The following is a 115,343-nucleotide window of genomic DNA, read 5'->3' as shown; positions in this document are numbered from 1 at the left end:
GACCCCCATTATCAACCAATATTTCGGTGGCGGAGCTATCGTTGTTATTTTTGGTTCTTCTTACCTTTTCCACAACAGTGGCCTATTCCCACAAAACTCTATCGATACCATGACGACTTTTATGAAGAGCGGTGGTTTCTTAGGATTTTACGTGGCAAGTTTGGTCACTGGCTCCATTTTCGGCATGAAAACAGAGACCTTGAAAAAAGCTGCTCTGCGTTACATTCCGGTTATTTTGGCCTCAGCAGCGGTCGCTTGTTTACTAGCAGGCACATTATCTATGCTGGTTGGTAAAGGTTTCTACCATGGATTCATGTACATTGGTCTGCCTATTATGGGCGGCGGTATGGGCGCGGGTGCCGTACCACTGGTTCAGATTCTTCACTCAACAACGGGGGTCGACTCTACAACACTGATGTCCACTATGGTGCCTGCTCTACTGATCGGTAATGCTATTGCCATTATTATGGGTGGTTTGCTAAATAAACTGGGGGCTATCATCCCTAGCTGGACTGGTAATGGCGAGTTAATTCGTGGCGAAATCAATCTAGAACCTGAAGCATCAGAAAAAGAAGCGCCTATTACCATCCAAACGCTAGCAACAGGCGCTCTATTAGCGATTAGTATGTTTTTCTTAGGCTCTTTACTGCACAGTTTCATTGATATGCCTTTGTATGCATTGATGATCATTTCTGTTGCCATTATTAAAGTATTGAACCTAATGCCTGTCGAACTGGAACAAGCGGCACAATCTTGGTTTAAATTTGTTGTTGGCAATTTAACCCCTGCACTCCTAGTGGGTATCGGTGTGGTTTATACCAACATTAACCTGATCCTTGATGCCTTAACGCCTATGTACTTCATTCTTGTATTAGCTACTGTGGTTGGTGCGATGATTGGTGCTGGTCTAATGGGTCGTTTGATGGGCTTTTACCCTATCGAGTCTGCCATTACTGGTGGTCTTTGTATGGCAAACATGGGTGGAACAGGCGATGTTGCGGTATTGGCTGCGTGTAAACGTATGAACCTAATGCCTTTCGCTCAGATCTCATCACGAATTGGTGGTGCATTTATGCTGATTTTGGCTTCGATCGTGATCCAGATGTTCTCTTAAGTCTTATTAAATAAGCCATCTCTAGAGAGAAGCCCATAACGGCTTCTCTCTTTTACTTCACTTCTCCCTTCCCTCCTTACTCATTATTTGTACATGTTGTATACTAGCGTTTCTTCTTTTATTTACCCTGATTCGCGAATGACCTTAAAGTCCTATCTTGCCCTGATCACATTATCGACCATTACCATTATTGTGGTTGCTGTGGGTGTGGTATTTGGTTACTCCTTAAAACAAACCTACCTAGAAGGCATCAGTCAGCGAGGCATAGAACTGGCCCGAGTCGTGGCCCACGATGAAAAGGTCATTAAAGCCGTTCAGCAAAGCAATTCAGGTATACCGACCTCACTTGAACACTACATTGAGACCTTGCGTTCCAGTACAGACGCCTCGTTTATTGTTGTGGTGAATAAACACGCCATTCGTTTGAGCCACCCTATTGCCACACGTGTTGGTAAAAAATTCGTAGGTAATGATGTTTACGAAGCACTGGATAAAGGGCGTGATTATACGGATGTCTCCCGAGGCTCTTTAGGCATGGCCATTCGAAATTTCACCCCTATTCGCGTGGATGGCAAGATCATTGGGGCTGTGAGCATTGGTTATTTGTCGAAGCCAACAGGGGATCTAATCTATCGACACTTGCAAGAAGCGGCCCTTCTCGTTGGTTTTGTCTATTTACTAGGCATCGTTATTGCCGGTTTTTTTATCCTCAAACTAAAACGGACTTTTTTAAGCCTTGAGCCAGAGGAAATTGTCCAGAAGTTTAAAGAACAAGAGTTACTGCTCGATAGTATTCGCGATGGAATTATCGCCATCGACACTCACCAAAAGATCACCACAATCAATAATACCGCCGTTGAATGGCTCGACAGAAATATCCCCAGTCGCTATCAGGTCATCGGGGATCAACTTAGCAATCACTCTCAGGCCTTGTCACATTTTGCACTGGAAGCCAATGGCCAGTTATCAAAACGTGACTTCCATATTGGCAAAGTGGCGTTTTACGCTAACCTTTATCCTATGCATCACAAAAAAGGCCAATATGGCTACGTGATTGTGTTTTTCCCTAACTATGAAGAAAAATCCCTTGAGCAAGAGCTGATTACCACAAAAAACTACGCAGATTTATTGCGTGCTAAAACCCATGAGTATTCTAATCGGTTAAATGTTTTGTCAGGCATGTTGCAAAGCGAGCGCTATCACGATGCCGTCGAATATTTGCAACAAGAAAGCGACGGGTATCAGAAGATTCTCAGACAAGTGATTCACTCCATTGAAAACAGCGCCGTAGCTGGATTAATCCTTGCCAAGCAGAACAAAGCGCTTGATTCTAAAGTAGAGTTTCATATCGATGCTGACAGTTACTTAGGAGGCTACCCTGCCCAGGTCTCGGAGAATTTAGTAACATTACTTGGTAATTTAATTGATAATGCTCTACTGGCTGCCTGGTCCAATCGCGATCAGACCCCTCCAGAAATTAGTCTCTATATCAGTGACCGCAGTGCACATATTATGATTGAATTAGAAGACAGCGGTGCGGGCATTCCAGACGATTTAGAAAATCGGATTTTGGATTTTGGCATCAGCAGTAAACACAGCTCAGAACAGCATGGTATCGGCTTATACCTAGTGAAAAAAATTGTCGATCAATATCAAGGCAGCTTGGATTGGGAACGTAGTGAAGCCCATACGACCGTCTTTAGCGTGTATTTAGATAAACAGGCACTAACGAGATGAATATGATTCCTGTCATGGTCGTCGAAGACGATATTCGAGCCAGCTATGTGCTCGAAAATACCATAAACCAACATAACGAGTTTCAAGTCGTTGCGGTATGCGAAAGTGTAGCGGAAGCCCTTTTAAAAGCAGACGCCTTTTCCCCAGAATTGATTATGGTGGACATTACGCTACCCGATGGGGATGGCATTGACTTAATTCGTCAATTAAAAAGCCATAACTTTGACGGCACCTTCATCATGACAACTGCAGAGCGTGAAACCTCGACCATAGAGAAAGCCATCCAATTAGGCGTCATGGATTATCTGGTAAAGCCACTGCGCATGTCTCGTGTATTACAAGCCTTAACAGACTACCTTGATTTAAGAAAGCAATTAGCCAGATCCGGAAAAATTGATCAGGAAGGTATCGACGCCCTATTTCGTAAGCCCGTATCACTAGCGAACCGACGAAAAACACCAAAAGGTATTGATGAAAAAACACTCGAAGTATTAAACGAGCATTTAGAGACATTGGGAGAAAACGACTTTACCGCAGAAGAAGTAGGCAATGCGATCAATTTGAGCCGTATTACCACACGACGCTACCTTGAATATTTAGAAGAATGCGGACAAGTGACTATGACACTCGACTATAAAACGGGTGGTCGCCCTAAACAGCGCTATACAAAAACCTCTACATCTTGATAAACCCCATCAAATTAATGGGTACCGGGTCGTTAGCGTAACGAGGCATCTAGTTCATCGATTGCTGCGACCCATTGCTCGAAAAGCATAGAATACTTCGTTCAGACCGTAACATTTCATCTTGGAGAACAGCGCAATGGGACGAATGAAGCGTTGGTTTACTCACCTACTTGGCGTCAAAAGGCCGATTACTAATATTATTTTAGTTGGCATCGACTATCCAAGCTACGCCCTAGCGCAGGCCTTGCAAAATACCCATACTCACTTAAAAATCGTTGCCTTAATTGATGAGGAGCCATGGGTTAATAAAACTCAAATGCATGGTATTACCATTTATTACCCAAGCGATTTATGCGCTCTGATTAAAAAACATAGCGTAAAATGGGTTATTCAAATTGACGGTCAGAAGCCCAAACTCGCACCTGAAGTCATTCACGAAATTCAAACGAGTAAAGCGACTCTATTACACTTTCCTTCTGATATACCCCTCGAAGAGCAAATCGATCAACTAAAAACTATCCCTAATTAAATACAATAAGACAATCGTATTTAATATCGAATCAAACTCAGGTGGTGAAGACACCTAATGGCTCATCACCCTATTTGGAAAATTAACAGTAGCACACTGTCTTCCTCCAAATAGGATGATGAGTCGAATACGAAGTAATTAAGTGAAATAGCCTATTGATAGGCGACGGAAGTAGCGGAGTGAGATGCCATAGCAACCGCTTGGCTAGGCGAATTAATCGCATTCAGTAAAGCCTGTTTAGAGGACATTGCCACAACACTTAACGGATCTTTAGAGGCCGCTTTAGGAAGGTCAATATCACCTCGTTGCGCTAGAATAGTTTGCAAGGCACCTACATTCACTTTGTCTTGCCCTTCTTTTATTTTGTTGAGTTCATCAGGTGTTAGCGAAGCAACTTTACCCCCCGGTAAGTAGATAGCCCCCGTCGCAAAGTCAACACCAAAAGCAACCACACCAGGTACAAAGAAAAACAGTAACCCAAGCGCATCCAATACTGCCACGCCCACATCAATCCTTCCAGACTCTTGACCGCGACGATCAGGGTATAAAATCGTTCCACATGCCGTTAGCTGAGTCACCAGTAGTGCCGCCACGACACCACGCGTCATCGTTCGAGTAATCGTTTTATTATTTGAGCTTACCATTACTTATCCTCGTATTACTGTTAGTAGAAATACTCTATCCCTGAATGCATGAACAGGCAAACCATGCCGTTTTAGTTTCACAAAGCTTTCGATCTAGAATAGCTTCATGACAAACATAGTGAAAGACGAAAAATAAAAAGCCCTTTCTTTAGCCAACAAAGAACTAAATACCCCCAACCAATAAAAAGATCAATAAAAAAATCTAATGGATAAATCTCTTTTTTCCGCTATGATGCAATTCAAAGCTATAAAAACTGACAAAAAAATAACAATAAATTTACAAAAAATACAACAACAAGGGATATGAAAATGAAACAAGCAAATTCTGCTCAGCATTTATTCTCTTTTTTAATGAAAGATAAAATTGTTGCCTCCCCCGGTTTTAATCGTTGGCTTGTCCCTCCCGCCTCTATTGCCATTCATTTATGCATTGGTTCTGTTTACGCTTGGAGCATTTTCAACCCAGCGCTAACCAAAGAGTTTGGCGTTGTGACCAGTGCTGCAGAAGACTGGAGTTTAAGCAGTGTCGTTTGGATTTTTTCAGTAGCTATTGTGTTTTTAGGGCTTGCTGCCGCCATCGCAGGAAAGTGGCTTGAAGAGGTTGGGCCTCGTTGTGTTGGCGTCACTGCTGCCTTTCTTTGGGGCGGTGGCTTTATTATTGGCAGTATCGGCATTTCCACCCATCAATTATGGCTTCTCTATTTGGGGTATGGCGTATTAGGCGGCTGCGGCTTAGGACTTGGCTACGTATCTCCTGTATCAACGCTGTTACGCTGGTTCCCTGATAAAAGAGGTATGGCAACTGGTATGGCAATCATGGGATTTGGTGGCGGTGCTATCATTGGCGCGCCACTAATCACTTATTTATTGGCAAAGTTTGCCACTGCACCGACCTATCTTGGTACTGAATCGGCCATTCATTTAATCACAGAAGGCGGTAAGCGTTTTGCTGAATTGGCAAGTGGTAAGGTAGAAGTAGTGGTCGCAACGGCTGCGGAAGCCGCTAAACTTCCTATGCCTGGCGATGCTGGTGTGTATGTGGTTGGCACAGGAAATACTGGCGCCTCTAGTGTGTTTCTTACCCTTGGCATTATTTATTTTATTATAATGATACTGGCTTCTTTCGCGTATCGTATTCCTGCGAAAAACTGGAAACCGGAAGGATGGGTTCCACCCGTTAAAGACAATGCCATTAGCAACATGATCACGACCAATAGCGTCCATATTGATCAGTCGTTAAAAACACCTCAATTCTGGCTTTTATGGATTGTATTATGTTTTAACGTTACCGCAGGAATTGGTGTCATTGGTATCGCTAAAACCATGATGACAGAAATTTTTGGGACAACCTTACCCACGATTGCTACAGCCAGCTTTGCTGGCACTTATGTTCTAATGATTTCAGTGTTTAATATGTGCGGCCGCTTTTTCTGGGCATCGACCTCCGACTTTATTGGCCGCAAAAACACATTTCATTGCTTTTTTGTCATCGGTACACTTTTGTACCTTTCCATTCCTTATGCCGCCTCTGCCGTCAGCGCCGATCCATCCATCACTTGGCTCATTTTATTTTATGCGGCGACCATGATTATTTTTACAATGTATGGTGGTGGCTTTGCGACTATCCCTGCGTATTTGGCCGATATTTTTGGCACTCTTCACGTTGGCGGTATACATGGGCGTTTATTAACCGCTTGGTCAACTGCGGGCGTTCTTGGGCCGTTTGTTATTACGTATTTAAGAAACTTATCCGTCGAAAATGCCATCAAAAATTTAGCCAGCAAGATCGACCCCGCCGCGTTTCAAGCTAAGTTTAACGCGCCTATCAGTCAATTAAATGAGTTAGTGGCGGCCAAAACGGTCACGGTTGCCAAGTTAATGGAAATAGCCCCGATTGGTACGATTGACCCAACCTCTAGCCTGTACAACACAACCATGTATGTCATGGCTGGCTTATTAGTGATTGCATTTTTTGCCAACCTAATGGTAAGGCCGGTCCAAGCGAAACATCACGTAGGTCATACTCACCCAGACCTAAAAGCATAACGCAAACCCGGCACTGCCTAGCGCATTCCAGTCAGTGCCGTTATTTACACAGCAAAATATAAGTTGAGACTTTTGCACGACTACTGCGCTTGCCAATACTTTGTTAAAAACAGGCTCAAAATGCTCATTTATAGCTATAAACTCCGCTTTCTCGTCTGTTTTTGCCGCGTTTTGGCGTCGCTCGTGACATCGTGCAAAGGTCTCAAGTTAAAACACTCTACACAATCAGCGGATAAAGCCGCTATAGACCCTCTGAGTTTGGCCGATGTATTGGCTAAGCATATAGAGCCATAGGAAAAAAGAAAGTGAGCAAACCGACTCTGTTTTGAGGTTATTCATAGCCGTGCTTAGCGTGTAAAATAGGTTTGCTCAAAGTGCTCAGGATCGGATTTAAAGCAATCAATACAAGTCTGGCAGACACAGCGTCGGTCAATATGATGTGTTGCTAAAAGAGCCAGCAAGGAATCGGGAACAATATAATGAAAACACCAACAATTACCCTGCGCGTTACATGCATTCGCCCTAGCACATATTGGGCATATTGCCTCACTCTTTTCTTGAACCATCACATCACCGTTAGAGAAAAATAAGCAAAAAAAATCCCTGCCTAGGCAGGGATTTTACTATAAAGATTTATAGTGAAATTATCGACTTACCAGCCAGTAATTTCTTTAAGTGCAGCACCGATGTCTGCTAGAGAACGAACAGTCTTAACGCCTGCATCTTGTAGAGCTGCGAATTTCTCATCAGCTGTACCTTTACCGCCAGAAATGATCGCACCAGCGTGACCCATACGCTTACCAGCAGGTGCTGTTACACCAGCAATGTAAGACACAACAGGTTTTGTTACGTTTGCTTTGATGTAAGCTGCCGCTTCTTCTTCTGCTGTACCACCGATCTCACCGATCATAACGATCGCTTCAGTTTGAGGATCGTTTTGGAACATTTCTAGAATGTCGATGAAGTTAGAACCAGGGATTGGATCGCCACCGATACCAACACAAGTAGATTGACCGAAGCCAGCATCTGTTGTTTGCTTAACCGCTTCATAAGTCAATGTACCAGAGCGAGACACGATACCAACTTTACCTGGCAAGTGGATGTGACCAGGCATGATACCGATCTTACATTCACCTGGTGTGATAACACCTGGGCAGTTAGGGCCGATTAGGCGAACACCAAGCTCGTCACACTTCACTTTGCAGTCAAGCATATCAAGCGTTGGTACACCTTCAGTGATACAAACGATCAACTTGATACCAGCATTTGCTGCTTCAAGGATAGAATCTTTACAGAAAGGCGCTGGAACATAGATAACAGATGCTTCTGCGCCTGTTTCTTCTACCGCTTCTTTTACTGTGTTGAATACAGGTAGACCTAGGTGAGTTTGACCACCTTTACCTGGAGTAACACCACCAACCATTTTCGTTCCGTAAGCAATCGCTTGCTCAGAGTGGAATGTACCTTGGCCGCCAGTGAAACCCTGACAGATTACTTTAGTATCTTTGTTAATTAGAACAGACATTATTATTTGCCCTCCGCAGCTTTAACAACTTGTTCAGCTGCGTCTTTAAGACTTTTCGCAGCAATGATGTCTAGACCAGAGTTCGCTAGAACTTCACGGCCTTTTTCTGCGTTAGTACCTTCAAGACGTACAACAACAGGCACGTTAACACCTACTTGTTCTACTGCACCGATGATACCTTCAGCAATCATGTCACAACGTACGATACCACCGAAGATGTTAACCAATACCGCTTTAACATTGCTGTCAGAAAGGATGATTTTGAATGCTTCAGCAACACGCTCTTTCGTTGCACCGCCACCTACGTCTAGGAAGTTAGCAGGTTTACCGCCGTGTAAGTTAACAATGTCCATAGTCCCCATTGCTAGACCAGCACCGTTTACCATGCAACCTACGTTTCCGTCTAATGCAACGTAGTTAAGTTCCCACTGTGCCGCATGCGCTTCACGCTCATCTTCTTGAGATGGATCGTGGAACTCTTGCATTTTTTTCTGACGGTATACAGCGTTGCTGTCGATGTTGATTTTACCATCTAGACAGTGAAGGTTACCTTCGTCAGTAATAACAAGAGGGTTGATTTCTAGCAGTGCGAAATCATAGTCATGGAACATTTGTGACAAACCAAGGAAGATCTTAGTGAACTGCTTGATTTGAGCGGCATTTAGACCCATTTTGAACGCGATTTCGCGTGCTTGGTAAGGCTGTGCACCCACTAGAGGATCGATGATCGCTTTGTGGATTAGCTCTGGGGTTTCTTCCGCCACTTTCTCGATTTCAACGCCACCTTCGGTAGACGCCATGAAAACCACTCTACGAGTTGAACGGTCAACAACAGCCCCTAGGTACAATTCGTTTGCGATGTCAGTGCAAGATTCAACTAGGATCTTAGCAACAGGCTGACCTTTTTCGTCAGTTTGGTAAGTAACAAGATTTTTACCTAACCAGTTTGCTGCAAATGCTTTTACTTCATCATAAGAATCAACAAGTTTTACGCCACCAGCTTTACCACGGCCACCTGCGTGAACTTGAGCTTTTACAACCCACTTGTCACCACCAATTTTTTTCGCTGCTTCCACGGCCTCTTCAGGCGTGTCTACTGCGTACCCTGTAGATACTGGCAGGCCATATTCAGCAAAAAGCTGTTTAGCCTGATATTCATGTAGGTTCATTTGATTCTTCCGCTCATATAAATGATTGAGATAAGCTCCGCCCGTTAGGACAGAAATTGCCGGCTCAAGGCCGGCAAATCGAATTACGTATTAACGCTTTTTACGGTTAGCAATGTGAATTGCATGACCGTCAACGGCTAATGCAGCTTCATGTACTGCTTCACTCACTGTTGGGTGAGCAAAGACAGTCAATGCGATGTCTTCTGCAGTAGAGCCGAATTCCATTGCGATTACTGCCTGTGCAATCAAATCAGCAGCGTGACCACCGATGATGTGGCAACCCAAGATACGATCTGTTTCTTCATCGGCGATGATTTTTACAAAACCGTCAGTATCGTTTGCTGCCATCGCACGACCAGATGCCGCAAATGGGAATTTACCTACTTTGTATTTAACGCCTTCCGCTTTAAGCTCTTGCTCGTTTTTACCGACCCAAGCAAGTTCTGGATGAGTATAAATAACGGATGGGATGCAGTCGTAGTTCATTTGTGCCTTATGGCCAGCAATAATATCCGCCACCATGACGCCCTCTTCAGACGCTTTGTGAGCCAACATTGGACCACGTACGATGTCACCAATAGCAAAAACGCCAGGAACAGACGTACGGCACTGCTCATCTACAAATACAAAGCCACGCTCGTCCAAATCAACACCAGCATCGCCCGCTAAACAGCCATCTGTGAAAGGCTTACGGCCAACCGCAACGATCAACTTGTCAAACGTCTCTTTTTGTTCTTCACCTTTTGCATCAAGGTAAGTCACTTCTACTTCTTCACCATTCACTTGACTACCCGTTACACGAGCACCAGTGCGGATGTCTAGATCTTGTTTCTTGAAGATTTTAGCCGCTTCTTTAGAAAGATCTTGGTCACATAGGCTTAGGAATGAATCTTGTGCTTCAAGCACCACCACTTCAGAACCCAAGCGAGCCCAAACAGAACCCAACTCAAGACCAATTACACCAGCACCGATTACGCCAAGACGTTTAGGCACAGAACGGAACTCCAACGCACCTTCGTTATCAACGATGATGTCGCCAGTACGTGGTGCTGGTGGAATGTTTACTGGCACAGAACCCGTCGCCAAGATTACGTTTTCCGCTTCCAACGTTTGCACAGAACCATCGTGCGCGGTGAATTCCACTTTCTTGTTAGCCAGCAACTTACCAAAACCTTCGAAGCTAGTCACACCGTTCGCTTTGAAAAGACCCGTGATACCACTGGTCAATTGGTTAACGATTTTGTCTTTGCGATCGACCATGGCATTGACATCCATAGCCATCTCGCCAACAGTAATACCGTGAACGCCGTAAGATTCTTTCGCTTCATGGTATTTGTGAGAGGAGTCTAGAAGCGCTTTCGATGGGATACAACCCACGTTCAAACAAGTACCACCTAGGCGAGGCTTATTTTCTTTGTCCAACCACTTTTCGATACAAGCAGTCTTAAGACCCAATTGAGCTGCACGAATGGCAGCGACATAACCACCTGGGCCACCACCGATTACAATAACATCAAATTTAGTAGACATATGCGTTTCCATTTATCTTGTCGAACTGTTGTGGTCTTTTTAAGACCACAACAAAGTCAATTCATAACATCAGTTTTGCTACGAATACTTAGATTTCTAGTAGAAGACGTGCTGGGTCTTCTAGAAGTTCTTTGATTGTCACCAAGAACTGTACAGCTTCTTTACCATCAATCATACGGTGGTCATAAGAAAGCGCTAGGTACATCATTGGCTTAATGACAACCTGACCATTTACCGCCATTGGGCGCTCTTGAATTTTATGCATACCCAAGATAGCCGTTTGTGGTGGGTTGATGATTGGTGTTGACATCAAGGAACCGAACGTACCACCGTTAGTGATAGTAAAGGTACCGCCTTGCATGTCGTCCATACCCAATTTACCATCACGACCACGAACAGCGAAGTCCATGATGCTAGATTCGATATCAGCAAGACCCATCGCTTCCGTGTTACGAAGCACTGGAACCATCAAACCACGGTCAGTCGATACCGCCACGCCGATGTCTTGGTAACCATGGTAGACCATGTCATTTCCGTCGATAGAGGCGTTCACAGCAGGGAAGCGTTTAAGCGCTTCTGTCGCCGCTTTAACAAAGAAGGACATGAAACCAAGCTTAGTGCCGTTGTGAGTCTTCATGAACAAATCTTTGTACTTCTTACGGATCTCCATAACAGGACCCATGTCCACTTCGTTATACGTTGTCAACATCGCCGCTGTTTGTTGAGCTTCAACAAGGCGCTTGGCGATTGTGGCACGTAAACGTGTCATTGGGACGCGTTTTTCAATACGGCCATCCGCACCCAACGCAGGCATAGCCGCTGGTGCTGCTTTCGCCGCTGGTGCAGCCGCTGGCGCTGAAGCAGGTTTTGCTTTCACCGCTGCATCAACATCTTCTTTTGTGATGCGACCACCTTTACCAGTACCTTTCACCTGAGACGCAGTTAAACCCGCTTCTGCTAATGCTTTACGGGCAGCAGGGCCTGCTACACCGTCTTCATCACTGTCTGCTTCTGCTGCCGCAGGCGCTGCCGCTTCTTGAGCAGAAGAAGCTGAAGCTGAAGCACCAACTTGGAACTTAGCAAGCACTTCTGCACTTTGTACGGTCTCACCTTCTGCTTTAAGTATTTCACCAATAACGCCGTCAGCAGGAGCAACTACTTCAAGAACCACTTTGTCTGTTTCAATGTCGACAATAAGTTCATCACGAGAACATGCCTCACCTACTTTTTTATGCCAAGTCGCAACGGTGCCTTCAGCAACAGACTCTGGAAAAGTTGGCGCTTTAACATCCACACTTTCTGATGCATTGTTAGAACTAGAAGCGGCAGCAGGTGCTGCTTCTTTTTTCTCAGCAGGCGCTGCAGAAGCCGCAGCACCAGATTCAAAGGTAGCAAGGACTTCGGTACTTAGAACCGTGTCGCCTTCATTTTTATGGACTTCTTTTAGTACACCATCAGCTGGCGCAACGACTTCTAGTACTACTTTGTCCGTTTCGATGTCGACAATGTGCTCATCACGGGCACAGGCTTCGCCTGGCTTTTTGTACCAAGTAGCGACTGTACCGTCTGCTACGGACTCTGGGAAAACAGGTGCTTTAATTTCAATACTCATCTTATACCCTTATCTCTCTGACAGGCTATGGTGCTAACCAACTAAGGCATCGTTGACTAGCGCTTCTTGTTCTTCAACATGGACAGACATATAACCAGCGGCAGGCGCTGCGGACGACATGCGACCAGCAAAACGAATTGACAGTTTTGGATACAGCTTTTCCAATACTCGATTCATACGGTGACGGTTAGAATGCCAAGCCCCTTGATTTTTAGGCTCTTCTTGACACCAAACCAAACTCTCAACATTTTTGTATTGCCCCAACACCGACTCAAGATCATCGTATGGGAACGGATACAATTGCTCTAGACGAATCACGGCAACATCATCTTTTTCAAGCTCATCACGACGATTAATCAAGTCGTAGTAAACTTTACCACTACACAACACGATACGTTTTACCTTATCTGCTTCAATGGTTTGTGATGTTTCTGGCAATACCGTTTTGAAGCTACCCTCAGCCAACTCTTCTAATGTTGAGATTGCCTGCTTGTGACGTAGCAAACTCTTAGGAGACATAATGACAAGCGGACGACGCATAGGACGAATAGCTTGACGGCGAAGGATATGGAAAATCTGTGATGGCGTTGTTGGAACACATACTTGGATGTTGTACTCCGCACACAATTGCATGAAGCGTTCAAGACGTGCTGAGGAGTGCTCAGGACCCTGACCTTCGTAACCATGTGGCAACAACATGGTCAAACCGCACAAACGGCCCCATTTGTGCTCACCACTGGTAATGAACTGGTCAATTACCACTTGGGCACCGTTTGCGAAATCACCAAATTGCGCTTCCCAAATAACCAAGCCTTTTGGCGAGGTTGTTGAGTAGCCATATTCGAACGCTAACACAGCTTCTTCAGACAAGAAAGAATCGTAAAGATCCAAAGTCGGCTGATCATCAGAAAGATGTTTTAGCGGAATGTATGTGCTGCCATCTTTTTGGCTATGAATCACCGCATGGCGATGAGAGAACGTACCACGTCCAGAGTCTTGACCTGTTATGCGAATAGGATAGCCCTGCTCTAACAAAGTGCCAAATGCTAATGTCTCAGCATACCCCCAGTTAAGAGGCAACGCCCCCGCTGTCATTTTATCGCGGTCTTGATAAATCTTTTGAACTTGACGCTGAACCACCACCCCATCAGGAATAGCCGTTAATTTTTTCGCCACTTCTTGCAATTTAGCAAGCGGATAAGTTGTGTCACCCGCATCCGTCCATTCGACGCCAATGTAAGGTTTCCAGTCAACAAACAAATCGGATTTAGGCTCAAGTACTAGACTCTTAGCAACATGGCGGCCATCGTCTAAATCTTGGCGGTTTTCGCCAACCATTGCTTCGGCTTGCGCTTCAGTCAGTACATTCTCAGCAACCAAGCGCTCTGCATATAATGTACGAGTTGTTTTTAATTTGTTGATAACACTGTACATCAATGGTTGAGTACCAGAAGGCTCATCCGTTTCATTGTGCCCACGACGACGGTAACATACCATGTCGATCACAACATCACGGCCAAACTCATAACGGTAATCTAATGCCAATTGAGTAACAAACAACACAGCCTCAGGATCATCTCCATTCACATGGAAAATAGGCGCCTGAATCATTTTAGCTACATCGGTTGCATATTCAGTAGAACGGGAGTCATCTTGACGGTTAGTGGTAAAACCAACTTGGTTGTTAATAACAACGTGAACCGTACCACCCGTGCGATAACCGCGTGTTTGAGACATCTGGAATGTCTCCATCACCACGCCTTGTCCCGCAAATGCCGCATCACCATGAATCGAAATAGGCACAACGGTTTTACCGATTGTATCTTTACGGCGATCCTGACGGGCACGAACAGAACCTTCCACTACGGGAGAAACAATTTCTAAGTGTGATGGGTTAAACGACAACGCAATGTGCACCTCACCACCTGAGGTCATCACATTAGAAGAAAAACCTTGGTGGTATTTAACATCACCAGAGGTATTAACGAGTTTTTTACCTTCGAATTCGTCAAACAGATCTTTAGGGCTTTTCCCTAATGTATTCACCAAGACGTTTAGACGACCACGGTGGGCCATACCAATCACAACTTCTTTTGCTCCTAATGAGCCAGAGCGCTGGATCAGCTCGTTTACCATTGGAATTAAGCTTTCACCGCCCTCTAAACCAAAACGCTTCGCCCCTGGGTAACGACTCGCTAAGTATTTTTCAAGACCTTCTGCGGCGGTTAGTCGCTCTAACAAATTCTGGCGAGTTTCTGGGGAAAATTCTGGACGGGATCGAACGGATTCCACACGCTGTTGTAGCCAAGCTTTTTCTTGAGTATCAACAATGTGCATGAACTCGTAACCGATGGTACTGCAATAGGTTTTTTCAAGCTCGGCGATGATCTCGCTTAACTTCATAGATTCCTTGTTAAAAAACAAAGAGCCCGTTTTAAATTGAGTATCAAAGTCAGCACCAGTCAGCTGATGGTAACTAATATCAAGGTCTGCGACTTTTTCACGCTTTTGAAGCCCAAGTGGGTCTAACGATGCGTGCTGATGACCTCGAACACGGTAAGCATTAATCAATTGCAAAACATTGATTTGCTTTTGTTCATGTTCCGAACTTGCAGCAACACCCGTTGATACAGGCATTGTGCGAAATTTATTTTTGCCAATTTCTAAAAATTGTTGTTGAATTACTGAGTGCGGTAGATCTGTTGATTGAGCCTCACTCACGCGAGGTAGTTGATCAAAACATTTCCGCCATTCTTCCGACACAGAGTTCGGATCGACTAGGTAGCTTTCAAACAACCCCTCAACATATTCCAAGTTTCCACCTGAAAATTGAGAAGTGCTCCATAGCAACTCCATTAAACTTTCGTGCATTCTCGATCACCCTTATGTTCGAGCCAGCTACCGGGGTCCCGGTATGAATTTATCATGCAATCGATAACTCCAACAGGCCCGTTAAGGCCATAAAGCCTCGATTTATTGTTAACTTGCCACCACAATTGCTTCGTGCACTTATGCGTTAAACTCATGTAGAGAGAACCTCTCCTCATCCAATCAATTAAGCGCAACCTAATCAGCACCATGTTAAAAGCACTGTTATGTTAGCACGCAACAAATTCTAAAGCGTTTTGATTGCATTCTCTATATTGAAACATGCAAAAAAGGCGGCATTGAACAACACCACTCATGCCGCCTAGACTTTAGCTTGCCCTTAACCTTTTAGAATTAGCTAAAAGCAAGCTAAGATCGATCAGGTTGCTCTTTGCAGAAGCATGGTGCGAATGTTACCGATTGCTTTCGTAGGATTCAAACCTTTCGGACAAACACTCACACAATTCATGATGCCATGGCAACGAAATACGCTAAATGGATCATCTAAATCACTTAGACGCTCTTGGGTCGCTGTATCACGACTGTCTGCTAAGAAACGGTATGCTTGCAATAAACCAGAAGGCCCAATAAATTTATCTGGGTTCCACCAGAAAGATGGACAGGCTGTTGAACAACATGCACACAGAATACATTCGTACAAACCATCTAGCTTTTCACGCTCTTCAGGACTCTGTAGACGTTCAATAGCAGGTACTGGCGTATCATTAAGAAGATAAGGGCGAATTTTCTCATACTGCTTATAAAACTGCCCCATATCTACAACAAGGTCACGAATCACTGGCAAACCTGGTAGTGGTCGCAACACTAACTTGCCATTTTTCACGGCTTGTGAAACGGGTGTAATACATGCTAGGCCATTTTTACCTGACATATTCATGCCATCTGAACCACATACACCTTCACGGCAAGAGCGACGGTAAGAGATGCTTGGGTCTTGCGCTTTTAATAAGTTCAATACGTCCAGCACCATCAAATCTTTACCCGCAGGCAAATCAATTTGGTAATCCTTCATATATGGAGCGTCGTCCACTTCAGGATTGTAACGATAAATACTAACTAACATTCTGAGTTACTCCTTAGTATTTGCGAATCTTAGGCGGGAAAGGTTCCATTGTTTTTGGCGCAAAGTTCACATCACGCTTGGTAACGGTTTTGCTTCCAGGATGGAACAATGAGTGCTTGAGCCAATTCTCGTCATCGCGTTCAGTAAAGTCATTACGAGCATGGGCACCACGACTCTCTTTACGGAACTCCGCTGGGATTGCCGTTGCTTCAGCAATTTCCAACAGGTTCTCAAGTTCCAGCGCCTCAATACGTGCGGTATTGAATGCCTGACTTTTATCTTCAAGATTTAGATTTTCAACGCGCTTACGAATTGCTTCAAGCTCTTTCAAGCCTTTTTGCATGGATTCGCCATCACGGAATACACCAAAGTATAATTGCATCACTTTTTGCAGCTCAGCACGAACAGCAGCAACACTTTCGCCACCTTTTGTATTGTTCAACCGCTCTAGACGAACCATCGCTCTTTCGATGTCTGTTTCATCCGCATTGAGCGACTCAAACCCGTCATCCAAAGATTTTTTAACATGCAAACCAACAGCACGACCAAACACAACAAGGTCAAGTAGAGAGTTACCACCCAAGCGGTTAGCACCGTGTACTGACACACAAGCCGCTTCACCACATGCATACAAACCATGAATGATAACGTCTTCACCCGCTTCATTTTGTTTCAATGCCTGACCGCTAACATTCGTTGGAATCCCACCCATCATATAGTGACAAGTTGGGATAACAGGGATCGGCTCTTTCACTGGGTCAACGTGGGCAAAGGTACGAGAAAGTTCAAGAATACCTGGTAGACGCTTATTAAGTGTCTCTTCACCCAAGTGATCCAATTTTAGAAGAACGTGATCTTTATCTGGACCGCAACCACGACCACCAAGAATTTCAAGAATCATTGCACGCGCCACAACGTCACGACCAGCAAGGTCTTTCGCGTTAGGCGCATAACGCTCCATGAAACGCTCGCCATCTTTATTAATTAGGTAACCACCTTCACCACGACAACCCTCAGTTACAAGTGTACCTGCACCATAAATACCAGTTGGGTGGAATTGCCACATTTCCATATCTTGAGCAGGGAAACCAGCACGTAGTGCCATCGCAACCCCATCACCCGTATTAATGTGAGCATTTGTAGTCGATTGGAAAATACGGCCAGCACCACCAGTAGCGATTACCGTTGCTTTCGCTTTCAGATAGACGGTCTCGCCAGTTTCGATACAAATCGCAACAACACCGACCACCGCATCTTCTTTATTTTTCACCAAGTCAATTGCATACCATTCGTTAAAGAAGGTGGTACCACCTTTAAGATTACCCTGATATAAAGTATGCAATAGCGCATGACCTGTACGGTCCGCTGCAGCACAAGTACGAGCAGCTTGAGTGGTATCATTTGGACCTTTAGATTGACCACCGAAAGGACGCTGATAAATACGGCCATTCTCTTTACGAGAAAATGGTAGCCCCATGTGCTCAAGCTCAAAAACGGCTTGCGGGCCAACAGAGCACATGTACTCGACTGCCTCTTGATCTCCAATGTAATCTGACCCTTTTACGGTGTCATACATGTGCCAACGCCAATCGTCATTTGGATCCTCACTGGCGATCGCACAGGTAATACCACCTTGAGCAGATACCGTATGAGAACGAGTTGGGAATACTTTTGTTATACAGGCAGTGTTCAAACCAGATTCAGTTAACTGAAGTGCGGCACGCATACCAGCGCCACCACCGCCAATAACGATGGCATCAAAAGAAATCGTACGAATATTAGCCATTACTTATAGCCCCCAAAGAACCTGAATGCCCCACACGATGTAAACAAACATCAATAAACCGCATAGAGCTTGAAAGAAGAAACGAATACCAGTTGGCTTAATATAATCTGTAGAAATTGACCACAGACCAATCCAAGAATGCACACCAATAGACAACAATGTCATCAAACTGAAAACGCGCATCCAAGTTGAACTGTAAAGCGCACTCCACTGTTCAAACGTAAGATGAGGATGTAATAAAAGATAACCGATAATAAAAATGGTATAGAGAGCTAATACCACAGCGGAAATACGCTGCATCATCCAGTCATACAGACCAGAGCGACCAAAGCTTGTAATTTGAGTTACCATATCCACACCCCAGCTAACACAATAAGAACCACTGCAATGACAATGTTTGCAACAGCTGCATTACGTCCACTTTCTAATTCTTCAAAGTGTCCCAAATCCATAAACAGGTGTTTAATACCTGCGACGAAGTGATACATCAACGCTGATACAACACCCCAGATAACGAACTTAGCAAGGAAGTTTGTCTGAAGCATATTCACAACCTGATCAAATCCTTGTTGAGACTCTAAGGAAACATCAAACGCATATAACAAGAAAATCAAACCTATAAAGAGGATAATTCCCGTCACACGATGAATAATAGATACGATTGCTGTTACCGGCATTGATATTGTTGAAATATCAAGGTTGACTGGTCTTTTTTTATTCACGACTATTTACACCATCTTATTAAGTGAATGGTCCATCACGACCCAATTTCTATCTGTGAACCAAACGTAATGCTTACATTACGTTGTCACACCATAGGCCTAATCGAAAATTGCATCGATTTGCAAACGACATTTTCTGTTCAAGCAACTACTCTTGAATGGCATACGCCGACAAATCAATGAAATCATCGGGAACGCAATTATAGACTAGCGAAAAATGGGAAGACAAATAGACTAGAGCAAGGGTTTTCAATGGTCACCATTCACAAGCTGAATGTACCCATAAGCAATAACAATAATGGTGCTTAATTACAGCCAAAAGACTGGCTTTTAGACTGAAATATTGTTTATTTTTCATAGACTTAAACAAAAATAAGGATAAAAAAACTTTATGAGAATGGCTTTTATTGTCAGATAATTACAAACAAAATTACAATATTGTAAACTCTTTGCAAGTGTAGAAGATTGACTTTTATAGTGCTGAGACAGTATTTTTTCCCCACCTTCTGGGTCAGGAGGGTCTTTTTTGACTTCTTAGCCCCGGACCAGAATTCGAAGGAGAGCATAAATGGCCGATAAAAAAGCACGACTTACCGTAGACGGGATCGATAAAACCATCGAACTTCCTGTTATTTCAGGCACCCTTGGCACAGATGTTATTGACGTACGTGGCTTAGGTGCAAACGGTGTTTTCACTTACGACCCTGGTTTTATGTCCACAGGCTCATGCGAGTCTGCAATCACATACATTGATGGTGAAGCTGGCATATTGCTACACCGAGGTTACCCCATTGCTCAGCTTGCTGAGCACTCAGACTACTTAGAAACCTGCTATCTTTTGCTTTACGGAGAACTTCCAACGGCAGAAGAGAAAAAAGAATTTGTCGATACGGTTAGCGCTCATACAATGGTTAACCAGTCTATGCATAAATTCATCGAAGGATTTAGAAACGATGCCCACCCGATGGCCATTATGTGTGGATTAGTTGGCGCCCTGTCCGCTTTTTACCAAGACCACATGGACATCACTAATCCACGACATCGTGAGATCGCCGCATTCCGCCTCATTTCTAAGATGCCAACGCTGGCGGCAACTTGTTACAAGTACTCGAAAGATCAGCCCGTTATGTACCCTCGTAACGATCTGTCCTATGCAGAGAACTTTCTTTATATGATGTTTGCAACACCTTGCGAAGAATATAAAGTCAACCCTGTTTTTGCGAAAGCAATGGACACCATTTTTGTTCTGCATGCCGATCATGAACAGAACGCTTCAACCTCAACCGTCCGCCTTGCTGGCTCTTCAGGAGCGAACCCATTTGCCTGTATTGCTGCTGGCATTGCAACACTTTGGGGGCCAGCTCATGGTGGCGCAAACGAAGCCGTTCTTACTATGTTGGAAGAAATTGGCGACGAAGACCAAATAGATAAATACATAGCCAAGGCCAAAGACAAAGACGACCCATTCCGTTTAATGGGCTTTGGACACCGTGTCTATAAAAACTTCGATCCGCGCGCTAAAGTAATGCGTGAAACTTGTGATCAGGTACTAACAGAACTCGGCCAATCTGATGATCCGTTGCTAAAAATTGCAAAACGCCTAGAGCAAATTGCCCTTGAAGACCCTTATTTCATAGAGCGTAAATTGTATCCAAACGTTGACTTCTACTCTGGCATCATCATGAAAGCGATTGGTATCCCAACGAGTATGTTTACGGTTATTTTTGCGATGTCTCGCACCATTGGCTGGATTTCTCACTGGAATGAAATGATCAGTGGCCCATATAAAATTGGTCGCCCACGTCAATTATATGTTGGCAAAACACAACGCGACTATCCAACCAAATAATCTTTAGCTGTTCGCTAATAAATACAACTAAAAACGCGCCTTTCGGCGCGTTTTCTTTACTAAACTTTTATCACGAAATATCGATCATTTAAATTCTGCTATTCGTCTTCTTCAACGATTTCAGTGATGATCTTGGAGGCGCATTTCACACACTCTCCTTCAATCCAAACGTCATTCCCCTTAGTGTATTCCACGGGATTTTTCATTCCTAAGTCCATCTCCATGCACTCATTACACCAAGTTTGAGATAAAAAATCCGCTTGCTCGACCTCATCTCTGGCATAAAAGTCACGCTTGACTATTTTATCTTGCTGGTCAGACACTATTGAGCTCCACTGTATTTGAAATATTCAATATTGTTACTCACATTCGGAGCACTCGAATCGGTAGAGGATACAGGATCTGGTGCTTGTGAAGTAGCGCTAGACTGCTGAGTCGTCTCGACAGTATTTGCTGAAGGTATTTCAGCCCCACCACCATTCTCCTGTGTCGCTGAAGCCTGTGTTACTGGAGGAACCGTCACGGACGGCGGCACATCGGCCTGCAGCAAACTACTTAACTGAATACTGTCCATCAATTTTTGCTTATCGCCATTGATAGCAACAGAGAATACGACAGAGTTACTGGTCGCTTTCACCACATATACATCTCTCACCACCCCCACACTCTCTAAATATTGCTGAATTTTCTGCATGGCAGCGTAATTCGTAACACCCGAAACAGACAAATCAAGGCGACTTTCCGAGGCGCTGTTTCGAACGGCTGCGTAACGCTCAGACAATGCCTTTGCCATATCGGCACTGGCTTGATCCGCCAGATCCTGTAAGTTCGTGCCGGTAAGTGAAAATTGCTGAGTGTCATTGCCGATTATCATCAACAAACTTCCTGTCAAGGAACCCGAATATTGTGACACACGCAATGCAGCAATAGCATCGGTCTGATAGCGTTGACTGGCAGTTTTGATGGTATCTTCAAAAAAACCCCACACATCCGATGGCGAGATAGCCGCAGCATCCACAGAATCCATCAAAGGTGCATAAATGGGCACGCCGTAGTTTGTCGATGATACTGCCAAGTCATTCAACAACTCCGAAGGGGAGTTTGCACCAGATAAAGTACGCACCCCATTATTATCATCCACCGCCCAAACCAACACCGACGGACGGTTATTTCCCCAAACCGGCAAGTTGTGCTGAGTCAAAAATTGATCTATTGACTCATGGTAGAAAAAGACATTGACCTGCTTACCTGCCACTAAATCACCATTTAGTGGCAGCAAGTCCTTTAGTGACGTTACAGAGTGTTGCGCCACCCATGTTGGGGCCGCTTTTTGCGCCTCTTGCAATAAGTCACCTGTGATTGCCGCTTTATCACCCGACACTCTAACCAATACTTGCTCAACCGCTTGAGAGAATGCATCGCTCAACATTTGATCTTCAGACTCGGTGGCCGGTAATTTAATGCTGGCACGATATAAATCTTTAACCGGAACAGCCGACGCCATCGACACATAAAAAATACTGATAAAAAATAAAAAAATACGGATTTTCATAGCCCCTTCCTTCGTTTATTTGCTTATTCTACTGCCTTAATGCCAAAGAACCATAGCCCTAATACGCCACTATGCTAAAATGCCTCTTTTCCCCGAACATGATAAGGCATAGGCAATGACCAAATCGGATAAAACATCGATTAGTTATAAAGACGCTGGCGTTGATATCAACGCTGGAAATCAACTTGTTGAGCGCATAAAGGGCGTTAGCAAAAAAACTCGCCGTCCGGAAGTGATGGGGGGGTTAGGTGGATTCGGCGCATTAACTCGCCTTCCAACCAAATACAAAAACCCTATTCTTGTTTCGGGCACTGACGGCGTCGGTACTAAGCTTCGTCTAGCAATGGATCTCAACCAGCACGACACAATTGGCATCGATTTAGTCGCCATGTGTGTCAACGACCTTGTCGTCGCAGGCGCAGAACCCCTTTTCTTCTTAGACTACTACGCGACAGGTAAACTAGATGTTGACGTGGCAGCAAGTGTCGTCACCGGCATCGGTGAAGGCTGTATACAAGCAGGCTGCGCACTCGTTGGCGGCGAAACAGCAGAGATGCCAGGCATGTACCACGATGGCGATTATGACTTGGCAGGCTTTTGTGTCGGCGTTGTCGAAGAAGAAAAGATCATTGATGGCAGCAAAGTGACCGTAGGCGATAAACTGATTGCTCTAGGCTCCTCCGGTCCTCATTCTAATGGCTACTCTTTGATACGAAAAATTCTCGACGTCAGCAAAGCCGACCTCAATCAAGAAATCGACGGTGTTGCACTGAAAGAGGCACTAATGCAGCCCACTCGCATTTACGTTAAATCCATTCTTAAACTAATGGAAAGCGTCGATGTTAATGCCCTTGCACACATTACCGGTGGCGGTTTGCTCGAAAATATTCCACGCGTTCTTCCTGACAATACTGCAGCACGCATTGACGCTTCTAGCTGGAAACGCCCCGCTGTGTTTAATTGGTTACAAGAACAAGGAAATGTTGAACAAGAAGAAATGTACCGTGTTCTTAACTGTGGCGTTGGTATGGTACTGTCTATTGATGCTGATAAAGCGGATGAAGCCTTAGCCATTCTAAAAGCAGAAGGCGAAAACGCTTGGATCATCGGTGACATTTGTGAACGCAAGGATGGAAAAGACGTGCTTATCTCTGATCTAGAGGCACAGGCATGAGTTTCCCCATCGTTGTCTTAATTTCTGGCAGCGGTAGCAACTTGCAAGCTTTGATTGATCAAAGCTTGCAAGGGACTCTAAACGTAACTATCAGCGCCGTGATCAGCAATAAAACCGACGCTTATGGGCTCGAAAGAGCTAAAAAAGCGGGCATCCCAACGCATGTGCTGGATCATAAAAGCTATAATAGCCGCGAAGAGTTTGATACAGCATTACAATTCGTGATTGATCAATACCACCCCAAACTCGTGGTATTGGCTGGCTTTATGCGAATTTTAACAGAAGACTTTACTCGGCATTACGAAGGAAGAATGCTTAATATTCATCCTTCTTTATTGCCTAAGTTTAAAGGATTAAATACGCATCAACGAGCGATTGATGCCAAAGAGACAGAACATGGCGTGTCGGTACACTTTGTTAGCGCAGAGCTAGATGCAGGAGCAGTCGTTGTACAAGCGCGGACCCCAATAGAGCTGTCGGATACCGCTGATACACTGGCTGAAAGAGTTCATAAGCTTGAGCATATTATATACCCTTTAGCAGTGAAGTGGTTTAGCGAAGAACGCCTGACACACCAGGACAAATATGCTTTTTTGGATGGTCAAAAACTGCCTTTGAGCGGCATTGATTACCAGGAAAAACCATAATGATGTGAGGACAGACGAGTATGATATATCTAAAGAAGTCACTTTTTACTTTGGCAACCTTAATGATTATATCGTTACTCCCTGTCCAAGCAGCCAGCTCTTCCTCCGACTCTTTTTTAACGCCTTACTCCGCTGTCTATAGCACCATATGGTCAAAAGGCATTAAGCTAAAAATAGAAGGAAAACAAACACTTAAAAAAGCCCCTAACAATCAGTGGGACTTTATTTTCACTGCAGACAGCCTCATTGCTTCCCTAGATGAAAGAGTGCATTTTGAGGTAAAAAACCACCAAATACGCCCTCTTCATTATCAGTATCAAAGTAGCCTACTTGGTAAAAAGCGTAATGCTGTGCTGGACTTTGATTGGCACTCAATGAAAGTGCGCAACAATGTTAAAAATATACCATGGTACATGTCCATCGAGCCTGATACTGTCGACAAATTGAGCGTCCAGTTGCAAGTTAGAGAAGATGTAAAACTGGGAAAAAAACGATTTAGCTATAAAATCGCTGATGGAGGACACATTAAGACTTGGACCTTTAAACGAGACAAGGAGGAAACCATCAATACCAAACTCGGACGCATTAAGGCCATTAAAGTCACCCGAACGGATAACCTCGATAGTGGAAAAAAATCCTCATTTTGGTTCGCCCCTAAGTATGATTACCTTTTAGTAAAGCTTGTTCATAAAGAAGATGGTCAATCGTACGACCTAGATATTGAATCTTTCAAAAAAGGCTAATTTTAGTTTATTTGCCACCCTGCTCTAATTGCTCAGAATAGTTAACATTGATCAACTCCGACGCCTCTTCACACCAATTTAGAGGTTGGCAACCATGAAATTCATAAAATGCCATGACACTTTTTTTCACATCTTGAGCAAGAAAAGCCGATAAAGCATTCCGAGCAGTCAATACGGGAAGAGCCGCATGCAATGGATGTCGTTCTGTTGCTGTCGCAACATAATGGATTTGATTCGGCTGGCGTTTAATAGCCTCGAGCAAAGCGTGGAAAATCGTTGAAGTAACACAGGGGCTGTCGCAAGGCGAAAGCAGTAGGAATTGACTCGTTGCGTTATGTAAACCCGCCATAACACCAGATAAAGGACCTAAATCTTGATAATTCGCTAAATCTTTTATGACTTCAAAACCGAGCGCCTCGTAGTCTTCTTGATATCGATTTGCGTTAACCGCAACGGCTGGTGTGATTTCTCTTAACGCCATCGCGACAGAAACCACCATGGGAACACCTCGAAAGCACTGTAACCCCTTCTCTTTACCCGACATTCGCTGAGCTTTGCCACCAGAGACAATCAGCGCGGAAACCTCTTCAGTATTATAATGATAAAAAGACACAGTCATAAAAGTCACATCTGATGACACAATGGAGTGGTTTGAGAAAGGAACGTACACCACATCTCTAATGAACAAGTTTAGGAGCGTTTTGCACCAATAGCGCCAAGGACAGGCGATCTTTCGTGTGAGTTTTTTTAAAAATTGTCGTTAAATGCGCTTTAACGGTTCTTTCGGTAATGTCCATTTCATTTGCTATTTGCTTATTAGACAGGCCATTTGAGACAAGTGTCGCCACATTACGCTCTCTATCCGATAACTCCACAAGCACATCCTTCTCGTCCTCACGGCTTTGCAATGAATCTTCCTTATCATCACTCGCTCCTTTTAACGAAGCCGACTGAGTAATGAGACTATTGATAAACGTCTTCCCTCCCCAAATCTCTCCAGAGTCAACTACAGACAAGACTAATTTCAACTGCTCTCTACCGATATAGGGTGAACATTGCCCTAATACCCCAACAGAAAAAAGTCGTAGCGCGGCGGCCTGGCTCGCTTGATTAGGAAAGACGATTATAATTTGCTTAGGATACTTGCGCTGTAAAGAAACAACACTCTCCACATTGGCTGAAAAGTCGTTATGAGCCAAATAAATAAAACAATACTTATACGTTTCTTCTGAGGCCAAAGCGTTATCGATTTCACTAAAGCCATGCTCACGACACAACGTGACACTAGAATCAACGATTGTATTCCAATGATTCCAAACAGCCTCATCAGTACTCAAACACAATATTTTCAAAGTATTCCTCGTTCTTTATGCAATACTGACAACAAATCTTACGGAATCTAACCCATTAAAATCGTTAACTTTTGTTACACAACGGCCATTTTTAAAAGAAATTTGTAATTAACGTTCATGCAGCGCATTCTCTTTTGCTTTTAAAATAGGTTTAAACAAGTATTGCAAAAGTGTTTTTTTGCCTGTAATGATATCGACCGTTGCTTGCATACCAGGAATTATTGGTAGTGGGTCTTTTTTGGTACCAAGGTAATTATGGTTCGTCCGCACTCTAACTAAATAATAGCTTCGTCCTTCTCTATCGGATTTATCCACAATAGTATCGGCACTAATAGTTTCTACATGGGCTTTTAATCCCCCATAAATAGAAAAATCATAGGCGGTCAATTTCACCATCGCCGGCAGACCTGGCTTAATAAACCCAATATCTTTGGGTTTTATCTTAGCCTCAATCAATAGGGTATCATCAATGGGTACGATATCGATTAGATCCATCCCTGGCTTGACAACGCCACCAATAGTATTGATTTGAATCTGTTTGACAATACCATTCACAGGAGAACGTACTTGCGTCCTAGACACTCTATCCTGCAATGAGAAATTCGCTTGTTTCAATTGATCTAACTTACTTTGCACCTTATTAAGTTGCTCTTGTGCATCAGACATAAACTTAGCATCGCTTTCCACAAGTTTATTTTGTGCTTCCTTAAGCGCTGAGTGAGCCCGAGGTATAGCAAGCTCCGTGGCATCGAGATCCCCTTGTATCTTATTCACATCCCGTTCTAATTGTAAAAGCTCCACTCGAGAGACGGCACCTTGCTTATAAGCAGGCCTTGTCAGAGTAAGCTCTTCAGAAGATAGCTTGTAGCTTTTCTTAAGGTTTTCTAACTTAGACTGCTGCTCAATGATCTCTTGTTGTTTTTGATCGACCTGTTGTTGGAAGACTTGTTTGTTTGCTTGCAATGACTCTATTTGAGTATTATACAAATCCATTTCACGAGCGACTAAATCTGGATACTTTTCAGCAAAAGACTGACTAAAAACAGGTTTCTTACCATCTACTTCAGCTTGTAAACGAACAGAACTGGCATATAAGTTCGTTGATTCTGCTTCCTGTTCACGAAGGGAAGACAAGGCAGCAGAGTTGTCAATGGTCATTAGTATTTGACCTTTTTTCACAGTAGCCCCTACTTGGGTGTTAATCGACTTTAATATACCGCCCTCTAAGTTTTGAATTTGCTGAACCTGCTGTGAGGGAATCACCGTGCCAACCCCAACCGTTCTCTCCGTTAACGTAGTATGGTCCGCCCAAAACGCCGCAATGACGAGAAAAGTGAAGATCACCCACAAAATGATACGACCACCCCGTGGGCTTTTAAGCATCAAGGCGGAGTTACGATCACTTAAAAACTCAAGGTCTCTTTGCGCTATGTTTTTTTTGCTGTCTTTCATATAGTTAGCTAACCTTCAGCCTGCCTTGTCTTAACGCTTCATGCACTTGTGCTTTAGGTCCATCTGCTATCAGACGACCATTATCCATAACAATAATTCGATCTACCATATCGAGCATAGAGGCTTTATGGGTAATGAGTATTAACGTCTTATCTTTCATGGTATCCACTAATCGACGTTTCATACGAGCCTCCGTCGTGTTATCCATTGAGGCCGTCGGCTCGTCCAAAATAAGAATAGGTGGATCAAAGAGTAACGCTCTGGCAATAGCAATACTTTGTCGTTGCCCACCGGATAATTGCATACCACGCTCTCCAACAATACTGTCCAAACCGTTCGGCTTGCGGTTAGCGAACTCAGAGACGCCTGCCAATTCAGCCGCACGAACAACGGCTTCATCTTCCATATAAGGCACCCCCATCAGAATATTGTCTTTGATAGAGCCATAAAACAGGGTGACATCTTGGGAAACGCTTCCCACGTTGCGACGCAGGTCTGTAGGATTAATTTGTCTAACATCCACTCCGTCAACACGCACAGCACCATCAATAGGGGTATACAACCCTGTCATCAATTTACCTAAGGTCGACTTGCCCGAGCCAATTCGACCAATAATGGCCACTTTTTCACCCGCATTAATGGTGAAATTTATATGACTAAGCGCGGCCTGTTCTTGCTCTGGATAAGCAAAGCTCACTTCATCAAACTGAAAGTTTCCTTCAAAACGAGGTCGATGCACAAATTTGATATCATCAGGATTTTCAACAGGTGACCCCATAATCCCATTAAGGGCGGTAAAGGCCGATTTGGCTTGGTTATACCGAGTGGCCAACCCTGCAATCTGACCCACAGGACCAAGTGCACGCCCAGTCAGCATAACCGATGCGACAAGTGCCCCCATTGACATATGTCCTTCTGAGATTTGATACACCCCCACAATCACAATCACCACTGTGGTTAACTGTTGCACCACCATCGCAAAGGACGAACAAGACTGCGATAACTGACGAGTTTTCACCCCCCAATCGGCAATGTTACCCACTGCACTTTCCCATTGTTTCTGTAAGACACCTTCTGCATTATTTAACTTGACACTTTCGGCGTTATATAAGCTTTCAATGAGTATGGCGTTTTTCTGGGAAGAGGTCTTTTGACTTTCTTCTATTGAGCGTCGTAGAGGAACCTGAACAATAAAGCTGTAACCCAGGATCAAAAAAATACTCACAATGGGAATATAACCAACAGGCCCACCTATCAACCAAATCACCGCGATAATGATGAACATAAAAGGAAGATCAACCAGTGTGGTAATAGAAGCTGAGGTAATGAAGTCTCGAATACTCTCAAATTCCTGAAGGTTCTTTGCAAATGCCCCGACCGATTTCGGTCTAGATGACATTGTAATGTTGTTGACCTTAGAGAAAATCTTTGCAGAGATAAGAATGTCTGACTTCTTACCTGCGATATCTATAAAATAGGCACGCAAAGTTCTAAGTAGGAAGTCAAAAATATAGATGGTTACCACACCAACGGCCAATACCCATAAGGTATCAAACGAATTATTTGGTACCACTCGATCATACACATTCATCGTAAACAGAGGACTGGCCACAGCAAAAATATTGATGAGTAGTGAAGCAATGAAGACATCTCGATAAATCCGCCAAGATTGCGTAATCGTCCCCCAAAACCAATGTTTATGAGACGCTTTTTCCTCTTCGTGCTGAGAGCGACGATCGAACTTGTATTGGGGACGCACGAAGAAACAATAACCTGAATAGGTTTCATGAAGGTTATCTAGATCAACCTCTACTTCTCCCTCACCCGACTCTGGACGGAGTACCGTTGCCGTATGGCCATTCGTATCGACACGCAGCAGAATACACGCTTGTTTATCATGTAAGAGCAAAACGGATGGCAATACCATATCGGGAATTTTACCAAGCGGACGTTTCACTAAACGCGAGCTAATATTGATACGCTTAGCCGCACGCTTAAACATTTCTGGCGTCATTTCGTTATTTGTAATAGGCAAGCCCGCTGCAATAGAATCCGCAGAATAAGGGTTGTGAAAATATTTACTCAGTAAAACCAAGCAATCTAACAGCGGATTGGGGTACTCTAATGAGGCCCCATCAATGCTCCATTGGGGCTTAGGATTGACAGGTTCTTCCTCAGAACCTTCTGATGAGAGCTCTTCATTTTCCAACTTATTGTCTTCCACCTCTTCATGTTCCAAATCAGCATCAGATGACTCATCCTTCTTTTTTATCGTTTGATCTGAATGGGGCGTCGTCTCAAGTGAAGCAAAATCGTTCTGTTTTGGACTGGTGGAGTCAGACATACTGCACATACCCTTTAAAATATTGTAAAAAACATAGGTTTATTTTGCTAAGCTTATACATAATGGCTATAGAATAGAGCTTATTACAAGCGAAGGGAAGAACGCTTCTTTATAGAGACAAACATATAAGTTAATACATTACAGGAGCTTAGATGCTTTACGCAAAATTAAACAAAGAAGGGCACATCATCGATGTTGCGACGTCGCAATCCGATGAGTTCACACAACTTGTCGCCCCTAATGATCCCGTTGTTGCCGCGCTTCTTGAAGAAAAGCTTAAGTCATCTGAAGCCAGCACCGAAGACATACTAAAAAATTCGGACAATGAAATGATGAGGATTCTAGAAGACCTTATCGACCTACTAAGTGCCAAACGATTGATCCAATTTACCGAGCTTCCTTTAGCGGCCCAGAAAAAATTACTCAGTCGTAAGTGGATCCGTGGTGTGCACAGTAACAACTACGATGAGCACCTTATTCTAGAGGACAGCCACAAAATGAACGGGCATGAAGACTCTCTTATTTAATCTTCATGCCTATTGAGGGCCCTCAGCGTTATGTCACTATACCGCCAGATAGATATTACATATCTGACGGTAGGCCAATTGCGAACCCTTGTCCACCCGCCACATCAAAACGCTGCAAAGTAGACAGTTGATTCACACTCTCGATCCCTGTTGCGATGACTTGAATATTTAAACTGTTGAACATTTTACATAGCGTCTGCATAAAAAAGGACTCTGACTCCCTACCCGCTACCAATTTTGTATAAGAGGGATCCACTTTAACATAGTCTGGCATCAAAACTTGTAAGTAGTGGAAGGCCGAAAACTGTTTACCCACATTATCAATGCCAAAGGTCACCCCATGGTGCTTTAACATTTGAGATAGGTCAAACGCATAATCTTCCGAAGCGAGCACACTTTGTTCCGATATTTCAAACGTCAAAAAGTGGCGTAACTGTTCATCCAGCCCTCTCAATACACTATCTAACCAATCAACAAACGATGGCTTAATGAATGCTGATGCTGAGATATTGACAGCCAAAGGTGATGTTAAACTATCATGGCGCACTTTTATGTACGTGATAACCCGTTCAATAATCACTTGGTCTACTTGATCACCTAAATCAAACTGTTCAGCCAAGCCGATAAAGTAGCCAGCATGATATTGCTTACCTTCATACTCAAGGCTGGAAAAGACCTCTTCATGCAGGGTTCCTAACTCACTCTCAAATAACGCGACTCTTTGTTTACGTAAAGTAAAGGCTCGATGTTCAATGGCATACTCCAACATCTCCCTCCATTCGATACGACCAATCGCCATTTCCTGACCTGTTTTGACATCAAATACTCGGCTGGTATTCATGCCTGCCATCTTAGCCTCTCGCAACGCCGCATCGGCTTGTGCCATGGCGCTAGATACATCAATGTCTCCGGTAATAATAACTGCACCAATGTTCGCAACAGCATCGGAATAACTGATCTTCGAAGTCACTAACTCCAGTAAACTGTCCATCATATCATTCACGAGATATTTCAACCGATCTTGATCAACATTAGGAATCAAAACCACAAAGTCCGCACCAGATAAACGGGCAACCGTCGCTGCCGATGGCAGACTCATTACCTTGCCAGTCAATATTTGAGCAGCCGATCGAATAAATAAATCCGCAGCCTCATACCCTCGCTCGTTATTTAGCTTGGCAAGGTCCGTCAAGCTAATCAAAGCAATCCCATCCATGGTTCGATCATTGCTTGCGAAATACGCTTTCGCTTGCCTATCAAAAAAATGTCGATTGCCAAGCCCGCTAACAGGGTCTTGAAACGCTTTAGATTGCAGCCATTGCACCGCGTTTGCCTCAGCCTCAAATTCCTTTTCTAATTTCTCAGCCATTCTATTCATAGACAAAACAACAGATTTAAGCTCGCGCGTTTTGGGAATCTTAGTCATTTTTAAGAAACGACGCTGCTGGATAGCTTCCGCTTGCTTCTCAACCTCAGACAGAGGTTTAAAGAGCCAACGCAATCCCAACCAACCCAATGCAACCATCACAACACCAATCGCAATAAAGGATAACAGCAAGTCACGTGTGGCTAGCCAAAGTTGATAATAGCCATACCCAGCACTGCCTGTAATATAAACTTGTCCCAACTCGTTCCAACCATTTGATACAACCGCATTTGCAACGGGGACATTAAAATCAATCATGTTAATAAACCACTGCGGGACACCCACAATTTTGGTTTCATTTTTACGGATAAGGTCGGTGTTGTCGGCATAAAAATGCACGCGCACTTCTGAAAAATAACCACTGTCAAACACCGCATTTACTGTACTAACAATGGATGCTTTATCTTTGTCGGCCATGTAGCCGGACAGTGACATGCTTAACGATGTCGCACTGTCCTGAGCCGTTGATGCTAACTGATTGACTAGATAGCCTTTTGTCGTATTGAAGTTAATTCCCATCACGGCAATCAGGACCAACGACAAGATGACAACAATCATCATCAGCAACTGGCGGAATAATGTCATCTGATTCTCCTAGTTATTATACTTAGCAAAACGGTTGTTAAGATCTTTCCAAAGACTCAATCGAGAAGAGCCGCCCACTAGAATCCCTCGCCCTTTTTCCTTAGATAACCATAAATTTCGTGCATTAAATGAATAAATTGGCTTTAGATCAGGCCGTCTTGTCGCTGGCTTTAATTCTTTATCTAAATTATCCAAAATTACAGGAATAGAAGTCGGTGTATGGTAATAAGCCAATACCATGTGGTGCTGATCTAACGTCAATGATTTAACGTACACAAGACGCAGTTTATCATCGGGGACACCAAGTTCCCTAAGGGTAAAGTATTTGGCAATGGTAAAGTCTTCACAATCGCCCCCATCGGTTGCTAGAAACTCGATCGGTGTTGCCCAATAATCCTCTTTTCCCCAATGCTGAAGATCACTCACAAACGGTAACTGATTAAAGAAGTTATTCACCACTTCTAATTTTCTAACAATGGGGAGTTGTTTAGAGCTGTCGACTAAATGGCGCCAAGCCAGTATACGTTTCTCCGCTCTTGGGCCATACTCTTTGCCAATTTTTGCTGCCAGAGCCAAATATTTATTCGATATATCCGCTTGCAAATCAATTTGCGGCAAGATGCAAAGAAGCAGCAACACAACAATGAGCCGCCACTTTTTTCCATTGAAAAGCGAAAGAGAGAGCATCAGTCCAATTGACCTATTAGACCCATGACAACTTATTTAGAAAACTTAGCATTAAAATCAGCTAGCTGTTCCGGTGTTGCCGCTGGCTGGTATTTTTCTTTCCAGTCATTATAAGGCTCCCCATAAACATATTCACGAGCAGTATTATAGTCGATGTCTACACCTCTTTTTTCAGCTTCAGCAAGATACCATTTACTTAAACAATTACGACAAAAACCAGCTAAGTTCATCAAATCAATATTTTGTACGGATTTGTTGTCATCTAAATGCTTTAAAAAGCGACGCAATACAGCGGCTTCAATTTCTGTTTGCTTATCCATTGTCTTCTCCTAAAACTCTTTTTAACCCGCAATCTCTTTACCGAATAGCAATAATAGCGGGAATAGGTCTAATAGTGGCTGTATTTATTACCCTAAACGTCACGATTTCGATGCTGATGCCCTTCTGGTTGCTGACGCCATTGAAAGGCTTGAGCTGAGACCATAAAATCACGCAAAGGTTGCATATTTTTCTCAGTCAACTGTTCAATAGCATAAGCACACGCCTCTAACGTCGATAAAGCCTCCTCTTTCGGCGACTTACGGATGGCATAATCGTTGTGAGGAGGGGAAACGAAATGCCACGATATCATCGCTTGCAACTTAGGAGTTGACAAAAAAAGACGCTTTGCTTTTCGCCATGTTGCATCAATCAAAATGATACCTTCAATCTCCGCTTTTTCCTCTTCTGTCACCTGCTCTAAAGGGCTTGAACCTTCATTGGGAAAGACTAGCCGCCATTGATCAAGCGGCAATACATCCAGTGCAGCGTACAACTCCTCACAGCTCTGTGCTGAAATGCAGCGCAGTGAGGGTAACACCAACCGTAATAAAGTTAGCGTATTCTTAGCATGTTTCGCTTCCCTTGGGTCCTGAATGACCACCACAGGCAATGGGTTGTTGATAGAGGGGATCCATTGACAGACACACTGAGTGACAAGAAAAGAACAGCCATCACAAACCAAACGATGTGAACGGGACATTTGCTAGACTAATTTTGCCAAATACGCCTTCACAACTTGATCCCAACCTAAATCAAGCGCTTCTACCGTCAAGGCATGTCCGATAGATACTTCGGTAATCCGACCCGATTGGCACAAAGCTTCAACGTTCGTTAAATCCAAGTCATGACCTGCGTTTACACCTAAACCTGCGTCTAGAGCGGCTTGGGCGGCCTCTTGATAGCGCGCAGCAATGGCATCAAAATCGTCTTTGCCGTAATGGCTCGCATACTCTTCTGTGTACAATTCCACACGATCAGCCCCCACCTCCTTCGCCAAAATCATATTATCAGCATCTGGGTCCATAAATAACACCACACGAATACCTTTTTCCTTGAGCTTAGCAATAACTGGACGCAATGCATCCTGATCACGGGCCACATTCCATCCATGATCGGAGGTTAATTGATTCGGGTCATCCGGCACTAAAGTACATTGATGAGGAACCACTTCCAGCACGACACTAAGAAACTGCTCATCTGGAAAGCCTTCAATATTCAGTTCTGCGTCAGGATAGCGCTTAAGTAACTCTTTCAGATCATAAGCATCTTGATAAGTGGCATGCCTTTGGTCGGGTCTTGGATGAATAGTAATACCAAACGCTCCTAAATCTAATGTTCGCTTTGCCATATCCACCATATTCGGATAATTTCTGCCACGAGAATTCCGCAGTAAGCCTATTTTATTCAGGTTAACGCTCAAATGTGTCATATAACTTCTCTCGCTATCATTGTCTTCGCACCGCTACCATAGCAATCGCATGAATATACCTACCATTATAGAGAAAGGCGCCGAGCGCTTCACTAAACTCTTACACTTTGTTATCACAACGCACGTCTTTCCAAGCATTATGGTAAACTCTCCCTAGAGCAGATTCGTTTTGGACCGTCGCTGAAAAAGAGGAATAACTGATGAAGTATGAAGCCTTCCAAAGCATTTATGATCGAGCGGCCCAGCGCCACGGAGGTACACAGGCAGTAGAACAAACCTTAAATAGACCGTTCTCCGCTGAGGCACTCAAGCAAATAACGGATGATCGATGGTTAGCGGCTTTTTCCCAAAAAATATTTCAATCTGGCATTAACTGGCAGGTCGTACGAAATAAATGGGATGGCTTTGAGGACGTCTTTTTTGGTTTTGATATCGAAAAGATGCTTTTGATCCACGATGAAATGTGGGAGGAAAAAGCTAAAGACACGCGTATCATTCGTAATTTAGGCAAAGTGATGACCATTCGTGAAAATGCATTAATGATCCACGAGTGTCAAACAAAGCATGGTACTTTTGCCGCATTTATTGCGAACTGGCCCACAGAGAACATCGTTGGCCTATGGACATACCTAAAACAACATGGGAAACGGTTAGGTGGCAACACTGGCCCCTATACATTACGAACGATGGGCAAAGACACTTTTTTATTGACCAAAGATGTCGAAGGCTATTTACGTCAGCACAAAATTATAACCACAGGAAGAAACACTCAGTCCGCCCTATTAGCGGCACAAACTGCGTTTAACCACTGGCACAACGAAAGTGGCCGTTCTTTAAGCGAAATTAGCCAATGCATCGCAATGGGTGTCAATTAATTACCCTCCCCTGCCCACAAAGGAGCGGGCTAATAAGTCACCCTCCAGCATAAGAGTTAGCATAAACACGCTACAACAAATACATTAGGAGAAAACATGGCCGATTTACGCATCGACATTATTTCAGATTTATCTTGTCCATGGTGCTATTTGGGATACAGCCGCCTAAAACAAGCCTTAGATCAGTTAGGCGATAATTACCTTATAGATCTGCGTTGGCAACCATTTGAATTACATCCCGATCTACCGATAACAGGCGCGGACAGAGAAACCTATCTAGGCGCAAAATTTGGCAGCCAAGAACGCCTCAATGAAGCAACCCACGCCCTTCAACAAGTTGGGCTTGAGAATGGTATTACCTATAATTTTTCGGACAAGGATCGCGTCCCCAATACCAAACTTGCCCATCAGTTTGTTGCGGCGGCAAGCCAAGTCAAACTGGATACACCGCTAAGTTTAGCGTTATTTGATGCCTATTTCACACAAGGTAAAGACATTGGACAAAAAAACGTTCTAGAAGACGTAGCACGAAGCATTGGCATGAAAGACAAGGACATTCAGCTTGCCTATGAAGAGAAAACTCGAAAACTCGTTGATAAAAAAATTAAACAGCTTACCCAAGTCGATGTCACCTCCGTTCCGACCTACGTAATTAATGACAAATATATGTTACATGGCGCCCATCAACCTGAATCTTTCCTAAAAGTACTGAGTGATATTGCCGAGGACACTGTAAGAAGCTAGCCCTGCTAACGAGATGTGTACAGATTGAGCGTCATTAATCTGTACACTCTCTGTACAGAGAGTAAATCTATTAGATTTCACTGATAAATAAATTTTTATTTTTTGATAACCATTACCATTTGCATTAGAATCAATATATTGAATACAATTGAGAGTGATTTTCATTTATGTACGTATGTCTCTGCAACGGTGTCACGGATAAAAAAGTGAAGGAAGTGATTCGGGAAGGTGCGACCACAATGCGTGAGCTATATAAGCAGACTAATCTGGGGAATCAATGTGGCAAATGCTGCCAATGCGCTAAAAAAATACTTAATGATGAATTGATTAATATTGCAGAAACACAGATTCAAATTCAAGTTGCCTAAAGGCTCTCACACAATAGCAAGAGCCTCCAGACAATCAACACAGCACTACATTTGAGACTGAAGATAGTTTTCAATGCCAGATGTTTTGATCAAAAGCTGTTGTGTTTCCAACCAGTCAATTTGCTCTTCCTGCTCTTCCTGAATTTTCTCTAGCGTATCACGGCTCATAAAATCCAGTTTGTCTTCACACCGCTTTATGACATCTTTTAATATCGTCAACGTGTCTAATTCCAGCTCTAGATTCGCCGCAATCATCTCTTCGCTGTTTTCACCAATACGCAAACGGCCGAGATCCTGTAAGTTAGGCAGTCCCTCCAAAAATAAGATTCGCTCAATCAAACGATCTGCATTTTTCATTTTTTGGATCGACGCCTTATAATCTGCTTTATCCAGTTTACTAAAGCCAAAATCTTTAAACATACGAGCATGAAGAAAGTATTGGTTAATACCCACCAACTCGTTCGCTAGTACCTTATTTAAACCCGCGATAACAGCCGAATCACCCTTCATCAAAAGCTCCTTCAATTAGCTCATTTGAGATTGAATGTAATTTTGCATACCAATCTTGTCCATTAGGCCAAGCTGCTGTTCTAACCAATAGACGTGGTCCTCTTCAGTATCAAACAAAAGCTTCTCTAGGATTTCTCGAGTCTGATAATCGCCTTCAGATTCACAAATCGCAATGGTTTTACGAACTCCCTGAACTACTTCTAACTCAAGAACCAAGTCATTCGACATCATCGAGCGAACATCTGTTCCCACCAGCAAATCACGACGTTTGGTCATGCAAGGAACGCCTTCAAGAAAGAGAATACGCTTGATAAGCCAATCACAGTGCTGCTTCTCTTCGTCCATTTCATGGTTTAAGCGTTCATACAACTTTGCCAGTCCCCAATCATCATACATACGAGAATGAATGAAGTACTGGTCAATCGCAGCCAATTCATTGGCCAACAACGCGTTTAAACTATCAATAACTTTTTGACTACCCTTCATAACTCTTTCCTCCTAGGCGCCTCGATAAGGCATAAGAATACTCATATCTACTAAAACTAGTACTTTATCCATCCCATTATCTATTAATAAAACAAAGAGAAAAAGAAAAACCTAATAAAAAATATTAATCACCCAAAAGGTCTCCCTCTATTTTTGCGGACTTCCCTTCGCCTTTTTTCACCTCTAACCGATCAATGCGCTGGAATCCACGAGGCAACTTCAGGCCGCGACGACCACGCTCACCACTATAATCCATTAAATCTTTCTCAACAAATGACATAAAGCGCTTACCCGCATAGGCCATTAAAAGATCGTCAGGTAATATACTCGCCATAGCAATCAGTAACTCTTCTCGCTCAGCGGCACGGGCACTTGGAATGCTCAGCATTTTATTACCTTTCCCCTTGGCCATTTTGGGCAAAGAAGCCACATCAAATACCAACATGCGCCCTTCATTAGACACCACCACAACCTTGCCAAACTCAGGATCATCCACCAATACGGGGGCCATCACTTGCGCCCCTTTTGGCAAACTCAAGGTAGCCTTACCCGCTTTGTTTTTAGCGTAAAGGTCTTTTAACTGAGCAACAAAACCATAACCTGCATCACTGGCAATCAAATAATGAGCATCTTCATTATTCAAGACCGCTGAAACAATAGTAACACCACTTTCTAATGAAATACGCCCCGTAATTGGCTCACCTTGTCCTCTGGCAGAAGGCAAAGAATGTGCCTTAATAGAGTAGGTTCGACCATTTGACGCTAATAACACCAGCGTTTGATTAGAGCGCCCTTTTGCACTCACCAAAAAGCCATCTCCCGATTTATAACTTAGTCCTTCTACATCGAGATCATGTCCCTTACCGGCGCGAATCCAACCCTGTTTCGAGATCACCACAGTAATTGGATCGTTTGATAACAATGCCTCTTCACTAAATGCTTGTGCTTCTTTACGTTCAACAATGGGAGTACGACGCTCATCACCAAAGTCGTCTATTGCCTCACGAATCTCTGTAGAAATCAGTTTTTTAAGTTTAGTATCGGAAGCTAACAAAGCTTCAAGGTGTTTACGCTCTTTCTCAAGCTCATTTTGTTCTGCGGTAATACGCATCTCTTCCAGTTTGGCAAGATGGCGCAATTTCAGCTCAAGAATAGCCTCGGCCTGAATATCACTTAACGAAAAGCGAGACATCAACTCCACTTTTGGCTTCTCTTCATTACGAATGATCTCAATCACTTCATCAATATTTAAAAAGGCAACCAGCAAACCTTCTAAAATATGCAGTCGATTGATTACCTTATCTAAACGGAATTGCAAACGACGTCTCACCACATCGATACGGAAACGTAACCACTCTGCTAAAAAACTTGGTAACGTCTTTACCTGTGGCAAACCATCTAAGCCGATTACATTCATATTCACACGATAGGACTTTTCAAGATCCGTCGTGGCAAATAAATGTGTCATCAACGATTCAATATCGACTCGATTCGACTTAGGCACAATCACTAAACGGGTCGCATTTTCATGGTCCGATTCATCACGTAAATCCACGACCATAGAGAGTTTTTTAGCAGGATTTTTATCTTGCATTTGGGCCGCTATCTGCTCAAGAACCTTGCTTCCTGATACTTGATGCGGCAGCTCACTGACTACCACTTCCCCTTCGATAACCTCATAACGAGCACGGGCTTTTATCTGCCCTTTACCCGTTTCATAGAGCTTACGGATATCCGCCCGAGGCGTAACGATCTCGCCACCTGTTGGAAAATCAGGGCCTTGAACAAATTCCAGTAAATCGTCTAAATCTGCTTTTGGGTTATTCAGAAGATGAATACAAGCTTCACCGATTTCACGTAAATTATGAGGAGGAATATCGGTTGCCATGCCTACGGCAATCCCCGTTGTGCCATTTAACAGCAAATTTGGCAGGCGTGCAGGCAACACAGAAGGCTCCTGTAACGTGCCATCAAAATTTGGCACCCAATCCACAGTACCTTGAGACACCTCTTTGAGCAGCACATCTGCATATTTAGATAAACGGGACTCAGTATAACGCATGGCTGCGAAGGATTTAGGGTCATCTGGTGCTCCCCAGTTGCCCTGTCCATCAACTAATGGATAACGATATGAGAATGGCTGAGCCATCAATACCATGGCTTCGTAACAAGCACTGTCACCATGAGGGTGAAACTTACCTAACACATCCCCCACAGTACGAGCGGACTTTTTATACTTAGCCGTTGCCTTCAGGCCCAGTTCGCTCATCGCATAAATAATACGGCGCTGAACCGGTTTTAAACCATCGCCAATATGAGGCAATGCTCGATCTAAAATAACGTACATCGAATAATTCAAGTACGCCTTTTCTGTATAGTCTTTCAATGAAAGCGTTTCATTGGACTCAAAATTTGACAACTCACTCAAGGAGGTTTTCCTTCTACCGCGATTTTAGTGTGGGTTTATGAGCACACTACCCATAAATAAATTAACTGTGCGTACTATAAAGAAACACCCTTACCAACTGCAACCTTCACACCAATATTATAATGGAAAGACGAAGCTTCTCATGCTTCAATAAGGACGTAATAATAATCAGGAAAGAATGGCGATGATTAAGGTAGTCAAACAATGCTAGCGCAAACACACTACCATCTTGGAAAGGAAGCCCATGCAATACTGTTACATCACTGCGATAATCTTCGTGTTCGCCTAGAGACACTCACCCAAGCAACCAATCCAATACGATTCTACCATGGTTTTCAACACACTTTTCTGTTCGTTTTAAAAGGCGAAGTCTTTCTCAAATGCCAACAAGAAGACAGGCTCCTGAAAATGCATCAAGGTGTTTTGCTCCCCAGACGCCACACCACGATTGCCACCATACTGACCCCTCAGGTAGAGATTTGTGTTATTACTTTCTTTCGTGAGCCCAATAGCGACTGCGAGAGTGACTTTAAAAAAGTCTCTTCCGGTACCGTTGAAGCGTCAGCGGAACGCTTGGGAGTGACATCCTGGCCGCTATGGCAAGGGAAAAATGGGGCTATCAGTATTAATTTGTATCCAGCACACTATAAAGAATCAACTTACTATCACAAAAACACTGGGCAGTTTTTATTGCCTCTTCACAACGATTCATTAAAGGTAAGCACCCATATGAAAACCGCTGAGCCACTCTCTGATCATGGATTATTCATAGCAAAACAAACACCCAAAGCACTCTATAACACAACGGACAAAAGCACGAGCGTACTTTGCATCTACACTCCCTACCCAGAAAAAGGGAGAGTGATATTACTGGCTAAACCATTCAATGATTGAATACCAAAGAGGTCAAAACATGATCCTCCCACTGTCCATTAATCTTTAAATAATCACGCGCTATCCCTTCCTTCACAAATCCTAAACGAGCAAGAACTGCCGCGCTTTTTTCATTTCGAGGCATATAATTCGCTTGTATTCGATGAATACCAGATTGATTACGCATATACTCATTACCAGCGGTGAGTGCCTCGTGCATCAAGCCTTTGCCTTGTTCGCCTTCTCGTAAGCTATAGCCTAAATGACAGGCCTCAAAAACACCACGAACAATATTAGAATAATTAACATATCCCACCATCCTCTGCTGATCCTTTGTCAAAAAGCACAAGGTCACAGCTTTATCTTCCAAAAAGTCACGACGCATTTCCTCCACTCTGAGTCGGCATACCTCTAAAGAATAATAGGACTCGCTTCTAGCCGGCTCCCAAGGCGCAAAAAAATCTTTTTCTTGATTTACATAGTGTTGCAACAAGCACACTTGAGAGCGATCAAGCACTCTCAAAATACCACGTTCCGTTTCAATATAAGGAAAACGTGATGAGTAATCAGGAGCCTGGGACTGAATAAACAAACGATCATCTAACACCTCAATCAAACGCAATGCATGACTTTGAAACCAAAACTGCTCCCCAAGATATAACACGCGATTCAAAACTTTGTTGTCTTTCCACGCCTCAGCATACTTTCTCTCTGACCAGTAGGTGATAAAAATAGAACTCTCTCCGTCATATTTTTCCTCTCCCAAAAAACCCGACTCTTCTTTTGCCTGTTCGGATACTTTAGACATCATGACATGGTAAGACATATCATCTAAAAGTAAGGTTGAGGTCAACACGACAGCGTAATATGGAGGCTTGAAAGAAGGTAGAAAAGTCATAAGAATCCTGTATTAAAAACAGAGCGCCAATAAAAAATGCTCACCCCATCTTACCAATTTGGCGATAACAGGAGTGAGCATGAGTATGTACGCATTTCTGGCGTTGCACGTTAGCGTTCAAAGATCGTTAGACTAAATAGGTTGAGCCTTGCAATACCTTTTTATAGATATTAATCAAATTTTGCTGATCCTCATCAGACAGAGAACTAGCGGCCACTTTATCAGCGTATCTTGACGTTAATGCTTTTTCATCGTAACTGACGTATTTCAGCACATCCTGAACACTATCACCCATTAAGACATGATCAATCCTGAAGCCATCATCGGTCAAGTATACATCTACCGACGGTGTATCTCCGAATAAATTATGCAAGTCTCCTAAGGTTTCTTGGTACGCGCCTACCAAGAAGAATCCCATTAAGTAATCACCGTCTTTTGGCGGCGGCGGTAAAGGTAAAGAAGACTCAATGCCTTGTCCATCCACATACTGATACAGACACCCATCAGAGTCACAGGTGACATCTTGAATTTTCCCTCGGAAAGACGGCGCTTGGTCCAACCCTTGTAGCGGCAATACAGGGAATAACTGATCGATGCCCCAAGCATCCGGCATGGATTGAAATACGGACAAATTAACAAACAGTTTTTCTGCAAGACGCTCATTTAGTTCGTCCATCACAGGACGATGACTGCGATTACGATTATCTAGCTTCGGTAATAAATTCCGACAGGCTGCAAGAAACAGATTTTCCGCTTGGGCCCGCTGCTCTAGGTTTAGCTGGCCATGATTATAGAGCGTCAGACTATCGTTAAAGTCGTCCAACAAATCATGATAAATTTCCACTAAAGAACGGGTGTCGACTTCGTCTCCCCCCTTTAAACTCTGATAGCAGCTCCACAATCGTTGTATTTCCAATACAGCATCTTCATTGGGTGCTTCAATGGGTAAAAGCTCTGCACCGTAAGAAAACACATCGGCAATCATCATGGCATGATGGGCGGTTACTGCACGACCAGATTCAGAAATCAAATTTGGGTGAGGCAAATCATATTGTTCACACACATTGTGAAACGCAAACACGACATTGTTAGCATACTCACTGATACTGTAGTTCGCTGAATAAGCATTCTGGCTACGAGTTCCTTCGTAATCCACACCCAAACCACCGCCAACATCCACCCACTTCACAGGCACTCCCATCTGGTGAAGTTCAGAATAGTAGCGAGCACACTCTTTTAGACTGTTTTGAATATCACGAATACGGGTAATTTGAGAGCCTAGATGAAAATGAATTAACTCCAGGCAATCCAGCAAGCCTAAATCTCGTAAACGATCAACAGCACGTAGCAACTGCGAAGTGGTCAAACCGAATTTGGATTTTTCCCCTCCACTGTTACCCCAGTGAGTAGTACAAGTAGAGGCTAAACGGATACGAATACCAATGCGAGGCTTCACCCCAATTTTATGGGCTTCTTCCAAAATCCAATCCAATTCATGTAATTTTTCAACCACGATAAAGACTTGATGGCCCATTTTTTCAGCCATCAGAGCAAGATGAATGAACTCGCGGTCTTTATAACCATTACACACAATGATGCCATTAGGATTTTGATGCATTGCTAACACTGCCATCAATTCCGGCTTACTTCCTGCTTCTAACCCCACCGTGGAAGAATTATCAGGCTGACACCCCGCAATCTCCTCCACCACACGGCGCTGTTGGTTAACTTTAATCGGGTAAACAATGGCGTAATTCGCCTGATAGTCATAATACTCAATTGCCTGACAAAACGAATCAGTAATTTTTTCAATTCGAGAATGCAAAATATTAGGGAAACGAACCAAACAAGGATAAGGAATGCCTTGGCTTTTAAGTTGTTTCGCCAATTCGGTCAGATCTATACTTTTTTCTCGATCAGGTAATGCAATTGTACGACCCTCTTCATTAATTGAGAAAAAGCCCGCACTCCAGTGATTAACGTTATAAAGCTCAAGCGAATCTTTGACTGACCAAGGCGTCATTTTGCCTCCTACTAAATAAACCGTGTAACGGTACCAAGTTTTTAATCTAACTTAGCACAGTATTGTTAATAACTCGTAAAACCAGCAAGCAAAGACATGCTAGTTTGTACAAATAATAAAAAAGCGGGGTTAGGAACCCAATCCTAACACCGCTTCGTTGACCCGTTAAAATGACCTAGGACACGTGCTCGCCATGGGCTTGCTTATCCGCATGGTAAGATGAACGTACAAGGGGGCCACAAGCTGCGTGTTTAAAGCCCAGCTCTTTTGCCACTTCTTCATAACGTGCAAACTCTTCAGGAGGTACAAAACGAGCCATTGGGAAGTGATGCTTAGACGGCTGTAGATATTGACCGATGGTCAACATATCAACATTATGGGCACGCAAATCTTTGAGCACATCAACAATTTCTTCGAACGTCTCTCCCATTCCCACCATCAAACCAGACTTGGTAGGTACATCAGGGCAACGCTCCTTGAATTTTTTCAATAAATCCAGAGACCACTGATAATCTGAACCTGGACGAACTTGACGGTAAAGACGAGGAATCGATTCCAAATTGTGATTAAACACATCTGGCGGTGCCACTTCGAGAATATCTAATGCCGCCTCCATACGTCCTCGGAAATCTGGCACGAGGGTTTCGATCTCGATAGTAGGGCTTAACGCGCGGGTTTCACGAATACAGTCAACGAAGTGCTGAGCCCCACCATCGCGCAGATCATCACGATCCACTGATGTAATGACCACATACTTCAATTTCATATCACGAATAGCAATCGCTAGTTCTTTCGGCTCATCTGGGCTCAATGGATTAGGACGTCCATGTGCCACATCACAGAAAGGACAACGTCGGGTACAAATCTCCCCCATAATCATGAAAGTAGCTGTACCATTGCTAAAACATTCACCCAAATTAGGGCAATTAGCCTCTTCACAAACAGACGCTAACTTATGTTCACGCAGTGTTGACTTAATGCGAGCGATCTCAGGCGAAGCAGGCATACGTACACGCAACCAGTCTGGCTTACGTGGAATCTCTTCAGTTGGGATAACTTTTACAGGAATACGCGCCATTTTATCAGCGCCACGAAGTTTCTCGCCCTGGACGACGCGTTTGCGTTCTGCAGTCATTCTATTTCCACCCTTTTTGGATCGTCGGATTGGCATATCCGAGCTGCCCAGCCAGCGCATTAGCTAACTGAGTTTTAACTTGTGAAAAATCAATATCATTAGTGAGACGGGCCATATCAACCATCTGAAGTCCTTGATAGCCACAAGGATTAATACGGTTGAATGGTGTCAGATCCATATCAACATTGAGCGCCAAACCATGAAAAGAACAACCTCTCCGTATCCGTAAGCCGAGTGAAGCGATTTTTTTCTCATCAACATAAACACCAGGCGCATCCGGCTTGGGGTAAGCCTGTATATTATGATAGCTCAATACATTAACAATGGCATTTTCAAGCGCACTCACCAAATCTCTAACCCCTATACCTAGGCGTTTGAGATCTATCATAACATAAACGACTAGCTGACCGGGCCCATGATAAGTGACTTGCCCTCCTCTATCTACTTGAATGACAGGAATGTCGCCAGGTGCCAACAAATGTTCTTGTTTACCGGCTTGTCCCTGAGTGAAAAGAGAAGGATGCTCTAACAACCAGAGCTCATCTTGATCTTCTTTGGTACGGACTTGGGTAAAGTGTTTCATTTTTTCCCAAGTTTCTTCGTAAGCGACGGTTCCTAGATCACGAGCAATTAAGTCTTGATCCATTACATAACCATCTTAACAAATTCAATATCCATTAAATCAGCGTGAAGAGCAGATAGCTGCTCTTCACCTGTTGCTAGAATACGAAAGCTATAACTAACGAAACGCCCCTTGCTTGAACGATTTATCCCAGTTGCCTTAGGATCCAACTCTGGTGCATGCACCTTCAATCGCTCAACAATTTCAGCGTGTCCACCCTCAACGTCAATGGATACCACCTTGATTACATAATTTTCACAAGGAAATTCAATTTTTGGTGCATCCACCCCGTTGGCGGCTTGATCGCCATTTTTCGTAATTAAAGCCATTAATATTCCACTTGGCCGTTAGGGCCTAAAACAAATTCATAAAAAACAGTTTGATTTTATCAAACATACGTTTGAAGAAACCACCTTGTTTAACCGGCTCAAGAGCAACAACATTACGCTCAAGAATCGTATTACCGTCAGTACCAACGATAATTTTACCCAAGACATCACCCACCTTAATAGGGGCTTCAATCACAGGTTTCAACTGCAGTTTAGCAGGAATTGATTCAGCGTCTTGGCGTGGTAATGTCACAAGCACATCATCCGTAAAACCAACTTTCACGCTATTCTTAGCGCCGCCCCAAACGGTAGCATTAGCAATAACCTGACCTTTACTATACAGCTTACGGGTTTGATAATAACGGAAACCGTAATCCAATAGTTTTTGTGACTGAGTCGCACGTGCCTCATCTGTTTTCGTGCCCATAACGACAGAAATCAAACGCGTACCATTACGAAGAGCAGAAGCCGCTAAACAATAACCAGCCGCTTCAGTATGACCCGTTTTCAAGCCATCTACTGAAGGATCACGCCATAATAGGCGGTTACGATTTGGCTGACGGATGCCATTATAAGTGAAATATTTCTCTTTATAGAAATGATAATTCTGTGGGTAATCATTAATGATTGCTCTGGCCACAATCGCAATGTCATGGGCACTAGAGTAATGATCAGGGATAGGATAGCCTGTTGCATCAGAGAAGTGCGAGTCCTTCATACCAAGCAATTTAGCATGCTGATTCATCAAATCCACAAAAGCAGACTCGCTACCAGCAACATGTTCTGCGATGGCAACCGTGGCGTCGTTACCTGACTGCACAATCATTCCTTGAATCAAGGTTCTTAGTGGTACGACACTGCCTTCACGAAGAAAGGTTCGAGACCCCCCCATACGCCAAGCTTTCTCACTGATTCTCACTTTATCATCAAGTGAAATATCACCTCGGGCCAATTCGTACTCAGTGACATACGCCGTCATTAGCTTTGTCAAACTGGCTGGAGGCAATTTCTCGTCAGCATTGTGCTGAACAATGATATCGCCCGTTTTAGCATCCATTAATATATAACTTTTAGCTGCTATTTCAGGTGGCGCTGGGATAAAAGTAGGTTCTGCGCGAAGTGCAGTGGCCGTTAAACCTAGAAATACGGATAAGAATATTAGGAATCGCTTCATACTGTACAACATCGTCTCATTGGAAAAGTTTACAAATGATACTAGAGGCAATTTGGAATCTCTAGTACGCCAACACCGTCTTTACGGAATCAGAGCAACACGTATGGGTTTTGTAAAGCCTGCATCCAGTAATTTTTTCTGCCACAACGCCAACGCTTCATCGTTCGAATAAGGTCCTAAAAACACCTTATACAACCCATCACTTTGTTTGATTATTGCTACTTTAATCTGTGTATCAAATACCTGAACCAACCTATTTTTTAAGCGCTCAGCCGCTTCTTTTGTTGAGAAAGCACCGGCTTGTAAGTGGGTGAAAGTTAAGCTTTTCTCAGCGGATCTCTGATCCTCTTTAGCGGGCTCTGAAGCCAATACTATAGGGGGATTTACTTCTTTTTTAGAAGACCCCGCCGTATCCAAACCTGGGTTATAAGTGCCGCCTTTAGGGACCGTAATAGCCTGAATACGCACATGAGCAAGCCCCTTTTTTTGAAACCCTAACCTTACCGCTGCGGCGTAAGATAAATCGATCAATCGATTACCATGAAACGGTCCTCTGTCGTTCACTCGAACAATCACAGTGCGACCATTTCCTAAGTTTGTTACCTTCAAATAAGTTGGTATTGGTAGGGTTTTATGAGCGGCAGAGAAGGCATACATATCATATTTTTCCCCATTTGAAGTGGTATGACCGTGAAACTTCAGACCATACCAAGACGCTATTCCCTCAGCGACATAACCTTTTGCCGACTTCATCACCCAATACTTTTTCCCCCAAACTTCGTAAGGGCTTTTATTACCACCAACACTTCTTGGCTCCCATTTGGGCACCAAATCAGGTAGGTGATCCACTTTTACATCATGATCGGGTGCTTTATCTTGCAAAAGGCTATAGCGCCCTCCTCCAGATGCTCGGTCATAATCAAGTGGCTTTGAAGCGTTACTCACGCAGCCACTCAAAGACAACAGGGACATTATGGAGAGCACTAAGAGGCTAGTGAGCTTCATTACTATCGATACTCTTTGCAAGCTCAAGCACAGCCATCGCGTAGCGTCTGCTTGGGTTGTAATCCATTATTGTGTAGAAGTTCTCATAGGCCAACCAGTAGGTGGTTTCATTTTTTGCTGTATGCAATCCGATCAGCCCCATTTTTTCAGGTAGAAATGGCTGGCTAGGCAAGACGCCCAACTTAGACCATTCTTCTGCTGTCTTCACTGGCTTACGTTGAAAATTCACCCAATCAGAGATTTTCTTAGCATCTTTTACCTGTGCTAAAACCAAACAAGGCTTACCGTATTCCCAGCCATGATGCTTCATATAATTTGCGACACTACCAATGGCATCCGCATCGGAGTTCCAAAGATCCACATGACCATCACCATCAAAGTCTACGGCTAATTTTTGGTAATTGGTCGGCATAAACTGCACCATGCCCATAGCGCCAGAGTAAGAACCGTCTGTTCCCCCAATTTTCCAACCTTCCTTGCGAGCAAGTAGCAAATAAGCCCGTAATTCCTTTTGAAAGTAGTCTTGGCGACGGGGATAATTAAACGCCAACGTCGCGAGGGAAGTAAAAACATCCTTTCCCCCAGTAATGCGGCCGTAATAGGTTTCAACACCTATTAACGCAACAATTACATGCCAATCGACGCCATATTCTTGCTGCGCTTTTTCCAGCCAATAGTGATTTTTCTTGGCAAATGCCCGCCCTTCCTCTATGCGTTTTTTAGTCAGGAAATTTTTCCGATAATCATAAAAAGGTGTGATCACTTCAGGCTGATTATTGGATTTAGTGATAACCGTTTCACGAGGCTTAATCCGCGAAAAAGCCAACTCTAACGTTGCTTTGTTATAGTGATCTTCCCGCACCATCTGCTGAATAAATGCCTGTACTTCTGGGTCTGCGGCGTAGGAGTCTTTATAAGAGTCTGGGGCATCTTTCAACAGCGTGTTACTGACCCCCAGTCGATTACCTTCCTGCAGTGTTTCTTTGCTTTGGCTCATGGTACTGCACCCAGACAGACCAAGCACTAGTAACATCCCTAATGCTAGTTTTATCATCATCTCGCTCTTTTATGTGTTTGCACTGACATCAGAATTCCAAAGGTTGCCATGATCGTAATAATAGACGTCCCTCCGTAACTCACGAGTGGCAAGGGTACCCCAACCACAGGCAAAATGCCTGAGACCATGCCAATATTTACAAAAACATAAACAAAAAACGTCAAAGTTAGACTGCCTGCTAACAAACGCGCGTAATTATCTTCTGCATTCGCAGCAATATATAAGCCACGGGAAATAACTAATAGGTAGCCAAATAACAGCAAACAACAACCAATCAAGCCAAATTCCTCTGCTAATACCGCGATAATAAAATCCGTATGGCTTTCGGGTAAAAAATTGAGTTGCGCTTGGGTGCCTTCCATCCATCCTTTGCCATATAGCCCTCCCGAACCGATGGCCGTTTTGGATTGAATTATATTCCAACCTGCACCTAGGGGATCACTTTCAGGATCCAGCAGCGTTAACACTCGTTGTCGTTGATAATCATGCATGAAATGCCATAGCACATAACCCGCAATGGGAGCTAAAACAGCCGCTCCCAGAATGTAACGCCACCCCAGTCCGGCTAAAAACAAAACAAAAATCCCCGACACAGCCACCAGCAATGCCGTCCCTAAATCAGGCTGTTTGGCAATCATCAAAACGGGGACTATGATCAAACCAAGCACCACTAAGACTTCATTATACCTAGGCGGTAATTGTCGATCAGAGAAGTACCAAGCTATCGTCATGGGCATAACAATTTTCATCAATTCCGAAGGCTGAAAACGCAGCCCACCAGGTAAGCCTAACCAACGCTGAGCCCCCTTAGCACCAATACCAAACAGTAATACCGCAATTAATAACACCACTATAAAAGCAAATAGCGCAGGCGAGGCACGACGCATGTATTTTGGAGGAAGCTGAGCAAGCCCTAAACACACCCCCATACCAATGATAAAACGCACACCTTGCCGCTCTACCATGCCGATATTTTCACCTGATGCTGAATAAAGTACAATCAAGCCACCCGCCATCAATAACAGCAAGGCGCCGAGTAACAAGATATCCAGATGGATTAATTTCCACAGGCGAGCATTAGTAAACGCCACCACCCTTTCAAAAAAACTATCTCTCACTTGCTATTACCTTTTAAATAGTCATAACGCTTGGGATATTTTCCATCAATGTAAGCATCAAATAATTTTTTGGTTAATTCGGCAGGCTTTGCTGCACTACCACCGTTTTCAAAAATCGCAAATATCGCAATTTTGGGTTTATCAATAGGCGCAAAAGCAATAAACAAAGCATGGTCATGCAATCGCTTAGCCAGTTTATTGGCTTCATATTCTTGGCCATCTTGCAAGCTGAATACCTGCCCAGTCCCCGTTTTACCGGCAATGGTATAATCAGTCCCATCTATACGACGCCCTGTACCTTTGGGGTCGGTAATCACCTTATGCATAGCGGTGATAATTTTGTCCCAATTGCTTTGATCCTTCAAAATCAGGTTATGCACTCCACCTTTACCGTCAAAGGTCGCTGGCTTATCTCCAATATCCTTCACCATACGTGGGTAATAATAATGTCCACGTGCCGCAATAATGGATACGGCCGTTGCCATTTGCATAGGCGTAGCCACCATATAGCCTTGCCCAATACCCACGTTCACCGAATCGCCTGTATACCAAGGCTGATTGTATTTGGCTCTTTTCCACGCTTTAGAAGGCAATATGCCATCGCTTGCACCATATAGATCCAGCAAATAGCTTTTGCCAAAACCAAAACGAGATAAAAAGTCATGAATAGGTGTGATCCCCATCTTATCCGCTAGTTGATAGAAATAGGTATCCACCGACTCGATAATGGCACGCTGAAGGTTAATCCAGCCATGTCCACCACGTTTCCAGTCACGGTACTTACGCCCACCAGGGTTAATTTGATAATACCCTTTAGCAAAATAGCGTTCAGTCCATGAAGAATAGCCGTATTGAAGGCCTGCTAGGGCCATATAGGGTTTAATCGTCGAAGCGGGCGGGTACCCTCCACGCAATGCTCGATTAAACAATGGTAGTTCTTTCGAATTACGCAAAGCGGCATAGTCTTTACTTGAAATGCCTCGGACGAATAAATTCGGATTAAATCCAGGCTTAGAGACGAGGGCTAAAATTCCCCCTGTGTTAGGATCAATAGCGACCACAGAACCTTTATAATTTCCTAGCAAATCATAAGCGTATTGCTGTAGCCGAGCATCCAAATACAAATGGATGCTTTTGCCGGGTACTGGCGGTGTCCTGCCAAGCTCCTCCATAATACGTCCACGGGCGTTGACTTCGACCTTACTAATACCAGGCTTACCAAATAGAACATGCTCATAATACCCTTCCACCCCAGTTTTACCGATGAAAAGAGCCCCTTGATAGGCTTGTTTATCCACTCGATCTAGATCTTTTTCAGTGATGCGACCAACATAACCAATGGCATGAGCGAACGCTTTTCCATAGGGATAGTATCGCGTCAACTGAGCCTCGACTTGCACACCATCTAATTTATATAAATCCACAGCAACACGTGCCCACTGGGCATCCGTTAACTGCGACTTTAGAGTGATTGGTTGGTAGGGACGGCGATACTCTTTGAGTTTTTGTTCAAAGTCATGCCATTCGTCAGGAGTGATATCAATAACGCCTGCAAGCTGTTTTTTTAACCAAGCAACACTTTTAATGCGTTCGGGGACAACCGTTAAACTGTGTATCGGCCGATTGTCGGCTAAGACAACACCATTACGGTCATAAATCAAACCACGAGTGGGCGGAATAGAAAGCAGTAATACTCGGTTATCATCAGCTTTAGTCTCATAAACCTTATGTTGCAGTATTTGTAAATAAAACAAACGCCCCAGCAAAACGCTGACGAGAAGTAGAACAAAAACAGCCGAGGCGATGATGCGATTTCGAGTGACCTGTCTCTCTTGACGATAATTACGAAAGTTTTGATGTCGATGACTCACCTAACGCCCCTTTAGCGGTGGTATGGATGATTGTTCATCAAAGTCCAAGCACGATAGATCTGCTCGGCTAAAAGAATCCTTACCATTGGATGAGGCAATGTTAAACGAGACAGCGACCATACCTGATCGGCCCGTCCCGTACACCTTGGATCTAGGCCATCAGGGCCACCGACGAGCAAACTTACATTATAGCCGTCCATGCGCCATTGTTCTGTTTGTTCAGCAAGTTGCTCCGTAGACCATTCTTTTCCCAACACTTCCAACGCGATAACCTTATCACCTGATGGAATCGCCTCGAGCATCGCGTCGCCTTCCTTACGAATCGCCTTGGAGATATCTGTGTTTTTGCCGCGAGGCGACATAGGAATTTCCAATAACTCTAGAGCAAAATCCTTAGGTAGACGTTTAGCATATTCGTCGTACCCTGTTGTCACCCATTGGGGCATTTTATTACCTACAGCAATCAGTCGAACGCGCATTACAGGTGCCTTACATTACTTCTGGTTTGATATCCCATAATTTTTCAAGATCATAGAAAGCTCGAGCCTCTTCCGTCATCACGTGCACAACAACATCATGCAGATCAACCAAAACCCAGTCACTTCCCATACCTCGACCTTCTGAGCCAAGAGGCTGAAGGCCCTGTGCCTTAAGGTGCTCAAATACATTTTGTCCAAGTGCATTCACATGACGTTTGGAAGTACCAGTACAAATGACCATGTAATCCATCATGTCAGTATGATTCGCTACGTTCAACACAGTAATCTTGTCCCCTTTTACATCCTCTAGTGCTTCGACCGCAAAAGCTAAGATTTGATCCGCTGTGAAGTTAGGTTGACTCATATTTTTACATTTTCCTATAGATATAAATTATTTTGCTTAATGTAGTTCTGTACAGGTTCGGGTAATAAATAGGCAATGGACTCTTGCTTTTTGCAAAGCGCCCTTATCATGCTAGAAGAGATCTCTAGAGACGGCAACATTTCGAACCAGACAAAACCTGAGGGCGCGCATTGTAACTCATGAGCTGAGGTGGCACGACAATTTTCGCAGAATGTCTGCAACTCTGAAATAAAATCAGGTTCCCACCCTGGGCGGGACACCACAAGAAGGTGCGCACACTCAATTAGCGCCTGCCAATTATGCCAAGTTGGCAATGACAAAAAACTGTCCATGCCCAATACCATAATAAGCGGTTCGTCCGGCCCAACCTCTTGACGAATTTCTTTTAAGGTATCAATCGAATAACTCGGGCCTTTACGCAAAATCTCGCGTGAATCCACTAATAGCCGCTCATCACAAGAAATCGCTTTTTCAACCATATCAAGACGCTGCTGTGCGGTTACACTGGGTTGACCTTTATGCACAGGCTGATAGCAAGGAATCAGTCGTAAGGCTCTAAAAGCAAAGCGGTCCACAATTTCCACGGCTGCACGCAAATGACCATTATGGATGGGATCAAAAGTCCCCCCCATAATCGCCGTACCAGAAGGATGCTTTCTTTCTTTTAAGGATGAACGCGTCACTGAATTAATTATCACGGGTATGACCATCGCCCAATACAATGTATTTTTGGCTGGTTAGTCCCATCAAGCCCACAGGCCCACGTACGTGTATTTTATCGGTTGAGATACCAATTTCGGCACCAAGCCCATATTCAAACCCATCAGCAAATTGGGTTGATGCATTGACCATTACTGATGAAGAATCCACTCCTGCCATGAAAGCGCGAGTTTTGGTATAACTGTTGGAAACGATTGCATCCGTATGATGGGATCCATATTTATTGATGTGCAAAATAGCCTCATCAATGTCATCCACTAACTTAACGGATAACTTAGGCGCTAAATACTCCGTATACCAGTCCTCTTCTGTGGCTGGTATTACAGAAGGCGAAATGGCTTGAGAGCCATCACACCCGAATAATTCAACCCCTTTTTCTTGATAAGCAGCGACGAGACGAGGCAAAATTTCTTTCGCCACACCCTTATGGATGAGCAAAGACTCCATCGCACCACAGACACCGTAACGACGAGTTTTAGCATTCATGCAGATAGTAAACGCCTTATCAAGATCCGCTTCATCATCAATATAAACATGACAATTACCATCAAGGTGTTTGATTACAGGGACCCGGGCATCCTGACTAATGCGCTTGATTAAGTTCTTGCCGCCACGAGGTACAATCACATCCACATATTCAGCCATCGTAATGAGCTTACCAACGGCATCACGGTCTACCGTATTTAACACCTGCACGGCTTCTTCTGGTAAACCCGATTTTTTTAGCCCCATACTCACTGCCCGCGCAATCGCTTGATTAGAATGGAAGGCTTCCGAACCACCCCGTAAAATAGTTGCATTACCAGACTTCAAACATAAACTTGCCGCATCAATCGTCACATTAGGTCGAGACTCATAAATGATACCAATCACCCCTAAAGGCACGCGCATTTTGCCAACCTGAATACCAGATGGCCGATACACCATGTCTGTGATTTCACCAACGGGATCAGGTAACGCCGCGACCTGCTTAAGCCCTTCAATCATCCCATCGATACGAGCATCGTTTAGTAACAGACGATCCAATAATGCGGCATCAAGCCCTTTTTCCTGGCCATTAGCCATGTCTTTAGCATTTTCTTCTATCAATCGAGGTCGTGCATCTTCCAGTGCTTCTGCCATGGCGCGCAAAGCGTCGTTTTTTTGCGTAGTGGAAGCTTTAGCAAGTAGACGAGAGGCGGCTCTCGCTTGCTGACCAATTTGATTCATATAAGATTCTAAAGACATTATTTGAACTCTAATCCAGTAAACATAAAATGAAAATCGCAAAAGTATCACGTCGGCTTAACCTTGACAGTATACTATCACAATATTTTTATTGATTTTGCTCAGAATTAAGGGAAAAAGGAAACCAAAGTGTCTTCATTTCGTAATTTCACCTTTTCTACCATTGGTATTACTCATTCTTGTTATAAAGAGAAATTTGGTATTCCCCGCCAGCCAGGGCTCGTCTCCGAAGCCACTGCCCGCATTGAACTGATAGCCCCTTATAATCGACTCGATACACTAGATGGGTTAGAGCAATTTTCCCATATATGGGTTCAATTTATTTTTCATGCCTGCTTAAATGAAAAATGGAAGGCCAAGGTTCGCCCTCCTCGACTTGGAGGCAAAGAAAAACTGGGCGTGTTTGCCACCCGATCAACCCATAGACCAAACCCTATAGGTCTATCGGTGATTAAGCTGGGCAAAATTTACCAAGAGGAGAAAAAAGTCTTTATTGATTTACACGGCGCTGATCTATTAGACGGCACACCCATTATCGATATAAAACCCTACCTTCCCTATGCCGATAGCTTAGCTAATGCGCAAGGCGGGTTTGCCCCATCCCCTTCTCCTGTGATGGACGTTCGCTTTTCACCATTAGCAAATCAACAATGCCAAGACTATAAAGCATTGCATAATCGAGACATTGCCTCTTTAATTAAACAAATTGTCCAACAAGACCCTCGCCCTTCCTATCTGGTGGGGCAAGTAGATCGAGAACACGGTACAACTGTTTGGGATATCAACGTGAAATGGTGCGCTCGTGATGATCATATGGAAATCCTCTATCTAGAGAATGTGGAAACAAATTGAGAGAACACCTATACGAGAAAATGGCCACACGAATACTTCACAATAAGTAACCGATGGGCATGCAATTGATTGAAAGACGAGCGGAGAGCGCTATGAATAAGAAAGATTTCTTAAAGACTTACAAAGCAATCAACAAGATGAACCTCTCTGATGCTCAATCGGATTCCTCTCCTCAAGAACCAAAGCTGTATCGCTCAGAACAGGATGAAAAACTGATCAAAGAAATGCATTTTGCCAAATTTCAGAAAAACTTACACAGAACCCAACACAGCGAAGAGTTTAAAAAACTCGTTGAAAAGGAAGAGTGGGACGAACAAGATATGCAAAAACTACTTGCCAGCTTAAGGTAGCCAGCCAAGAAACAGACTATACCCATAGTTATCCACATGTTTTGTGTATAGTTTTCCTGTCAATGTGTTAACGCAAAATTGACCAAAAATTTTGATAAAAAAAACGGGCCGAAGCCCGTTTTTTATTCACTAAGATTTTACTTATTTAAGATCTTAGTTTTGGTTTTCTAGTTGCGCTTTGATCAAATCACCGATAGTGGTTGGACCATTTGCTTCAACTTGTTGTTTCTCTGAGTGAGACTTAAGTGCTGCTTTTTCTTCAGTTGCATCTTTCTGCTTGATAGAAATCGCAATAGTACGAGCCTTACGATCAACATTGATGATCGCCGCCTCAACTTTATCGCCTTCTTTCAATGCTGTTGTTGCATCTTCAATACGCTCACGGCTGATTTCAGATACTTTCAACGTCGCCTCAACACCTTCAGCTAGAGTGACAACCGCACCTTTAGCATCAACAGATGCAACATTACCATTGACGATAGCACCTTTATCGTTTTCAGCAACGAAAGCAACAAATGGGTCTTCTTCTAGCTGTTTAACGCCAAGAGAAATACGCTCGCGTTCAGCATCGATAGACAATACAACAGTTTCAAGCACATCACCTTTCTTGTATTGACGAACCGCTTCTTCACCAGCTTCATCCCAAGATAGGTCAGATAGGTGAACAAGACCATCGATACCGCCATCAAGACCGATGAACACACCAAAGTCAGTGATAGACTTGATTGCGCCAGAAATCTTGTCGCCTTTGTTGAAAGACGTAGCAAACTCTTCCCATGGGTTCATAGTGCATTGCTTGATACCCAAAGAGATACGACGGCGTTCTTCGTCGATATCAAGGATCATTACTTCTACTTCATCACCAATCTGAACCACTTTAGATGGGTGAATGTTTTTGTTCGTCCAATCCATTTCAGATACGTGAACAAGACCTTCTACACCTTCTTCAAGCTCAGCGAAGCAGCCGTAATCAGTCAAGTTAGTTACTTTAGCGGTAACTTTAGTACCTTCTGGGTAACGTGCTTTGATAGCAACCCATGGATCTTCACCCAATTGTTTAAGACCTAAAGACACACGGTTACGCTCGCGGTCAAATTTAAGGACTTTAACATCGATTTCATCACCAACAGCAATGATTTCGCTTGGGTGCTTAATGCGTTTCCAAGCCATATCAGTGATGTGTAGAAGACCATCAACACCACCAAGATCAACGAACGCACCGTAATCTGTAAGGTTCTTAACGATACCTTTAACTTCTTGACCTTCTTCAAGAGAAGCAAGAAGTGTTTCACGCTCAGCGCTGTTAGTCGCTTCCATAACGGCACGACGAGAAACAACAACGTTGTTACGTTTTTGATCAAGCTTGATAAGTTTGAACTCTAGATCCACACCTTCCAAGTGAGATGTATCGCGGATTGGGCGAACATCTACCAATGAACCTGGTAGGAAAGCACGGATGTTAGCGATATCAACAGTGAAGCCACCTTTAACTTTACCATTGATAACACCATTGACGATGGCACCTTCTTCGTAAGCTTTTTCAAGAACCGCCCACGTTTCAGCACGTTTCGCTTTTTCACGAGACAATTTAGTCTCACCGAAACCATCTTCAACAGCATCTAGCGCAACTTTAACTTCGTCACCGATGTTAAGGTTGAACTCACCACTTTCCGTTAGGAACTGAGAACGAGGAATTACGCCTTCAGATTTAAGACCTGCATGAACAGTTACCCATTCGCTGTCGATATCAACAACAATACCAGTAACAATTGAGCCAGGCGCCATTTCGACGCTTTTTAGGCTTTCTTCAAACAGTTCTGCGAAGCTTTGAGTCATTGTATTTCCTATATAGTTGGCCAAGAAATCTTAGCCTTATCCGTACCACCAGCAAATACGGGTCAATTTTTATGAATGTTGCGACAGAAGTATGCTGGTCTCCTATCGACTTGTATAAAATCCAATCTATTCTAGCACATTCTTGTAAAAAACAGTACACGCACAAAAGAACAGGTTATGCGAGACCCGCCTTCACTGCTTCAGCAAAAACCATCTCGACAACCTGTTCTATTGTTAATTCTGTGCTATCAATCACTAAAGCGCCAGCAGCTGGCACCAGAGGCGCAATGGCCCTATTGGCATCGCGCTCATCTCTTTCTTTAATCGATTGAACTAATTCGCTAAGATTAACAGTTTCGCCTTTTTGCTGCAATTGCTGTAAACGTCTTTGTGCACGCTCTTCAGCGGACGCTGTTAAAAAAATCTTAATGGGTGCATTGGGGAAAACAACCGTCCCCATATCACGCCCATCCGCCACCAGACCAGGGGCTTGCGCAAACGCTCGTTGTCGCAACAGCAAACCTTCTCTAACTTCCGGAATAGCAGCCAATTTCGAAGCATCATTTCCCACATCTTCCGTTCGAATTGCTTGTGTGACGACCTCACCTTCCAACACAATCTCAACCTTTCCCTCATCATCACCTTGCTGGAACTGAATATCGAGATGTTCGGCCAACACTTTTAGCGTATCAACCTCATCTACAGACATTCCATGATGGGAAACAGCCAACGCCAACAATCGATACAAGGCACCGCTATCAAGCAAATGCCATCCCAGCTTCTCTGCGACTAACTGGCTAACAGTTCCCTTGCCAGCACCACTTGGACCATCAATCGCGATGACTGGGGCTTGGTTAATCATAAATCTTCCTCTTTCAATGCTATTGAGCAACAGTGCAGTGAAAACCTACTCGCGCTGCTACCTCTTGTAATTCTGTAAACTCGTTTAATATTTTTTGGCAATCATCTACTTTTGTTGATCCAGAGCCTCGCACAGCAATGGCTAACATCGCTAGCGCAAGATGGTAATCACCGGCACAATCCATTTCGCCGCCAGTAGGAAGACCACCAACAATTTTCAAATGTCCTGAATGGTATTCACATTCAATACCCACTTGCACAAGTGCATCCACTAAACACTGCACTCTATCCTCATGATAATAAGGCAATAAATTGATACCACTTAGAGAACTAGTGCCATTAGAGCAGGCAGCGACAACACACAACAAAGGCAACATATCGCGCACCTCATACACCTGCTCTGCATTAAGCATCAAAGGAGACAATTGAGCAAAGGAGACCATCAATTCTCCAATATCAAAGCCTCCCTCTTTACTTCTCTGCACAGAAAAGTTTGCCCCTGCTACCGCCAGTATCGGCCAATAAGCCTTTGCCAATCGCTCGCAAAATACATTTTTTAATGTCAGCTTTGACCCTGGAGACAAACTCGCCAACAACATCCACCAAGCGGCTTTCATTGCATCACCAGGCAAAACAATCTCACCGGCCTTTGGCGTTAAGCCAGAGCGAGCAACCCCGCCCTCCTGACTCTGCAACTGAATGGAAAAACTCGCAAACACATCTCGATTGACATCTAACGTCGAACAACCTTGCAACCTAGCCTCTTCAGGTAAAAAGAGCAACGCCAGCAATGCCGTCGTATCCAATAATTCTTCCCCATATGGGGTAATCAAGATTCTGCCATCCAATGCACTAGGCTCAAGCACGACAGGCAAACAATAAGCCGCACTTGGCGTTAGACGACTTCCCATAGAACGCACTAAACCAAACAAGTTCCCCATAGGTCGATTGAGTAATACACCTTCAGCAATCACCTTAGAAGAAAAGCTCTGAGCCGCTAAAACTGGCAACAAAAGATGCAAACTCATGATCGACTCATGGACATTAATCGGAGCAATGGGTGCCTTTAAGCCCTTGAGACCAACACCATGAACCCGCAATTGACTCGCAGACACTTGCTCAATCACGACCCCCATGTCTCGAAAAGCTTGTAAGGTAATTAATACATCACCGCTCAAATCAACATTCTGTAATACACTGATCCCTTCTGACAGGCAGGCTAGGGTAATCGCCTTATGTGACAAAAATTTGTCACCCAGCAAAGAAATTTCTCCCTTTATCGAAGAAACAGGAGACACATTGAGCGAAATAGGCTTTATTTCTTGAGAGCGTCCAGAAGTTCGGTGCTCCAACAAACGCAAAAAGTGATCCCTGGCAGACTTAGCCCGTGTAAATACACCAAACATGCCAGCCCCATCACCTTGCTCTATGGCTTCTCTCATCACGGCTAGACGCTCAGTAAAATGATCTAACGTCGCTAACGTCGCTTTTTTATTCGAAAGAAAGACGTCGCGCCACATGACAGGATCACTCGAGGCGATACGCGTAAAGTCACGAAAACCACCCGCCGCGAATTTAAACACATCTTGGCTACGATCACTGTTCGCCAATGCATCAACCAAAGTATAAGCCAAAAGGTGAGGCAAGTGACTAGAGGACGCAAGCACATAGTCGTGATGTTCCACATCCATGCTCACAACCTCCGCACCAACAGCCATCCACAACTGATGCAAACGATCCACCAACACAGGATCACTGGCTGGCAGCGGAGTCACAATCGCCATATGCTTTTCAAACAAGTGCGAATTGGCCGCCAACACACCACTTTTTTCCGCACCAGCAATCGGATGTCCAGGAATAAAGTTTGCTGGCATATTGCCAAATACTCGCTTAGCGGCCTCCACAACACTACCCTTTGTCGACCCAACATCGGTCAATAAAGTGGTTGGTTTTAAATAAGGCTTTATCTCAGACAAGACTGACTCCATCGCCCTCACAGGCGTAGCCAGTATGATAACATCCATTTTTACAATGAACTCGGCAGTAAGTTTTGCCGGATGATCAATAACCCCTGCTGAAACGCCAAGCACCAGCTCAGACTCACGTCTATCGGCCCCATACAAAGTCGCCAAACCTCGTTCTTTCAGTGCTTTAGCGAAAGAACCGCCAATCATGCCGAGACCAACGACCAACACATTCCCAAACAAGGGCACTTCTTTTGTATCCATATCCAACACGCTTATAAGACCCTTATACCTAACGGTATTCGCCACATTATCAAGCTCACAGCACGGCGACTGGATAAGACCCCAGCACCCTGACTTCCGAGGCCCTAGCCTTTAACTCTTCAATCACAGACTGACAAGCTTTATCTTGATGATGACCAACAAAGTCGATATAAAAAACATAATCCCAGCGACTCACAAGAGATGGCCTCGTCTCCAGCCGTGTCATGTCCACACCATTGCGATCAAAAGCGGCTAACAAATGATACAAAGCCCCCGGTTCATTTTTGGCACTGATGAGCAAAGATGTTTTATCACAGCCACTTGGCGCCACATCCTGTTTACCTACCACCAAAAAGCGCGTGGTGTTATCAGGTCGATCCTCTATATTGGCAGAGACTTTTACCAACCCATAAAGCTCACAGGCAATTTCACCAGCGATGGCCGCAATTGCTTTACCGGACATACCAGCCTCTGAGGCAAGACGCGCCGCCTCCGCATTAGACGAGACCGCAATACGCTCAGCATGTGGCCAGTATCGATCCAACCAAGCACGACATTGCGCCAATGATTGTTGATGAGAGTAAATGTGCGTCACATCTGCAGGATCAATATTCGGGCTCACCAACAAATGATGATGGATACGTTCCTCAACTTCCCCACAAATTTTTAAGTGGGTATCGCGAAAACTGTCTAATGTATGATTCACGACACCTTCTGTGGAGTTCTCAACAGGCACCACACCATAATGCGCCGCCCCAGACTCTACCTCGCGAAACACCTCATCGATGGCCGCCATAGGAGAACTGATAATGGACGCCCCAAAATGCTTTAAGGCAGCCTGTTGAGTAAATGTTCCTTCAGGTCCGAGAAACGCAATACGCATTGGCCTCTCAAGCGCCAAACAAGAGGACATGATTTGACGAAAGATTTTCGCCATTTCTTCGTTCCCAAGCGGCCCTTCATTGCGCTCCATTACTCGACGCAACACTTGCGCCTCGCGCTCTGGGCGATAAAACACCACGCCCTCTTCGCCTTGCTCAAGCAGTTTCACTTCTGCTACTTTCTGAGCACAGCGTGCGCGCTCATTAATCAGCGCCTGAATTTGTGAATCTATCGAGTCGATACGATCTCGCAACAAAGGCAAGGTATCAGGGATGGTTTGAATAGAATCAGACATTATTATTTACCGTAACGCCCTTCAAAATCGCGCATAAAACCAATCAGAGCTTGCACGCCTTCTATTGGCATAGCATTGTAGATACTGGCACGCATCCCCCCAACAGAGCGATGACCTGCTAGTGTTCGCAAACCTACCGCCTCAGATTCCTCAAGGAATTTCGCTTCCAAAGAAGCATCGGCCAATGTGAATGTCACGTTCATACGAGAACGATAGCGAGGGTCAATGGGGTTGGAGTAGAAATCACTGTTATCAATGGCGGCATACAAGGCATTGGCTTTGGCAATATTTTTCTGCTCAATCGCCGCCACACCACCTTGAGCCTCTAACCACTCAAACACTAAATCGGCTAAGTAAATAGCAAACGTTGGCGGAGTATTAATCATGGAATCATTGGCAGCAAGCGTGTCAAAATTCCAAACAGTCGGTAACGTGTCAGAGCTACGCGCAAGCAAGTCTTTACGAACGATACAAATCACGACACCCGCTGGACCTACGTTTTTCTGAGCACCCGCGTAAATTAAACCGTATTTGCTCACATCAATCTGGCGTGACAAAATCGTTGACGATAAATCCGCTACAATCGGCAGAGAAGTTTCCGGTAAATCGGCAAATTCTAAACCACCGATAGTTTCGTTAGGGCAAAGGTGCAAATAAGCCGCTTTCTCATCCAGATTCAGCGTCGAGAAGTCCGGCACGGTACAATATTTCTGCTCTTTAGAAGATCCTGCTAAAATGACGTTGGTATATTTCTTTGCTTCCTTGATGGCCTTTGACGACCAAGTTCCTGTGTCGAGATAGCAGGCAGAATCATAACCATGAGTAAGGTTGGCTGGGATCTGAGCGAATAGCGTCGATGCGCCACCCTGTGCAAACAAAACCTCATAGTCATCGCTAATGCTCATCAGGCGCGCTAAACGCGCTTTGGCCGATGCCAAAATTGACATAAACTCGGCGCTACGATGACTCATTTCCATCACCGACACACCAGCACCATGCCAATCTAATAGCTCAGACTGTGCTTTTTCAAGAACCGCTTCAGGAAGCGCTGCTGGACCAGAACAAAAATTGTATACTCGGCTCATCCCGCCTATTACCTCTAAAAAAAATCAGGACTGATAACAGAAAAAAGACGCACCTAGGTGCGCCGTTGTTTTTTTACTCTGCGTCTTCGTTAGCGTCAGGGTCTAGGCCAGCTTTTGGCTCTTCACCATCCACAACACTCTCAGGCGCATCACCACCTTTTTGCAGGTCATCTGCAACAACATCGTCGCTAGGCAGTTCACTCTCATCGTCCTCAACCACACGAACCACACCCACTAGATGCTCATCGTTGGTTAAACGGATCAAAGTCACACCTTGCGTATTACGACCCTGGCAAGACACCTCAGAAACCCGGGTACGAACCAAAGTTCCTTGATCGGTAATCAAAATGATCTCATCTGTCTCATCGACCTGAGTGGCCCCAACAACCGGACCATTTCGCTCGGACACTTGAATACCAATAACCCCTTGACCACCACGTCCATAGACTGGGAAATCATCGATCATAGTACGTTTACCATAACCGTTCTCACAAGCCATCAACACGGCCGTACCCTGCTGCGGAACAATCAAAGAAACGACTTTGGCCTCTTCTGATAAACGGATACCACGGACACCTGCTGCAGTACGCCCCATGGCACGAACATCCCCTTCATTGAAGCGAATCGTCTTACCAGAGCTGGACACCAACATAATGTCATCATTACCTGTGGTTTGCGCCACACCAACCAAAGCATCCGTTTCATCCAAACTCAAAGCAATCAGACCCGTTGAACGTGGACGGGCAAAATGCTCCATCGCGGTCTTCTTAACGGTACCATTTGCTGTTGCCATAAAGATGTAGCTGCTCGCCTCTTGGTTCGCATCCTCATCATCCACTTCAGAATCACTTTTCTCCGGTGCTGTTAACGGCAACAAGGCCGAAATGTGCTCACCTTCTGCCAATGGCAACAGGTTAACAATAGGACGCCCCTTCGAGTTGCGGCTGGCAACCGGAATTTCAAATACTCGCAACCAATACACTTTACCGAAGTTAGTAAAGAGCATCACGGTGTCATGACTGCTGGTGACCAACAGATGACTAATATGATCTTCGTCCTTCATCGCGGATGCGGACTTACCTCGACCACCACGACGCTGAGCTTTATATTCCTCTAACGGCTGAGATTTTGCGTAACCCGTATCCGAAATGGTGACTACCATAGGCGCTTCGTCAATTAAATCGGCAATCGTCAAGTCTTGACGAGAGGTCAAAATCTCGGTACGGCGAACATCACCAAAACTGTCTCTAACCTCTTCCAACTCTTCGCGAATGACTTCCATCAGACGTTCAGGATTAGACAGGATATAAAGCAGTTCAGCAATTACGTCGATCAAAGAGCGGTACTCTCCCATCAACTTTTCGTGCTCAAGCCCTGTCAAACGATGCAAGCGTAGATCCAGAATGGCTTGTGCCTGTTCAGGGGAAAGGTGATAAATACCATCCACAAAACCATAGCACTCATCTAAATCATCTGGACGACAGGCATCCGATCCAGCACGTTCTAACATCGCCACTACATCGCCAGGCTGCCACGCTTCTGTCACCAGTTTTTCTTTCGCTTCGGCAGAAGTGGGCGACGTACGAATCAGCTCAATAACACGATCAATGTTCGCTAAAGCGACCGCAAGACCTTCAAGAATATGGCCACGTTCACGGGCTTTGCGAAGTTCATAAATTGTACGACGGGTCACCACTTCACGACGGTGTTTAACAAAGCACTCAAGGATTTGCTTTAGATTCAATAACTGTGGACGCCCATCAACCAAGGCCACCATATTAATACCAAACACCGACTGAAGCTGGGTTTGAGTAAAGATGTTATTGACCACTACATCGGGGTTTTCACCACGACGCAGTTCTACAACGATGCGCATCCCTTCTTTATCGGACTCATCACGCAGTTCGCTGATACCTTCCAGCTTCTTCTCTTTTACAAGCTCTGCAATTTTTTCAATCACTTTCGCTTTGTTTAGCTGGTAAGGAATTTCCGTGAACACAATCGACTGGCGATTGCCTTTTTCCATATCTTCGATATGGTGACGAGCACGCATATAAATGCGTCCGCGGCCCGTTTTATAAGCTTCAACAATTCCTGCTCGACCATTAATAAAGGCCGCCGTTGGAAAATCTGGCCCAGGAATATGCTCCATTAACTCTTCAATGGTGACATCAGCGTTATTAATTAACGCCAAACAGCCATCAATGACTTCTCCTAGATTGTGCGGAGGAATATTCGTCGCCATCCCGACCGCAATACCCGCAGAACCATTGACTAACAAGCCAGGTACACGAGATGGCAAAACGGATGGCATAAATTCAGTGCCATCATAGTTAGGCACAAAATCAACCGTTTCTTTCTCTAAGTCCATCAATAAATGATGAGAGATTTTTTCCATGCGGATTTCTGTGTAACGCATGGCAGCCGCACTATCACCATCCACCGAGCCGAAGTTACCTTGACCGTCAATCAAGGTGTAACGCATTGAGAAAGGCTGCGCCATACGAACAATGGTGTCGTATACCGCCACATCACCGTGCGGATGGTATTTACCGATGACATCACCGACAATACGCGCCGATTTTTTGTAAGCTTTATTCCAATCGTTCTTTAGCTCATTCATGGCAAACAAAACACGACGGTGAACAGGCTTAAGCCCATCACGCACATCTGGTAACGCTCGCCCAACAATTACGCTCATCGCATAATCAAGGTAGGAACCCTTTAGTTCATTTTCGATACTGACGGGAATAATTTCTTTGGCTAATTCACCCATAGATACAACCGATCCTTATGCCTCGGAGTCTGATAGACGCCCTGATATCTTTTTATAAGCGCAGCATTGTACCATAAGGAATTAAATAAGACCTCTGCGGCGTCATGTTTTGTTCATGATTTATCGTCTGAAAAACCCACTTTTTGCTCCTTACTTTTTATTGATCTCCGTCACATATCGCACACACCCCACAGCAAATCGCCCTTACCTATCTACAGTTCCACTTTTTAATGTTGGTCAGCCTACAGGTTGTCGTTATAATGAAAGCACACTGAAATCTTTTACATTTAGCGCATACTAAGAACACACTAAACTCTATCGCTTTACATCCGCGTAGAGATGACGAAAAGACACCCACTAAAACTCTATTTTGGAACCCAACATGACAGACAACACAGAACACAAAACCAATGTCGATCTAACTGAAGTGGCGAAGTTCGAAGCACTTGCCAGCAGGTGGTGGGATACCGAGAATGAATTTAAACCCCTGCACGACATCAATCCACTGCGAGTGGACTATATCAATGAACACGCAAAATCACTTAAGGGTAAAAAAGTCATTGATGTCGGCTGCGGCGGTGGCATTTTATCCGAAGCCATGTGCAAGCTAGGTGCCCAAGTGAAAGGCATTGACATGGGAGAAGCCCCTCTTGCGGTAGCAGAACTGCACAAGAAAGAGTCAAAACTACATATTGATTACGAGCGCATCACCGCCGAAGACATAGCGGAGCGCGAAGCAGGCCAATACGATGTTGTCACCTGCTTAGAAATGCTGGAACATGTTCCTGACCCCTCTTCTGTCATAAAAGCCTGCATGAAACTAGCTAAACCTGGTGGGGATGTATTCTTTTCCACCATAAACCGTAATCCTAAAGCTTATCTGTTTGCCATTATTGGTGCCGAATACATTCTAAACATGCTCCCTAAAGGGACACATGACTACGCAAAATTTATCCAACCCTCTGAACTTAGCAACTACGCCCGACATGCAGGTTTAGAGGTGCAACACATAATAGGCATGACTTACAACCCAATTACCAAGCACTATAAGCTGACCACAAAAGATGTATCCGTCAATTATATGATGCATACTCAAAAGCCGAACGCATAAAACCATTACGTTAAGAAAGAGAGAATTGCTATGTTCGATTACAAAGCCCCAGAGCAATTATTAAAAGATAAAGTGATTTTGGTCACTGGCGCAGGCGATGGCATTGGCAAGGCAGCAGCAATCACCTACGCTCAATACGGTGCCACCGTTATTCTACTTGGAAGAACCGCCAAAAAACTGGATGCGGTCTACGACATCATCAAAGAAAAAGGCTACCCGGAAGCCGCCATTGTGCCTCTTAATCTAGATGGTGCAGGGGAACATGACTACACAGAACTTGCCAACACCATTAAAAATGAGTTTGGACATCTAGATGGTATACTCCATAACGCCAGCCTGCTAGGCGAGCGCACTCCTCTTTCTGCTTACAACACCAATACTTTTGAACAAGTCATGAAGGTCAATGTCCATAGTCAACTCCTTCTTAACCAAGCACTTTTACCTCTACTGGAAAAAGCACCGAATGCTTCCATTGTGTTTACCACGTCAAGTGTCGGCAGAAAGGCAAGAGCATACTGGGGCGCTTATGCAATCTCTAAGTTTGCCACGGAAGCCATGATGCAACTACTTGCTGACGAATTAGGCAACATCTCCAACATTCGCTCGAACGCTATTAACCCTGGTGCGACCAGAACCCAGATGCGTGCAGCCGCTTACCCTGCCGAAAACCCTGAAACACTACCCACCCCAGAAGAGATTATGCCTGTTTATTTATATTTGATGGGCAATGACAGCCTTGAAATCAATGGACAGTCCCTAGACGCACAGACGCAAAAAGCCTAAAAGGCAAAAAAAAGAGACGGTCAGCGTCCTCCGCTACCGTCTCTTTTTTAGTAAATACGCCCCTTCCCCCCTCAACACAATACAATGACAACTAGCCACCACCAATCAACTGATTCAATTTCTCTTCTTGTGTTTTTTTCAAGGGGGTTGTCGCCCCATTATCTGTAGACGCTGGCTGCTTTTCAGCCTTATCTGCAGAGGCGCTGCCGCCCATTGACTTACCACCATCATCCGGCGAAATAGCCGAAAACTCTCCCGCATCGGGTTTAATACCTTGAGACTTTTCAGCGGCCTTTACAGACTGCTTTTCATCCGCATTCAATTTATTCAATTGATCACCAAAAATGCCCACCTCTGGCATCATTCGTAGCCGTTTTTCCTGAATCGCCTCAGGGATATGCCCTGTAAACAATACAGTGAAAGGCGCCTCCTCGGTGCGACGATTTATTTCGTTATATATCTCATTATCTTTTGCCGCGATGGCGTTTTCTTCTATATAAGCACGAGAAGAGCCATCTGGAGACACCACCACCGTCGGTTCCTTGACGGTAGGTTTGGATTTTTCGACAGGAATAACATCTACTTCATTAGGCGAATCGAGCACAACTTGGTGCTGGGCATGAATAATCTTATCACCGTAAATGATATTAACAGGCTCCTCGACTACCCTTTGCGCACAAACCGTTAGCGGTAAGAACAAGACAGCCCAAACAATGCTTTTCATGACAACCCCAAATTACGCACCCAGACACCTCAAAAGACAACGTCATATAGACTATAAAATATATCCTCCTATTAAAAAAGGAGACCAAGCTAAGCTCAACCTCCTTTTCGTAACACGACGGTACTAATATGTAAATTACAGTGTAATTACATCAAATTCGACAACAGGGTCAGCATCCGCTTCATAATCCACACCATCAACCCCGAAGCCAAACAATTTCAAAAATTCATCTTTATAAAGCTGGTAATCCGTTTCTGCGAACAAGTTCCCATCATTGACTTGCGGCCAAAGATCACGACAAGCCTGTTGAACATCTTCACGCAATTCCCAATCATCCAGACGCAGACGATTATTGTCATCCACAAGCTCTGCGGGATTGTGATGGTTATACAAACGCTCAGCAAACATACGGTAAATTTGATCCATACAACCTTCGTGGAGACCCTTTTCACGCATGACCTTGAAAACCATGGCAAGATACAAAGGCATCACAGGAATCGCAGAAGAGGCTTGAGTCACAACAGACTTAAGCACGGCGACATTTGCACCACCCTTAAATTCAGCAAGCTGATCGTTAATTGCATGCGCCGCACGATCTAAGTCTTCTTTCGCTTTACCTAAAGCACCGTGCCAGTAAATCGGCCAAGTGATATCAGAGCCGATATATGAGTAGGCAACGGTACGAACACCTTCAGCTAAAACACCTGCCTCTTTAAGAGCAGACATCCAAAGCTCCCAATCCTGACCACCCATAACCGTTGTTGTCGCCGCTATCTCTTCTTCCGTAGCAGGCTCAATTTCCGCTTCAATAATCACATCTTTGTTGGTATCAATCGCCGTTGAACGATAAGGCTGACCAATAGGTTTAAGAACAGAACGAACCACCTCTCCGGTATCTGGTAATTTACGAACAGGTGACGCTAAGGAATACACCACCATATCCACTTCACCAAGATCTTGCTTGATCAACTCAATGACTTTATCACGCGCTTCATTAGAAAAAGCATCGCCATTAATGCTTTTAGCGTACAAACCTTCTTCTTTTGCTGCTTTATCAAAGGCGGCAGCATTATACCAACCAGCGGTACCTGTTTTCTTTTCTGTTCCAGGCTTTTCAAAAAACACACCAATCGTCGCAGCACCAGAACCAAATGCAGCAGCAATACGAGAAGACAAGCCGTAACCGCTAGACGCCCCAATCACAAGTACTTTTTTTGGCCCATTCTGAATTTGACCTTTACTTTTTGTGAAGGCGATCTGATCCCTTACGTTTTGCTCACAGCCCACAGGGTGAGTTGTCGTACATATAAATCCGCGAATTTTTGGTTTGATGATCATATATAATCTCTCAATGACATGTTTTCCTTACGCCTTGTGATCCGTTAATCCTAAGAATCAAGTACACAAGACAAATTTGCCCACCATGATACAATAGCTCAATGAATATGTCCTGACCTTGAATCAAAATTCAACGATTCAAACTCAGTCTTAACCCTTTTAAAAAACAAAGAGATCAAGGTGCACCTACTTATCATCGGCTATGTTTGGCCTGAACCCAACTCCTCTGCTGCGGGTAGCCGCATGATGCAGCTCCTCAACGCCTTTCGCAAACAAGACTGGCAAGTCACCTTCGCTAGTCCCGCGCAACCAACTGAGCATATGGCCGATTTAGAGGCTATTGGCATTCAGACGACGCAGATCCTTCTTAACGACGAGTCTTTTAACCAGTTTATCCTCAGTGCCAACCCAGACATGGTGATGTATGATCGCTTTATGATGGAAGAACAATTTGGCTGGCGTGTTGAAACATACTGCCCAAATGCCTTGCGTATACTCAACACAGAAGATCTCCATTCTCTTCGCCATGCCAGACACCAGGCAGTCAAACAAAATCGACCATTCCAGTTAGAAGACATGTATAACGACCTTGGCGTTCGAGAAATCGCCGCCATTCATCGCTGCGACCTAACCTTGATGATTTCAGAAATGGAAACCAAACTGTTAATCGATGAATTCCAGGTACCAGAAACACACCTTTTTCACCTACCCTTTATGCTCCCACCGCCACAAGAAGCCGCCTCGCTCCCCAGTTTTGAAGCTCGCCAACACTTTATCAGTATCGGCAACTTCCGCCATGCACCGAACTGGGATGCGGTACTACAGCTGAAAACGGAAATCTGGCCCAGTCTTCGCAAACGACTCCCCAAAGCCGAACTGCATATTTATGGTGCCTACCCACCCCCTAAAGCCACCCAACTACACAATGCAAAAGAAGGTTTTCTTGTAAAAGGCTGGGCAGAAGATGCTCAGGCTGTCATGCAACAAGCAAGACTCTGTTTAGCGCCATTACGCTTCGGCGCAGGCATCAAAGGAAAGTTGGTTGAAGCCATGCAGATGGGCACGCCAAGCATTACCACACACATTGGTGCAGAAGCCATGCATGGGGCACTACCATGGAATGGCGTCATCACTGATGAGATTGACAAATTTATTGAAGCAGCGGTTTTCCTATACGAAGACAAAACCAATTGGGAATTAATGCAAAAAAACGGCGCGACGATTTTAAACGCACGTTATTTGGAAACGGAATGGACTCCGAAGCTTATCACCAAGCTCCAACAGCAATATCAACAAAAGGAAGACTTAAGGAAAAAGCATTTTTTCGGCAAAATGCTCAGACATCACTCAATGAAAAGCACTCAATATATGTCTCAATGGATTGAACTGAAAAACCAACGCGATGCAAGCAAGGGCTAGCAAGAAAGCATCAGCGCCAAAAGCAAATTAGCCAGACACTAATTTGCTCTTAGCTTCTCGTTCTCGCACTTTTTTCATAACGGCCAACTGAGACGCTTTATTCATGCTACCCCATAGACTAATCTCTCGACCACTACGGTAACAGCCAACACAAATATCCTCTTCGTTTAACAGGCAAATATTAACGCAAGGGGATTTAACCTGGGGCTTTAACTTACCCATGATAGTGACTAATCCTCATCATTTTCAGATGCACTCTGGCTCTCTTTTAATTTTTTCTGTTCCGCATTCCAAGCTCTAAGCTCTTCATAGTAAGTATCCCAGACACAAGGGGAACATTCACTTTCACAACATTCCCAGTCTTCCGGTGGTGTTGGACGCTCAGACATAAACAACCTTCTACTTGCTTTTCAGACCATCAAAAAAAGAAAAACTCTGACGAAAAGACCATCTCGCCAGAGCTTTCACGACCTTTCTCTATCAACTACAATTCAGCGTTATGGTAAACGCGCTGAACATCATCCAAATCGTTTAGCAGATCTAGGAAGCGCTCAAATTGCTCAACGTCCTCACCTTCAATCGGTGTTGTGTTTTGAGGAACAAACTGAATTTCATCCACATCAAATTCAATATCACCAAACGCCTCTGTCAGTGCTGTTTTTGCTTTATTGTAGTCCGTGTTAGGAGCAAATACGGTCACTTTACCATCTTCTAGCTCAATATCAGTGACATCGACGTCCGCCATCATCAATGCTTCCAGCACCGCTTCTTCATCATCACCAGAAAAAACAAAAATGGCACTGTGATCAAACATATGACTCACACTACCTTGACTGCCAATTTTACACTTCACCTTGTTAAAACAGGTTCTCACATCACCAAAGGTACGGTTAGGGTTATCAGACAAGCAGTCAACAATCACCATGGTGTTGCCAGGGCCAAAACCTTCGTAACGGGCCGTATCAAAATCTTCCCCACCGCCGCCTTTCGCTTTATCAATCGCTTTATCGATAACGTGCGTTGGCACCTGATCTTTTTTAGCGCGTTCAATCAGGGAGCGTAGTGCTAAATTGCCATTTGGATCAATACCGCCGGATTTTGCACAAACATAAATCTCACGGCCATATTTGCTGTAAACCTTGGCTTTTTGATCAGACGTTTTTGCCATGGACTCTTTGCGGTTCTGGAAGGCTCTGCCCATTACATATTCCTATTCTATTCGTTCTTAAAAGTCAGATTCTAACGTGTCCCCCAAAAAGAAGGAACTCTTTACCCATTATAAAGACTATAAAAAACCTGTCAGCCTAACCTGTTACAACAAAGCAATGGTCGGACACTATTCTATTTTGTTAGTAGCCGTTTTATCACACCAGCAAGTACCGCCACCGCTTTATTGATGTCATCCGGCGATACACGAGCAAAGCTTAATCGTAAAAACGAATCCTTTAATGGGCTTTCACTAGGGAAAAACGGCACACCTGGCAGCACCAGAACCTTTTCTTGCAAAGCCTCCGCCAATACTAGCGTCGATGACACACCATCAGGTAAACGCACCCAAAAAAACATACCACCGGCAGGAACAGTAAATGTCACCAAATCGCCCAACTCCGATGACAACGCTTGTGCCATTACGTCTCTCTTACGCTTATATACCTCCTTCAACGTCGCCAAATGAGCAGGAAACCCACCAGAAGACAAAAAATAAGACACCATCGCTTGCCCTAGGCGGTTTGTATGAAGATCAATCGCCTGTTTTACCTTAACCAAATACGGAGAAAAAGCGGGACACGATACAGAATACCCAGTACGCACACCTGGCCATAACACCTTAGAAAAGCTGCCTAAATACAACCAAGGCGCCGTTTTCAACAACGAACAAATTGGTGTTAAGTCAACCTGTTCGTAGCACAAATCGCGGTAAGGATCATCTTCTATTAACAATATCCCCTTTTCATCCAACAAGGCTGCTATGTCTCGTCTACGTTGCAAACTATAGCAATGACCAGCGGGGTTTTGAAAATTAGGGATTAAATACAGAGCTTTGGGATGACAAGCATCAATCGCTTGACGCAATGCCTCTAATGACATCCCTTGTGCATCGGAAGCAACATCTTGAATCGTCGCCCCCTGTAAACTAAAGACCTGACAAGCGGCTAAATACGTCGGCTGCTCAGTCAAAATCGTCGAATCACCATCCAATATTAAGCGGCTAATAATATCCAACCCTTGTTGCGATCCTGTGGTAATCAACACATCATTCGTCACAGCCGATAAACCTCGATCCGCAACAATGGAGACGACTTGCTCACGAAGGCTTAACTCACCTTCACTCGGCCCATATTGACGGCTATCCGCTAACACATCCAGATTTGGGTAAGCAGGCATGTATTTTTCATCAGGCAATCCCCCAGCTAGCGACAGAATGTCTGGTTGTTGGCTATAGTGCAGCAACTCGCGCACCAAAGACTTTTCTATTTTTTGAGTATGAGGCGTAAGCAAGTGGGAGATTGTCATCGAAATATCCTGCAAATAAAAAGAAGTGCTAAAATAATCCTCCACAACTTCAGAGGAAAAAAGACACAGATTTTAGCTAAATCAGGAATACAGATTCATGATTTAACGCAGCTAAGAACAAAGATTTATTATTATTCCTCATTTATTACACGGCTCAAAAGTAGCTATAATTTCCATACGGGCCTTATAATCGACCATAACTTTTTCTTTTTTATAAAAGCAGACATGCAAAGACGTTCTCAATACGAAGACGATTAAAGCTGTTCTTTTGCCTTAGCCAAAGGATTCAACGTACTTTATTATGACCTTCACCAGAAAAATCAAAATCCGGCACAAACTCTTTGTCGTTTTCGTCCTTAGTAATATTTTGGTCATTGTCTCCATGTGGCAGGTCTTCCAGTGGAGCTTTGACAAGGGCTTTGTATCCTACGCGACCGCACGTGATCGCGATTTTCTAGAGCAAATGGCCAACCGCACAGCCAACCTCTATGCTTACTACAATGATTGGTATTTTCTCGTCCAAGAAAGCCGAATGGAAAAGAAATGGAATCAAACTCGATTAGAAAATTTGCGGGATTTGATTCCACCTCCAAGCACGCCTAACCTAGACCTCATTTATCCATCTCAATACTATCGCCAACGTTTTTTACTATTTGATAAGAACCAAAAAAATCTGATTGGTCATGTTCCATTTGATAAAGCGGAAACCCATGCCGTCATCGTCAATAAACAAATCGTGGGGTATGTTGGCCTGAGATCCATGCGCGCCGTTGTGCAGGATCAAACCCTGCGCTTTGTTCAGCAACAAGGGGAAGCCTTTTTGTTGATTTCTGCGTTTATTCTTGCCATCGCAGCCTTATTGACTTGGCCTCTTGCCCAATGGTTAAGCCGCCCCATCTGCACCATAAGAGAAGCCACCAGAAAATTAGCGACGGGGAAATTTGACACTCGGATTAAGATACAAGGCACCGATGAACTAGCGGATTTAGGTACTGACTTCAACCATCTAGCAACGACACTGGAGAACACACGCGAGTCTCGCAAGCGTTGGGTTGCGGATACCGCCCACGAACTGCGCACGCCCGTTGCCATTTTGCGTGGTGAAATTGAAGCCATGCAAGATGGCATCATTAAAGTCTCACCGGAAAGCTTAGAATCGCTGCAACAAGAAATTGTCCATATTGCCCGACTAATCGATGATTTAAACCAGTTATCCATGCACGACATGGGCAACTTAAACTATGAAATGGAAGAAGTCGATTTGGCAGACGCGCTTGAGCAAACCACTCAATCCATGTCTTTGATTTATAAAGAAGCGGGATTAGACTTAGAGCTTGAAGTTACCACAAAGCACCCGATATTAATTAATGGTGATGAAAACCGCCTTCATCAACTCTTTGCTAATTTGATGAATAACTCATTAAAATACACAAATACGCCAGGAAGACTTAAGATCACCTTGCGAGAAGAGAAAAATTTAGCCATTGTTCTATTTGAAGATACACCACCGGGTGTGAACGAAGAAGAAAAACAACGAATTTTTGAGCAGTTTTATCGCGTTGAAAATTCACGTAATCGAGCAACTGGCGGCAGAGGCTTAGGTCTGGCCATCTGCACCAATATTGTCAATGCCCATCAGGGTACGATAAAAGCCTATCATTCCCCTGATGGCGGCTTAGGCATAAGAATAGAGTTTCCTTTACATTAATAATATGGAATAACAAATACTATGAGCAAAATACTGATTGTTGAAGACGAACCAAAATTAGCAGAATTAGTTGCGGCCTACTTAGATCAAGCTGGCTATGAGAATCACCATATTGACCGTGGTGACCAAGCCGTTGATTACGTAAAAAATAACCAAGTAGATCTGATCCTTCTTGACTTGATGCTACCTGGCTTAGACGGTATTGAAATCTGCAAGCAAGTTCGTCAGTTTAGCGGCGTTCCTATTATTATGGTCACAGCGAAAGCCGAAGAAATTGACCGCTTGATCGGCCTTGAAATGGGTGCGGATGATTATGTTTGCAAACCATTCAGCCCTCGCGAAATTGTGGCGCGCGTTAAAGCCAATCTACGACGCGTTGAATTAGATCAAACCGAATCCCCTCGTACTGATGGTTTTGATTTAGACGTTGATCGTCTTCGCGCCACTTACAAAGGTGAGTTGATCGACCTAACAACGGTAGAGTTCCAATTACTACAGCTTTTAATTAAAGAGCCAGGACGCGTATTTGGTCGTGATTTGATTATGAAAAGCATTTATGCAGACAGCCGCGTTGTTAGTGACCGTACAATCGATAGTCACATCAAAAAATTACGTAAAAAAATCTCTGCAGTCGCCCCAGAACTTAACGTCATTCACTCTGTTTATGGCGCTGGTTATCGCTTCGAAAACAACGACTGATTTGCTCTCACTAAGACGAACTTTCTAACAAGAAAGTTCGTCTTCTATACCTAAGGAACCACGTTGAATAATTTTTGGGAGATATTAGGCTTTTCCCTATCTATCACGATACCCATTTTTTTAATTTTGGTATTAGGCGTTGCTCTTTATCGAATACGCTTAATTAATGATAACTTTATCAGCGTCGCCTCAAAACTCATCTTTAATATTACCCTCCCTGCCCTCCTGTTTATCAGCATATCCAGAACAAACATTAATAAAGACACCGATTTTTCTTTAGCTATTTATGCGGTTGGCTCAGTGATTGTTGTCTATGTCTTACTGGAAATCCTTGCTTCTCGAATCATTGCCACAAAAGCCGATAGAGGGGTGGTTATCCAAGGCGCTTTCCGATCTAATATGGGGATCATTGGCTTGGCTTACTGCGTCAATGCTTATGGAGAGAGTGTTTTTTCAATTGCTTCCATTTACCTTGGCAGCGTAACGATTTTATTTAATATTCTATCGGTTATCTGCTTAAATCGCTCTATGGACGCTCAAAAGAGCATCACATATACCCTAAAAAGTATTGCAAAAAACCCGCTTATCATCGCGATAGTAGCCGCCTTACTCTCGTCTTACTTCGGGGTGCATATACCGTCTACCCTGCATAAAGCCGGCAGCTATTTTGCACAAATGACCCTTCCATTGGCCTTAATATGTGCGGGGGCCTCATTAAACTTCGGCGCATTAAAAAAAGACATGTCAACCGCTCTCCTTTCCGCCATAGGAAAACTGGTCGTAGTCCCTTTGTTAATTACATTAGGCGGCTATTTTTTTGGCTATCGCGGCATGCAACTTGGCGTTCTTTTTCTAATGTCCTCCGCTCCTTCCGCATCGGCTGGCTATATCATGGTCAGGGCAATGGGTGGTAATTCCGCGTTAGCTGCCAACGTGATTGTCTTGACAACCATTGCCTCGGTGTTCAGCACGAGTATTGGTGTCGCAATACTAAGCAGCCAGCATTTAATGTAGTTGTTATGGCACAATGCAAACGTTATAAAAAAGGGCCCCATATCAACAATGAAACCCTTTTAAATATTACTAATACAACAAATAGACTAGCGAGTAATAGGTTGAATTTTTAGCTCCACTCGACGATTTTCTTGGCGGTTGGCCGCAGTAGTGTTAGGCACTTTGGGTTGATACTCTCCCATACCAATGACGGTTAAACGCTGAGCATTTACACCATCCATAATCAGCAAGTTTTTCACAGACTGCGCCCGTCGCTTGGACAACTCTAGGTTATACTGTTCAGACCCTGTATTATCGGTATAACCTTCTATTAACAACACGGTTTTGGGGTAATGGTTCAGAATTTTCGCAACACCGTTTAATACTGGATTAATACTAGGATTAACAGCGGCACTATTCGTCGCAAATGTAATGTCCCCTGGCATAATCAAACGCAGATTATTCCCCTCACGAACCACTTGGACACCCGTTCCCGCCAACTCGTTTTTAAACTCTTGCTCTTGATTATCCATATAGCGACCAATCGCCCCCCCAGCCAACGCCCCAACTGCGGCGCCCCAGACGAGACGACTATTGTCATTGTCACCTGTCGCTTTCCCCAAAAGCGCCCCTATGGCGGCCCCAATTCCAGCACCTTTCTGAGTATTATTGGGATTTGTCGCACAACCACTTAATGCAATAGACATCGCCACTGTACCGATAACTAAAGTCTTTCTCATGTTTTCCTCGCCAGTTTATTTTATACCAATGTCAAAGTGCCGGACGGCAGAACAAGAACCCGACAACCAGGCTTCCACCATGCTTACAAACATCATACCACAAGGAAATCACCACTAAATCGTCAACAAGTCGAAAAAGCAATCCGACGAACAATCAAAATAATTTTTTAATGATAACTACTTGCATTAAGGGAAAAATAATACTTTAATGATAATCATTATCAATAATGAAAGAAGGGCAAGCAATGCAAATTGATCTTCATCATGCCTACAACCACCAAGGCGACATACAAGAACGTTACGCTTCCGTGATCTCAGGCTACAAACGCCATATTGCCCTAATGCCTAATCTGGAGTTAATTGAACAGCACATTACTTGTCAGCAAGATTGTATTCTGTCCGAACAAGCAGAACGTGGGCTCTATTTCACCATTATCAGCGATGATCCGATTAAAACCACCAACGACATTCATTCTATTAGCGTAAGCTATTTACCTAAAAACTGGTCGGGCGATTTTTACCTAACACAGGGCGATAAGAAATCACTTATTCAGATACATATTCTGCCCGAACAATTAGCCCATGCTTTAGGAGAAACGGAAGATCAAACCCTTCTATACTTTAGTCGTCTTTTCCATACCCTAGAAGCGCAAGAAAACACCTTAAACCTACCAGTTACCGACACGATCAAGACTTTATGGCAAACTATTTTAGCTCACACAGGACAGAATCTTAGCCTCACAGGACATGTCTACGCTTGTATTTTTACCTTTATAGAACAATTAAAAATACTTAAGCACATTGCGCAATGCAATGACTGCCAAAGCAAAATTTTCCATGCACAAAATTTGCTGGAAGTCCCCAAAAATTTAAGCCTGAAACCTCAACTTCTAGCTCACCAGGTCGGTCTTAATGAGGAGGCACTTACACTTGGTTTTCACTACCTTGTCGGCCAATCTATCTCAAGTTATAGCGAACAACGTCGCATACAATACGCAGCCGAACAATTACGCAAAAATCCTAATGCTAAAACCAGTATTGTTGCCGGTAGTGGCTTTTCCGAGAGTCAATTCGAAGCAATGTTTATTCAACACTTTGGCATCAGCAGCCAGCATTACGGGCAAATCCATTAAGCAATAGGAAAATAAACACCAATGAACACAGCATCCATTGCATTGATCTATGGCACTGATACTAACAACACAGAAGAAGTGGGTATTAAAATCGCAAAACAGTGGGAAGACTTAGACGAAGACGTTGCCATCCACAACATTAAGGACATTGACTTAAGTACTTTTGAGCGCTATTCAATGCTCATTTTAGGCATCCCTACTTGGGACTTCGGAGGCATTCAATCCGACTGGGAAGAGCTAGGCGACACACTGAGCACCTTATCACTTACTAATACAACCATCGCGCTATATGGATTAGGTGATCAATTTGGCTATGCTGACTATTTTTTGGATGCGATGGGATGGTTATATAAAAAGTTACAAACCACTGGTGCGACGTTTATTGGTCAGTGGCCAACAGAAGGTTATGAATTTGAAGCATCTCAAGCCTGCACAGAAGATAAAAAACATTTCGTCGGTTTAGCCATTGATGAAGACCAACAATATGAACTCACTGATCAACGCATTGAACAGTGGGTTATCCAACTTTACGCTGAAAGAGCGATATTAATGGAATAAATATCACTGACTGGTCCACGGGTTATCGGCAACTCAACAACATTTGGACGACTGCTCATTCGCTGCCCCGAGTGACCAAATGATGCCAATAACAAGTGGGATATTTATCGCCAAGCTCTTCGGTGTGAAGCCCGTGACCGCCCCTCTGTTTCTCTCCTGCTTGGGGGGCGGTTACGAATTTCTTTTTGTCGATAACTTCGATAAGATGAAATCCTTCTACAATTGATAGAGTCCCCATGAATCTCAACTTGCCCGATATTGCCTTTCTCTTACTTGTGATAACCCTCGTTTGGGGATGGTGGCGCAACGGCGCAGTGCACGAGCGAGCTATTCAGCTAGCTAAGCAGCATTGTGCAAAACACAACCTACAGTTACTGGATGATAGCGTCTCAAGAAACCGCTGGAAAGTCACATGGCAACATGGTCAACCCAATATTCAGCGATCTTATCAATTTGAATTTAGCTCTACTGGACGCTCAAGATATCCTGGAAGCATTACCTTTGTAGGAAACACACTAACTGACATTTGGTTAAGTCCCCACGATATTTAGACCAGCCAATCGACTCTTTTCCTTCAAATTTCCCATCATAAAGAAGATTTATCGTGACAAATTTGCCCAATAAAGACTATATTTTATGATGGTTTTAACAAATACTTACGAATAATTTGCTTTTCGAGACAAACTAATCATAGAATGAAGAACAGAGCTGTTCTCGATAAGGATTAATAACTTACGATGGAAATAAATTGACACCTCATGTCAGACATAAAAAATATTTCTCCAAATAATAAAATGTATGCAGGTATCTCATATGTTGGCAAACCTCAGCTTCCGCTCCAAACTCATCTGCTTGTTATCCGCCACAATCATTGGCTTTGTTGCTGTTACAACCGTCGCATTATATGGCATTAATACACAAAATAATGCCTCTCAACGTTTCGAAGTCCTTACTAGTATTGACAAAAACTTAGACTCTCTTGTTATTACGCTACTGCAGCAATATGAACAGATAGATAATCTCAACGATAAGTCATACAAAGGCTTCTTAGAAGGCGTAGAAAAAGAATATAAATCGGCCTCCTCTGAACTCTCATTTGATATAAGCCACGTTTCTTCCCCTACTGCTAAATCTTTATTAGGTAAAGTAAAAAGTACTTTTACCGATTACAACACCGCGTTAGTTGCATTGATTGCACAGAGGAAGCTGGTCGGTTTTAATGGTAATTCTGGGCTCAAAGGTGATATCTCAAACAACGGTCAGAAACTAACGGATGAAGTTTCGTTTCTTAGCCTCATTAAACAAGAGTTTTTGCCCGTGAGAGAAGCGGAAAAAAACTTTATTTTTGAACCCACAGCCGCCAACAAAGCCGACTTCCTCAGTAAATTTGCTAAATTCGAAACCCGCGTTAATAATTTTGGCCTAAAAGAGCGGTTTAATGATCAAATCCAAGCTTACATCAACTCCGTTAACACCTTTGATCAGGCAAATAATAAACTCATCAAACTCCAAGCTGATTATGAGAAAAACAGCACATTGCTTAATGACTCAAGACTGAATGCGGCAAAATTCCTTCAAAATGCGGTTTCTGACGCCCGTGATAAAGCCGACGCCAGTTCACAACAAGCTGTCGTCCTGTTGATCGTTGTCAGTATTGGGGTGGCCGTTTCATCAGGGCTACTGCTACTTGGCATTGGTCGCAGCGTGAATAAGACCCTGAACCAAATCATTCGAGATCTAGCCAAGGTCAAAAGCGGGGATCTTACCGCTCAATTACCCATCAATACAAAACGCAATGACGAGTTTGATTCACTTTGCGGCTCAGTGAATGAAATGACAGAGGGTCTTGGCTCCGTCATTGGAGAGGTGGTTGACACTTCCGCAGAAGTAGCCAGCATGGTAACCGAACTCAATAACTCCATTAAAAACATTGCAGACAGTAACCGTTCTGTCAGCGAACAAACCAACTCCCTTGCTGCAGCAACGGAAGAAATCTCCACCACAATCCACAGCATTTCAAATACGACTGAGGAACTCAGCGCCCAATCTAAAAATACTTACGACTCCGCTAAGATAGGGGCCAATACAATCAAGTCAACTATATCGAATTTGGCCAATACTATTTCGATTGTTAACGAAACGAGTACACAGCTGAACGCGTTAGGAAAATTGTCTAAAGACATCGACAATGTCATTGGCATGATCAATGATCTGGCGAACCAAACCAACCTACTCGCACTGAACGCCGCCATTGAAGCCGCACGGGCAGGCGAAGCGGGTCGAGGCTTCTCGGTGGTAGCAGATGAAGTGCGCTCCTTGGCAGAAAAAACAGTTGAAGCAACATCCAGTATTACGGATATTGTAAACACCATCCAAAGCTCCACACAATCGGCCATTGCCACCATGGAAAGTGGACAAGAAAGCCTACATGCCATTGAAGAATTGAGCGGAAAAGCCGAAGAGGCGATTCAAGAGATTGAAAGAAATGCTCAAACCAGCTCCCATTCTTCTGTTGATATGGCGCAATCCATTCAGGAAGTCGCAAAAACAGCCGTGCATATGAGCGAGGAAATGGATCGTATTGCTCAGCAGTTACAACGCGACAACAGCTACATAGTCAATATTGAAGGCAACACACGGGAAATTCATGGCCATGTCGCTAACTTAGACAACAAAACTCGCGTTTTCACGACGAAGAAAAGCGGTTGAATATGCCCCAATTGTAGAGCCGTCAAACGCCTAAAACAGTACATACCTAAAAACAGTGCACACATAAAAGCCGATCATCAGATCGGCTTTTTGCTATCTAACCTCTATATTTCTAACATCAAGGATTAAATCACAAGGCTGCGTATTCTTTTTCCCAGCGTTTTGCTTCTTTTTTAGAGGGGCCACCCAGTACATTGACCGCCGTACGCATACGAGCACGAGAAATATCTGAGCCAAGAATATCCATAGAATCAAACACAGAAACTGAAGCCGTCGTACCTGAAATAGCCACAAATATAGGCGCAAAAAACTCCTTCGGCTTAATATCCATGGCTTGAGCAAGTGCTTTCAGTTCATTAAAAATGGCATCTTTATTCCAAGTCTTTAACGCTTCTAGCTTCCACAAGGCAAACTGCATGGCTTTACGTAGCGTCTCTTCTTCCATTTTTACGGAGGCAAAGTCTTCTTTCGTAATGGGCAACATACCTTTCAAAAAGAAGCCAGCCACATCCGCTACATCAGAAAAGGTTTCCACACGAGGGATTATCAAGGGTAAGATCTTCATTAAATACTCAGGATTTAATGCCCATTCAACGTACTTTTGAGCAAAAGCTTCTGGCGTAAGATCCTCACGAATCCATACGCCATTTAGCCAACTCAATTTTTCAACATCAAAAACGGGGCCACCCAAAGAAACACGCTGAATATCGAAGTGTTCAATCATATCATCCAGAGAGAACTTTTCGCGCTCATCCGGCATAGACCACCCCATACGACCAAGATAGTTAATGACCGCTTCTGCCATATATCCCATGCGTTGATAATACAAAATACTGGTTGGGTTTTTGCGCTTAGATAATTTCGATTTATCAGGATTACGCAACAATGGCATGTGGCAAAGTGTCGGCATTTCCCAGCCAAAGTATTGATATAATAGGATGTGTTTAGGCGCAGAGTTAATCCATTCTTCCCCACGAATAACATGGGTGATCTTCATCAAGTGATCATCCACTACATTTGCTAAGTGGTAAGTCGGCATACCATCTGCTTTTAAAAGCACCTGCATATCGACTTGTGCCCAATCGATTTCAATCGAACCACGCAACATGTCTTGCACAACACAGGTTCCCTCTTCTGGGATCTTCATGCGTACAACATAAGGCACACCAGCCTCTAATTTTGCTTGAACCTCTTCTTCACTCAGCAATAGCGCACGGCCATCGTATTTTTGCATCAAACCTTGTTCTTTTTGTTCAGCGCGCATTTGCTCCAGCTCTTCTGCCGTTTCAAACGCATAAAAAGCATGACCCTTTTTCACTAACTCGTGGGCATATTGACCATAGATATCGCCACGTTCACTCTGACGATAAGGGCCATATGGGCCACCGATATCAGGTCCTTCCGACCAATCAAGACCTAACCAACGTAACGCATCTAAGATCATTTTCTCAGATTCCGGTGTACTACGTGCTTGATCCGTATCCTCAATACGTAAAATAAACTTACCACCCATTTTTTTGGCAAAGGCCATATTAAACAAAGCGATATAAGCCGTACCTACGTGGGGGTCGCCAGTTGGTGAGGGGGCAATGCGTGTTCTTACCTCAGACATAATGATCTCTTTTATCCGGTTCGTGAAAAATGCGACCATTATAATCCCCTTAAGTCTAAGGAGTAAGGGTGATTTAATATCTTTTATGATCAGAAGTTTGATGACGGTAAAACATCCCTCCTATCTGCATAATCTGCTGCAAATATAAAGGGAGAGCGACCAGATTAGAGCAAGAGAGGTGCCATCACGGAAAATAGGTTAACTGAGAAAGCCTTACGCCGACATTAACATCCACTCTTAAGGTGACGAGCTGACGCGATAACATGCATTGTTCATACCCTCCAGACAAGAGGCTTTGAATACGCGCTGAATAATCCTCTAAGTGGTTGTATATTTCTTCAATGGTCCCATGCTTTTCCATAACCGCAAGAGCCGTTTTCGGGCCAATTCCTTTCACACCCGGCACTCGATTAGTCGTGTCTCCAACCAACGCCCAATAATTCGTTAACATACATGCTTCAACACCATATTTTCCAGGCACCCAAACTTTGTCATAACCCAGCTTGGCAAAGTAATCGTATTGCAAAATAGACTCGTTATCCAATAACTGCGTAAAACCTTTATCCGTCGAAACAATATAAGATTTCACCCCTTGCTTAGCAGACTTAAACGCCAGCGTCGCAATGACATCGTCTGCTTCCCAACCCACCAAGCGAAGACAATGGATGCCATTATAACGAAACACCTTAGCAAACCCATTGAGGGAATCCAACAAAGCATCATCCATTGGCACACGCCCCAACTTATACTCTGGATAAAGCGTATGCCGCCAAGTTTTTCCACTGGAATCAAACACAACCACCATATGAGAGGGAGAAAACTGCTGAATTAACTTCACTAAAGCATCAATACTAATACTTTGTGTTCTTTCTATACGCCTAACCACATCTTGCTCAGACTCAAGTGCAGCGTATAGGCGTCGAATCAAGTTTAAACCATCGACAATCAATAATCGCTTTTCCACGCCAAACCCTTTATCTTATCCACACAGCCATTACTATTTACGAGGGCAAGGTTATCACGCTCCGCATTTGAGCACGACCTCTTTTCTAATAAGCCCATGAACCATAATAGAAGCAAGCAAGAAGGAACTTATGAAGAAGCAAGTCATTGTTTTAGCTATCACTTCACTACTGACGCTGGGAACAACAAACGCAATTTCGGAACCTCTAAGAACGGTCATTGGCCTTAACAACAGTCAAGTGACAGAAAATACACGAACCTCATCGGGCCTATCCCTTAGCCCTATTCCGGGCACATTACTCCCTTTGAACGAAAACTTTCAGCCTCTTATTCAGCCCATTCAATCAGACCTGCCTAATTGGTCAAAAGCGCTTGGTCAACATGTAAGGGTAGATAGCAAACAACGCGCTCTCTCCTACACTGGTAAGCTCACTCGGATGAATGCCAGCAACCTAACATTTACGCTGGACATAGAGGGCCACAAAGCCCAACTGCCTATTAACGATTTTTACCTCATTCCTCTACAAAATGCTCATAACTCAGCCGCAAAGGAAGACAGTTACCGAGGCAAAATAAGCTATCAGTCTAATGAACTGAGCTGGTCACCAAAGCGAGTGTTGATCATCAATAAAGATCACATTTCCATTATTAATATGGCAAACATTGAAAACCGCTCGGCTAATAAAATCACACTTAAAAACAGCCTACTGCATTATGCCCAGTCAAAAGCACCTTTATTTAAAGCAGAGCGTAGTACCTCCTTAATGATGAACGCCAGTGCTGATAAACACGTAAATTATTCAGACAGTGAAGTGACTTATCCGATTAAGGAACTTACATTACCTGCTAACACGCATTTACTGACACAAATTAGCAAAGAAACGGTCAACATTGATAAAAGCGTCAGCGAAGCAACCGTTTATACCGCCGTAATAGCAGACACAGTAGAACTGCAATTTCATAACAACTTGACGTTTAAGCTCAAGCATGCAAGTTTACCCGGAACCTACCAAACCTATTGGCAACGAAACGGTCTTTTGATCCCTAGCGATGCAGTCTTCATTCCGTTAGCGCGGGCCAAGCAAACGCTTCATATCACCACCAATAGCAACCTCGACATGACAGGCCAGTTGACACTGATTCACGCTTCATCAAAAAAACTGCCAGCTACGCAAGAGTGGAAACTCACCCTTAAAAACCACTCCAATGAGCCCAAGTTATTTCAACTAATGCAACACACACAAGGTGTTATTAGCAGTGTGGACGAAACAAAACCATCAGTAGGAGAGATAAAAAAACACAGCGCAAACAGTATTCAATTGACCGGAACCTTAGCTGCAAATGAATCCAAAACGATTCTTTATACTGTTAAGATAAACGAATGAAAATCTAAAGCGAAACGAACAAAACCTTAATACACCTAAAAAAGTCCACACAATATCGCATATTGACCGATTAATTGTGGTATCACTCCATGATATGGTGATGGGTAATAATAGATATACTATTTCACCCCCTGCCATCTTATGATTGCTTAGGGTAATATAACTGTATTTCATACTACGAGCCTACTAAAATCTATGAAAAAGCATATTCTTACATCACTGATTACCGTTGCCACTTTGAGCAGCACCGCTTCTCATGCAGAAGGTCTGTATGACGTCTATAAACTTGCTCTTAGTCACGACCCAGGTCTTCGCGCTGCCGAAGCGACCTACCGAGCTGATAAAGAACAAATTGCAGTCACTAGGGGGAACCTCTATCCGAGTATCAAAGCGACTGGCAGTCTTGGATATGCTAAAACCAACCCGCCCTCTGGCAGTACCGTAGACACTCGCTCAAACAGCGTTGGATTAGATTTAAACTATCCAATCTACTCGCCTGCCCTTAACTATGGTGTTAAAGACACTGAACTTGGTTACCAAAGCGCAGGGGTGAGTTATGACAACACCAAGGAGAACTTGGTACTGACAACGATGACGGAGTTTTTTAATTTATTGATTGCTCAAGCCACTCTTGAGACCACTGAAGCGCAAGTAAAAAGCACCAAAAGTCAGCTTGATCAAACTCAGAAGCAATATGATGTGGGCTTGAAATCCATTACCGATTTACAAGACGCCAAAGCAAGCTACGATGCGGTAAAAGTACAGGAACTCACCGCCAGATCCGATGTAGCTTATGCACAAAAGGCCTTGTTACAACGTACGGGCAAAGTCATTACCGACATTCCTGAACTGTCTAAAGACTATCCAATCAAGATGGATCCAAACGTCACGGTTGACGAACTGATCCAAAAAGCGATCAAAAATAACAAGGAACTACACATTTTAGATATTGCGGTTGAGAAAGCGCAAAACAATATTGACCTGAAAAAAGCCAGTGGCCGTACGCCAGTGGTTAGTCTTGTAGGTTCTATTTCGCGTAGCGATGCCAATAACGACCCTGAAAGCGTTCAATCACCGAATGGTGCCACTAATACGTCTTCTGTTGGCTTGCAAGTTAGCATCCCTCTTTACTCAGGTGGCGCCATCAACGCCTCTGTACGCCAAGCGTCAGAGCAAGCTAATGCGGCAATTGAGAATCGAGCTAGCCAATTACAAAGTATTGAACTGAATATCCGCAATACCTTCTTAAAACTGCAAACGTCAGTGGCTCAAGTTAAAGCACAAAAAGAGCTTATTAAGTCTCGTCGCAGTGCACTACAAGCCAGCAGAGCGGGCTATGAAGTAGGGACTCGTAACCTTGTTGAGCTACTACAAGCACAATCTAACTTATACACAGCGATCAGTGATTACCAAAAATACCGTTACAACTTCGTGATCCAAAAATTGACGCTAGATGAAGCCGTGGGTGATCTGAACGAAAACAAAATCGTTTCGCTTGATAAATGGTTAGTGGAAGACCCCTCTACTCTAAAATAGCCATCAGCAAGCAATAATATATAAAGCCTCGCTTTACTAAGTAAACCAAAAAACGCCGCAAAATCATTTCTGCGGCGTTTTTTTATACACTATGACTCAGTGGATCAAATCGCTTATTTGGCCATTAATTCTTTACGTCCCGTAAAGCGAGCCAATACTTTATATAAGCCATAGGCATCATGGCTGCCTGCCAACTCACGAATCGAATGCATACCGAACGTTGGTAACCCGATATCTAAGGTTGGTACACCGATTTCTCCCGACGTAATAGGTCCAATGGTACTACCGCAGGCCATGTCACTACGAACAACAAAGCTTTGTACTTCAACCCCCTCTTCTGCGGCAATATCTCGATAAATACTAGCGGTCTCACTGTTCGTCGCATAACGCTGATTGGTATTGACCTTGATCACAGCACCGTGATTAATGCTTGGGGCATGGTTGCCATCGTGCTTGCTAGCATAATTAGGGTGCAATGCATGAGCATTGTCTGCCGAAATCATCATAGAGCGCTGAATAGACTGCACAAAATGCTCAGGGTCTGGCGACAAACGGCGCAACACATCTTCTAAGAAGGGGCCATTTGCCCCACAAGCCGACATGCTTCCCACTTCCTCATGATCAGTACAAACCAACAAGCTAGGGCAAACCTCTTGAGAATCCAACAAAGCTTTCATACCGACAAAACAGCTCAATAAATTGTCCAAGCGTGCGGAACAGATGAACTCTTTATGCAATCCTACCAAAGCAGGCGGCTGTGTATCGTATAAACTCAATTCAAAGTCTAAAATCGACGCGACATCAGACTTAGGGTACTGATGTTCAATCTGCTGGGCCAACAAAATGTGAAAATCCAACTCTTGATCAACACCACATAAAATCGGCAAAAGCTCTTCTTGAGGATTCACCTTAAACCCTTCATTAGCTTGGCGATTAAGATGAATGGCCAAATTCGGCACTACAGCAATTGGTTCTTTAAAATCAATAAGACGACTTACAATATCGCCCTTGTTGGTTTTAAAAGTAACGCGGCCAGCAAGCGATAAATCTCTATCCAACCAAGTATGCTGCAAGGCGCCACCGTATACTTCCACACCTAACTGATGATAACCATGGCGCTTAACATGGGCATTGGGTTTCAACTTCAAACATGGACTGTCTGTATGAGCCCCTATCATACGCCAACCAGTTCGGTTAACATCTTGATGAGGTACAGTAAACGCAATCAAAGAAGACTCGTTACGAGTAACAAAGTATTTTCCACCCACATCGATAGACCAGTCATCTTGCTCAAACAGTTCAATAAAACCGTTCTCAAGTAACCCTTGTCTCATACTATCGGTGGCATGAAAAGGAGTAGGAGAGGACTGAAGGAAAGATAACAGTGACTGATTAAAACTAGAATGTTGCATAATTTCTCTAAAGGACAATACCTTAAAAAAAGTGACTTTATTAGCGGATAGGCTAGCCTTACTGCTCCGTGTCTAATATGATTTTAATCAATGACGTAAAACAGACTAAGAGAACCCACTCCGGATGAATTATAAACGCCTTTTGTCTTGCCTATTAACTGCTTTTCTCTTTGTGTCAGTGCAAGCTTCTGCTTATACAGAACTGAAGCCTCTACCAGTATACAATGAAGTAGCAAAGCAACTGTTTAACAAACTTGAAACCGAACACTATAGCAAACCGATAATCGACAATCGAATCTCGGAAATGGCATTCAAGTATTATATTGATGATTTAGATCCAACAAAAAGCTTTTTCCTAGAAAGCGACGTCAAGGCGCTATCTCGCTATAAGGACAGCTTTGATGACGCCCTACGCGAAGGCAATACTCAAGTCGCTTACACAATTTACAACCTATATCAAAAACGTGTTGAGGACCGCCTGAACTATCTGGAAAAACACATCCCAGACATGGTCAAACACTTCAACTATACCAAAAACGATACGCTCTCGAACGACCCAGATACACGCAAATGGGCCAAAACCGAAAAAGCATTAGACGCCTACTGGTATAAACGTATCAAAAACAGTGCTCTAACATTAAAAATGAATGGTGACAATAACGACAAAATCATCAAGACCTTAACGCGCCGTTATAAAAACCAGATTCATCACCTTGAGCAGACTGACTCAACAGACGTCTTTCAAATTTTCGCTAACGCGATTACCGCCACTCTCGACCCACACACAAGCTACTTTGCACCACGCGCTTCTGAGACATTCAACATCAATATGAGCCTGTCCTTAGATGGTATTGGTGCGGTTCTTCAAGGCGATGATGACTACACCAAGATTGTTCGTCTGATTCCTGGTGGCCCAGCGGCTAAACAAACCAAACTGGCGCCGAACGATAAGATCATTGCCGTTGGCCAAGAAGGTAAACCCATGGTTGACGTGGTTGGTATGCGCCTTGACGATGTGGTAGACATGATCCGAGGCCCTAAAGGCACTAAAGTAAGATTGGAAATCATTCCAAGCAAAGGCAGCCAAACCAGCAAAATCGTCACCATTGTCCGTGAGAAAGTCAAACTGGAAGATCAGTCTGCCAAAAAAGACATCATTGATGTCAAACGTGATGGTAAAACCTATAAAATAGGCATTATCCACCTCCCTACCTTCTATTCAGATTTTGCTGCCATCCAAGCGGGCGACAAAAACTATAAGAGCTCAACTCGCGATACGAAGAAGCTTATTGAGGAATTGAAGAAAGAAGGTATTGTCGGATTGATTTTGGATCTACGTAACAATGGCGGTGGTTCTCTGCAAGAAGCCGTTGGTATTGCAGGGCTATTCATTCCAGACGGTCCGATCGTTCAGATTCGTGACAAAAACGGTCACATCACCGCGCTGGGGGATAACGACGGTAAAATTGCTTACGGTGGCCCAATGGCCGTTTTAACAAACCGCATGAGTGCATCGGCGTCTGAAATTGTAGCAGGCGCACTAAAAGATTATGGCCGCGCCCTCATCATTGGTAGTCGTACTTTTGGTAAAGGCACCGTTCAAGTCCTACAAGACATGGACAAAGGCCAACTAAAAGTAACACAGGCTAAATTCTACCGTGTGTCTGGCGAGAGTACGCAACACCGTGGAGTGATTCCTGACATCGCCTTCCCTTCGTTGATTGACACCAAAAAAATTGGTGAAAGCGCGCTGAAAAACCCACTACCTTGGGATAAAATTCACGCCACTCGCTACCCAACTTACTGGGATATGGCGGCCTACGACCCGCTTCTAGAAAAACGTCATGAAGAGCGAATCAAGCATGATCCAGACTTTATTGCTCTTGAGGATCAGATCAAAGCGTATAAAGAACAGGAAAAACGCTACAAAGTGATTTCCTTGAACGAGAAAACGCGTGAGGCTGAAGAAGCGGCCATCAAAAAACAGGATCTAGACATCGAAAACACACGTCGTAAAGCCTTAGGCCTAAAACCAGTGAAATCCCTTGATGATATCGATCCTAAAAAAGATAAAAGTGACCCTTATGCACAAGAAGCGTCTAATATCTTGCTAGACTTTATCGCCATCAATCAACAAGCGGCCAAAGAAGCCCAAGAAAAGCAAGCCGAAGCAAAACAAGCGAGCAGCAACTAACATTACTCGCGAAGTTAACGCTTAAACTTAGCAACAAAGGGCTCGACAAAGGCAGTCTGGTTATCCAGACTGCCTTTTTATTATTGATATGTTGGTTTTCTTTATGAGCCTCCCACTAGATTGTCTTGGCGACGACTTTTGCCTTAAATGACAAATTAAAAGATAATAGCGACCCAATGTTTAACGTCCGGTGTTTTCGTCTTTGCATCAACCGCGAAACAACCACACACTGTAACGACCCAAGAATGAAGTAGAACCATGGCAAAAGCGTCATCTGATCGTAATACCATTGACTTGTTTGGATCTTCGCGAGGACGCCCAAGAAAGCAACCTCTAAACCGAAAAGATCAATTAAAACTAAATAAGCGCGTTCAAAGAGAAAAAGAGAAAGCACTGGGGTTCAAACGTTTGGAGTTGGTCATTGATCAAGACACCATCGACAAGCTGGATCAATTGTGTGAATTAAATGATGTAAAGCGCGCAGAATGGCTTACGATGCAGATTGCTTTGTCTTTTTCTAAAGCCAAACTCAGTAAAGCTAAAAGGAACAGCGAAACAAAAAGTAAAACCAATAAAACAGGGACACGCAACGAACAAGTCATACAGCAAACCGCTGAATAACTTTTACGTTACTTTTTTGTGCATAGCAGCGGATTCCGCCTCACTGTTTGCTATACTCCATCGCCCACTAAACACAACGAAAACAACTGACGATCCATGGCCAAGCTGTATTTTTACTATTCTGCAATGAACGCAGGAAAATCAACCATTCTCTTGCAATCTGCGCACAATTACCAAGAGCGGGGAATGCAAGTCATGTTATTAACCGCCGCTATCGATGACCGCTATGAACAAGGTCAAATTGCGTCACGTATCGGCATTCAAGCCGACGCAGCTGTGTTCAATCAAGAGTCTGATTTATGGTCTCAGATTCAGCTCACTCATCAGGAACGCCCATTGAGTTGCGTATTGATCGACGAGGCTCAGTTCCTCAGTAAGCAACAAGTACAGGCTCTTAGCGATGTGGTCGATGAGCTCAATATTCCTGTGCTCGCATTTGGTATTCGTACCGATTTCAAAGGTGAGCTGTTTGAAGGTAGCCAAGCCCTCCTCGCTTGGTCAGATAAATTGATTGAATTAAAAACCGTTTGCCATTGCGGCAGTAAAGCCACCATGGTGATTCGTCTTGATGCACAAGGCATCCCAGTAAAAGAAGGTGCCCAAGTAGAAATTGGCGGTAATGATCGCTATCTTTCTGTGTGCCGTAAACATTTCAAAGAAGCCGTGAGAGACTAATTTATGTGGTTCAAAAACGCCCAAATATTTCAGCTAAAAGACACAGAATCACTGAATACTAATGAACTCATCGACAAAATTCCTGAATTTCCGTTAAAAGAATGTGGATCACAAGAAGAGTTCTCCTTTGGTTGGCTACCACTGATTCGAAACAGTGAACAATGGAGCTTAGCCAGTGACCGTTGCTTATTATTCCGTGCAGGCAAAGAAGAAAAGGTCCTACCCTCTGCCGTGGTTCGTGAAGAATTAGAAGCCAAAGTTGCAGAAATTGAATTAATTGAAGGTCGCAAAGTCGGTCGTAAAGAAAAGTCCGATATGAAAGACGAGTTGGTTTTTACCCTTCGTCCCAAGGCCTTTTCTAAACGTACAGACATTTGGGCTTACATTGATTTACAAGCTAAAATTTTAGTTCTCAACTGCACCAATGCCAGCATGACAGAACAACTGTTTAAACACTTGCAAACGACCTTGGGCAGTTTTCCAATGACACCATTGCAAGCGCAAGTATCACCTGCCTCTTTAATGACAGAGTGGCTGACAAAAAATGCCGTCCCAGCCAGCCTAGAAACAGGCGATGAATGCGAGATTCAAGACAGCTCAGAAGACAAAGCCACTATTCGCTTTAAAGCACTAGAACCCTTATCTGAAGATGTCACTCGCCATCTTGAAAGCGGTATGGCCGTTAAAAGCCTCGCCCTTCGCTGGTCTGATAAATTAAGCTTCGTGCTTCACGAAGACTTAACACTGCGTAAGATAAAATTTGACGATGCCTTAAAAGAGGCTGCTTTTAACGACTCCCAAGGTGGTGGACTATCAGATATGGATGCGAATTTTTCCCTTATGTCATTGACCATGAGAGAGTTTTTTGATTCATTCTGCTTATGGTTTGAAATTCCGCGAGACTAGACGATTACTGACCTGCCCAACCTTTTCCACAGATTTCGTGGATAAGGTTGGGGAGAACATTCGCCAAGCTAGACACCATGGCTATTTGCAAAAAAAGTGCACTAAATCGCCGTGGTGTTCACTGGGGTAAAGGTATTCACTCAGTCTATTTATCAAACGATTTATATGGACAATCTATGTCAGAATTACAGCAAGAACAGCGCATTGCTAAACGGGTCACACTCATCGGTGCCATCTGGGATTGTCTGCTTGGTATCGCCAAAATCATCGCAGGATACTTTTCACAGTCGCAAGCCTTAATCGCCGATGGCATTCATTCTTTATCCGACTTAGTCACAGACGTGTTTGTGTACTTTGCTTCATCAAACGCACGCCAAGGTCCGGACGAAAATCATCCATATGGTCATTTACGCTTTGAAACCGTTACCACCGTCTTTCTTGGTATCGTCCTAATCATTGTCGCGTTTGGTATAGGCTATGAATCCATCACTTCACACACTCAGGCCGAATTTACTTGGTACGGGTTAGCCGCACTGCTTGCCACAATCATTATTAAAGAGATTATCTTTCACTACACCAAAAATGCCGGTGAAAAGATTCAAAGCAAATTACTGATTGCCAATGCATGGCACAGCCGCAGTGACGCCCTATCATCTGTAGCGGTGTTAATCGGTTTAATCGGTGTGTCTTTTGGCTATGCTTGGGCTGACATGGTCGCTTCCATCGTTGTGGCGTTGTTAATCGGTAAAATGGCCGTAGAGATGATTTGGGAAAACCTCGCAGAATTAGTGGACACGGCCCCCGACCCTAAACTCATCGCACAAATAAAAGACACAGCAAACAGCTTAAAGAATGTCATGGCACCACACGACGTGCGAGCGCGCTCCATGGCTGGTAAAATTTACTTAGACATGCACATTCATGTACCAAGCTACGCCAGTGTCAGCGAAGGTCATTACCTTGGGGATTTGGTTGCTTACACCATCAAAAAGGCTCATCCTCAAGTGGCAGATGTCATGGTGCATATCGATACGGACGATAAAGTTCAAACAGACAGTTTTCAAAATACCGACAATAAAAAACCACCCCATTTAAATTTGCCGGCTCGTCATCAAATCATGGCAGACTTAGGTTTTTTACTGCGCCAACATACAGACTATTTAGATATTGAGCATACTAAGCTGCATTATCTAGCCGACGGTCTAGACATTGAACTAATTGGCTTACTCGATAAGGTTCCAGAAGGGCGTCAACTTCATCACCTTACCCAGGCTATTTATCTAGACATGAAATCGGCACCTTATGGCAACAAAGTGACGGTATTATGGCAATCACCTGAAGTGGACAAATAAAAATAGGCAAGGTTTAGAACGAAAACCAGCAAATAGACAACCTTGCTCGTGACGGCACGAGCAAGTTCTACTCAAAGTTACTTATCCCTTTCCAGTTCAGCGGTCACGGCATGATGGCTCAGTGGTTGCTCTGTGGCATCATCCTCTATCGACGATAACCCCTCTTCTTCATAAAATCCCTCGTCATCGGACTCTTCTATAGGCGAAGCGTCTTCTTTATTAAGATGTCCTTCTGGCAAGGATTTGGTTGTTTTCGCCCCCATCTGTTTTAACTTTTCAGCGCGAGCTAATAAGTTACCACGCCCCAGTGTGAGTTTCTTCAACGCCGAATCATGGCTGCGATTTAGTGCATCAATTTTACCGCCGATATCGTCCATATCCTGAACAAAACCGACAAACTTGTCATACATTGCCCCCGCTTGCCGAGCAATTTCAATAGCATTCTGACTTTGTTTTTCGTTGCGCCAAATATTTTGAATGGTACGAAGTGTGGCTAATAAGTTGGATGGTCCGACGATAATAATATTATGCTCAAACGCCTCACTGAATAGGCCGTTATCGCCTTGTAACGCTAAACCAAAAGCCGCTTCAATCGGGATAAACAAAAGCACGAAATCCAACGAGGTGATACCTGGCAACTCATGATACGCCTTGGCACTTAGCTCTTTCATATGACGACGCACGGCCTCTAAATGCTGTTTCAGCGCCCGGTTGCGTTCCTCCTCGGTTTCCGCCTCCATATAGGACAAATAACTGACTAAGACCATCTTCGAGTCCACGACAATTTGCTTACCTTCAGGCAAATAAATCACCACATCCGGTTGCAAACGTCGCCCTACCTCCGACTGAAGGGAGACTTGAACCTCGTACTCTCGGCCTTTCTCAAGACCAGACTTCTCTAAGATGCGCTCAAGAATCACCTCTCCCCAGCCACCTTGCAACTTATTCTGCCCTTTCAAGGCGGACGTCAAACTGACCGCATCATCACTAATTTTCTGATTCAGTTGTTGCAAGCTTTTTATTTCTTTCACCAATGAAAAGCGCTCCCGCGCCTCTTCTTGATAACTCTTATCCACACTCTCTTGAAACTTTTGAATCTGCGAGCCCAAAGGCTGCAATAACGACCCTAGTTGACGCTCATTTTCCTTCGCTAAATATTGTCCCTGCTGCGTCATGATCTCTTGCGCTAACTGCTTAAACTCCGTCTCATTCTGACGCTTTTGCTCACGATAGAAAGACTCTTTTTCCTGCCATACCGCCTGCGCAGCGGCAAACTGCTGCTCTAAAGTCAGAGATTCTTTTTCTAAATAATGAATATGATCTTTGGATTGTTCCAAAAGTCGCACTAATTCATCATTTTGTTGCTGCATTTTTGCTTGAGTGAGGTGCCACTGACGACGCATAGCCTGTACAATGTAGCCTGCAACACAAGAAACTAATAAGGTGCCGACGCAAAAGCCCGATAACACCAAAACGGATTGCCAAAGCCAATCTGACATAGAAAATAAAACCCACTATTTTTATAGAGAAAACAAGAATTAAGCCAGTTTACATGGATTACTACTTAAGCCCAACACACATACAACGCTTTGATCTTGAAATTAAAAATAGCCTGTTTATCACCACGGTCAGCCGAACCAAAGGTCGTGAAGCGGCAAAAACCTTTCTTGATGCAATACGCCAGCGCTACCCAGATGCCAACCATCATTGTTGGGCGTTTGTGGCAGGTGCCCCAAACAACGTACACCTTTGGGATCAAAGTGACGATGGCGAACCTAAGGGCACAGCGGGTAAACCCATGTTAAACGTCTTACAACACTCAAATTTTGGTGAAACCACCGTTGTCGTCACTCGCTATTTTGGTGGCATTAAATTGGGTGCTGGTGGCCTTGTGCGAGCATATAGCCAAGCCGTACAAGAGGCGCTCAGCCAAACAGAACACGAAAACATTTATCCACGTTCACCTGTGCAATTAGTTATCTCCTACCCTTTACTGGGCAAGGTTGAATACTGGTTAGAACAAAGTGATATCGAGATAAACAACAAAACGTTTAGTGACAATATTGTCATGGACCTCGCCGTTATTGAACGAACTTGGCCTGAACAAAAGCAAACGCTGACAAATTTATGCCAAGGCAGCCTAACATTAATCGAATCGGACAAAGAGTAACTATGTACAAAACGGGACAAAGATGGAGTAGCCGCAACGAACCTGATCTAGGCGTCGGCATGATCACAGAAAAACAAAGTAAATCCTTTGTATTGCACTTTCCCGATGCGGAAACAGATCGCCAATACTCAAATGACCAAACCAGTCTTGTGCGCCGCACTTTAACCCCTGGAGATCAACTTTCTTTTCAGGATGAAACCTTCACGATATTGGAAGTAGAAGAGATCGATGGACTGGTGGAGTATCGTATCAGCGACGACGATGACTGGTTAGAAGAGTCTGTCATCCAATTTCCACGTAACGACAAAAATGAGCTGGATTACATCTTGTCTCTTTCACCAGCACGCCGTATGTGGTTCGACCTACGCCGCCATACACTGGAGCACCAAGCCGACAATGCTGCCTCTCCTGTAAGAGGTTTGATGGGGTTGAAAGCCGAGTTGCTACCACACCAGATTTACCTAGCACACGATATTGCCAATCGCCCAAAAGCACGCGCTTTGTTGTGTGATGAAGTAGGTATGGGGAAAACCTTAGAGGCCGGGTTAATTTTACATCAGCGCTTATTAAATGGCCTTTGCAAACGCGCCTTAATTTTGACCCCCACCAACTTACAACACCAATGGTTGGTCGAAATGCTGCGCCGCTTTCATCAACCTTTTAGTTTGATCAGTGAAGCCGTCTACGAAGACTTCATGGAAGGCGATGACAATCCATTTGAGCAGCAACCCTTTGTTATCGCTCCAATTGATTGGGCCAGCCTGCACCCGCATGCTACACAACACATGCTGGAAGCAGAATGGGATATGGTGATTGTCGACGAAGCTCACCACTTGGCTTGGCACCCAGAAACACCCAGTATTAGCTACCAAGTGGTTGCCCGTCTCGCGGCAAAAACAGAATCCCTACTGCTGCTAAGTGCTACGCCAGAACAAACTGGTGAGCGTGAACACTTTTCTCGTTTGCAGTTATTGGACGCAGATCGTTACCATAATTTTGAACAGTACCAAGCTCAGCAAAAAGAGTTTAAACAAGCGGCCGAGCTGGCTGAAATGTTGTTACCTCTAACGGAAGAAGAAAACAGCGATCTATCGATAGACTGGGATAACGCCTTCGCCCCCTATTTAGATCAGGTTAAATCGAAAGAGTGGTTTGCCAATCTAGACAAAAGTGGTGAAGTACGCATGAGTGGAGCACAAGAAGCCATTAGCTGGCTGATTGACCGTCATGGCACGGGCCGCGAAATGTTTCGCAACACACGGGCTGCTGTGGGCGGCTTTCCAAACCGTTACCTACACGCTTATCCGCTCGAAAACAACGAGCACTTTGCTTCTGCCAACCACCATGTTCAACCCGAGACCGATGTGCAAGACGGACTCTGGGAACTCGACCCACGCTGGGTTTGGCTAAAAGAATTCCTAGAATGTCAGGCCGATAAAATTCTGGTGATTTGTCATACGGCTGATATGGCCCAATGGCTAAATGATCAGCTCACCTTTGCTGGCTTCCAAAGTGCCGATTTCCACGAACAGATGCCACTGATCCACCGTGATCGCGCAGCGGCGTATTTTGCGGACGAAGAAGGCGCACAAATTCTTGTCTGTTCAGAAATTGGGTCTGAAGGCCGTAACTTCCAGTTTAGCCATCACATCGTCATGTACGATTTGCCAGAACACCCCGACTTGTTAGAACAGCGAATTGGTCGTTTGGACCGTCTTGGACAACTTCATGACGTGCAAATCCACGTCCCTTACCTGTCCAATAGCGTTCAGGAACGCTTATTCCATTGGTTCCATAACGCTCTCAATGCTTTTTGTCGCACAACAAGTGCTGGCGATAAAGTAGAAGAAGCCTTCCGTGAAACGCTGCACGCTTACCTACGAGGAGAAGACGACGATCTCAGCTTACTGGACGAGGCCAAGGTCTACCATGAAGCGCTATTACAGCAAATGGAAGAAGGCCGTAATCGCCTATTAGAAATGAGCTCGTGTCGCCCAGAACAAGCTCGTGCTTTGATCCAACAGATCAACGAGCAAGCAATTCACGGCCTTCATCACTATATTGAAGATGTCACCCATGCCTTTAATATTCATGCGGAATGCATCAACAGTGACCCAGATAAAAGCGCTTGGTTTATTCGCCCCTCCACCGACATGATGCTAGAAGCCCTACCAGGCATCGAAGAGGAAGGCAAAATGCTCATGTTAAACCGTCGTCAAGCAAGCCAGCGTGAAGATGTCGCCTTTGCCACCTGGGAGCATCCTCTAATCACCATGCTAATGGATGAAGTACAAGGCTTTGATTCTGGCAAACTGACGTCTGCCATCTTACCTATCGCCGCCCTACCAGAAGGCACGGTGTTGGTAGAAAGTATGTTCGTCATTGAAGCAACAGCTCATCCACGCCTGAAACTCGCGCAATCGCTCCCCATGACACCTATGTGGCAATTGTCCGATTCTAATGGAAAATTCCTGCATCAACAGTTTACTGCTGATAAATGGGCAGAAAAACTCAAAGGCGTCCCCAATCGTGTCGCCGAACAATGGGTAGCAGCGCTTCGTTCCAACCTGATTGAAGTGCTACAGGCTCATCAGCTCAATGCACAAGATCAGTCTCGCCCTATTGTTCAAGCAGCGAAAACCTCTTACCAACACCGCTGCCAAAATGAAATCGAGCGCTTGAGCGAGCTAAAAGCCTTTAATGATGCAATCACAGAAGACGACATCCAGCGTCTTGAAACGAATATGCAAGAAGGTTTGACTCGTATCGACGAGCATCAAATCCGCTTGGATGCCATTCGTATCATCTTGACCACCAAACCGGAATAATCGTCTGTGTTAGAGATACTCTACGAAGACGATTGGTTCGCCGTCATCAATAAACCTGCTAACTGCTTATCTGTGCCCGGTCGGGGCCCAGATAAGCTAGACTCTATATTACATAGAGCCGAGTTGCAGTTTGGCGAAGCCTTCGCCATTCACCGCTTGGACGAAGCCACTTCTGGCTTAATTCTGGTCGCTAAAACTCACGAATGCCAAAAGCGAATGTACGCCCACTTTCGCGAACGGGACGTTAAAAAGGAATACCGCGCTATGCTGCGCGGTCATCTTCTTGGTGAATGCGGCGAAGTGCGCAAACCACTACGCTGCGATTGGCCCAACCGCCCCAGACAAATTGTCTGTACCGACGAATGGAGCAAAGACTCCATTACCTATTGGGAAAAAATCGCTTATGAAGACAACACGACTCGCGTGCGACTCGTGCCTTTTACCGGCCGTTCTCATCAATTGCGCGTCCATATGCAAAGCCTAGGGCACTCGATCATCGGCGACGAATTCTACGGCCCAGAGTATGCAAATGACCCTCGCTTGTTATTGCATGCTTATCGCTTAGAATTTCGACATCCGTTTACCAAGGCTTGGGTAGCCTTTGTAGCACCCTGTCCTTTTTAAATTTGATGACTAACCTCTTATCAATGGTTTTGAGCTACTAGTTTATTCCGCTCTGCTGAGCGGGTAACTTTTATCCAGAGCCATAAAAGTAACCAAAAGGTCTCTTATCGGGCTTTCGCCCAAACGTCTCCTTCATTTTGTTTAATACTGGTTTAGCAAGACGATTTTTATCGTAAGGCATAGGGCATAGATTGGCTTTTTGGATATGTGAGAAGGTATTTTTTACCGACTCTGAAACTCCATAAAGTCGCGTAACTTCGTTTCGTCGAACTAACTGCCTTGGGTATGCAGATTTTCTGTAGGTCAGACTTTAGTCTGACAGTAGATTCAGGAGGCGAACATCTTTTCTGACTAATAGCTTTCAACTCTTCTGATGAGTTTGATAAAAAAGGGCTTTGACTCCGCCAGTTATACGAGCAAAGACGTTTCTTATTGACTCTGAAATGCCGTATAGTCACGCCATCGGGGTTGCGTTGAATTTGGGATTTCAAAGCTAGAAAGAGAAGTATTAATTCCTAGGATGAATTAAGGTCTATTTGAGGTGATTTTGCGGTAGTTGTGACTGGCCTAAAACAGCAACGACTAAAATGAAACTACTCTCCTTGATGAAATAAGCATTGTGTTTACCAATAGGGAAATAAAAGCCATTGAGGTATATCTCATCACAGCTTCTGCCTAATCCCGGGTTATCCGCTAACATCTGAAAACCAGATAATAGGGTTTCTCTATATTTTTCCCACTGCGATTCGGAAAAATTATCGATAGTATAGTGTTTAATTTTACGTAGGTGTTGTTGAGCCAAGTTACTCAGTTTGTATTCTTTGCTCTGCATATCAATAATTATAGCGTACTTAAAAAGCTTTGACCGTCAACGACATTGCCTTTAGCCAAGTCTTCTTTGGCAGATTCAAAGCAATGTTTTAGGTATTCCGCCTTCATCGCTTCAAGCTCTTCATAGTCTCTGATAGACATTACAACTACAGCATCTTTGTTGTTCTTGCTAATCTTCACGGGCCCTCGTTGAGCACTCATAAGTAACTCCCCAAAATTTCGTTTAGCATCATTTGCTGTTAATGTGTTCATGTTCAATTCTCATATTTGGAAGTACAATAGAATTATAGTCTTTCGAGCGAATAGATCAATATGATTAAATCATGCGATTTAATCAAAAACTTGGCAAATCATTTATAACGCTTTATAGCGGAATTAGACACCCGAGTCAGCTGAAGCTGTATGTTCTCAGGATTAAGTAAAACTAAAGAGAAAGCTATGTTTTCACTAGAAGTAGAAAAAGGATTAGAGTTGGCGCTTGTTCACCCCAAGTTCGCTAAAGCGTATCTACAGATAGTCACGCAGCAACGTGACTATCTTGGGCAGTGGTTGGCATGGCCACCTCATGCGCACAGTGAGGATTTTTTCCTCACCTTTATTAAGCAAGCTCTTCACGATTACGCAGATGGTAAGTCGTTAAGTTGTGCTATGTTGTTTGAAGGCGAAGTGGTCGGCAATATTAGTTTCAATACAATTGACCATAGTCTCAAACGAGTGGAGATCGGCTATTGGCTCAGTAAGGATTATCAGAAAAAAGGCATTGTCACGAAGTCGGTTGCTAAGCTGATTGAGTTGGCTTTTACCGATCTTGATATGGAGAAAGTGCAGATTTCCGCAGCAGAGAAAAATCAGTCAAGCCGATCTGTTTGTGAGCGTTTAGGTTTTACACTTGAAGGCATTATCACTCGAAAAGAGAATCTCAATGGTAAAGTGGTAGATCATGCAGTCTATGGCTTAAGCCGAGCCAGCTGGCTGATGGATCATGACAACTAGAGTTATCCATTTGGCTGATGGTGACGACAAGTTCGCCCCAACAGCCAATGATAATTGCCTTAAGTTTTCACCGTTTTAATTCGCTTTAGCAGGTTGTTTTACTGCATTTTCAGACACTTCCACCATTGGGAGCGTTTTATTTTCGTCCCCTGTCAACCATAAAATAGCACTGCGTTTTTTATCGCTACGCGGATGCCCTATTAATAAAAGACGGTAAGGGGTGTCTGAAGGCAGTCCCATATAACGGATAGGGTCTTGAGTGGAGCCCGTTCGATCAAGGATCAAGTAATCATATTCGCTGTCTTTCCCCTCGAGAATCCGTTGTGCTCGGGCTTTATCTACCATAGGCACGGACCAATCGTCATATAAATAAAAGATAGACGACATGGTCTCTGAAAAGCCAATGCCAGCAGTACGCTCCCTTTTATCCTGCGGGATTTGCTTCACAAAAGTATTAAGGTCATGCCTCATGTCTTTAGCGATGTCTACGGCGATAAACACATAATGAAAAATGGCAATAAAAAATAAAGATGAAATTAATGATAACTTAGTCCAGCCTGGCCACTGAGTGACTTCGACTTTTATCATTAAAATAATAGCAAATAGCACCCACAGCGCCGTCACCTGCCAACTGGAAAGCCACAACATAAGAGCTTGCGGCACTTTATTGCTTGGTAAGAACTGAGCCCATAAAGGCGTCATAGCAAATACAGCTATAATGACAATCATCATTACCAAAAAGGCACGTCGATACCAGTCGGACCATCTACCTTTTAGTGTCATTAACGCAGAAGCTATCATTAAGGCAAACAAAGGCATTAAAGGCGCAAGGTACATTGGTCTCTTGGTTGCCGAATAGGACAAAATAAAAACGGCAAAGCAAAACCAAAAGAGAAAAAAGCCATCAAGCCAATTCACTTGGTGCCGAGTCACGGCTCTTTTCACCGAAGAGGCTAAACCAATAATAAAGAAGACAGACCAAGGTAATGTATATTCTATAATACTGCTAACGTAATAAAACGGTTTGCCCTGATGGTTATGACCTAAGGTTTTCGTCGAGGAGCCGGTTAAGCGCCCTATCTGATTATCCCAAAACCAGGCATGCCAAAGTGCTGGAGACGCTTGTTTATAAAAAGGATACACCCAAGCAGCGATCACTAAACACATTATGATGAATCCCATCATATGGAAGAACAACACACGTCCCCATGTTACACTTTGATGGGCACCTCGCTGCCTTAGATAGACGTAACGAATAAAAAGTACCAGCCAAGCAGGCCCAACACATAGGATAATGGCAATAGGACCTTTGCTTAAAAACGCCAATCCCGTTAATGCCCCTGCCAGTAACACATAACGCAATTGAAAACGCAGGTAAGCTTCTGCAAAAGCCCAAATGGCAACAATAGAGGTAAACATCATCATGGCATCAACCCGCAGCCAATGAAAGTTCAGCAAAAAGCCTTCACTGGACGCCAACACACCAAGGGTTAGCCAAGCATACTCCTTCCCTTTAAGCAGCCATGCTAAACGAAACGTGACCATTAAAGATGCTAAACACAGTAGTCCTAATCCTAATCGAGCCGCCATCAAGGCATCCAACCCTGTCAGATGCATCAGTGACACACAATAGATAAAATACAACGGCGGCTTTTCCACAAAGGGAATACCCGCAAAATGCGGTATGATCAGATTATCAGAAAGGTACATATCCTTAATAACAGCAACCACTCTGGGCTGATCTGGCGTCCAGACGGTATGGTTGAACAATCCGCTAAATACAACAAAAATGATGCTAAGCAGCAAAAAGACCTTCCAAGAATCTTTGCTATTCCATTCCATTAAGGTGTTACGACGCACACTTATCTCCGGTAAATCGATGTATATAACCAAACAACAGGTTAAAAAATCATGAAAATATAAAACTAAATTAAAAATACTTTTAAATTATTCCAACTCATCTAAACAAAGACTTCTTCTATTTTAGGAATACTGATCCTTTAGTGTTTGACAATATAAAAGTCATCATCCTTAAATAGCGATAAGTCTCTAATGGATCATTTATCCTTTTGCTCCATTAGCAAATCAACGATCCATTGCGGATCATCTAGAGGTAGGTCGTGGCCTGCTTGAGGATGTTCTATCAGTGGCACTTTCCAACGTTCTGCAATTCGGCGTGAGGCACAGCTTTTTACCAAATGATCATAGGAACTGGCAAGTAATAAAAGTTTTTTGTGGTGCGTCAGATGGGGTATCTCAAAATTTGCTGCCGCCCAAAGCTGACGAATAAGGTTGAAACATCCTGGGGAGGACGCTTTTGCCCACTCATACCATTGTCGCTCCAAGGCTTGTGGGCTTGATTGCATATTGGTTGTTAATAAACGAACCTGGTGCTCTTGTTGTTTTTTAGAAATCAGTCCGAATAACAGTAAACGCAGCATGGCACTTAAGCGCATTCGTTGCCAAGGCAAACTACACCCTTTCATGCTGGTGTTGATTACACAAGCAAATGAGATGTCTTCTGGGAAACGATTCAACCAGTCAAGAGCAACCATGCCCCCCATGGATAAACCAATTAACGCTATTGGGCCTATGGCAGCCTGTTCTTTTACCCATAGTCTATAATAGTTAGTCGCCTTGGCAATGCTGGTAGGACTTTTTAAGTGCGCTAATGATCCATTTCCCGGTAAGTCTGGTGTCAGAACGCGATGCTCAGGGAATGCTTGTTGCAATAGCTTGGGAAACGCCCCCCAGTGACGTTGATCTCGCCCTAAGCCTCGCAACAAAAGCCAGTTCATGCTATTGCTCTGTAACCTCTGCTCAGTCATTTTGATACCAATGCTTTAAGGCTATCTTATGCATTCGTTGGCGGTGCGACTCTTTAGGCAACCATTGCGCCATATTGGCACTGGCACGCCAAAGAATCTCAATAAGAAACAGGTTTTCTCGTAACACCCGTTTTACTCGATGGGGCTTAATCGGGTGAAACATCCCTAAAAAGGAGCGTAATTGCAATGGGTTTTTCTTGACCCAACGCCAAGATCCCAGCTCCAGAGTCAGTGGCAGCAATGTCTGCTGACGTGAATTTGCCTTAAGATACAAATAATCCCATAGGTCACCATGACAAAGATAATGGTGGGACTGAGGCTCAAGCAAATAACGATGATTCGGATGGCTATGCTTTAACAATTTTTTCAGCGCATAGTAATCTGCGATATGAGGCACTGGCTGTCGAGTACCAGCCATAGGAAACCAAAGCCGATCTTGAACTCCAAAGCCCGAATGTACATCCAAAGCCATCACAATTGGACTTTGCTCACAAAGACGCTCCACTAAATCACATAAGGCTTGGGCTTCCATTTCTAACGGCTTCCCTAAACCACCACGAAACCAAGGTAAATGACGAGTCAATCGCTGGCCACCAAAAGGCCAAGTTATAGGGTCTAATGCATCCAATGGCGCATTTCTCATCAAATCCACACCATTGCCATTACCACGATGCTGACGAGCCATTCCCACTGGATTTAATATTGGCAAACAAACAAAACGCACATTTTCCAATGCCATCTGCAACTGTTGATCCCAAATCAATCGATGCAATAAAGAATTGAGATAGGCGAGTACCACTTGCGAGCCAATACGTTCAACACCATGCACCCCGCCCACCAGCAGGAAAGTAGGCACATTGGGACGATCACTGCCAAGAAATACAGCATCCACGGGATACTGCTCGGGGCCATCAGAAAGTTGAGCCAGTGTTTCACGATGTACGCTGGGAATATCCAAGCGCAACAAACGTTGTAGTTCTGCCAATTCAGATAACGTGCTTTGCATAACTGCCCACTTCCTGCTTACCTTTGTAGACAGTAAAAGAGAATCATGGCAGTTATATGACAATAGAAAATAATACTTTTTCGGAAGGAGCACCTTGCAGCTAAATTAAATTCATATACCCTACGAAAAAGATCGCCCATTAGGAATTAAGCCAACAGTCATGGATTTAGTATTCGACATTTTTGCATTCTTGATAGTAATCGCATCGATAGCAGGGATACTCCAGCATTTACATATCCCTATTACCTATACAGACATTTTAATAATACTCGTATCTATACTAGGTATCCTCGTTTTATATAAACTTAAGAAATGGAAGATTGCCGATAATATTGGCGCGTACTTTTCTCTACTTCAACTCATTGGCGCCACAATAATCAATATCCTCTGCTTAGTATTTGGGGCAGCCTGTGCTTATTTTGGTTTTAAGCATCCGTTGCTGCTACTAAAAGGGGAGAGCCAAGTGTGGGCTCGCGGATGGGGACCCATGCACGGCTATTCTGCGGCTATTTTTGGTGTCGTTGTTGTTTTGTTAATAGTAGCATTTATATATTTCTCTATAGCCAACCACAATAGAACCAAAAAACGTTAAGCGGTTACTCTATAAACATCTCTCCCAAACCCAATGAGCTGCCTGATGCACTAGACTATGTCGCCATGCCACCTTCTCTTCTTGTCGGTCGTAACCGCCGCCAATAACACAAGCGACGGGCAAGTTTTGTTTAATACACGTTTGGATAACGTATTTATCCCGCTCTAGAATACCCTCGTCCGTCATATTGATATGCCCTAACCGATCATCTTTATGCACGTCGACACCCGCATCGTAGAAGATAAAATCGGGCTGATGCTCGGCAAGCACCTTTGGTAAGGTTTCCCTTAAAATGGACAAATACAAATCATCGTCAGCCCCTTTAGGAATGACTATATTAACGCCGCCCGTTTGCTTGGTGGTTGGGTAGTTTTCTTCGCAGTGCCAAGAAACCGGTACAATATCAGTACGATCTTTAAAGAAGGCGATGGAGCCATCCCCTTGATGAACATCGCAATCTAAAATCAATACTTTCTTCGCTTTGCCCGAATTCACTAACGCTAACGCGGCGACCGCTAAATCATTAAAAATACAAAAACCAGCACCATGGGACGGGTGAGCATGATGGGTGCCGCCAGCAAGATGGCAAGCCAAGCCATGCTGCAACGCAAGTTCACTGGTTAGAATGGTGCCCGATACAGCGCGCAAGGTTCGCTCGACCAGCCATTCAGACCAAGGTAAACCGATGTCTTTTTCTTCTTGCTTGGTGAGTTCGCCACGAATAAAGCGCTGCACATACCCTTTGTCGTGGGCCTGCATTAAGGTCGTTAAGGATAATGGTGAGGGTTGATGTTCATTCTCTTCCGTAAGAATACCTTGCGTTCTTAACGTTTGTGCCAAGAGCCGAAATTTATGCATAGGAAAGCGGTGCCCTGCTGGAAAGGGGATGCTGTAATGGGGGTGAAAAACAAGTGGAAGTTGGGCAGCCATAGTCTTAATAATCCATAATAGATAAGACTATGGTAGCAATTTTTCATGGGATTAAAAAAAGCGTCGTAACAATTATTTTTTCCGCGCCACCAGAACCTTGCGAATGGCAGCATTAAAAGAGTCAACAATATGAGGAGGAAAACCTTTGCCACTTTCAAAATTCACTTTTTGGATGGCACGCATGGAACTCTTTCTGTATTCTTCGCCCGATTTACCCCAAACGATATCAATAAACATGACGGCCACAGCTAAAATAAATGCTCCTTGTGGAATCATCGAGCCGACAAGTTGCTCAGGAAACCCTGAGCCGTCAAAGCGTTCTTTGTGGGCCATCACCATGGAAACCGCCTCGTCCCAACCTTCGTGTTTACTCAATAATTGAGCTCCCACCATAGGATGATTCCATTCAGCTTGTTTGCGCGCCTCTTCATCATCTTTGCAATTTAAGATCACCGCCATCCCCATATTATGCATATAAGCTGCCGCGCTTAATTGGGCGGGATCTTCCTGTTGTTTGCATTCAATATTAATCAACTGGCAAAGCTTTAATATACGCTCACTACGTTCAGGGGAATAACCTAACAAACGATTTAACTTAGAACTGAATGCCTTAAACTGCTCTATATCAAACTCTTGCTCCTTGGTATATTCCACCTTGACTAAAAGATCGGCTGTTCGAGCCGGAGTCTCAGCTGCCTCAAACTCTTTCTTCTCCGTTGAAATATCATCCAATAAGGTCTTTGCCAAGGCAGGACGCTGTTCATCGTCTTCACAGGCATAAAGCGTATCCAAACCATTTTGCAATACATTTAACGTGGCCGTTTCTGCGCCATGGAATTTATAGAGCTGCATCAGCAAATTGCCGATTTGCTCAACCACAACATTAATTAATTCACCAAGATGATAGTGGTACTGAATATAACCGCCTCGCATACCGTCAACGATTTCTTCAAGGCGATGCAATGCCCCCACAAGTGGATCTAAAAAGCACACTGAGCAATTGCCCTTCATGCTATGTAAAGAACGAAACAAATTGTCTAACTTATCAAAGGAAAAGCCATCATCTTCAATGCTATTGATGATCTCTTCGATTTCTTGCTGTGCTTCCTGATAGCACTCGAGAAGGTCATCCTTGAGCTCTTTTTCCAGCGCGGAAAAATCTTTACAGGCGAATTGACTCATATATCCTCATCCATATGAAGAGCATCACAACCCAAGGCGTCGAGAGATAAGCAACTCATTGAGGGCATTGGGTAAATTTTCTTTAATTGTAGATACAATTTTATAAATCATATACTAAGAGTATGTATCATTATGCAAACGGAGAATAATATGTCTAATTACTGGCTCATGAAGTCTGAACCCGATGCTTTTTCCATTGATGATTTAACACAACAAGGCCCCTCTCCCTGGGATGGCGTTCGAAATTATCAAGCACGTAACTTCATGCAAAACATGCAAATGGGTGACCTCATCTTTTTTTACCACTCAAGCTGTAAACCAGCCGGCATTGCTGGCGTGGCGAAAGTGGTACGCGAAGCCTACCCGGATCACACAAGTTGGGATCCAACCAGCCATTATTATGATCCTAAATCCTCCCCAGATCATCCTCGCTGGTTCATGGTGGATATTGAACTTGTCGAAAAATGGCCAAGTGTTTTACCCCTTAGTACTTTAAAACAAGATCCAGCGCTTAGTGACATGTTACTTACCAAAAAGGGCAACCGCTTGTCTGTCATGCCAATTAAACCAAACGAATGGCAGCACATTAACACACATTTAAACCCAAATAATAAACCAAGATGATCGTAGGAAATAAGGACTATTTTCAGTTTAATGGGTTCGAATGTTCAACACCCCTGTGATTCGGAGGCAAAGCCAAATATAATAGCGCCAAAGTCGATAGACGAATAATTTTTTAGGTTTATAAGTGACATGGCAAAAAAACTCTTTATCCAAACTCACGGCTGCCAAATGAACGAATACGATTCCTCTCGTATGGCAGATTTACTCGGCGAAAGCCATGAGATGGAACTCACAGACAATGCGGAAGAAGCTGACGTGCTCCTTTTGAACACCTGTTCTATCCGCGAGAAGGCGCAAGACAAGGTGTATCACCAACTTGGCCGCTGGAAGAAGCTCAAGCAGAAAAATCCCAACTTGGTCATTGGTGTGGGCGGATGCGTTGCGAGCCAGGAAGGCGATGCTATTCGTAAGCGAGCCAAACATGTTGATATGATTTTCGGGCCCCAGACACTGCATAAATTACCAGAAATGGTGAATTCTGCGGGTAAACACATCCCGATTACGGATGTAACCTTTCCCGAAATTGAAAAATTCGATCACTTGCCTGCACCGCGTGTAGAAGGGGCAGAAGCCTTTGTGTCCGTTATGGAAGGTTGCAGTAAATACTGTACTTTCTGCGTGGTGCCTTATACCCGTGGGGAAGAAGTCAGCCGTCCATTCGACAGTATTTTGAAAGAAGTGGTACAGCTTGCAGAGCAAGGTGTACGTGAAATCCATCTATTAGGGCAAAACGTCAACGCTTATCGTGGCGAAACCGCAGAAGGTGATGAAGCAGATCTTGCCGATATTATTCACGCGGTAGCACGCATCGATGGCATTGAACGCATTCGTTTTACCACTTCTCATCCGGTAGAATTTACCGATAGTTTAATCGAAGCCTTCCGAACCGAACCCAAGTTGGTAAGCCATCTTCATTTACCGGTACAAAGCGGGGCCGACAATATTCTCAGCGCTATGAAACGCGGTCATGATCGCCAATATTATATTGATAAGATCAATCGCATTAAGGACGCACGTCCTGGTATCAGCTTGTCTTCAGACTTTATCATTGGCTTCCCTGGCGAAACCGACGAGGATTTTGTCGATACCATGAATTTAATTCAGGAAATCGGCTTTGATCATTCTTTCAGTTTTGTTTATAGCCAGCGCCCAGGTACACCAGCGGCAAGCCTAGAAGACGATACCCCAGAAACATTGAAAAAAGAGCGTTTAGCCATATTACAACGTCGTATCAGTCAACAAGCGTTTGACATCAGTTTAGCGATGGTTGGTGAGGTTCAGCGCATTTTGATCAGTGGTTATTCACCCCGTGATCCTGGACAGCTTCAAGGCCGAACTGAAAACAATCGCATTGTTAACTTCCGTGCTTCCGATCCTCAATTGATCGGTAAATTTGCAGACGTGGTGATCACAGATGCTTATTCAAACTCCCTACTAGGTGAGTTGATCAGCTCTGAACTTGACACCGATTTTGTCCTTCACTAAGTAAGGTAACTCTTGGAAACGACACAGACAACTCAACAAATGCGCCTTGCACCAGCCGAAGCTAATGCTTTGGCTGTTCTATGTGGGCAACTAGACGAAAACATCAAACTGATTGAAAAGCGCCTTGATGTCACCATTCGCTACCGTGGTGATCTGTTTGATATTTCGGGCGAAAGCTCTGACAATGTTGCCGCCACAAAAATCCTACTGGAAAACTTGTACCGTGAAGCCCGGGCACAAGGGGTTCTTTCTGCCGAAACCATTCATTTGTATTTACAAGAGTCGGCCATTGAGTCTTTGAGCAAACACGCAAAAGATAACGGTGATCAGTTGGTCATCAAAACACGCAAAGCTTTTATCAAGCCAAAAGGTAAAAACCAACAAGGCTATGTAAAAGAGGTGCGTAAAAACGATATCAACTTTGGTATTGGCCCTGCCGGAACGGGAAAAACCTATTTAGCGGTTGCTTGCGCTGTCGAAGCGCTAGAAGCGGATCGTGTCGAGCGCATTATGTTGGTTCGACCAGCGGTTGAAGCGGGTGAAAAGTTAGGCTTTTTACCTGGCGACTTATCACAAAAGATCGATCCTTATCTTCGCCCTTTATACGATGCGCTTTATGAAATGCTGGGCTTTGAATTAGTCGATAAACTGATAGAGAAAAACGTTATCGAGATCGCCCCGCTGGCCTTTATGCGCGGTCGTACTCTAAATAATGCTTTTATCATTTTGGATGAAAGCCAAAACACCACTCGCGAACAGATGAAAATGTTCCTGACGCGCATTGGCTTTGGCTCCACTGCCGTCATCACGGGGGATACATCCCAGGTAGACTTACCTCGTGGTACATCGTCTGGTTTGGCTCATGCTATGCATGTGCTTCGTGGCGTCAATGGCATTAGTTTAACGCACTTTGCAGCGTCCGATGTGGTTCGTCATCCACTGGTTCAACGAATTGTTGAAGCCTATGAGCGTTTTGATACAGAAGAGGAAGAGGCAAAAAAAGCACGAACTGAAGCCCGCTTACAGGCACAAGCTGAGCAAGCAGCGTCTGCCAGTACCTCCACACCTAAGAACGAGGCTAGCTCCTCCCACTCAGCCACTAACGAGAGTAACAAAAGCTAATGGCTCATTTGGAATTAGATTTACAAATTGCCTGCGAAGCAACAGAGAAATTACCCAGCAGCGATGATTTTAAGCAATGGGTAACCACCGCCTTACCTTTATCTGGCGATGAATACGAAGTCACCATCCGCCTAGTTGATGAAGAAGAAAGCCAAGCACTTAATAGTGAATACCGAGGAAAAGACAAACCGACCAACGTCTTGTCTTTTCCTTTTGATGCGCCTATGGAACTTGATATCCCCTTATTAGGCGATTTAGTCATCTGCGCACAGGTTGTTGAGCGTGAAGCCATTGAACAAGAAAAACCCTTATTGCATCATTGGGCCCATATGACCATACACGGCATATTGCATTTACGTGGCTATGATCATATAAATGACGATGAAGCAGAAGAAATGGAAGCCTTAGAAACTCAGTTATTGGCTTCTCTTAATATTCCAGATCCCTATTTGATAAAAGAGTGAGTTCATAACCCCATGAGCGAAGACCGATCGAGTAACACCAACGATCAACAAAAATCTTGGTTTGAGCGTTTAACACAAGCATTTAACGACGAGCCCCGCAGTAGAGAAGACATCATCAAACTGCTAGAGGCGGCGGTTAAATCAGACATTATTGATCGTGATGCCTTTACGATTGTTGAAGGTGCACTGGAAGTGTCTGAGGTACAGGCTAGAGATATTATGATCCCCCCCTCTCAAATGGTGGTGATCAAATCAGAAGATGATCCAAAAACCTCAATTCGCAAAGTCATTGACTCCTCGCATTCACGCTTCCCTGTGGTTGGTGAAGAGCCAGATGAAATATTAGGTGTGCTGCTAGCAAAAGACCTGTTACCACTCCTTTTTAAAGACGAAGACATTGTTATGGACGATATTTTGTCCTGCCTTCGTCCCGCTAACTTTATTCCAGAAAGTAAGCGTCTCAATGTGCTACTCAATGACTTCCGAACTAAACGCTACCACATGGCATTGGTTTTGGATGAATACGGTAGTGTATCGGGCTTGGTTACCATCGAAGATGTTCTTGAGCAAATCGTTGGTGAAATTGAAGATGAAACCGACCGAGAAGAAAATGAAGACATTCAAACAACAGGTGAAGACAATGTCTTCTTAGTGCCTGCGTTATGTCCGGTTGAAGATTTTAATGAATACTTTAAAGCCAGCTTTAGCGAAGAAGAATTCGACACCATTGGCGGCATTTTGGTACAACAATTTGGTCATGTGCCTGTGCGCGGTGAAGAAATCATCTTTGGAGGTATGAACTTTTACGTCTTAAAATCCGATGGACGACGCGTTAAAACCATTAAAGTTTCACGATTGAATACAGAAGCGATAGAGTAGTATGCCTCACTCCCACCCCAAATCGGCCACAAGCAAGCAGGCGGGGTGGAAACGCCCTTTTTTTATCAAATTACCTTCTCCCATCGCATTGTGCTTAGGCTTCTTAGCTGGCGCACTGGGTGTTACAAGCTTTTCACCGTTTAATTTTTGGCCCAGCTATTTTATCACCATTGTGGTTTTCTGTTGGCTAGTCCTAACCAGTGATAGTGCCAAAAGCGCCGCGTGGCGAGGAACGGCTGTCGGTTTAGGCTTTTTTGGCTGCGGTGTCTCTTGGGTATTTGTTAGCATCGATACCTATGGACAAGTAGGCAATATTATTTCCGCACTTATCACCTTTGGTTTTGTGCTTATCCTTACTCTGTTTTGGACTCTATCCTCTTGGGTGACTTGGCGATTGGTTAAAATATTTACCCGTATCCCGCCCGGACTTATTTTTGCCATCAGCTTATTAGCGTTCGAGTATGCACGAAGCACATTTTTTACGGGCTTTCCCTGGTTACTGCCAGGTTACTCGATCCAGACATCTTGGCTCTACGAATTACTCCCCATTGGTGGCATTTGGCTAACCAGCGCCATTGTCGTATTAACGTCCAGTATTATTACCAGCTGCATCCTAAGCCGTCACAACCATGCCATTATGATCGCCATTGCACTCTTGGCATGGCTTGGTGCCGCTTATCTACAGTATTTCCCTGAACAATGGGTGAAGCAAACAGGACAATTCAAAGCCACACTGGTACAAGGCAATGTCAAACAGAGTGAGAAATGGCAAGCAACAACTGCCCGCTCATCCTTAGATTATTATGAGTCGGCAACCGTGCAACATTTAGACAGCGCTTTAGTGGTTTGGCCAGAAACCGCGATCACTTACCTCTACCAACAGATCCGACCACACTTAAAGCAATTAAATGAATTACTGATCGAAACACATACTACCTTAGTCACAGGCGTGCCGGCTTTCAATAAAGAAAAGAACACCTATTATAACGCCATGTGGGCAATGGGGGACGGAAAAGGTCTTTACTACAAACGCCATCTCGTTCCCTTTGGCGAATACATTCCGTTCTCATCCATTATCGGTCCGGTGCT

Annotated in this window: 107 protein-coding genes (2 of these 107 only partly in view); 44 read left to right on the top strand and 63 right to left on the bottom strand. The window is 44.0% G+C overall.

All coding sequences use genetic code 11. From position 1 onward, the window contains the following. The 4 genes from AC0VYI_RS09405 to AC0VYI_RS09390 all read left to right on the top strand — a co-directional run. Positions 1-1,114, top strand: partial view of a 2-hydroxycarboxylate transporter family protein gene (locus tag AC0VYI_RS09405; protein WP_475448913.1) — the 3' portion only. 179 nt of this gene lie to the left of the window's left edge; only the last 1,114 of its 1,293 coding nucleotides appear in the window; its start codon lies beyond the left edge, outside the window; the stop codon is at positions 1,112-1,114. A gap of 138 nt (positions 1,115-1,252) precedes the next feature. Next, positions 1,253-2,851 carry an ATP-binding protein gene (locus AC0VYI_RS09400; protein ID WP_475448911.1) on the top strand — a complete coding sequence of 533 codons (1,599 nt, stop codon included), beginning with the start codon at positions 1,253-1,255 and terminating at the stop codon, positions 2,849-2,851. A gap of 2 nt (positions 2,852-2,853) precedes the next feature. Next, complete coding sequence (locus AC0VYI_RS09395; protein WP_475448909.1) at positions 2,854-3,537, top strand: response regulator; 684 nt, start codon at positions 2,854-2,856, stop codon at positions 3,535-3,537. A 136-nt stretch (positions 3,538-3,673) separates the two neighbouring features. After that, positions 3,674-4,066, top strand: a complete 393-nt coding sequence (locus AC0VYI_RS09390) for a nucleoside-diphosphate sugar epimerase/dehydratase (RefSeq protein ID WP_199476037.1) — start codon at positions 3,674-3,676, stop codon at positions 4,064-4,066. A 152-nt stretch (positions 4,067-4,218) separates the two neighbouring features. Here AC0VYI_RS09390 and AC0VYI_RS09385 read toward each other — a convergent pair whose 3' ends face one another. Further along, positions 4,219-4,710, bottom strand: coding sequence for a hypothetical protein (locus AC0VYI_RS09385; RefSeq protein WP_475448908.1), 492 nt, complete (start codon positions 4,708-4,710; stop codon positions 4,219-4,221). Positions 4,711-5,019: 309 nt separating this feature from the next. On the opposite strand from AC0VYI_RS09385, the gene AC0VYI_RS09380 reads away from it, so the two are divergent. Further along, entirely contained in the window at positions 5,020-6,756 is a 1,737-nt protein-coding gene (locus AC0VYI_RS09380; RefSeq protein WP_475448906.1) for an OFA family MFS transporter, read from the top strand. 347 nt (positions 6,757-7,103) lie between these two features. Here the strand turns inward: AC0VYI_RS09380 and AC0VYI_RS09375 are convergent, their stop codons facing one another. The 10 genes from AC0VYI_RS09375 to sdhC all read right to left on the bottom strand — a co-directional run bounded on the left by AC0VYI_RS09375 (position 7,104) and on the right by sdhC (position 19,052). Next, positions 7,104-7,322, bottom strand: a complete 219-nt coding sequence (locus tag AC0VYI_RS09375; protein ID WP_475448904.1) for a cysteine-rich CWC family protein — start codon at positions 7,320-7,322, stop codon at positions 7,104-7,106. 86 nt (positions 7,323-7,408) lie between these two features. After that, on the bottom strand, positions 7,409-8,281 hold the full coding sequence (gene sucD, locus AC0VYI_RS09370) for a succinate--CoA ligase subunit alpha (RefSeq protein WP_199476033.1): 873 nt from the start codon (positions 8,279-8,281) through the stop codon (positions 7,409-7,411). Positions 8,282-8,283: 2 nt separating this feature from the next. Continuing rightward, positions 8,284-9,450, bottom strand: coding sequence for an ADP-forming succinate--CoA ligase subunit beta (sucC, locus tag AC0VYI_RS09365; protein ID WP_199476032.1), 1,167 nt, complete (start codon positions 9,448-9,450; stop codon positions 8,284-8,286). Positions 9,451-9,540: 90 nt separating this feature from the next. After that, positions 9,541-10,980: a dihydrolipoyl dehydrogenase gene (gene lpdA / locus AC0VYI_RS09360; protein ID WP_199476031.1), complete on the bottom strand. Its 1,440-nt coding sequence runs from the start codon at positions 10,978-10,980 to the stop codon at positions 9,541-9,543. A gap of 88 nt (positions 10,981-11,068) precedes the next feature. After that, entirely contained in the window at positions 11,069-12,592 is a 1,524-nt protein-coding gene (odhB, locus tag AC0VYI_RS09355; RefSeq protein ID WP_475448903.1) for a 2-oxoglutarate dehydrogenase complex dihydrolipoyllysine-residue succinyltransferase, read from the bottom strand. Positions 12,593-12,625: 33 nt separating this feature from the next. Continuing rightward, positions 12,626-15,463, bottom strand: a complete 2,838-nt coding sequence (locus tag AC0VYI_RS09350) for a 2-oxoglutarate dehydrogenase E1 component (RefSeq protein WP_199476029.1) — start codon at positions 15,461-15,463, stop codon at positions 12,626-12,628. 376 nt (positions 15,464-15,839) lie between these two features. Then, entirely contained in the window at positions 15,840-16,544 is a 705-nt protein-coding gene (locus AC0VYI_RS09345) for a succinate dehydrogenase iron-sulfur subunit (RefSeq protein WP_475448901.1), read from the bottom strand. A gap of 13 nt (positions 16,545-16,557) precedes the next feature. Continuing rightward, positions 16,558-18,330, bottom strand: a complete 1,773-nt coding sequence (gene sdhA / locus AC0VYI_RS09340; protein WP_199476027.1) for a succinate dehydrogenase flavoprotein subunit — start codon at positions 18,328-18,330, stop codon at positions 16,558-16,560. A gap of 3 nt (positions 18,331-18,333) precedes the next feature. Beyond that, entirely contained in the window at positions 18,334-18,681 is a 348-nt protein-coding gene (gene sdhD / locus AC0VYI_RS09335) for a succinate dehydrogenase, hydrophobic membrane anchor protein (RefSeq protein WP_199476026.1), read from the bottom strand. Beyond that, the gene (gene sdhC / locus AC0VYI_RS09330; RefSeq protein WP_199476025.1) at positions 18,675-19,052 is read right to left on the bottom strand and encodes a succinate dehydrogenase, cytochrome b556 subunit; all 378 of its coding nucleotides are present in this window, start codon (positions 19,050-19,052) and stop codon (positions 18,675-18,677) included. Before sdhC ends, sdhD begins: the two co-directional genes overlap by 7 nt. A 568-nt stretch (positions 19,053-19,620) precedes the next feature. Here sdhC and gltA point away from each other — a divergent pair. Next, positions 19,621-20,901 (top strand): citrate synthase, encoded by a 1,281-nt coding sequence (gene gltA / locus AC0VYI_RS09325; protein ID WP_199476024.1) that lies wholly within the window; start codon positions 19,621-19,623, stop codon positions 20,899-20,901. Between the two features lie 98 nt (positions 20,902-20,999). On the opposite strand, the gene AC0VYI_RS09320 is transcribed toward gltA, so the two are convergent. Together AC0VYI_RS09320 and AC0VYI_RS09315 are read right to left on the bottom strand one after the other, a co-directional pair. Continuing rightward, entirely contained in the window at positions 21,000-21,224 is a 225-nt protein-coding gene (locus tag AC0VYI_RS09320) for a hypothetical protein (RefSeq protein ID WP_475448897.1), read from the bottom strand. After that, the gene (locus tag AC0VYI_RS09315) at positions 21,224-22,453 is read right to left on the bottom strand and encodes a DUF2066 domain-containing protein (protein ID WP_475448896.1); all 1,230 of its coding nucleotides are present in this window, start codon (positions 22,451-22,453) and stop codon (positions 21,224-21,226) included. Before AC0VYI_RS09315 ends, AC0VYI_RS09320 begins: the two co-directional genes overlap by 1 nt. A gap of 115 nt (positions 22,454-22,568) precedes the next feature. Between AC0VYI_RS09315 and purM the strand changes: the two genes are divergently transcribed. From purM to AC0VYI_RS09300, 3 genes are all read left to right on the top strand, one after another. Next, complete coding sequence (gene purM, locus AC0VYI_RS09310; protein WP_199476021.1) at positions 22,569-23,627, top strand: phosphoribosylformylglycinamidine cyclo-ligase; 1,059 nt, start codon at positions 22,569-22,571, stop codon at positions 23,625-23,627. Continuing rightward, complete coding sequence (gene purN / locus AC0VYI_RS09305) at positions 23,624-24,274, top strand: phosphoribosylglycinamide formyltransferase (RefSeq protein ID WP_475448894.1); 651 nt, start codon at positions 23,624-23,626, stop codon at positions 24,272-24,274. The genes purM and purN overlap by 4 nt, the downstream gene beginning before the upstream one ends. A gap of 62 nt (positions 24,275-24,336) precedes the next feature. Further along, positions 24,337-25,017 (top strand): DUF3108 domain-containing protein, encoded by a 681-nt coding sequence (locus AC0VYI_RS09300; RefSeq protein WP_475448893.1) that lies wholly within the window; start codon positions 24,337-24,339, stop codon positions 25,015-25,017. Between the two features lie 7 nt (positions 25,018-25,024). Here the strand turns inward: AC0VYI_RS09300 and mobA are convergent, their stop codons facing one another. The 4 genes from mobA to AC0VYI_RS09280 all read right to left on the bottom strand — a co-directional run bounded on the left by mobA (position 25,025) and on the right by AC0VYI_RS09280 (position 30,165). Next, on the bottom strand, positions 25,025-25,636 hold the full coding sequence (gene mobA / locus AC0VYI_RS09295) for a molybdenum cofactor guanylyltransferase (RefSeq protein ID WP_475448892.1): 612 nt from the start codon (positions 25,634-25,636) through the stop codon (positions 25,025-25,027). Between the two features lie 58 nt (positions 25,637-25,694). Continuing rightward, positions 25,695-26,369 carry a helix-turn-helix transcriptional regulator gene (locus AC0VYI_RS09290; RefSeq protein ID WP_475448890.1) on the bottom strand — a complete coding sequence of 225 codons (675 nt, stop codon included), beginning with the start codon at positions 26,367-26,369 and terminating at the stop codon, positions 25,695-25,697. Positions 26,370-26,477: 108 nt separating this feature from the next. Next, positions 26,478-27,821: an HlyD family type I secretion periplasmic adaptor subunit gene (locus AC0VYI_RS09285; protein WP_475448888.1), complete on the bottom strand. Its 1,344-nt coding sequence runs from the start codon at positions 27,819-27,821 to the stop codon at positions 26,478-26,480. A 4-nt stretch (positions 27,822-27,825) separates the two neighbouring features. Further along, on the bottom strand, positions 27,826-30,165 hold the full coding sequence (locus AC0VYI_RS09280; protein ID WP_475448887.1) for a type I secretion system permease/ATPase: 2,340 nt from the start codon (positions 30,163-30,165) through the stop codon (positions 27,826-27,828). A gap of 152 nt (positions 30,166-30,317) precedes the next feature. Here AC0VYI_RS09280 and AC0VYI_RS09275 point away from each other — a divergent pair, with 152 nt between their 5' ends. Then, positions 30,318-30,692, top strand: coding sequence for a hypothetical protein (locus tag AC0VYI_RS09275; RefSeq protein WP_199476015.1), 375 nt, complete (start codon positions 30,318-30,320; stop codon positions 30,690-30,692). Positions 30,693-30,747: 55 nt separating this feature from the next. Here the strand turns inward: AC0VYI_RS09275 and AC0VYI_RS09270 are convergent, their stop codons facing one another. From AC0VYI_RS09270 to AC0VYI_RS09250, 5 genes are all read right to left on the bottom strand, one after another. Beyond that, positions 30,748-32,703, bottom strand: coding sequence for a bifunctional diguanylate cyclase/phosphodiesterase (locus AC0VYI_RS09270; RefSeq protein WP_475448885.1), 1,956 nt, complete (start codon positions 32,701-32,703; stop codon positions 30,748-30,750). Positions 32,704-32,712: 9 nt separating this feature from the next. After that, the gene (locus AC0VYI_RS09265; protein WP_475448883.1) at positions 32,713-33,342 is read right to left on the bottom strand and encodes a transglutaminase-like cysteine peptidase; all 630 of its coding nucleotides are present in this window, start codon (positions 33,340-33,342) and stop codon (positions 32,713-32,715) included. A gap of 80 nt (positions 33,343-33,422) precedes the next feature. Beyond that, positions 33,423-33,710, bottom strand: a complete 288-nt coding sequence (locus AC0VYI_RS09260; protein WP_475448881.1) for a DUF1244 domain-containing protein — start codon at positions 33,708-33,710, stop codon at positions 33,423-33,425. A 92-nt stretch (positions 33,711-33,802) separates the two neighbouring features. Further along, positions 33,803-34,411: a tRNA-uridine aminocarboxypropyltransferase gene (locus AC0VYI_RS09255; RefSeq protein WP_475448879.1), complete on the bottom strand. Its 609-nt coding sequence runs from the start codon at positions 34,409-34,411 to the stop codon at positions 33,803-33,805. Between the two features lie 3 nt (positions 34,412-34,414). Further along, on the bottom strand, positions 34,415-35,140 hold the full coding sequence (locus AC0VYI_RS09250) for a pyridoxine 5'-phosphate synthase (RefSeq protein WP_475448877.1): 726 nt from the start codon (positions 35,138-35,140) through the stop codon (positions 34,415-34,417). A gap of 200 nt (positions 35,141-35,340) precedes the next feature. Here AC0VYI_RS09250 and AC0VYI_RS09245 point away from each other — a divergent pair, with 200 nt between their 5' ends. From AC0VYI_RS09245 to AC0VYI_RS09235, 3 genes are all read left to right on the top strand, one after another. Continuing rightward, positions 35,341-36,015: a DNA-3-methyladenine glycosylase I gene (locus AC0VYI_RS09245; protein WP_475448875.1), complete on the top strand. Its 675-nt coding sequence runs from the start codon at positions 35,341-35,343 to the stop codon at positions 36,013-36,015. A gap of 96 nt (positions 36,016-36,111) precedes the next feature. Beyond that, the gene (locus tag AC0VYI_RS09240; protein ID WP_199476008.1) at positions 36,112-36,759 is read left to right on the top strand and encodes a DsbA family oxidoreductase; all 648 of its coding nucleotides are present in this window, start codon (positions 36,112-36,114) and stop codon (positions 36,757-36,759) included. Positions 36,760-36,926: 167 nt separating this feature from the next. Next, positions 36,927-37,127, top strand: a complete 201-nt coding sequence (locus tag AC0VYI_RS09235; RefSeq protein WP_475448873.1) for a bacterioferritin-associated ferredoxin — start codon at positions 36,927-36,929, stop codon at positions 37,125-37,127. A gap of 45 nt (positions 37,128-37,172) precedes the next feature. Here AC0VYI_RS09235 and bfr (AC0VYI_RS09230) read toward each other — a convergent pair whose 3' ends face one another. The 3 genes from bfr (AC0VYI_RS09230) to parC all read right to left on the bottom strand — a co-directional run bounded on the left by bfr (AC0VYI_RS09230) (position 37,173) and on the right by parC (position 40,551). Further along, entirely contained in the window at positions 37,173-37,637 is a 465-nt protein-coding gene (gene bfr, locus AC0VYI_RS09230) for a bacterioferritin (protein WP_199476006.1), read from the bottom strand. Between the two features lie 15 nt (positions 37,638-37,652). After that, the gene (gene bfr / locus AC0VYI_RS09225) at positions 37,653-38,123 is read right to left on the bottom strand and encodes a bacterioferritin (RefSeq protein WP_199476005.1); all 471 of its coding nucleotides are present in this window, start codon (positions 38,121-38,123) and stop codon (positions 37,653-37,655) included. Between the two features lie 124 nt (positions 38,124-38,247). Next, positions 38,248-40,551 carry a DNA topoisomerase IV subunit A gene (gene parC, locus AC0VYI_RS09220; RefSeq protein WP_475448870.1) on the bottom strand — a complete coding sequence of 768 codons (2,304 nt, stop codon included), beginning with the start codon at positions 40,549-40,551 and terminating at the stop codon, positions 38,248-38,250. A 204-nt stretch (positions 40,552-40,755) separates the two neighbouring features. Between parC and AC0VYI_RS09215 the strand changes: the two genes are divergently transcribed. Beyond that, positions 40,756-41,445, top strand: coding sequence for a hypothetical protein (locus AC0VYI_RS09215; RefSeq protein ID WP_475448869.1), 690 nt, complete (start codon positions 40,756-40,758; stop codon positions 41,443-41,445). Here AC0VYI_RS09215 and AC0VYI_RS09210 read toward each other — a convergent pair. From AC0VYI_RS09210 to AC0VYI_RS09145, 14 genes are all read right to left on the bottom strand, one after another. Continuing rightward, complete coding sequence (locus AC0VYI_RS09210) at positions 41,435-42,322, bottom strand: GNAT family N-acetyltransferase (protein WP_475448867.1); 888 nt, start codon at positions 42,320-42,322, stop codon at positions 41,435-41,437. The genes AC0VYI_RS09215 and AC0VYI_RS09210 overlap by 11 nt on opposite strands. Positions 42,323-42,449: 127 nt before the next feature. After that, complete coding sequence (speA, locus tag AC0VYI_RS09205; RefSeq protein ID WP_475448865.1) at positions 42,450-44,345, bottom strand: biosynthetic arginine decarboxylase; 1,896 nt, start codon at positions 44,343-44,345, stop codon at positions 42,450-42,452. Between the two features lie 175 nt (positions 44,346-44,520). Beyond that, positions 44,521-45,480 carry a lipoyl synthase gene (gene lipA, locus AC0VYI_RS09200; RefSeq protein ID WP_199476001.1) on the bottom strand — a complete coding sequence of 320 codons (960 nt, stop codon included), beginning with the start codon at positions 45,478-45,480 and terminating at the stop codon, positions 44,521-44,523. A gap of 1 nt (position 45,481) precedes the next feature. Then, entirely contained in the window at positions 45,482-46,126 is a 645-nt protein-coding gene (lipB, locus tag AC0VYI_RS09195) for a lipoyl(octanoyl) transferase LipB (protein WP_199476000.1), read from the bottom strand. Then, the gene (locus AC0VYI_RS09190; RefSeq protein WP_475448863.1) at positions 46,126-46,431 is read right to left on the bottom strand and encodes a YbeD family protein; all 306 of its coding nucleotides are present in this window, start codon (positions 46,429-46,431) and stop codon (positions 46,126-46,128) included. The genes lipB and AC0VYI_RS09190 overlap by 1 nt, the downstream gene beginning before the upstream one ends. Positions 46,432-46,456: 25 nt before the next feature. Next, positions 46,457-47,605 carry a D-alanyl-D-alanine carboxypeptidase family protein gene (locus AC0VYI_RS09185; RefSeq protein WP_199475998.1) on the bottom strand — a complete coding sequence of 383 codons (1,149 nt, stop codon included), beginning with the start codon at positions 47,603-47,605 and terminating at the stop codon, positions 46,457-46,459. A gap of 81 nt (positions 47,606-47,686) precedes the next feature. Next, positions 47,687-48,550, bottom strand: coding sequence for a septal ring lytic transglycosylase RlpA family protein (locus AC0VYI_RS09180; RefSeq protein WP_475448861.1), 864 nt, complete (start codon positions 48,548-48,550; stop codon positions 47,687-47,689). A gap of 46 nt (positions 48,551-48,596) precedes the next feature. Beyond that, a complete protein-coding gene (mltB, locus tag AC0VYI_RS09175) occupies positions 48,597-49,667 on the bottom strand; it encodes a lytic murein transglycosylase B (RefSeq protein WP_233407704.1) in 1,071 nt (356 codons plus the stop codon). Beyond that, positions 49,664-50,785: a rod shape-determining protein RodA gene (gene rodA / locus AC0VYI_RS09170; RefSeq protein ID WP_199475996.1), complete on the bottom strand. Its 1,122-nt coding sequence runs from the start codon at positions 50,783-50,785 to the stop codon at positions 49,664-49,666. The genes mltB and rodA overlap by 4 nt, the downstream gene beginning before the upstream one ends. After that, positions 50,782-52,656 carry a penicillin-binding protein 2 gene (gene mrdA, locus AC0VYI_RS09165; protein ID WP_199475995.1) on the bottom strand — a complete coding sequence of 625 codons (1,875 nt, stop codon included), beginning with the start codon at positions 52,654-52,656 and terminating at the stop codon, positions 50,782-50,784. Before mrdA ends, rodA begins: the two co-directional genes overlap by 4 nt. Positions 52,657-52,667: 11 nt before the next feature. After that, positions 52,668-53,135, bottom strand: a complete 468-nt coding sequence (gene rlmH, locus AC0VYI_RS09160) for a 23S rRNA (pseudouridine(1915)-N(3))-methyltransferase RlmH (protein WP_199475994.1) — start codon at positions 53,133-53,135, stop codon at positions 52,668-52,670. 10 nt (positions 53,136-53,145) lie between these two features. Next, positions 53,146-53,499, bottom strand: a complete 354-nt coding sequence (gene rsfS, locus AC0VYI_RS09155; protein ID WP_199475993.1) for a ribosome silencing factor — start codon at positions 53,497-53,499, stop codon at positions 53,146-53,148. Positions 53,500-53,513: 14 nt separating this feature from the next. Then, complete coding sequence (nadD, locus tag AC0VYI_RS09150; protein ID WP_475448859.1) at positions 53,514-54,197, bottom strand: nicotinate-nucleotide adenylyltransferase; 684 nt, start codon at positions 54,195-54,197, stop codon at positions 53,514-53,516. After that, the gene (locus AC0VYI_RS09145) at positions 54,187-55,446 is read right to left on the bottom strand and encodes a glutamate-5-semialdehyde dehydrogenase (RefSeq protein ID WP_475448858.1); all 1,260 of its coding nucleotides are present in this window, start codon (positions 55,444-55,446) and stop codon (positions 54,187-54,189) included. Before AC0VYI_RS09145 ends, nadD begins: the two co-directional genes overlap by 11 nt. A gap of 129 nt (positions 55,447-55,575) precedes the next feature. Between AC0VYI_RS09145 and tsaA the strand changes: the two genes are divergently transcribed. Together tsaA and AC0VYI_RS09135 are read left to right on the top strand one after the other, a co-directional pair. After that, positions 55,576-56,298 (top strand): tRNA (N6-threonylcarbamoyladenosine(37)-N6)-methyltransferase TrmO, encoded by a 723-nt coding sequence (gene tsaA, locus AC0VYI_RS09140; protein WP_475448856.1) that lies wholly within the window; start codon positions 55,576-55,578, stop codon positions 56,296-56,298. 92 nt (positions 56,299-56,390) lie between these two features. Beyond that, a complete protein-coding gene (locus tag AC0VYI_RS09135; protein WP_199475990.1) occupies positions 56,391-56,648 on the top strand; it encodes a hypothetical protein in 258 nt (85 codons plus the stop codon). Positions 56,649-56,801: 153 nt separating this feature from the next. Here AC0VYI_RS09135 and rpsA read toward each other — a convergent pair whose 3' ends face one another. From rpsA to gyrA, 6 genes are all read right to left on the bottom strand, one after another. After that, complete coding sequence (gene rpsA, locus AC0VYI_RS09130; RefSeq protein ID WP_475448854.1) at positions 56,802-58,484, bottom strand: 30S ribosomal protein S1; 1,683 nt, start codon at positions 58,482-58,484, stop codon at positions 56,802-56,804. Between the two features lie 175 nt (positions 58,485-58,659). After that, on the bottom strand, positions 58,660-59,346 hold the full coding sequence (cmk, locus tag AC0VYI_RS09125; RefSeq protein WP_199475988.1) for a (d)CMP kinase: 687 nt from the start codon (positions 59,344-59,346) through the stop codon (positions 58,660-58,662). Between the two features lie 19 nt (positions 59,347-59,365). Then, complete coding sequence (locus AC0VYI_RS09120; protein WP_475448852.1) at positions 59,366-61,573, bottom strand: prephenate dehydrogenase/arogenate dehydrogenase family protein; 2,208 nt, start codon at positions 61,571-61,573, stop codon at positions 59,366-59,368. A 55-nt stretch (positions 61,574-61,628) separates the two neighbouring features. After that, a complete protein-coding gene (gene pheA / locus AC0VYI_RS09115) occupies positions 61,629-62,750 on the bottom strand; it encodes a prephenate dehydratase (RefSeq protein WP_475448850.1) in 1,122 nt (373 codons plus the stop codon). 2 nt (positions 62,751-62,752) lie between these two features. Further along, complete coding sequence (gene serC / locus AC0VYI_RS09110) at positions 62,753-63,835, bottom strand: 3-phosphoserine/phosphohydroxythreonine transaminase (protein ID WP_475448848.1); 1,083 nt, start codon at positions 63,833-63,835, stop codon at positions 62,753-62,755. A 73-nt stretch (positions 63,836-63,908) separates the two neighbouring features. Next, entirely contained in the window at positions 63,909-66,611 is a 2,703-nt protein-coding gene (gyrA, locus tag AC0VYI_RS09105) for a DNA gyrase subunit A (protein WP_475448846.1), read from the bottom strand. 382 nt (positions 66,612-66,993) lie between these two features. Here gyrA and ubiG point away from each other — a divergent pair, with 382 nt between their 5' ends. Next, the gene (gene ubiG / locus AC0VYI_RS09100; RefSeq protein ID WP_475448844.1) at positions 66,994-67,722 is read left to right on the top strand and encodes a bifunctional 2-polyprenyl-6-hydroxyphenol methylase/3-demethylubiquinol 3-O-methyltransferase UbiG; all 729 of its coding nucleotides are present in this window, start codon (positions 66,994-66,996) and stop codon (positions 67,720-67,722) included. 30 nt (positions 67,723-67,752) lie between these two features. After that, positions 67,753-68,505 (top strand): YciK family oxidoreductase, encoded by a 753-nt coding sequence (locus tag AC0VYI_RS09095; protein WP_475448843.1) that lies wholly within the window; start codon positions 67,753-67,755, stop codon positions 68,503-68,505. Positions 68,506-68,596: 91 nt separating this feature from the next. On the opposite strand, the gene AC0VYI_RS09090 is transcribed toward AC0VYI_RS09095, so the two are convergent. Beyond that, entirely contained in the window at positions 68,597-69,229 is a 633-nt protein-coding gene (locus AC0VYI_RS09090) for a hypothetical protein (protein WP_475448842.1), read from the bottom strand. Positions 69,230-69,364: 135 nt separating this feature from the next. Next, positions 69,365-70,567 carry an enoyl-ACP reductase FabV gene (fabV, locus tag AC0VYI_RS09085; RefSeq protein ID WP_475448840.1) on the bottom strand — a complete coding sequence of 401 codons (1,203 nt, stop codon included), beginning with the start codon at positions 70,565-70,567 and terminating at the stop codon, positions 69,365-69,367. Between the two features lie 180 nt (positions 70,568-70,747). Here fabV and AC0VYI_RS09080 point away from each other — a divergent pair, with 180 nt between their 5' ends. Further along, entirely contained in the window at positions 70,748-71,986 is a 1,239-nt protein-coding gene (locus tag AC0VYI_RS09080) for a glycosyltransferase family 4 protein (protein WP_475448838.1), read from the top strand. Between the two features lie 27 nt (positions 71,987-72,013). On the opposite strand, the gene AC0VYI_RS09075 is transcribed toward AC0VYI_RS09080, so the two are convergent. The 4 genes from AC0VYI_RS09075 to AC0VYI_RS09060 all read right to left on the bottom strand — a co-directional run bounded on the left by AC0VYI_RS09075 (position 72,014) and on the right by AC0VYI_RS09060 (position 74,500). Beyond that, a complete protein-coding gene (locus tag AC0VYI_RS09075; RefSeq protein WP_475448836.1) occupies positions 72,014-72,208 on the bottom strand; it encodes a DUF1289 domain-containing protein in 195 nt (64 codons plus the stop codon). A gap of 8 nt (positions 72,209-72,216) precedes the next feature. Next, positions 72,217-72,375: an oxidoreductase-like domain-containing protein gene (locus AC0VYI_RS09070; RefSeq protein WP_199475977.1), complete on the bottom strand. Its 159-nt coding sequence runs from the start codon at positions 72,373-72,375 to the stop codon at positions 72,217-72,219. Between the two features lie 95 nt (positions 72,376-72,470). Beyond that, positions 72,471-73,187 carry a YebC/PmpR family DNA-binding transcriptional regulator gene (locus tag AC0VYI_RS09065; RefSeq protein WP_067016183.1) on the bottom strand — a complete coding sequence of 239 codons (717 nt, stop codon included), beginning with the start codon at positions 73,185-73,187 and terminating at the stop codon, positions 72,471-72,473. Between the two features lie 140 nt (positions 73,188-73,327). Then, positions 73,328-74,500: an aminotransferase-like domain-containing protein gene (locus AC0VYI_RS09060; protein ID WP_475448834.1), complete on the bottom strand. Its 1,173-nt coding sequence runs from the start codon at positions 74,498-74,500 to the stop codon at positions 73,328-73,330. Positions 74,501-74,801: 301 nt separating this feature from the next. On the opposite strand from AC0VYI_RS09060, the gene AC0VYI_RS09055 reads away from it, so the two are divergent. The 3 genes from AC0VYI_RS09055 (at position 74,802) to AC0VYI_RS09045 (ending at position 77,921) form a co-directional block, all read left to right on the top strand. Beyond that, the gene (locus AC0VYI_RS09055; protein WP_199475975.1) at positions 74,802-76,208 is read left to right on the top strand and encodes an ATP-binding protein; all 1,407 of its coding nucleotides are present in this window, start codon (positions 74,802-74,804) and stop codon (positions 76,206-76,208) included. Between the two features lie 21 nt (positions 76,209-76,229). Beyond that, a complete protein-coding gene (locus AC0VYI_RS09050; protein WP_067016176.1) occupies positions 76,230-76,907 on the top strand; it encodes a response regulator in 678 nt (225 codons plus the stop codon). Positions 76,908-76,970: 63 nt separating this feature from the next. Further along, entirely contained in the window at positions 76,971-77,921 is a 951-nt protein-coding gene (locus tag AC0VYI_RS09045; RefSeq protein ID WP_475448831.1) for an AEC family transporter, read from the top strand. Between the two features lie 86 nt (positions 77,922-78,007). Here AC0VYI_RS09045 and AC0VYI_RS09040 read toward each other — a convergent pair whose 3' ends face one another. Then, a complete protein-coding gene (locus AC0VYI_RS09040) occupies positions 78,008-78,640 on the bottom strand; it encodes a YiaD family glycine zipper/OmpA-like lipoprotein (RefSeq protein ID WP_199475973.1) in 633 nt (210 codons plus the stop codon). 245 nt (positions 78,641-78,885) lie between these two features. On the opposite strand from AC0VYI_RS09040, the gene AC0VYI_RS09035 reads away from it, so the two are divergent. From AC0VYI_RS09035 to AC0VYI_RS09020, 4 genes are all read left to right on the top strand, one after another. Continuing rightward, positions 78,886-79,773: a helix-turn-helix transcriptional regulator gene (locus AC0VYI_RS09035; protein ID WP_475448830.1), complete on the top strand. Its 888-nt coding sequence runs from the start codon at positions 78,886-78,888 to the stop codon at positions 79,771-79,773. Positions 79,774-79,794: 21 nt separating this feature from the next. Next, positions 79,795-80,331 (top strand): flavodoxin, encoded by a 537-nt coding sequence (locus AC0VYI_RS09030; protein ID WP_475448828.1) that lies wholly within the window; start codon positions 79,795-79,797, stop codon positions 80,329-80,331. A 236-nt stretch (positions 80,332-80,567) separates the two neighbouring features. Next, positions 80,568-80,882, top strand: a complete 315-nt coding sequence (locus tag AC0VYI_RS09025) for a DUF3301 domain-containing protein (protein WP_475448827.1) — start codon at positions 80,568-80,570, stop codon at positions 80,880-80,882. A 262-nt stretch (positions 80,883-81,144) separates the two neighbouring features. Further along, positions 81,145-83,040, top strand: a complete 1,896-nt coding sequence (locus tag AC0VYI_RS09020) for a methyl-accepting chemotaxis protein (protein WP_475448826.1) — start codon at positions 81,145-81,147, stop codon at positions 83,038-83,040. A gap of 130 nt (positions 83,041-83,170) precedes the next feature. Here AC0VYI_RS09020 and gltX read toward each other — a convergent pair whose 3' ends face one another. Beyond that, positions 83,171-84,652: a glutamate--tRNA ligase gene (gene gltX, locus AC0VYI_RS09015; protein ID WP_475448824.1), complete on the bottom strand. Its 1,482-nt coding sequence runs from the start codon at positions 84,650-84,652 to the stop codon at positions 83,171-83,173. A gap of 184 nt (positions 84,653-84,836) precedes the next feature. Then, positions 84,837-85,616: a 5'-3' exonuclease H3TH domain-containing protein gene (locus tag AC0VYI_RS09010; RefSeq protein ID WP_475448822.1), complete on the bottom strand. Its 780-nt coding sequence runs from the start codon at positions 85,614-85,616 to the stop codon at positions 84,837-84,839. A 130-nt stretch (positions 85,617-85,746) separates the two neighbouring features. Between AC0VYI_RS09010 and AC0VYI_RS09005 the strand changes: the two genes are divergently transcribed. Then, positions 85,747-87,000, top strand: a complete 1,254-nt coding sequence (locus tag AC0VYI_RS09005) for a hypothetical protein (protein WP_475448820.1) — start codon at positions 85,747-85,749, stop codon at positions 86,998-87,000. 195 nt (positions 87,001-87,195) lie between these two features. Then, positions 87,196-88,536, top strand: coding sequence for a TolC family outer membrane protein (locus AC0VYI_RS09000; RefSeq protein ID WP_199475964.1), 1,341 nt, complete (start codon positions 87,196-87,198; stop codon positions 88,534-88,536). Positions 88,537-88,649: 113 nt separating this feature from the next. Here AC0VYI_RS09000 and AC0VYI_RS08995 read toward each other — a convergent pair whose 3' ends face one another. Continuing rightward, positions 88,650-89,948 (bottom strand): M18 family aminopeptidase, encoded by a 1,299-nt coding sequence (locus AC0VYI_RS08995; protein WP_475448819.1) that lies wholly within the window; start codon positions 89,946-89,948, stop codon positions 88,650-88,652. A 124-nt stretch (positions 89,949-90,072) separates the two neighbouring features. On the opposite strand from AC0VYI_RS08995, the gene AC0VYI_RS08990 reads away from it, so the two are divergent. The 5 genes from AC0VYI_RS08990 (at position 90,073) to AC0VYI_RS08970 (ending at position 95,696) form a co-directional block, all read left to right on the top strand. Then, positions 90,073-92,142 (top strand): carboxy terminal-processing peptidase, encoded by a 2,070-nt coding sequence (locus AC0VYI_RS08990; protein ID WP_475448817.1) that lies wholly within the window; start codon positions 90,073-90,075, stop codon positions 92,140-92,142. Between the two features lie 258 nt (positions 92,143-92,400). Beyond that, positions 92,401-92,763 (top strand): LexA regulated protein, encoded by a 363-nt coding sequence (gene ybfE, locus AC0VYI_RS08985; protein ID WP_475448815.1) that lies wholly within the window; start codon positions 92,401-92,403, stop codon positions 92,761-92,763. Positions 92,764-92,859: 96 nt separating this feature from the next. Then, positions 92,860-93,438, top strand: a complete 579-nt coding sequence (locus AC0VYI_RS08980) for a thymidine kinase (protein WP_475448814.1) — start codon at positions 92,860-92,862, stop codon at positions 93,436-93,438. Between the two features lie 3 nt (positions 93,439-93,441). Then, complete coding sequence (locus AC0VYI_RS08975) at positions 93,442-94,344, top strand: recombination-associated protein RdgC (protein WP_475448812.1); 903 nt, start codon at positions 93,442-93,444, stop codon at positions 94,342-94,344. Between the two features lie 77 nt (positions 94,345-94,421). Next, the gene (locus AC0VYI_RS08970; protein ID WP_475448810.1) at positions 94,422-95,696 is read left to right on the top strand and encodes a cation diffusion facilitator family transporter; all 1,275 of its coding nucleotides are present in this window, start codon (positions 94,422-94,424) and stop codon (positions 95,694-95,696) included. A 77-nt stretch (positions 95,697-95,773) separates the two neighbouring features. Here AC0VYI_RS08970 and AC0VYI_RS08965 read toward each other — a convergent pair whose 3' ends face one another. Further along, a complete protein-coding gene (locus tag AC0VYI_RS08965; protein ID WP_475448808.1) occupies positions 95,774-97,195 on the bottom strand; it encodes a DNA recombination protein RmuC in 1,422 nt (473 codons plus the stop codon). Between the two features lie 53 nt (positions 97,196-97,248). Here AC0VYI_RS08965 and AC0VYI_RS08960 point away from each other — a divergent pair, with 53 nt between their 5' ends. The 3 genes from AC0VYI_RS08960 to AC0VYI_RS08950 are packed head-to-tail and all read left to right on the top strand — an operon-like array spanning position 97,249 to position 101,318. Beyond that, positions 97,249-97,866: a YigZ family protein gene (locus tag AC0VYI_RS08960; RefSeq protein ID WP_199475957.1), complete on the top strand. Its 618-nt coding sequence runs from the start codon at positions 97,249-97,251 to the stop codon at positions 97,864-97,866. A 2-nt stretch (positions 97,867-97,868) separates the two neighbouring features. Beyond that, positions 97,869-100,694 (top strand): RNA polymerase-associated protein RapA, encoded by a 2,826-nt coding sequence (gene rapA / locus AC0VYI_RS08955; protein WP_475448806.1) that lies wholly within the window; start codon positions 97,869-97,871, stop codon positions 100,692-100,694. Positions 100,695-100,700: 6 nt separating this feature from the next. After that, positions 100,701-101,318, top strand: a complete 618-nt coding sequence (locus AC0VYI_RS08950) for an RluA family pseudouridine synthase (protein ID WP_475448804.1) — start codon at positions 100,701-100,703, stop codon at positions 101,316-101,318. A gap of 532 nt (positions 101,319-101,850) precedes the next feature. Here the strand turns inward: AC0VYI_RS08950 and AC0VYI_RS08945 are convergent. Both AC0VYI_RS08945 and AC0VYI_RS08940 read right to left on the bottom strand, forming a co-directional pair. Then, positions 101,851-102,150: a type II toxin-antitoxin system RelE/ParE family toxin gene (locus AC0VYI_RS08945; protein WP_475448803.1), complete on the bottom strand. Its 300-nt coding sequence runs from the start codon at positions 102,148-102,150 to the stop codon at positions 101,851-101,853. Between the two features lie 8 nt (positions 102,151-102,158). After that, entirely contained in the window at positions 102,159-102,401 is a 243-nt protein-coding gene (locus AC0VYI_RS08940) for a type II toxin-antitoxin system Phd/YefM family antitoxin (RefSeq protein WP_199475953.1), read from the bottom strand. A gap of 186 nt (positions 102,402-102,587) precedes the next feature. Here AC0VYI_RS08940 and AC0VYI_RS08935 point away from each other — a divergent pair, with 186 nt between their 5' ends. Continuing rightward, entirely contained in the window at positions 102,588-103,142 is a 555-nt protein-coding gene (locus AC0VYI_RS08935) for a GNAT family N-acetyltransferase (protein WP_475448800.1), read from the top strand. 75 nt (positions 103,143-103,217) lie between these two features. Here AC0VYI_RS08935 and AC0VYI_RS08930 read toward each other — a convergent pair whose 3' ends face one another. From AC0VYI_RS08930 to AC0VYI_RS08920, 3 genes are all read right to left on the bottom strand, one after another. Then, on the bottom strand, positions 103,218-105,002 hold the full coding sequence (locus AC0VYI_RS08930; protein WP_475448798.1) for an ArnT family glycosyltransferase: 1,785 nt from the start codon (positions 105,000-105,002) through the stop codon (positions 103,218-103,220). Positions 105,003-105,199: 197 nt separating this feature from the next. Then, positions 105,200-105,940, bottom strand: coding sequence for an alpha/beta fold hydrolase (locus AC0VYI_RS08925; protein ID WP_475448797.1), 741 nt, complete (start codon positions 105,938-105,940; stop codon positions 105,200-105,202). 22 nt (positions 105,941-105,962) lie between these two features. Continuing rightward, a complete protein-coding gene (locus AC0VYI_RS08920; protein ID WP_475448795.1) occupies positions 105,963-106,976 on the bottom strand; it encodes a DUF2817 domain-containing protein in 1,014 nt (337 codons plus the stop codon). 160 nt (positions 106,977-107,136) lie between these two features. Here AC0VYI_RS08920 and AC0VYI_RS08915 point away from each other — a divergent pair, with 160 nt between their 5' ends. Next, positions 107,137-107,568, top strand: a complete 432-nt coding sequence (locus AC0VYI_RS08915; protein ID WP_475448793.1) for a hypothetical protein — start codon at positions 107,137-107,139, stop codon at positions 107,566-107,568. Positions 107,569-107,577: 9 nt separating this feature from the next. On the opposite strand, the gene AC0VYI_RS08910 is transcribed toward AC0VYI_RS08915, so the two are convergent. Beyond that, entirely contained in the window at positions 107,578-108,498 is a 921-nt protein-coding gene (locus AC0VYI_RS08910; protein ID WP_475448791.1) for a histone deacetylase family protein, read from the bottom strand. A 72-nt stretch (positions 108,499-108,570) separates the two neighbouring features. Next, on the bottom strand, positions 108,571-109,680 hold the full coding sequence (locus AC0VYI_RS08905; RefSeq protein WP_199475946.1) for an HD-GYP domain-containing protein: 1,110 nt from the start codon (positions 109,678-109,680) through the stop codon (positions 108,571-108,573). 150 nt (positions 109,681-109,830) lie between these two features. Here AC0VYI_RS08905 and AC0VYI_RS08900 point away from each other — a divergent pair, with 150 nt between their 5' ends. The 6 genes from AC0VYI_RS08900 to lnt form a co-directional block, all read left to right on the top strand. Next, on the top strand, positions 109,831-110,304 hold the full coding sequence (locus AC0VYI_RS08900; RefSeq protein ID WP_475448789.1) for an EVE domain-containing protein: 474 nt from the start codon (positions 109,831-109,833) through the stop codon (positions 110,302-110,304). A gap of 129 nt (positions 110,305-110,433) precedes the next feature. After that, positions 110,434-111,789 (top strand): tRNA (N6-isopentenyl adenosine(37)-C2)-methylthiotransferase MiaB, encoded by a 1,356-nt coding sequence (gene miaB, locus AC0VYI_RS08895; protein WP_475448787.1) that lies wholly within the window; start codon positions 110,434-110,436, stop codon positions 111,787-111,789. A 12-nt stretch (positions 111,790-111,801) separates the two neighbouring features. Continuing rightward, a complete protein-coding gene (locus AC0VYI_RS08890) occupies positions 111,802-112,911 on the top strand; it encodes a PhoH family protein (protein ID WP_233407701.1) in 1,110 nt (369 codons plus the stop codon). Beyond that, positions 112,911-113,375 carry an rRNA maturation RNase YbeY gene (gene ybeY, locus AC0VYI_RS08885; protein WP_475448786.1) on the top strand — a complete coding sequence of 155 codons (465 nt, stop codon included), beginning with the start codon at positions 112,911-112,913 and terminating at the stop codon, positions 113,373-113,375. The genes AC0VYI_RS08890 and ybeY overlap by 1 nt, the downstream gene beginning before the upstream one ends. A 12-nt stretch (positions 113,376-113,387) precedes the next feature. Then, positions 113,388-114,254 (top strand): HlyC/CorC family transporter, encoded by an 867-nt coding sequence (locus tag AC0VYI_RS08880; RefSeq protein ID WP_199475942.1) that lies wholly within the window; start codon positions 113,388-113,390, stop codon positions 114,252-114,254. 1 nt (position 114,255) lies between these two features. Beyond that, a protein-coding gene (gene lnt / locus AC0VYI_RS08875) for an apolipoprotein N-acyltransferase (RefSeq protein ID WP_475448783.1) crosses the window boundary here: on the top strand, positions 114,256-115,343 show its 5' portion. Its footprint extends 481 nt past the window's final position; only the first 1,088 of its 1,569 coding nucleotides appear in the window; its start codon is at positions 114,256-114,258; its stop codon lies off the right edge, out of view.

The sequence above is a fragment of the Marinomonas sp. 63XJN7_9_ISO-PGPR-S23-217 genome (assembly GCF_056173515.1).
Note: the sequence above shows the minus strand (reverse complement) of the source record. Positions and strands in the feature narration are given on the sequence as shown.

Excerpts from the sequence above, each read along its gene's own strand:
- AC0VYI_RS09395 (WP_475448909.1), top strand. The coding sequence starts at position 2,854 with ATGATTCCTGTCATGGTCGTCGAAGACGATATTCGAGCCAGCTATGTG.
- AC0VYI_RS08920 (WP_475448795.1), bottom strand. The coding sequence starts at position 106,976 with ATGCAAAGCACGTTATCTGAATTGGCAGAACTACAACGTTTGTTGCGC.
- AC0VYI_RS08970 (WP_475448810.1), top strand. The coding sequence starts at position 94,422 with ATGGCTATTTGCAAAAAAAGTGCACTAAATCGCCGTGGTGTTCACTGG.
- AC0VYI_RS09385 (WP_475448908.1), bottom strand. The coding sequence starts at position 4,710 with ATGGTAAGCTCAAATAATAAAACGATTACTCGAACGATGACGCGTGGT.
- AC0VYI_RS09270 (WP_475448885.1), bottom strand. The coding sequence starts at position 32,703 with ATGACATTATTCCGCCAGTTGCTGATGATGATTGTTGTCATCTTGTCG.
- AC0VYI_RS09285 (WP_475448888.1), bottom strand. The coding sequence starts at position 27,821 with ATGAAAGACAGCAAAAAAAACATAGCGCAAAGAGACCTTGAGTTTTTA.
- AC0VYI_RS09350 (WP_199476029.1), bottom strand. The coding sequence starts at position 15,463 with ATGCACGAAAGTTTAATGGAGTTGCTATGGAGCACTTCTCAATTTTCA.
- AC0VYI_RS09210 (WP_475448867.1), bottom strand. The coding sequence starts at position 42,322 with ATGACTTTTCTACCTTCTTTCAAGCCTCCATATTACGCTGTCGTGTTG.
- AC0VYI_RS09300 (WP_475448893.1), top strand. The coding sequence starts at position 24,337 with ATGATTATATCGTTACTCCCTGTCCAAGCAGCCAGCTCTTCCTCCGAC.
- rapA (WP_475448806.1), top strand. The coding sequence starts at position 97,869 with ATGTACAAAACGGGACAAAGATGGAGTAGCCGCAACGAACCTGATCTA.
- AC0VYI_RS09040 (WP_199475973.1), bottom strand. The coding sequence starts at position 78,640 with ATGAGAAAGACTTTAGTTATCGGTACAGTGGCGATGTCTATTGCATTA.
- ubiG (WP_475448844.1), top strand. The coding sequence starts at position 66,994 with ATGACAGACAACACAGAACACAAAACCAATGTCGATCTAACTGAAGTG.
- miaB (WP_475448787.1), top strand. The coding sequence starts at position 110,434 with ATGGCAAAAAAACTCTTTATCCAAACTCACGGCTGCCAAATGAACGAA.
- AC0VYI_RS09190 (WP_475448863.1), bottom strand. The coding sequence starts at position 46,431 with ATGGCTTTAATTACGAAAAATGGCGATCAAGCCGCCAACGGGGTGGAT.
- AC0VYI_RS09120 (WP_475448852.1), bottom strand. The coding sequence starts at position 61,573 with ATGGATACAAAAGAAGTGCCCTTGTTTGGGAATGTGTTGGTCGTTGGT.
- AC0VYI_RS09075 (WP_475448836.1), bottom strand. The coding sequence starts at position 72,208 with ATGGGTAAGTTAAAGCCCCAGGTTAAATCCCCTTGCGTTAATATTTGC.
- AC0VYI_RS09390 (WP_199476037.1), top strand. The coding sequence starts at position 3,674 with ATGGGACGAATGAAGCGTTGGTTTACTCACCTACTTGGCGTCAAAAGG.
- pheA (WP_475448850.1), bottom strand. The coding sequence starts at position 62,750 with ATGTCTGATTCTATTCAAACCATCCCTGATACCTTGCCTTTGTTGCGA.
- AC0VYI_RS09375 (WP_475448904.1), bottom strand. The coding sequence starts at position 7,322 with ATGGTTCAAGAAAAGAGTGAGGCAATATGCCCAATATGTGCTAGGGCG.
- rlmH (WP_199475994.1), bottom strand. The coding sequence starts at position 53,135 with ATGCGCGTTCGACTGATTGCTGTAGGTAATAAAATGCCCCAATGGGTG.
- mltB (WP_233407704.1), bottom strand. The coding sequence starts at position 49,667 with ATGATGATAAAACTAGCATTAGGGATGTTACTAGTGCTTGGTCTGTCT.
- lpdA (WP_199476031.1), bottom strand. The coding sequence starts at position 10,980 with ATGTCTACTAAATTTGATGTTATTGTAATCGGTGGTGGCCCAGGTGGT.
- AC0VYI_RS08960 (WP_199475957.1), top strand. The coding sequence starts at position 97,249 with ATGGATTACTACTTAAGCCCAACACACATACAACGCTTTGATCTTGAA.
- AC0VYI_RS09065 (WP_067016183.1), bottom strand. The coding sequence starts at position 73,187 with ATGGGCAGAGCCTTCCAGAACCGCAAAGAGTCCATGGCAAAAACGTCT.
- ybfE (WP_475448815.1), top strand. The coding sequence starts at position 92,401 with ATGGCAAAAGCGTCATCTGATCGTAATACCATTGACTTGTTTGGATCT.
- rsfS (WP_199475993.1), bottom strand. The coding sequence starts at position 53,499 with ATGAGTCAACCTAACTTCACAGCGGATCAAATCTTAGCTTTTGCGGTC.
- AC0VYI_RS09025 (WP_475448827.1), top strand. The coding sequence starts at position 80,568 with ATGAATCTCAACTTGCCCGATATTGCCTTTCTCTTACTTGTGATAACC.
- AC0VYI_RS08990 (WP_475448817.1), top strand. The coding sequence starts at position 90,073 with ATGAATTATAAACGCCTTTTGTCTTGCCTATTAACTGCTTTTCTCTTT.
- AC0VYI_RS09060 (WP_475448834.1), bottom strand. The coding sequence starts at position 74,500 with ATGACAATCTCCCACTTGCTTACGCCTCATACTCAAAAAATAGAAAAG.
- AC0VYI_RS09215 (WP_475448869.1), top strand. The coding sequence starts at position 40,756 with ATGCTAGCGCAAACACACTACCATCTTGGAAAGGAAGCCCATGCAATA.
- AC0VYI_RS09135 (WP_199475990.1), top strand. The coding sequence starts at position 56,391 with ATGAATAAGAAAGATTTCTTAAAGACTTACAAAGCAATCAACAAGATG.
- lipA (WP_199476001.1), bottom strand. The coding sequence starts at position 45,480 with ATGACTGCAGAACGCAAACGCGTCGTCCAGGGCGAGAAACTTCGTGGC.
- gltA (WP_199476024.1), top strand. The coding sequence starts at position 19,621 with ATGGCCGATAAAAAAGCACGACTTACCGTAGACGGGATCGATAAAACC.
- speA (WP_475448865.1), bottom strand. The coding sequence starts at position 44,345 with ATGACGCCTTGGTCAGTCAAAGATTCGCTTGAGCTTTATAACGTTAAT.
- AC0VYI_RS09055 (WP_199475975.1), top strand. The coding sequence starts at position 74,802 with ATGACCTTCACCAGAAAAATCAAAATCCGGCACAAACTCTTTGTCGTT.
- AC0VYI_RS09250 (WP_475448877.1), bottom strand. The coding sequence starts at position 35,140 with ATGACACATTTGAGCGTTAACCTGAATAAAATAGGCTTACTGCGGAAT.
- AC0VYI_RS08965 (WP_475448808.1), bottom strand. The coding sequence starts at position 97,195 with ATGTCAGATTGGCTTTGGCAATCCGTTTTGGTGTTATCGGGCTTTTGC.
- AC0VYI_RS09070 (WP_199475977.1), bottom strand. The coding sequence starts at position 72,375 with ATGTCTGAGCGTCCAACACCACCGGAAGACTGGGAATGTTGTGAAAGT.
- AC0VYI_RS08880 (WP_199475942.1), top strand. The coding sequence starts at position 113,388 with ATGAGCGAAGACCGATCGAGTAACACCAACGATCAACAAAAATCTTGG.
- serC (WP_475448848.1), bottom strand. The coding sequence starts at position 63,835 with ATGAGCCGAGTATACAATTTTTGTTCTGGTCCAGCAGCGCTTCCTGAA.
- cmk (WP_199475988.1), bottom strand. The coding sequence starts at position 59,346 with ATGATTAACCAAGCCCCAGTCATCGCGATTGATGGTCCAAGTGGTGCT.
- AC0VYI_RS08975 (WP_475448812.1), top strand. The coding sequence starts at position 93,442 with ATGTGGTTCAAAAACGCCCAAATATTTCAGCTAAAAGACACAGAATCA.
- AC0VYI_RS08940 (WP_199475953.1), bottom strand. The coding sequence starts at position 102,401 with ATGAACACATTAACAGCAAATGATGCTAAACGAAATTTTGGGGAGTTA.
- sucC (WP_199476032.1), bottom strand. The coding sequence starts at position 9,450 with ATGAACCTACATGAATATCAGGCTAAACAGCTTTTTGCTGAATATGGC.
- AC0VYI_RS08995 (WP_475448819.1), bottom strand. The coding sequence starts at position 89,948 with ATGCAACATTCTAGTTTTAATCAGTCACTGTTATCTTTCCTTCAGTCC.
- bfr (WP_199476006.1), bottom strand. The coding sequence starts at position 37,637 with ATGAAGGGTGATTCGGCTGTTATCGCGGGTTTAAATAAGGTACTAGCG.
- AC0VYI_RS08900 (WP_475448789.1), top strand. The coding sequence starts at position 109,831 with ATGTCTAATTACTGGCTCATGAAGTCTGAACCCGATGCTTTTTCCATT.
- AC0VYI_RS09095 (WP_475448843.1), top strand. The coding sequence starts at position 67,753 with ATGTTCGATTACAAAGCCCCAGAGCAATTATTAAAAGATAAAGTGATT.
- AC0VYI_RS08980 (WP_475448814.1), top strand. The coding sequence starts at position 92,860 with ATGGCCAAGCTGTATTTTTACTATTCTGCAATGAACGCAGGAAAATCA.
- AC0VYI_RS08905 (WP_199475946.1), bottom strand. The coding sequence starts at position 109,680 with ATGAGTCAATTCGCCTGTAAAGATTTTTCCGCGCTGGAAAAAGAGCTC.
- AC0VYI_RS08945 (WP_475448803.1), bottom strand. The coding sequence starts at position 102,150 with ATGCAGAGCAAAGAATACAAACTGAGTAACTTGGCTCAACAACACCTA.
- purN (WP_475448894.1), top strand. The coding sequence starts at position 23,624 with ATGAGTTTCCCCATCGTTGTCTTAATTTCTGGCAGCGGTAGCAACTTG.
- AC0VYI_RS09245 (WP_475448875.1), top strand. The coding sequence starts at position 35,341 with ATGAAGTATGAAGCCTTCCAAAGCATTTATGATCGAGCGGCCCAGCGC.
- AC0VYI_RS08925 (WP_475448797.1), bottom strand. The coding sequence starts at position 105,940 with ATGAACTGGCTTTTGTTGCGAGGCTTAGGGCGAGATCAACGTCACTGG.
- AC0VYI_RS09400 (WP_475448911.1), top strand. The coding sequence starts at position 1,253 with ATGACCTTAAAGTCCTATCTTGCCCTGATCACATTATCGACCATTACC.
- AC0VYI_RS09260 (WP_475448881.1), bottom strand. The coding sequence starts at position 33,710 with ATGGATAAGCAAACAGAAATTGAAGCCGCTGTATTGCGTCGCTTTTTA.
- ybeY (WP_475448786.1), top strand. The coding sequence starts at position 112,911 with ATGGCTCATTTGGAATTAGATTTACAAATTGCCTGCGAAGCAACAGAG.
- gltX (WP_475448824.1), bottom strand. The coding sequence starts at position 84,652 with ATGTCTGAGGTAAGAACACGCATTGCCCCCTCACCAACTGGCGACCCC.
- AC0VYI_RS09280 (WP_475448887.1), bottom strand. The coding sequence starts at position 30,165 with ATGTCTGACTCCACCAGTCCAAAACAGAACGATTTTGCTTCACTTGAG.
- sucD (WP_199476033.1), bottom strand. The coding sequence starts at position 8,281 with ATGTCTGTTCTAATTAACAAAGATACTAAAGTAATCTGTCAGGGTTTC.
- AC0VYI_RS09020 (WP_475448826.1), top strand. The coding sequence starts at position 81,145 with ATGTTGGCAAACCTCAGCTTCCGCTCCAAACTCATCTGCTTGTTATCC.
- gyrA (WP_475448846.1), bottom strand. The coding sequence starts at position 66,611 with ATGGGTGAATTAGCCAAAGAAATTATTCCCGTCAGTATCGAAAATGAA.
- mobA (WP_475448892.1), bottom strand. The coding sequence starts at position 25,636 with ATGACTGTGTCTTTTTATCATTATAATACTGAAGAGGTTTCCGCGCTG.
- AC0VYI_RS09000 (WP_199475964.1), top strand. The coding sequence starts at position 87,196 with ATGAAAAAGCATATTCTTACATCACTGATTACCGTTGCCACTTTGAGC.
- bfr (WP_199476005.1), bottom strand. The coding sequence starts at position 38,123 with ATGAAGGGTAGTCAAAAAGTTATTGATAGTTTAAACGCGTTGTTGGCC.
- AC0VYI_RS09380 (WP_475448906.1), top strand. The coding sequence starts at position 5,020 with ATGAAACAAGCAAATTCTGCTCAGCATTTATTCTCTTTTTTAATGAAA.
- AC0VYI_RS08910 (WP_475448791.1), bottom strand. The coding sequence starts at position 108,498 with ATGGCTGCCCAACTTCCACTTGTTTTTCACCCCCATTACAGCATCCCC.
- AC0VYI_RS09235 (WP_475448873.1), top strand. The coding sequence starts at position 36,927 with ATGTACGTATGTCTCTGCAACGGTGTCACGGATAAAAAAGTGAAGGAA.
- AC0VYI_RS09185 (WP_199475998.1), bottom strand. The coding sequence starts at position 47,605 with ATGAAGCGATTCCTAATATTCTTATCCGTATTTCTAGGTTTAACGGCC.
- AC0VYI_RS09315 (WP_475448896.1), bottom strand. The coding sequence starts at position 22,453 with ATGAAAATCCGTATTTTTTTATTTTTTATCAGTATTTTTTATGTGTCG.
- purM (WP_199476021.1), top strand. The coding sequence starts at position 22,569 with ATGACCAAATCGGATAAAACATCGATTAGTTATAAAGACGCTGGCGTT.
- AC0VYI_RS09050 (WP_067016176.1), top strand. The coding sequence starts at position 76,230 with ATGAGCAAAATACTGATTGTTGAAGACGAACCAAAATTAGCAGAATTA.
- AC0VYI_RS09030 (WP_475448828.1), top strand. The coding sequence starts at position 79,795 with ATGAACACAGCATCCATTGCATTGATCTATGGCACTGATACTAACAAC.
- fabV (WP_475448840.1), bottom strand. The coding sequence starts at position 70,567 with ATGATCATCAAACCAAAAATTCGCGGATTTATATGTACGACAACTCAC.
- sdhD (WP_199476026.1), bottom strand. The coding sequence starts at position 18,681 with ATGGTAACTCAAATTACAAGCTTTGGTCGCTCTGGTCTGTATGACTGG.
- AC0VYI_RS08915 (WP_475448793.1), top strand. The coding sequence starts at position 107,137 with ATGGATTTAGTATTCGACATTTTTGCATTCTTGATAGTAATCGCATCG.
- AC0VYI_RS09145 (WP_475448858.1), bottom strand. The coding sequence starts at position 55,446 with ATGTCTTTAGAATCTTATATGAATCAAATTGGTCAGCAAGCGAGAGCC.
- AC0VYI_RS09255 (WP_475448879.1), bottom strand. The coding sequence starts at position 34,411 with ATGTCCCGTTCACATCGTTTGGTTTGTGATGGCTGTTCTTTTCTTGTC.
- AC0VYI_RS09005 (WP_475448820.1), top strand. The coding sequence starts at position 85,747 with ATGAAGAAGCAAGTCATTGTTTTAGCTATCACTTCACTACTGACGCTG.
- rpsA (WP_475448854.1), bottom strand. The coding sequence starts at position 58,484 with ATGACTCAAAGCTTCGCAGAACTGTTTGAAGAAAGCCTAAAAAGCGTC.
- sdhA (WP_199476027.1), bottom strand. The coding sequence starts at position 18,330 with ATGGCTAATATTCGTACGATTTCTTTTGATGCCATCGTTATTGGCGGT.
- AC0VYI_RS09240 (WP_199476008.1), top strand. The coding sequence starts at position 36,112 with ATGGCCGATTTACGCATCGACATTATTTCAGATTTATCTTGTCCATGG.
- AC0VYI_RS09345 (WP_475448901.1), bottom strand. The coding sequence starts at position 16,544 with ATGTTAGTTAGTATTTATCGTTACAATCCTGAAGTGGACGACGCTCCA.
- AC0VYI_RS09035 (WP_475448830.1), top strand. The coding sequence starts at position 78,886 with ATGCAAATTGATCTTCATCATGCCTACAACCACCAAGGCGACATACAA.
- AC0VYI_RS09090 (WP_475448842.1), bottom strand. The coding sequence starts at position 69,229 with ATGAAAAGCATTGTTTGGGCTGTCTTGTTCTTACCGCTAACGGTTTGT.
- odhB (WP_475448903.1), bottom strand. The coding sequence starts at position 12,592 with ATGAGTATTGAAATTAAAGCACCTGTTTTCCCAGAGTCCGTAGCAGAC.
- AC0VYI_RS08935 (WP_475448800.1), top strand. The coding sequence starts at position 102,588 with ATGTTTTCACTAGAAGTAGAAAAAGGATTAGAGTTGGCGCTTGTTCAC.
- AC0VYI_RS09275 (WP_199476015.1), top strand. The coding sequence starts at position 30,318 with ATGCTTTACGCAAAATTAAACAAAGAAGGGCACATCATCGATGTTGCG.
- lipB (WP_199476000.1), bottom strand. The coding sequence starts at position 46,126 with ATGGATCAAGACTTAATTGCTCGTGATCTAGGAACCGTCGCTTACGAA.